This window comes from Mycobacterium asiaticum DSM 44297, assembly GCF_000613245.1.
Lineage (GTDB): Bacteria > Actinomycetota > Actinomycetes > Mycobacteriales > Mycobacteriaceae > Mycobacterium > Mycobacterium asiaticum.
Genome location: NZ_HG964937.1, coordinates 639,563 through 754,905, shown reverse-complemented (window position 1 = coordinate 754,905; position 115,343 = coordinate 639,563). Strand labels below are relative to the sequence as shown.

General features: G+C 66.0%; 88 protein-coding genes, 1 tRNA gene and 8 pseudogenes (1 of these 97 cut by a window edge). 38 read left to right on the top strand and 59 right to left on the bottom strand.

The window, feature by feature from the left end:
* Positions 1–638: the 5' portion of an energy-coupling factor transporter transmembrane component T family protein gene (locus BN972_RS13895; RefSeq protein WP_036358819.1), read on the bottom strand. The gene continues 211 nt to the left of window position 1, outside the view; the window shows 638 of its 849 coding nt (coding positions 1–638); its start codon is at positions 636–638; the stop codon falls past the left edge of the window.
* On the bottom strand, positions 635–2,686 hold the full coding sequence (locus tag BN972_RS13890; RefSeq protein ID WP_390176212.1) for an ABC transporter ATP-binding protein: 2,052 nt from the start codon (positions 2,684–2,686) through the stop codon (positions 635–637). Before BN972_RS13890 ends, BN972_RS13895 begins: the two co-directional genes overlap by 4 nt.
* Positions 2,687–2,793: 107 nt before the next feature.
* Here BN972_RS13890 and BN972_RS13885 point away from each other — a divergent pair, with 107 nt between their 5' ends.
* Together BN972_RS13885 and BN972_RS13880 are read left to right on the top strand one after the other, a co-directional pair.
* The gene (locus BN972_RS13885) at positions 2,794–3,270 is read left to right on the top strand and encodes a MarR family winged helix-turn-helix transcriptional regulator (RefSeq protein WP_036358815.1); all 477 of its coding nucleotides are present in this window, start codon (positions 2,794–2,796) and stop codon (positions 3,268–3,270) included.
* A 105-nt stretch (positions 3,271–3,375) separates the two neighbouring features.
* A pseudogene (locus BN972_RS13880) lies at positions 3,376–5,852 on the top strand (ATP-binding cassette domain-containing protein).
* Here BN972_RS13880 and BN972_RS13875 read toward each other — a convergent pair.
* Positions 5,843–6,409 (bottom strand): methyltransferase family protein, encoded by a 567-nt coding sequence (locus BN972_RS13875; protein WP_036358812.1) that lies wholly within the window; start codon positions 6,407–6,409, stop codon positions 5,843–5,845. The pseudogene BN972_RS13880 and the gene BN972_RS13875 sit on opposite strands and share 10 nt — an antisense overlap.
* A 104-nt stretch (positions 6,410–6,513) precedes the next feature.
* Here BN972_RS13875 and BN972_RS13870 point away from each other — a divergent pair, with 104 nt between their 5' ends.
* Positions 6,514–8,454: an acyl-CoA dehydrogenase family protein gene (locus tag BN972_RS13870; protein WP_036358810.1), complete on the top strand. Its 1,941-nt coding sequence runs from the start codon at positions 6,514–6,516 to the stop codon at positions 8,452–8,454.
* On the opposite strand, the gene BN972_RS13865 is transcribed toward BN972_RS13870, so the two are convergent.
* Positions 8,451–8,918, bottom strand: a complete 468-nt coding sequence (locus tag BN972_RS13865) for an LppP/LprE family lipoprotein (RefSeq protein ID WP_036360819.1) — start codon at positions 8,916–8,918, stop codon at positions 8,451–8,453. The genes BN972_RS13870 and BN972_RS13865 overlap by 4 nt on opposite strands.
* A 1,020-nt stretch (positions 8,919–9,938) precedes the next feature.
* On the opposite strand from BN972_RS13865, the gene BN972_RS13860 reads away from it, so the two are divergent.
* From BN972_RS13860 to BN972_RS13850, 3 genes are all read left to right on the top strand, one after another.
* On the top strand, positions 9,939–14,015 hold the full coding sequence (locus BN972_RS13860) for a bifunctional nitrate reductase/sulfite reductase flavoprotein subunit alpha (RefSeq protein WP_036358808.1): 4,077 nt from the start codon (positions 9,939–9,941) through the stop codon (positions 14,013–14,015).
* 115 nt (positions 14,016–14,130) lie between these two features.
* Positions 14,131–14,394, top strand: a complete 264-nt coding sequence (locus BN972_RS13855) for a hypothetical protein (RefSeq protein ID WP_036358804.1) — start codon at positions 14,131–14,133, stop codon at positions 14,392–14,394.
* 51 nt (positions 14,395–14,445) lie between these two features.
* Entirely contained in the window at positions 14,446–16,092 is a 1,647-nt protein-coding gene (locus tag BN972_RS13850) for an NAD-dependent malic enzyme (RefSeq protein ID WP_036358800.1), read from the top strand.
* Here BN972_RS13850 and BN972_RS13845 read toward each other — a convergent pair.
* The 13 genes and pseudogenes from BN972_RS13845 to BN972_RS13785 all read right to left on the bottom strand — a co-directional run bounded on the left by BN972_RS13845 (position 16,089) and on the right by BN972_RS13785 (position 29,994).
* The gene (locus BN972_RS13845) at positions 16,089–16,592 is read right to left on the bottom strand and encodes a CAP domain-containing protein (protein WP_036358796.1); all 504 of its coding nucleotides are present in this window, start codon (positions 16,590–16,592) and stop codon (positions 16,089–16,091) included. The two genes, BN972_RS13850 and BN972_RS13845, sit on opposite strands and share 4 nt — an antisense overlap.
* On the bottom strand, positions 16,562–17,146 hold the full coding sequence (locus BN972_RS13840) for a hypothetical protein (RefSeq protein ID WP_036358792.1): 585 nt from the start codon (positions 17,144–17,146) through the stop codon (positions 16,562–16,564). Before BN972_RS13840 ends, BN972_RS13845 begins: the two co-directional genes overlap by 31 nt.
* On the bottom strand, positions 17,143–17,721 hold the full coding sequence (locus BN972_RS13835) for a hypothetical protein (RefSeq protein WP_036358788.1): 579 nt from the start codon (positions 17,719–17,721) through the stop codon (positions 17,143–17,145). The genes BN972_RS13840 and BN972_RS13835 overlap by 4 nt, the downstream gene beginning before the upstream one ends.
* A gap of 16 nt (positions 17,722–17,737) precedes the next feature.
* Complete coding sequence (locus BN972_RS13830; protein ID WP_036358785.1) at positions 17,738–19,201, bottom strand: MCE family protein; 1,464 nt, start codon at positions 19,199–19,201, stop codon at positions 17,738–17,740.
* Positions 19,201–20,322 (bottom strand): MCE family protein, encoded by a 1,122-nt coding sequence (locus BN972_RS13825; RefSeq protein ID WP_036358782.1) that lies wholly within the window; start codon positions 20,320–20,322, stop codon positions 19,201–19,203. Before BN972_RS13825 ends, BN972_RS13830 begins: the two co-directional genes overlap by 1 nt.
* Entirely contained in the window at positions 20,319–21,623 is a 1,305-nt protein-coding gene (locus BN972_RS13820; RefSeq protein ID WP_036360818.1) for an MCE family protein, read from the bottom strand. Before BN972_RS13820 ends, BN972_RS13825 begins: the two co-directional genes overlap by 4 nt.
* Positions 21,620–22,792 (bottom strand): MCE family protein, encoded by a 1,173-nt coding sequence (locus tag BN972_RS13815; RefSeq protein ID WP_148305396.1) that lies wholly within the window; start codon positions 22,790–22,792, stop codon positions 21,620–21,622. Before BN972_RS13815 ends, BN972_RS13820 begins: the two co-directional genes overlap by 4 nt.
* Positions 22,789–23,829: an MCE family protein gene (locus tag BN972_RS13810; RefSeq protein WP_051545439.1), complete on the bottom strand. Its 1,041-nt coding sequence runs from the start codon at positions 23,827–23,829 to the stop codon at positions 22,789–22,791. The genes BN972_RS13815 and BN972_RS13810 overlap by 4 nt, the downstream gene beginning before the upstream one ends.
* Positions 23,826–25,094, bottom strand: a complete 1,269-nt coding sequence (locus BN972_RS13805; RefSeq protein WP_051545437.1) for an MCE family protein — start codon at positions 25,092–25,094, stop codon at positions 23,826–23,828. Before BN972_RS13805 ends, BN972_RS13810 begins: the two co-directional genes overlap by 4 nt.
* A gap of 15 nt (positions 25,095–25,109) precedes the next feature.
* Positions 25,110–25,956, bottom strand: a pseudogene (locus tag BN972_RS13800) (ABC transporter permease).
* A 249-nt stretch (positions 25,957–26,205) separates the two neighbouring features.
* Positions 26,206–26,973, bottom strand: a complete 768-nt coding sequence (locus BN972_RS13795) for an MlaE family ABC transporter permease (protein ID WP_036358779.1) — start codon at positions 26,971–26,973, stop codon at positions 26,206–26,208.
* Between the two features lie 218 nt (positions 26,974–27,191).
* Positions 27,192–29,072: a family 2A encapsulin nanocompartment cargo protein cysteine desulfurase gene (locus tag BN972_RS13790; RefSeq protein ID WP_036358777.1), complete on the bottom strand. Its 1,881-nt coding sequence runs from the start codon at positions 29,070–29,072 to the stop codon at positions 27,192–27,194.
* The gene (locus BN972_RS13785) at positions 29,059–29,994 is read right to left on the bottom strand and encodes a family 2A encapsulin nanocompartment shell protein (RefSeq protein ID WP_036358774.1); all 936 of its coding nucleotides are present in this window, start codon (positions 29,992–29,994) and stop codon (positions 29,059–29,061) included. The genes BN972_RS13790 and BN972_RS13785 overlap by 14 nt, the downstream gene beginning before the upstream one ends.
* A 359-nt stretch (positions 29,995–30,353) precedes the next feature.
* Between BN972_RS13785 and BN972_RS13780 the strand changes: the two genes are divergently transcribed.
* From BN972_RS13780 to BN972_RS13755, 6 genes are all read left to right on the top strand, one after another.
* Positions 30,354–31,637, top strand: a complete 1,284-nt coding sequence (locus BN972_RS13780) for a thioester domain-containing protein (protein WP_036358772.1) — start codon at positions 30,354–30,356, stop codon at positions 31,635–31,637.
* Positions 31,634–32,566, top strand: coding sequence for a cysteine synthase A (gene cysK, locus BN972_RS13775; protein WP_036358770.1), 933 nt, complete (start codon positions 31,634–31,636; stop codon positions 32,564–32,566). Before BN972_RS13780 ends, cysK begins: the two co-directional genes overlap by 4 nt.
* A 2-nt stretch (positions 32,567–32,568) precedes the next feature.
* Positions 32,569–33,270 carry a serine O-acetyltransferase gene (cysE, locus tag BN972_RS13770; protein WP_036358768.1) on the top strand — a complete coding sequence of 234 codons (702 nt, stop codon included), beginning with the start codon at positions 32,569–32,571 and terminating at the stop codon, positions 33,268–33,270.
* A gap of 34 nt (positions 33,271–33,304) precedes the next feature.
* Positions 33,305–33,733, top strand: a complete 429-nt coding sequence (locus BN972_RS13765) for a thioredoxin family protein (protein ID WP_036358765.1) — start codon at positions 33,305–33,307, stop codon at positions 33,731–33,733.
* Positions 33,734–33,746: 13 nt separating this feature from the next.
* On the top strand, positions 33,747–34,196 hold the full coding sequence (locus tag BN972_RS13760) for a DUF4395 domain-containing protein (RefSeq protein ID WP_036358761.1): 450 nt from the start codon (positions 33,747–33,749) through the stop codon (positions 34,194–34,196).
* Between the two features lie 210 nt (positions 34,197–34,406).
* Positions 34,407–34,679, top strand: a complete 273-nt coding sequence (locus tag BN972_RS13755) for an ANTAR domain-containing protein (RefSeq protein ID WP_080696948.1) — start codon at positions 34,407–34,409, stop codon at positions 34,677–34,679.
* 80 nt (positions 34,680–34,759) lie between these two features.
* On the opposite strand, the gene BN972_RS13750 is transcribed toward BN972_RS13755, so the two are convergent.
* A tRNA-Asn gene (locus BN972_RS13750) sits at positions 34,760–34,832 on the bottom strand.
* A 153-nt stretch (positions 34,833–34,985) separates the two neighbouring features.
* Here BN972_RS13750 and BN972_RS13745 point away from each other — a divergent pair.
* Positions 34,986–35,270: a hypothetical protein gene (locus BN972_RS13745; protein WP_036358755.1), complete on the top strand. Its 285-nt coding sequence runs from the start codon at positions 34,986–34,988 to the stop codon at positions 35,268–35,270.
* Between the two features lie 6 nt (positions 35,271–35,276).
* Here the strand turns inward: BN972_RS13745 and dnaG are convergent, their stop codons facing one another.
* Together dnaG and BN972_RS13735 are read right to left on the bottom strand one after the other, a co-directional pair.
* Complete coding sequence (dnaG, locus tag BN972_RS13740; protein WP_036358753.1) at positions 35,277–37,244, bottom strand: DNA primase; 1,968 nt, start codon at positions 37,242–37,244, stop codon at positions 35,277–35,279.
* 18 nt (positions 37,245–37,262) lie between these two features.
* Positions 37,263–38,562: pseudogene (locus BN972_RS13735) on the bottom strand (deoxyguanosinetriphosphate triphosphohydrolase).
* A 222-nt stretch (positions 38,563–38,784) separates the two neighbouring features.
* Between BN972_RS13735 and BN972_RS13730 the strand changes: the two are divergent.
* A complete protein-coding gene (locus tag BN972_RS13730) occupies positions 38,785–39,729 on the top strand; it encodes an esterase family protein (RefSeq protein WP_390176211.1) in 945 nt (314 codons plus the stop codon).
* 59 nt (positions 39,730–39,788) lie between these two features.
* A complete protein-coding gene (locus BN972_RS13725; RefSeq protein WP_036358751.1) occupies positions 39,789–41,792 on the top strand; it encodes a TPM domain-containing protein in 2,004 nt (667 codons plus the stop codon).
* A 185-nt stretch (positions 41,793–41,977) separates the two neighbouring features.
* Here BN972_RS13725 and BN972_RS13720 read toward each other — a convergent pair whose 3' ends face one another.
* The 5 genes from BN972_RS13720 to BN972_RS13705 all read right to left on the bottom strand — a co-directional run bounded on the left by BN972_RS13720 (position 41,978) and on the right by BN972_RS13705 (position 46,625).
* Positions 41,978–42,262 (bottom strand): WXG100 family type VII secretion target, encoded by a 285-nt coding sequence (locus BN972_RS13720; protein ID WP_036358749.1) that lies wholly within the window; start codon positions 42,260–42,262, stop codon positions 41,978–41,980.
* A gap of 61 nt (positions 42,263–42,323) precedes the next feature.
* Positions 42,324–42,620, bottom strand: a complete 297-nt coding sequence (locus BN972_RS13715) for a WXG100 family type VII secretion target (RefSeq protein WP_036358746.1) — start codon at positions 42,618–42,620, stop codon at positions 42,324–42,326.
* A gap of 130 nt (positions 42,621–42,750) precedes the next feature.
* The gene (locus BN972_RS30435) at positions 42,751–43,089 is read right to left on the bottom strand and encodes a hypothetical protein (RefSeq protein WP_231123201.1); all 339 of its coding nucleotides are present in this window, start codon (positions 43,087–43,089) and stop codon (positions 42,751–42,753) included.
* Between the two features lie 288 nt (positions 43,090–43,377).
* Entirely contained in the window at positions 43,378–44,919 is a 1,542-nt protein-coding gene (locus BN972_RS13710) for a phospholipase C (protein WP_036358744.1), read from the bottom strand.
* 170 nt (positions 44,920–45,089) lie between these two features.
* Positions 45,090–46,625, bottom strand: a complete 1,536-nt coding sequence (locus BN972_RS13705; protein ID WP_036358742.1) for a phospholipase C — start codon at positions 46,623–46,625, stop codon at positions 45,090–45,092.
* A gap of 486 nt (positions 46,626–47,111) precedes the next feature.
* Here BN972_RS13705 and BN972_RS13700 point away from each other — a divergent pair, with 486 nt between their 5' ends.
* Positions 47,112–47,807, top strand: coding sequence for a GAP family protein (locus tag BN972_RS13700; RefSeq protein WP_099051085.1), 696 nt, complete (start codon positions 47,112–47,114; stop codon positions 47,805–47,807).
* An 18-nt stretch (positions 47,808–47,825) separates the two neighbouring features.
* On the opposite strand, the gene BN972_RS13695 is transcribed toward BN972_RS13700, so the two are convergent.
* The 5 genes from BN972_RS13695 to BN972_RS13675 form a co-directional block, all read right to left on the bottom strand.
* On the bottom strand, positions 47,826–49,007 hold the full coding sequence (locus tag BN972_RS13695) for a PPE family protein (protein ID WP_036358740.1): 1,182 nt from the start codon (positions 49,005–49,007) through the stop codon (positions 47,826–47,828).
* Positions 49,008–49,273: 266 nt separating this feature from the next.
* The gene (locus tag BN972_RS13690; RefSeq protein WP_036358739.1) at positions 49,274–50,455 is read right to left on the bottom strand and encodes a PPE family protein; all 1,182 of its coding nucleotides are present in this window, start codon (positions 50,453–50,455) and stop codon (positions 49,274–49,276) included.
* A 233-nt stretch (positions 50,456–50,688) separates the two neighbouring features.
* Positions 50,689–52,425 (bottom strand): PPE family protein, encoded by a 1,737-nt coding sequence (locus tag BN972_RS13685; RefSeq protein ID WP_036358736.1) that lies wholly within the window; start codon positions 52,423–52,425, stop codon positions 50,689–50,691.
* Positions 52,426–52,449: 24 nt separating this feature from the next.
* Positions 52,450–54,327 (bottom strand): PPE family protein, encoded by a 1,878-nt coding sequence (locus tag BN972_RS13680; RefSeq protein WP_036358733.1) that lies wholly within the window; start codon positions 54,325–54,327, stop codon positions 52,450–52,452.
* Between the two features lie 176 nt (positions 54,328–54,503).
* Complete coding sequence (locus BN972_RS13675; protein WP_036358730.1) at positions 54,504–55,883, bottom strand: glycine--tRNA ligase; 1,380 nt, start codon at positions 55,881–55,883, stop codon at positions 54,504–54,506.
* Positions 55,884–56,103: 220 nt separating this feature from the next.
* Between BN972_RS13675 and BN972_RS13670 the strand changes: the two genes are divergently transcribed.
* Both BN972_RS13670 and BN972_RS13665 read left to right on the top strand, forming a co-directional pair.
* The gene (locus tag BN972_RS13670) at positions 56,104–56,496 is read left to right on the top strand and encodes an ArsR/SmtB family transcription factor (RefSeq protein ID WP_036358727.1); all 393 of its coding nucleotides are present in this window, start codon (positions 56,104–56,106) and stop codon (positions 56,494–56,496) included.
* Positions 56,493–56,882, top strand: a complete 390-nt coding sequence (locus BN972_RS13665) for a Fur family transcriptional regulator (RefSeq protein ID WP_036358724.1) — start codon at positions 56,493–56,495, stop codon at positions 56,880–56,882. Before BN972_RS13670 ends, BN972_RS13665 begins: the two co-directional genes overlap by 4 nt.
* Position 56,883: 1 nt before the next feature.
* On the opposite strand, the gene BN972_RS13660 is transcribed toward BN972_RS13665, so the two are convergent.
* Genes BN972_RS13660 through recO form a run of 3 tightly spaced genes read right to left on the bottom strand, consistent with a single transcriptional unit; the run spans position 56,884 to position 58,965 of the window.
* On the bottom strand, positions 56,884–57,282 hold the full coding sequence (locus BN972_RS13660; protein WP_036358722.1) for a hypothetical protein: 399 nt from the start codon (positions 57,280–57,282) through the stop codon (positions 56,884–56,886).
* Positions 57,282–58,175 carry a decaprenyl diphosphate synthase gene (locus tag BN972_RS13655; protein ID WP_036358719.1) on the bottom strand — a complete coding sequence of 298 codons (894 nt, stop codon included), beginning with the start codon at positions 58,173–58,175 and terminating at the stop codon, positions 57,282–57,284. The genes BN972_RS13660 and BN972_RS13655 overlap by 1 nt, the downstream gene beginning before the upstream one ends.
* A complete protein-coding gene (gene recO, locus BN972_RS13650; protein ID WP_036360811.1) occupies positions 58,168–58,965 on the bottom strand; it encodes a DNA repair protein RecO in 798 nt (265 codons plus the stop codon). The genes BN972_RS13655 and recO overlap by 8 nt, the downstream gene beginning before the upstream one ends.
* A 61-nt stretch (positions 58,966–59,026) precedes the next feature.
* Between recO and BN972_RS13645 the strand changes: the two genes are divergently transcribed.
* Positions 59,027–60,526 carry an amidase gene (locus BN972_RS13645; protein ID WP_036358716.1) on the top strand — a complete coding sequence of 500 codons (1,500 nt, stop codon included), beginning with the start codon at positions 59,027–59,029 and terminating at the stop codon, positions 60,524–60,526.
* Between the two features lie 74 nt (positions 60,527–60,600).
* Positions 60,601–62,235: a RecQ family ATP-dependent DNA helicase gene (locus BN972_RS13640; protein WP_036358713.1), complete on the top strand. Its 1,635-nt coding sequence runs from the start codon at positions 60,601–60,603 to the stop codon at positions 62,233–62,235.
* Between the two features lie 24 nt (positions 62,236–62,259).
* Here BN972_RS13640 and BN972_RS13635 read toward each other — a convergent pair whose 3' ends face one another.
* Together BN972_RS13635 and BN972_RS13630 are read right to left on the bottom strand one after the other, a co-directional pair.
* Positions 62,260–62,838, bottom strand: coding sequence for a hemerythrin domain-containing protein (locus BN972_RS13635; RefSeq protein WP_036358711.1), 579 nt, complete (start codon positions 62,836–62,838; stop codon positions 62,260–62,262).
* 111 nt (positions 62,839–62,949) lie between these two features.
* Positions 62,950–63,900 (bottom strand): GlxA family transcriptional regulator, encoded by a 951-nt coding sequence (locus tag BN972_RS13630; RefSeq protein ID WP_036358708.1) that lies wholly within the window; start codon positions 63,898–63,900, stop codon positions 62,950–62,952.
* Positions 63,901–63,976: 76 nt separating this feature from the next.
* Here BN972_RS13630 and BN972_RS13625 point away from each other — a divergent pair, with 76 nt between their 5' ends.
* Entirely contained in the window at positions 63,977–64,633 is a 657-nt protein-coding gene (locus BN972_RS13625) for a DJ-1/PfpI family protein (protein WP_036358705.1), read from the top strand.
* Position 64,634: 1 nt separating this feature from the next.
* Positions 64,635–64,949, top strand: a complete 315-nt coding sequence (locus BN972_RS13620; protein ID WP_036358702.1) for a hypothetical protein — start codon at positions 64,635–64,637, stop codon at positions 64,947–64,949.
* A gap of 113 nt (positions 64,950–65,062) precedes the next feature.
* Here the strand turns inward: BN972_RS13620 and era are convergent, their stop codons facing one another.
* The 7 genes and pseudogenes from era to BN972_RS13595 form a co-directional block, all read right to left on the bottom strand.
* Positions 65,063–65,962 (bottom strand): GTPase Era, encoded by a 900-nt coding sequence (gene era, locus BN972_RS13615; protein WP_036358699.1) that lies wholly within the window; start codon positions 65,960–65,962, stop codon positions 65,063–65,065.
* Positions 65,955–67,247 (bottom strand): hemolysin family protein, encoded by a 1,293-nt coding sequence (locus BN972_RS13610; RefSeq protein WP_036358696.1) that lies wholly within the window; start codon positions 67,245–67,247, stop codon positions 65,955–65,957. Before BN972_RS13610 ends, era begins: the two co-directional genes overlap by 8 nt.
* Complete coding sequence (gene ybeY, locus BN972_RS13605) at positions 67,244–67,780, bottom strand: rRNA maturation RNase YbeY (protein ID WP_036358693.1); 537 nt, start codon at positions 67,778–67,780, stop codon at positions 67,244–67,246. Before ybeY ends, BN972_RS13610 begins: the two co-directional genes overlap by 4 nt.
* A gap of 18 nt (positions 67,781–67,798) precedes the next feature.
* Positions 67,799–68,137 (bottom strand): annotated as a pseudogene (locus BN972_RS30430) (PhoH family protein); the annotation flags it as partial.
* 261 nt (positions 68,138–68,398) lie between these two features.
* A pseudogene (locus BN972_RS30425) lies at positions 68,399–68,905 on the bottom strand (LAGLIDADG family homing endonuclease); the annotation flags it as partial.
* Positions 68,906–69,214: 309 nt separating this feature from the next.
* A pseudogene (locus BN972_RS30420) lies at positions 69,215–69,934 on the bottom strand (PhoH family protein); the annotation flags it as partial.
* 59 nt (positions 69,935–69,993) lie between these two features.
* Complete coding sequence (locus BN972_RS13595) at positions 69,994–70,695, bottom strand: TetR/AcrR family transcriptional regulator (RefSeq protein WP_390176210.1); 702 nt, start codon at positions 70,693–70,695, stop codon at positions 69,994–69,996.
* Positions 70,696–70,724: 29 nt separating this feature from the next.
* Between BN972_RS13595 and BN972_RS13590 the strand changes: the two genes are divergently transcribed.
* Positions 70,725–71,630: an alpha/beta hydrolase gene (locus BN972_RS13590; RefSeq protein ID WP_235192446.1), complete on the top strand. Its 906-nt coding sequence runs from the start codon at positions 70,725–70,727 to the stop codon at positions 71,628–71,630.
* Positions 71,614–72,282, top strand: a complete 669-nt coding sequence (locus tag BN972_RS13585; RefSeq protein ID WP_036358686.1) for a maleylpyruvate isomerase family mycothiol-dependent enzyme — start codon at positions 71,614–71,616, stop codon at positions 72,280–72,282. The genes BN972_RS13590 and BN972_RS13585 overlap by 17 nt, the downstream gene beginning before the upstream one ends.
* 72 nt (positions 72,283–72,354) lie before the next feature.
* Here the strand turns inward: BN972_RS13585 and BN972_RS29545 are convergent, their stop codons facing one another.
* From BN972_RS29545 to hrcA, 6 genes and pseudogenes are all read right to left on the bottom strand, one after another.
* Entirely contained in the window at positions 72,355–72,501 is a 147-nt protein-coding gene (locus BN972_RS29545; RefSeq protein WP_155770487.1) for a hypothetical protein, read from the bottom strand.
* Positions 72,502–72,551: 50 nt separating this feature from the next.
* Positions 72,552–73,040, bottom strand: a complete 489-nt coding sequence (locus BN972_RS30415) for a hypothetical protein (RefSeq protein WP_142277143.1) — start codon at positions 73,038–73,040, stop codon at positions 72,552–72,554.
* A 120-nt stretch (positions 73,041–73,160) separates the two neighbouring features.
* Positions 73,161–74,349 (bottom strand): annotated as a pseudogene (locus BN972_RS31365) (PE family protein); the annotation flags it as partial.
* A 441-nt stretch (positions 74,350–74,790) separates the two neighbouring features.
* Positions 74,791–75,552, bottom strand: a complete 762-nt coding sequence (locus BN972_RS13570) for a 16S rRNA (uracil(1498)-N(3))-methyltransferase (RefSeq protein WP_036358680.1) — start codon at positions 75,550–75,552, stop codon at positions 74,791–74,793.
* 18 nt (positions 75,553–75,570) lie between these two features.
* Positions 75,571–76,716, bottom strand: coding sequence for a molecular chaperone DnaJ (gene dnaJ / locus BN972_RS13565; protein WP_036358676.1), 1,146 nt, complete (start codon positions 76,714–76,716; stop codon positions 75,571–75,573).
* Positions 76,717–76,801: 85 nt separating this feature from the next.
* The gene (gene hrcA, locus BN972_RS13560) at positions 76,802–77,833 is read right to left on the bottom strand and encodes a heat-inducible transcriptional repressor HrcA (RefSeq protein ID WP_036358673.1); all 1,032 of its coding nucleotides are present in this window, start codon (positions 77,831–77,833) and stop codon (positions 76,802–76,804) included.
* A gap of 162 nt (positions 77,834–77,995) precedes the next feature.
* Between hrcA and BN972_RS13555 the strand changes: the two genes are divergently transcribed.
* From BN972_RS13555 to BN972_RS13545, 3 genes are all read left to right on the top strand, one after another.
* Positions 77,996–78,301 carry a type II toxin-antitoxin system VapB family antitoxin gene (locus BN972_RS13555; RefSeq protein ID WP_036358669.1) on the top strand — a complete coding sequence of 102 codons (306 nt, stop codon included), beginning with the start codon at positions 77,996–77,998 and terminating at the stop codon, positions 78,299–78,301.
* A gap of 156 nt (positions 78,302–78,457) precedes the next feature.
* A complete protein-coding gene (locus BN972_RS13550; RefSeq protein ID WP_036358666.1) occupies positions 78,458–79,069 on the top strand; it encodes a carboxymuconolactone decarboxylase family protein in 612 nt (203 codons plus the stop codon).
* Complete coding sequence (locus BN972_RS13545; RefSeq protein ID WP_036360803.1) at positions 79,066–79,935, top strand: sigma-70 family RNA polymerase sigma factor; 870 nt, start codon at positions 79,066–79,068, stop codon at positions 79,933–79,935. Before BN972_RS13550 ends, BN972_RS13545 begins: the two co-directional genes overlap by 4 nt.
* Before the next feature lie 7 nt (positions 79,936–79,942).
* On the opposite strand, the pseudogene BN972_RS30405 reads toward BN972_RS13545, so the two are convergent.
* From BN972_RS30405 to BN972_RS13505, 8 genes and pseudogenes are all read right to left on the bottom strand, one after another.
* Positions 79,943–80,450: pseudogene (locus tag BN972_RS30405) on the bottom strand (hypothetical protein).
* A gap of 228 nt (positions 80,451–80,678) precedes the next feature.
* Positions 80,679–83,300 carry a helix-turn-helix transcriptional regulator gene (locus BN972_RS13535; protein ID WP_036358659.1) on the bottom strand — a complete coding sequence of 874 codons (2,622 nt, stop codon included), beginning with the start codon at positions 83,298–83,300 and terminating at the stop codon, positions 80,679–80,681.
* A gap of 43 nt (positions 83,301–83,343) precedes the next feature.
* On the bottom strand, positions 83,344–83,658 hold the full coding sequence (locus BN972_RS13530) for a DUF3303 domain-containing protein (RefSeq protein ID WP_036358656.1): 315 nt from the start codon (positions 83,656–83,658) through the stop codon (positions 83,344–83,346).
* Between the two features lie 141 nt (positions 83,659–83,799).
* Positions 83,800–84,003, bottom strand: a complete 204-nt coding sequence (locus BN972_RS13525; RefSeq protein ID WP_036358652.1) for a hypothetical protein — start codon at positions 84,001–84,003, stop codon at positions 83,800–83,802.
* Between the two features lie 82 nt (positions 84,004–84,085).
* Complete coding sequence (locus BN972_RS13520; protein ID WP_036358649.1) at positions 84,086–87,568, bottom strand: non-ribosomal peptide synthetase; 3,483 nt, start codon at positions 87,566–87,568, stop codon at positions 84,086–84,088.
* A gap of 12 nt (positions 87,569–87,580) precedes the next feature.
* Positions 87,581–92,125, bottom strand: a complete 4,545-nt coding sequence (locus BN972_RS13515; RefSeq protein WP_036358646.1) for a non-ribosomal peptide synthetase — start codon at positions 92,123–92,125, stop codon at positions 87,581–87,583.
* A gap of 7 nt (positions 92,126–92,132) precedes the next feature.
* On the bottom strand, positions 92,133–97,097 hold the full coding sequence (locus tag BN972_RS13510; protein ID WP_036358643.1) for a non-ribosomal peptide synthetase: 4,965 nt from the start codon (positions 97,095–97,097) through the stop codon (positions 92,133–92,135).
* 20 nt (positions 97,098–97,117) lie between these two features.
* On the bottom strand, positions 97,118–98,077 hold the full coding sequence (locus BN972_RS13505) for a methionyl-tRNA formyltransferase (protein WP_036358640.1): 960 nt from the start codon (positions 98,075–98,077) through the stop codon (positions 97,118–97,120).
* A gap of 264 nt (positions 98,078–98,341) precedes the next feature.
* Here BN972_RS13505 and BN972_RS13500 point away from each other — a divergent pair, with 264 nt between their 5' ends.
* The 4 genes from BN972_RS13500 (at position 98,342) to nbtC (ending at position 104,200) form a co-directional block, all read left to right on the top strand.
* On the top strand, positions 98,342–98,926 hold the full coding sequence (locus tag BN972_RS13500) for a GNAT family N-acetyltransferase (RefSeq protein ID WP_235192445.1): 585 nt from the start codon (positions 98,342–98,344) through the stop codon (positions 98,924–98,926).
* A 121-nt stretch (positions 98,927–99,047) separates the two neighbouring features.
* The gene (locus tag BN972_RS13495; protein WP_036358637.1) at positions 99,048–99,815 is read left to right on the top strand and encodes a thioesterase II family protein; all 768 of its coding nucleotides are present in this window, start codon (positions 99,048–99,050) and stop codon (positions 99,813–99,815) included.
* Positions 99,812–101,098, top strand: a complete 1,287-nt coding sequence (locus tag BN972_RS13490; RefSeq protein ID WP_167659576.1) for a beta-ketoacyl [acyl carrier protein] synthase domain-containing protein — start codon at positions 99,812–99,814, stop codon at positions 101,096–101,098. The genes BN972_RS13495 and BN972_RS13490 overlap by 4 nt, the downstream gene beginning before the upstream one ends.
* 18 nt (positions 101,099–101,116) lie before the next feature.
* Entirely contained in the window at positions 101,117–104,200 is a 3,084-nt protein-coding gene (gene nbtC, locus BN972_RS13485) for a nocobactin polyketide synthase NbtC (RefSeq protein ID WP_036358634.1), read from the top strand.
* Between the two features lie 14 nt (positions 104,201–104,214).
* Here the strand turns inward: nbtC and BN972_RS13480 are convergent, their stop codons facing one another.
* Entirely contained in the window at positions 104,215–104,430 is a 216-nt protein-coding gene (locus BN972_RS13480; protein ID WP_036358631.1) for an MbtH family protein, read from the bottom strand.
* The gene (gene mbtG / locus BN972_RS13475) at positions 104,411–105,697 is read right to left on the bottom strand and encodes an NADPH-dependent L-lysine N(6)-monooxygenase MbtG (RefSeq protein WP_036358628.1); all 1,287 of its coding nucleotides are present in this window, start codon (positions 105,695–105,697) and stop codon (positions 104,411–104,413) included. Before mbtG ends, BN972_RS13480 begins: the two co-directional genes overlap by 20 nt.
* Positions 105,698–105,885: 188 nt before the next feature.
* On the opposite strand from mbtG, the gene BN972_RS13470 reads away from it, so the two are divergent.
* The 4 genes from BN972_RS13470 to BN972_RS13455 all read left to right on the top strand — a co-directional run bounded on the left by BN972_RS13470 (position 105,886) and on the right by BN972_RS13455 (position 111,391).
* Positions 105,886–107,514 carry a (2,3-dihydroxybenzoyl)adenylate synthase gene (locus BN972_RS13470; RefSeq protein WP_036358625.1) on the top strand — a complete coding sequence of 543 codons (1,629 nt, stop codon included), beginning with the start codon at positions 105,886–105,888 and terminating at the stop codon, positions 107,512–107,514.
* Between the two features lie 157 nt (positions 107,515–107,671).
* Positions 107,672–108,103, top strand: coding sequence for a hypothetical protein (locus tag BN972_RS13465; RefSeq protein ID WP_036358622.1), 432 nt, complete (start codon positions 107,672–107,674; stop codon positions 108,101–108,103).
* Positions 108,104–108,107: 4 nt separating this feature from the next.
* Entirely contained in the window at positions 108,108–108,551 is a 444-nt protein-coding gene (locus BN972_RS13460; protein ID WP_099051084.1) for an MmpS family transport accessory protein, read from the top strand.
* Positions 108,548–111,391: an MMPL/RND family transporter gene (locus BN972_RS13455; RefSeq protein ID WP_036358616.1), complete on the top strand. Its 2,844-nt coding sequence runs from the start codon at positions 108,548–108,550 to the stop codon at positions 111,389–111,391. Before BN972_RS13460 ends, BN972_RS13455 begins: the two co-directional genes overlap by 4 nt.
* Before the next feature lie 300 nt (positions 111,392–111,691).
* Here BN972_RS13455 and BN972_RS13445 read toward each other — a convergent pair whose 3' ends face one another.
* Positions 111,692–112,588, bottom strand: coding sequence for a serine/threonine-protein kinase (locus BN972_RS13445; protein ID WP_158086314.1), 897 nt, complete (start codon positions 112,586–112,588; stop codon positions 111,692–111,694).
* Positions 112,589–112,921: 333 nt separating this feature from the next.
* Between BN972_RS13445 and BN972_RS13440 the strand changes: the two genes are divergently transcribed.
* The 3 genes from BN972_RS13440 to BN972_RS30400 all read left to right on the top strand — a co-directional run.
* The gene (locus BN972_RS13440; protein ID WP_036358611.1) at positions 112,922–113,779 is read left to right on the top strand and encodes an SDR family NAD(P)-dependent oxidoreductase; all 858 of its coding nucleotides are present in this window, start codon (positions 112,922–112,924) and stop codon (positions 113,777–113,779) included.
* 38 nt (positions 113,780–113,817) lie between these two features.
* A complete protein-coding gene (locus tag BN972_RS13435) occupies positions 113,818–114,738 on the top strand; it encodes a ferritin family protein (RefSeq protein ID WP_036358608.1) in 921 nt (306 codons plus the stop codon).
* The coding region (locus BN972_RS30400; protein WP_036358606.1) for a flavin-containing monooxygenase at positions 114,735–115,343 on the top strand (609 nt) is incomplete at its 3' end. The genes BN972_RS13435 and BN972_RS30400, both read left to right, overlap by 4 nt.

The following is a 115,343-nucleotide window of genomic DNA, read 5'->3' as shown; positions in this document are numbered from 1 at the left end:
CGGCGCTGCTGCCGTTTTTCCTTGCGGCTACGAGGCGTCGGCTTGGGCCGTAATCGTCGTGCGGCATAGAGCACTTGAAACTCGTCGATCAGCATCGGAAAGGCGCGCAACGCCAAGGCCAGCGCGACCGCCCACTCGTCGACAGGCAGTCGGAACAATCGCAGCGGGCGACCCAAAGCCGCGACCGCGGGCCCGATTTCGGCGACATTGGTGGTGTAGGACACCAGACCACCCAGCGCCAGCAACACCAGCGTCAGCGCGGTGATCCGCAGGAAATTCAAGAACCCGCCAAGACCCAGCTCGACGCTGCCGATGACGATCTCGGGACGTCCGCCGGCCAGGGCCGCGGTAAAACCGCCGATCGCCAACACAATCCACAGCCAGCGCGGTATCGACGGCAGGGCACCGCGCGGAATGTGCGCGATCCGGATCGCCGCCAGCACCAGGGCCGCCATGAACCCGATCGTCACCCAGCCGGGGTAGAACGCCAGCAGCACGGAGATGCCGAACACCACCAAAAGTTTGGTGCCGGCCCACAAGTCATGAATCGGCGAGCCGCCGGGGATCGGGACCAGCAGCACGACGGGCCGGCCGTGCTTGCGGTTCTCCCGCTTTGTCGGCGCCGAAGTCGTTGTCACGCCACACCTCCGGCGGAGGTCGACGCCGAAGCCGATTCCAGCGTTCCGTTATTCAGATGGAGGATGCGCGGGCACAGCGTTTCCATCCCCAGGTAGTCGTGCGCGATGACGACCACCGTCAGACCGCTGTCGCGGCGCAGGTCCTCGAGCAGGCGCAGCAGCCCGCGCTGGCTGTCGGTGTCCAGACCGGCCAGCGGTTCGTCGAGGATCAGCGCCTTCGGCTCGCAGGCCAGCAGTCCGGCGAGCACCACACGCCGCATCTGGCCCCCGCTGAGCTTGTCGATGCTGCGGCTGGCCAGGGCGGGGTCGAGCCCCACAACGCCGAGCGCGGCGGCCACCCGGGCGGTGTCCTTGTGCGAAAAACCCGCCGCGGAGGCGACTTCCAGGTCGACGCGGCTGCGCATCAGCTGCAGCCGGGCCGCCTGGAAGGACAACGCCACGGCACCGACCTGTTCGTGGGTGGGACGGCCGTCCAGCAGGCACTCCCCACTGGTCGGCGTGGTCAGCCCCGCCATGATCCAGCCCAGCGTCGACTTGCCGGAACCGTTGCCCCCGTGGATCAGCACACCGTCGCCCTGCTCGACAACGAAGTTGATGTCGTGCAGCGCGGTCTTGGCCCACGGGGTGCCGATTCCGTATTCATGGCCGACGTTGATCAGTTCGAGGGTCGGTGCATGGTTGGTGTCGCCCACTCCTGCTACGGGTGGCGGTGTGTCCGCGGCCTGGGTCATGCCGGTGTTGTCCGGGGAGTCACTGAGTTTGATTGTGCGGTCGGCGGACTCGGCTTCGTTGTTGTAGTGCGTGATGTGCACCAGCGCGGTGCGGTGCCGTTTGGTCAGGCCGGACAGCACGCCCAGCAATGCATCCCGGCCCTGCTGGTCCACCATGGTGGTGACCTCGTCGGCGATCAGCATTGCGGGCTCGCGGGCCAGCGCCGCCGCCAGCGCGAGGCGCTGCAGTTCACCGCCGGACAGGCTGCCGGTCTCGCGTTCGGCGAGGTCTTCCAGGCCGACCTCGCGCAGCAGCTTGGCGACGTCGGTCTTGGTGCCCGGCGGTAGACCCCAGACCACGTCGTCGGCGACCCGGGTGCCCAGCACCTGACTCTCCGGGTGTTGCAGCACGACCGCGGTGCCGCCGAGTTTGCCGAGTCCCACCGCGCCCGGACGCTCGACGGTGCCCGAGGTGGGTTCGCGACCTGCCAGGATCAGCATCAGAGTGGTTTTGCCGGAACCGTTGGCGCCAGTGATCGCTACGTGCTCCCCGACGCCGATCTCCATGCTGATTTCGCGCAGCGCGTCCTGGTCGGCGCCGGGATAGCGGAACCGCACGTTGTCCAGCCGCACCGGAACCGGCCCCACGTCGGCGTTTTCGAGATCGCCGGCGGGCGCGTCCAGCTTGTGCACGTCCGGGATGCCGCGCATGCGTTCCAGCAATCGCGACAACGCCCACCAGCCGACCAGCGACATCACCATCACCCCGATGGTGACCAGGCCCAGCAGCATCACCTGCCAGTAGCGCAGTGAGAAGGCGTAACCCACCTTCAGCCAGGCGCCGACCGCTTCGAGATGAACACGACCGAAGAAGGAGGCGAGCCCGTCGACATTGGCGGTGATGGCGTCGCGCATCAGGTGCCGCAACCGGGTGAGCACCATCAGCATCGCGACGTTGCCGGCGCCGAACACCACTCCCGCGACGAAGGAAGTGACTACCACCGTGGGCGTGCCGCGGCCCTTGCGCTTGATGAATCCGGTGAGGCCGCCGATGTAGGCGCTCTGGAACACCCCCATGAACCCGCCGCCACCGGCGATCAGGAACGCGATGAGGCCGGCGGCGATCGTCGCGGTCATCAGCACCCGCAGGCGGTGCCGGTAGGCCAGCAGTCCGGCGGGCACGGTACCCAGCAGGGCGATTCCGGCGGCAAACGGGACGACGACCGAGATGATGGCGGTCACCGCGCACAGCGCGGCCATCACCGATGCTTGCGCCAGTTCACTCGGTTGCAGCGGTCCACCCCGAGCGGGCGACGGGGGTGGCCCGATCTCGCTCACTCGACTGATTCTGCCAGGTCTGTTTGTCGCAGGCTGCGCCGCGCGCGTTTCGTGCGAAGGCCTCCCAAGAGTGGTTCCGCATAGCAAAGCTATGCAACGATGGGCGCATGAGTTCGACCGCAGCAGCAAATGACACCGAGGTTGCCCACGGCCTGGGAGCGGATCTGCTTGCCGTGGTCGCACGGCTTAATCGGTTGGCCACCCAGCGAATCCAGATGCCCCTGCCGGCGGCGCAGGCGCGGCTGTTGGCGACGATCGAGGCGCAGGGCGAAGCGCGCATCGGCGATCTGGCCACCGTCGACCACTGTTCCCAACCGACGATGACGACCCAGGTGCGCCGGCTAGAGGACGCCGGATTGGTGTCGCGGACCGCCGACCCAGGCGACGCGCGTGCGGTGCGTATCCGGATCACTCCGGAGGGGCTGCGTACGCTCAATGCGGTGCGCAGGGACCGTGCGGCCGCGATCGAGCCGCAACTGGCCCGGTTGGACGCCGCTGACCGTCAGGTCCTCACCGAGGCGGTCGAGGTGTTGCGGCGCCTGCTGGAGAATGCGGCGAATGCCCCGGGTCGCCATACCCTCTGACGGTTGGTGGCTGAACCGCCGCAACGGGTAGACACTGATGTCAATATCCGTCTGCAATTTCCGTCGAGAAAGGTGACGGCCATACCTGACGTCTCCCCGTTGACCGTGTGGGTCGGATCGACACGATACGACTTCGTGCCGGGCCGTGATGTGACGGTGGGCATCGGCGATCACTACGACATCTCGCTGGAGCCCGAGGGGCCCATCGGCCCGGACGCGGCACCGCACCCGGTCCTGGTGTTGCGCTTTGCTGGTACGCACTGGCTGGCGGTGGATCAGAGCCACCGGGGGCTGTTTCTGGACGGCATCCGAATGTCGACGGCCGACATCCGCGACGGTCAAATGGTCGCGATCGGCGATCCGGAGCGGGGTCCGCGGCTGATGTTCCAGGTCGCCGCCCCTTCCGACGCGCCGCCGCCGAACACCGATCCGTTGGGCGTCAAGGTCCCGGCGCCAGCGCCCTCGCCTGCGCCTGTGCCTCCGCCGGCGCCCGTGCCTCCGCCGGCGCCTGTGCCTCCGCCGGCGCCTGTGCCGGAGGAGCCGCCCACCGGGCGCATCGCGATGGAGCCGGAGACCCGCCGGCTCACGGCCGTCACTCCCGAGCAGGTCGCCGAGCCGGTCGCCGAACCGGTTGTCGAGCCGGTTGCCGAGCCGTCGCCCGAGCCCGCCTCAGAGCCGGCCCCGGAGCCGGTGCCCGAACCGGCCGAGCCGGGAACCACCCGCATCCCGACAGGACCGGTCGAACGCTCCCCGCTCGAACGCCCCACCAACCCGTTCCGGGCCGTGCTCGCCCCCGACGAGGGGCAACCCAAGGCCCGCGGACTCGTCGAACGGATGACCGAGGCCACCCGCAAGCTGTTGCCCGCGCGCGCCGATACCGGCGCCGACGACGTGCCGCCGCAAACCGGTCGGCTGCCGTTGCAGCCGGGCGCCGCACGATCGGGGTGGCCGCCTATGACCTCGGACTGGTCGTCAACGGCCGCGAGGTGCTGTCCAATATCTCGTTCACCACCCGCCCCGGGTCCTTGATCGCAGTGGTCGGGCCGTCGGCGGCGCGCAATTTCGCCTTGACCGGGCTGCTCTCCGGCACACGACCGCTCAGTTCCGGGATCCTCACCGTGGACGGCCACGACGTGCACGACGAGCCGGAGACGATGCGGTCCCGCATCGGTGTGGTGCCACGTGACAACCGGGTGCATCCCAGCTTCACCGTGCAGCGGGCCCTGGAGTACGCCGCCGAGCTGCGGCTGCCGTCGAACACGTCGCCGGAGAACCGTGACCGGGTCATCCTCCAGGTTCTCGACGAGCTCGAGCTGACCCCGCACCGCGACACCCGGATCGCCAAACTGCCGCCCGAGCTGCGCCGGTGTGCATCCATGGCGGTGGAACTGCTTACCCGCCCGTCGCTGCTTGTGGTCGATGAGCCCGGCGCCGGACTCGATCCGCAGCAACAAAGCCACGTTTTAGGACTACTGCGCCGGCAGGCCGACCTCGGCTGCGTGGTCGTGGTGGCCAGTGCGTCGCTGGTGCACGTCAACCTCAGCGACCAGGTGCTGCTGCTGACACCAGCCGGCCAGCTGGCTTTCGCTGGTCCGCCATCGCACATTGAGTCGGCGCTGGGCACCGCGGATTGGTACGAGATCTTCGGGCGCATCAGCGCCGACCCGTTCGGCGCCCACAATGCATTCCGGATGCGGCAACAGGCGTCGGTGTCCCCGACCCCGCCGTCGGTGACCCGGCCCGAGCGGCTCCCGCCCGTCCCCGGTTTCGGACGACAGTTCCGATTGCTGGCCGGTCGCCAAGTCTTTTTGTTGCTGACCCGACCTTTCTTTGTGCTGCTGCTTGTGCTGTTGCCGTTCGCATTGGGCGCCTTGACGCTGCTTATCCCGGGCAGCGCGGGTCTGAACCGGGCCGGCCCCGGGTCGACTAACACGCACGAGGCGCTCGAGATCCTGGCCGCGCTCAACTTCGCCACTGTGTTGATGGGCACCGTGGCCACCATCGGCGATCTCGTGGGCGAACGTCGGATCTTCCGCCGCGAGCAAGCGATCGGACTCTCGGCGTCGGCCTATCTGCTGGCCAAGTTGGTCGTCTTCAGCCTCATCGCTGCCGTGCAGGCCGCGATCCTGACCACCATCGTGGTCAACAGCAAGGGTGGGCCGCGGCACGGGGCGGTGTTGTTGGGCAATGCGAATGTGGAGCTGTATGTGAGTGTGGCGGCGACGGCTATCGTCTCGGCGATCGTGGGGCTGGGGCTGTCCTCGCTGGGCAAGTCGAAACGGGAAACGCTGCCGTTGGCGATTCCGGCGGTGCTGGCATCGTTGCTGTTTGCCGGTGGGCTGGTGTCTCTAGTTGGCACGTGGGGCTATGACCAGATCTCGTGGTTCGTGCCGGCGCAGTGGGGTTTTGCAGCGGCCGCCGCCACAGTGAACCTGCGCCGGGTCGACAAGCTGGCCCCAGACAATCTGGTATGGACCCACTACTCGGGGTGGTGGGTGTTCGACATGCTGATGCTGCTGGCCCTCGGGGCGCTGTGGGCCGGGTTCCTCCGGTACCGGCTACGGCCTGTCTCTCACAGGTAGCGCCGGACGCGACGGCAGTACTCGGCGTATTCCTGTCCGTAGTGCTCGCGCATGAAGTCTTCTTCGCGAAGCACTTGCCGATGGATGAGCCAGGACCCGGCCAGCAGGTATATCAGCGGAACCCAATTGGGAAACACCAGCAGCTGGCCGGTCAAAAACAGCAGGAAGCCGACATAAATCGGGTTACGGCTGACCGCGAAGATGCCCGTCGTCACCAAGCCGCCCGGCTTGTCGACGTCGATGCCGACCCGAAAGCTTCTGCCGAACGACACCAGGCTCAGCACCAGAATCACAACGGCGACTGCGCAGCAGGCCACGCCGATCCACGCGATCACGGTGTTGCGGAAGAAGCGCTGTGTGCTGATCAGCGGCCAGCCGAATGCGACGGCGAAGATGGTGTAGAAGTACACCGACGCGACCGGAGGGATCACAAAGTCGGTCTTGTCGAGCTTGCCGAAGTGCATCGCCTTCGTGCCCGATCTTTTGAGCAGCAGGACCCTGGTGAGCACGGTTCCCATCAAGAGGATCGCCATCAGCGCTGCCAAATAGTGCGGCATCTTAATTCTCTCCGTCTGCGTGCTGACCTAACGATTACATGACACCGCAACGTCTTGAAGTGTGACTTGTTTCGGCAGGGCGGGTGACGGGTTAACGTCGTGACATGGCCCCGAACGAGAAGACCACTGCCGATCATTTGCGCGACGCGCTCGACGGGCGTTGGCGAGATGTGAAGAACCAGACGCGGGTGCAACTCTCCAAAGAGGCATTCCGCCCGCACCACACCCCCAACACCGTCATTGCTCGCGCCAAGGTGGCCGAGCAGATGCAGCTCATGGCGAACGCGGGGATCTCCGACGAAGGGTTCCGCAAGGAGCACGGCGGGACCGGCGACGTCGGCGCGGCGATCACGATGATCGAGATGCTGGCCATGTCGGACCTGTCGTTGATGGTGAAGGCCGGGGTCCAGTGGGGCCTGTTCGGCGGCGCGGTGGAAAACCTAGGCACGGAACGCCACGGCGACTACATCAAGGACATCATCACGCTGGACCTGCTTGGTTGCTTCGCGATGACCGAGACCGGCCACGGTAGTGACGTTCAGTCGTTGGAGACGACGGCGACCTACGACCCGGAGACCGAAGAGTTCGTCATCCACTCCGAGACGCCAACTGCGCGGAAGGATTACATCGGCGGTGCCGCCGAAACCGCGCGGATGGCAGCGGTTTTCGCTCAATTGATCACCCACGAAGACGGTAAGCCGGTTAACCACGGGGTGCACTGCTTGCTGGTGCCGATCCGCGACGAGGACGGCAACGACCTGCCCGGTGTGACTACGTCGGACTGCCAGTACAAGGGCGGCCTGCCCGGAGTCGACAACGGGCGCATCATGTTTGACCATGTCCGGGTACCGCGGGTCAACCTGCTGAACAAGTACGGCGACGTCGCACCCGACGGCACCTACACCTCGCCGATCGACAACCCGAACCGGCGTTTCTTCACCATGATCGGCACGCTGATCCGGGGCCGCGTCACCGTCGGCGGCAGCGCGGGTGCGGCGGCTCGCGTCGCATTGGACATTGCGACGCGTTATGCGTTGCAGCGCAGGCAGTTCAGTGCGCCGGACGATGATGACCGCGAAGTGCTGATTATGGATTACCTGGTGCACCAGCGGCGGCTGTTCCCGCTGATTGCGAAGTCCTATGCGTTGCAGTTCGCGCAGAACGAACTGGTGTCCAAGACCCACGACCTGCAGACGTCCGATGTCGTGGACGCCGAAGAACAGCGGGAGCTCGAGGCCCGGGCCGCCGGGCTGAAGGCGGCCAACACCTGGCATGCGTCGCGGGCCATTCAGGAGGCCCGGGAGGCCTGTGGTGGTGCGGGCTACATGGCCGAGAACCGGCTTATCGCGTTGCGCGCAGACACCGACGTGTTCACCACATTCGAGGGTGACAACCATGTGCTGACGCAGTTGGTGGCGAAGGAACTGCTCACCGCCTACGCCGACGACATCAAGAGTATGAGCCCAGTGGAATGGGTCCGGTTCGCCGCCAACACAGTTGGTGACCGGGTGATGAAACGGACTGCGGCCGAAGCGATCATGCAGCGGATCATCGACGCACGGCAGGATAGCGAAGAGGAAGGCAGCCTGTTCAACCGCGGCACGCAGGTCTCAATGTTCGAGGACCGGGAAGACTATCTGCTGTCATCGGTCGCGCGCCGGCTGCAGGGCAAGTCCAAGGAGATGTCAGCGTTCGACGCCTTCAACGCCGTGCAGGATCATGTGCTGCATGCGGCGCAGGCACACATCGACCGGATTGTGCTGGAAGCGTTCGTCGCCGGGATCGATGCGTGTCCCGATCCGGAGGCGCGGGAGTTGCTGGATGTGATCTGCGACCTCTACGCGCTGTCGGTGATCGAAGAGGACAAGGCGTGGTTCATCGAGCACCGGTACCTGTCGACCGAGCGGGCCAAGGCCGTGACTCGGGGCATCAACGATCGATGCCGCGTGCTGCGGCCGCATGCCCGGACACTGGTTGACGGGTTCGGTATACCGGAGCCGCTGCGCTACGCCGAGATGCTGCACCCGGAGAATCTGGCCGACTAAGACTGGTGCGGGATCGGGCCTAGCGCTTTGAGCTTGCCGTCGGGTCCGATCTGGAATTTCACGGTTGCCCGTTGGCTCGGACAGCATTCCTCGTCGTTGCCAGACCGCCACTGGTACTGCACGGTCACTGTGTCGTCGTTACCGGGCGGCAGCACGGTGATATAGGGCTTCGGGTTGGGGGTTGGTGAGCCCAGCGGGGCGTTGCGGTCGAAGAACAGCAGCTGCTGCGGTGTCGACTCCGAGGCGATGGTGGGGATGATCTGCACCCAGTTCAATCGGCATTTGCGGCTGCGGCCGCGGCCGATCTCCACCCAGGTCGAGCCCGGCACCTCGATGGGCACCTTGGCTATTGCCTGACGGACCGTCTCGGGGGTGGGGCTGTCGGACGGTTTGCAGGTTTCCGGTTTGGCGGCCGGCGGCTTGGACGGTTTGTCACCGCAGCCCGCGACCGCGATGGCTATCAATGCCGCGATCAGGATTTGCCGGCAACGCACGAGTGGGTAGCCTAGCGGCCTCCGGTCCGACCGGGACGGGCGCTTCCGGGAGCAATGCAGGCGTTGCCCGGCTTGTAGCGACATTGTCGGTGCTGGTGCGGCGTTGGTTCGTGCGGGCGGGGGCGTCGGCGCGTGTCGGCGGGGGAGGTGGTCCCGGGAGCACTGTGATCTGTGCCCGGCTTGCAGCGACATTGTCGGCGCGGGGCGGCGGCGGTGGCGAGTGCGGGCGAGGCCGGTTCCGAAAACGAGGCCGGTTCCGAAAACGACGCCGGTTCCAAAAGCACTGTGATCTGTGCCCGGCTTGTAGCGACATTGTCGGAGTGGCGGACGGGGTAGGCAGCTCGCGACGGCCGGGGCGCGGGCACCGTGGGGGCGGGGCAACCGGCTCGAGCCCACCTCGACGCGGCCAAGCACTGCCCGGCGGCCAAGCACTGCCCGCCGGCCAAGCACTGCCCGGCGGCCAAGCACTGCCCGGCGGCCAAGCACTGCCCGGCGGCCAAGCACTGCCCGGCGGCCATGCACTGCCCGGTGACCCAGCCCTCGCTCACGCGATGCCCCCCGCTGCCCCCAGCGACAATGTCGCTACAAGCCGGGCACAAAGAGTGGTGCTCCCTGGCAGTGACTGGTGTGACCAATGTGACGCCGAACACAAACCCCCACAAACTCCCTCGTGCGCAACACTTTCCGAACACTCCAACCCTGAACGCGCCTTGACAAAGACTGTGAATGTCCCCCCGATCTGATTAAAACCGCAGGTATACGGCTTAAGAAGCCTCCGGCCGTGGGTAGCCTGGCCGCAGATCGCCGGTCGACGACGACCGGGATGCACGCACCGGTTTCCAGCGCTTTTCCCAGGACGCACACTCCCTACCAAACCACTGCGAGAACTCTGTAAAACCGCGGAAACCTGGAACGTGCCGTGCCGAAACATCGTTGCCGCAGGATTTTGCGCATACCCCCGCGCGCCATTCGGAAAGGACGTCAACAACCATGCAGTCCGACAGGGACGCCGTGCGCACCGTGTGTGCCTACTGCGGTGTCGGCTGCGGGATGGTGTTGCAGATCACAACAGATCCCGAAAGCGGTCGTCGTCACATCACGAAATCGATTGGGCAGAGCGACCATCCGGCCAACTTCGGCCGCTTGTGCACCAAAGGTGCTACCACGGCTGACTTTCTAAACGCGGCGGGCCGCGCCGCTACGGCGTATTTCAGGAACGAGCGCGGCCAGCCCTTCGAACCCGTCGACGTCGACACCGCGATCACCAACTCCGGCAATCGGTTGCGCACCATCATCGACGAACACGGCCCGGACGCGGTCGCGGTCTACGTCTCCGGACAGATGTCCCTGGAAGCCCAGTATCTCGCCAACAAGCTGACCAAGGGCTTCCTCGGTACCAACCAGATCGAATCCAACTCGCGACTGTGCATGGCCGGCGCCAGCTCTGGATACAAGCTCTCCCTGGGCGCTGACGGACCTCCCGGCTCCTACCAGGACTTCGAACAAGCCGACGTCTTCTTCGTCATAGGCGCCAACATGGCCGACTGCCACCCAATCCTGTTCCTGCGCATGATGGAACGGGTCAAGGCGGGCGCCAAGCTGATCGTCGTCGACCCGCGCCGCACCGCCACCGCCGCCAAAGCCGACCTGTTCATGCAGATCGCCCCGGGCACGGATCTGGCGCTGCTCAACGGATTACTGCACCTGATCGTCAAAAACGGGCACACCGATCCCGAGTTCATCGCTGAGTTCACCACCGGCTGGGAGGAAATGCCCAGCTTCCTCGAGCAGTTCACCCCGGAACGGGTTAGTGAAATCACCGGCATCCCAGCCGAAGACATCCGCACCGCGGCCCGCTGGATCGGCACCGCCGAAAACTGGATCACCGCCTGGACGATGGGCCTCAACCAGAGCACGCACGGCACCTGGAACACCAACGCGATCTGCAATCTCCACCTCGCCACCGGCGCCATCTGCAAACCGGGCAGCGGTCCCTTCTCCCTGACCGGGCAGCCCAACGCCATGGGCGGCCGCGAAATGGGTTACATGGGACCGGGTTTACCGGGTCAGCGCACCGTCACCAGCTCCGAAGACCGCGAGTTCGTCGAGGACCAGTGGGGCATCCCGCGCGGCTCGTTGCGCACCGACGTCAGTGACGGCGTGATCGATATGTTCTCCCGCATGGCCGACGGCGAAATCAAGGCCTGCTGGATCATCTGCACCAATCCCGTTGCCACCGTTGCCAATCGCAGGACGGTGCTGGCCGGGCTGGAAAAGGCCGAGCTGGTGATCACCCAGGACGCCTACCTGGAGACCGAGACCAACGAGTACGCCGACGTCTTGCTGCCCGCCACGCTGTGGACGGAATCCGACGGCGTGATGGTCAACTCGGAACGCAACCTAACCCTTTCGCAGTCGGCGGTCGCAGCCCCCGGCCAAGCCTTACCGGACTGGCAGATCATCGCCCGGATGGCTTGCGCCATGGGCTATTCGGACGCGTTCAGCTACACCTCCGCCGAAGAGGTGTTCGAAGAGATCAAGCGGTTCTGGAACCCCAAGACCGGCTACGACCTCCGCGGCATCAGCTACGAGCGACTCCGTCAAACACCGGTGCAATGGCCGTGCCCGCCCGGGGCTTCCGACCGCAACCCGATCCGCTACCTCAACGACGGCCGAGTCGTTCGCGACGACGGTCAGATCCCGCGGCTTGCCTTCCCGACGCCGGACGGTCGTGCTGTCTTCTACGCGCGGCCGCACCTGCTGCCAGAAGAAATGCCGGACACCGATTATCCGTTCCTGCTCAACACCGGCCGGCTGCCACACCAATGGCACACGATGACCAAAACCGGCAAGATCGCCAAACTCAATAAGCTCAACCCCGGACCGTTCGTCGAGATTCACCCCGAAGACGCGGCCCGCCTGCAGGTCCGCGAGGGCGACCGGGTGGAGATCGCCTCACGGCGCGGGCGCGCCGTGCTGCCCGCTGTGGTCACCGATCGGGTACGGCCCGGCGACTGCTTCGCCCCGTTCCACTGGAATGACGTGTTCGGTGAATACCTCTCAATCAACGCCGTCACCAGCGACGCCGTCGACCCGATATCCCGTCAACCCGAATACAAGGCCTGCGCGGTCACCCTCACCAAGGTCGCTACCACCGAACGAACCACACCGAGTGACACGATTCACCAGGCACCCGAGGTCAGCCTGGCCCAGATCGACGCCATCGCCGAGTTCCTCGGCGTCGCCGCCGAACCGATCCCCGAAATCGACGCCGACGGCCGCGCCTATCTGGCCGGGCTGCTGGCCGGCCTGCGCTTCGAGGCCGGACGGCCGATGACCGGCCAGCCCACCGTGCCGCTCAACGCTCCGTTCGACACCCGCACCCGGCTGTGGCTGGACGGCGTGCTGGCGGGAATGCTGTCCCGGACGCCGGCTCCCACCGAGGACGCGCCGGAAAAACCATCGATCGTGGTGCTGTGGGCCTCCCAGACCGGTAACGCCGAGGAGCTCGCGGCCGACATCGCCGCACGCCTCGGCGAAGCCGGCCTGACCGTCGCGCTGCACGGCATGGACGATTTCCCGGTCACCGCGCTCGACGAGACCCGAGACTTGCTGCTGATCACCAGCACCACCGGCGACGGCGACCCGCCGGACAACGGCGCCGCCCTCTGGCGGGCGCTCACCGCCCCCGACGCACCGAAATTGCCCGACACCCGCTACACGGTCCTCGCACTGGGCGACTCTAATTACAACGATTTCTGCGGGCACGGACGCAAGCTCGATGCCCGGCTACGGGAGCTTGGTGCGACCCGCATCACCGACCGTGTCGACTGTGAACCTGATTACGACGAGCCCGCCGGCCGGTGGCTGGACAACGTGCTGCGAGTCCTGACCCAGCAAACTTCCAAACTCCCCCAGCCGGTCTGTGCGCCGAAGAAGTATTCCAAGAAACGTCCCCTGGTCACCGATGTCATCCGCAACACCACGCTCAGTCGGCCGCGCTCCGCGAAAGACGTCCGGCAGCTGGTGTTCGACGTCCCCGCGGATACGGTCAGCTACCAGGCCGGCGACGCGCTCGGGGTGTGGCCGCACAACAACGAGGAGTTCGTCGAGGAATGGTTGGCCGTCACCGGCCTGGACGGCCACACGGAAGTGGAGATCGCCGACCACGGCTCAATGTCGTTGCGCGCAGCGCTGACTGACCGTTTCGAGATCGCCCACCTGTCCCCTGACCTACTGCGGTTCGTCCGCGAACGCACCGTTGACGCTGACGCGGCCGGAAAACTCGCCGAATTGATGCGGCCGGAAAACAAAGCGAGGCTTGCGGATTGGGCATGGGGTCGGCAATCGGTCGATCTGCTCGTGCAGGCGCCGGTGTCGGCGACGGTAGACGAGTGGCTCACCGTACTCAAGCCGCTGCAGCCGCGGCTCTACTCGATCTCGTCCAGCCCCAAGGAGCACCCGGGCGAGATCCACCTGACCGTCTCTCCGGTGCGCTACAACTTCCGAGGCGTGGCCCGCCGCGGGGTGTGCTCGACCTACCTCGCGGACCGCTCCCCCAGCGATCAAATCGCAGTCTATGTAAGGACTTCGAAGAACTTCCGGCCACCCACCGATCCACGGACGCCTATGATCATGGTCGGTCCGGGCACCGGCATCGCCCCGTTCCGCGGCTTCCTGCAGGAACGACGGGCCCTCGGCCACACGGGCCCCAACTGGCTGTTCTTCGGCGAGCAGCACGCCGCCACCGACTTCTACTACCGCGACGAAATCCAAGCAATGCACAAGGACGGCCTGCTCACCGAACTGGACCTGGCGTTTTCCCGGGACCAGCGCGAGAAGGTGTATGTGCAGCACCTCATGCGCAAGCGCGGGGCCGAACTGTGGCGGTGGTTGCAGGACGGCGCCCAACTGTATGTGTGCGGCACCGCGGACCCGATGGCCAAAGATGTCGACCAAGCGATCTGCGATATCGCGGCCGAACACGGCAAACTCGACGCCGACGCGGCGCGGGCCTTTGTGCAGTCGCTGAGCGCGGACAAGCGGTACCACCGCGACGTGTATTAACGATAGCTTCTGGGTAAATCCGTAATTTGACGGAAACGTCAGGCACCAGTCGCTGAAACATTGGAGTCGCACCATTCACCCAAGAGATTTGCGGGCTCTAGGGAGGGTCGTACACGTGGCTCGGGACTTAGAGGGTTCCAACGGAACCGCGATCAACACCGCCTGTCCCCTGCACTGCCGCTCGAAGAACGGCACTGACCAGGTCGATTGGGCGGGTTTTCCGGTCAACCTTGACCTGGCGTTTTCGCAGAATCAGCGCGAGAAGGTCATGGCGCAATACCGCAGGCTCCGGCGCGGGACCCTGCTGCGGCGCCAAACCCGTGACGTCGCGCAGGTGTGCGCCTGCGAAGAAGCGGATCGTTCCGTCTCCACCACCTAGGTATCGGGCGCTACCGTGACCTGACATCCCCGGTCACGGACGGAGTTGGCGATGAGCGATGCCTGCGTGCCACGGTTTCCGGCGGCGCTGTCTACGCCCAGCCTCAATCGCGGGGTGGGGTTCACCCACGAACAACGGCGCCAGCTCGGTCTGACGGGCCGGCTACCCGCCGCGGTGTTGACCCTCGAGCAGCAGGCCGACCGTGTGTGGCATCAGCTGCAGAGCATGGCCACCGATCTGGGCCGCAATCTGCTGCTCGAGCAGCTGCACTACCGCCACGAACTGCTCTACTTCAAAGTGCTGACTGAACATTTGCCGGAGCTCATGCCGGTGGTGTACACGCCTACCGTCGGTGAGGCCATCCAGCGGTTCTCCGACGAGTACCGCGGGCAACGCGGGCTGTTTCTGAGCATTGATGCGCCCCACGAGATCGCCGAGGCGTTCGAGACGCTGGGGCAGGGTCCAGACGACATCGACCTGATCGTGTGCACCGACGCCGAAGCGATCCTGGGGATCGGCGACTGGGGTGTCGGCGGCATTCAGATCACGGTCGGCAAGCTGGCGCTGTATACCGCCGGTGGCGGGATCGACCCGCGGCGCTGCATCTCGGTCTCGCTGGACGTCGGCACCGACAACGAACAACTGCTGCAGGACCCCTTCTATCTGGGCAACCGGCACCCACGGCGCCGGGGCCCGGAGTACGACGACTTCGTCCGGGCTTACATCGAGACGGCACACCGGCTGTTTCCGCACGCGATCCTGCATTTCGAGGACTTCGGTCCGACCAACGCGCGCAAGATCCTGCAGACCTACGGCGACGACTACCTGGTGTTCAACGACGACATGCAGGGTACCGGCGCGGTGGTGCTGGGTGCGGTCTACGGCGGAGCCAAGGCCAGCGGCGTCCCCCTACGCGAGCAGCGCATCGTCGTGTTCGGCGCGGGCACGGCTGGGCTGGGGGTCGCGGATCAGATCCGCGACGCGATGGTCGCCGACGGCGCCACGGTCGAGCAGGCCACCGCCCAGATCTGGCCGATCGACCGGCCGGGACTGTTATTCGACGACATGGGCGACCTGCGTGACTTCCAGGTCCCGTACGCCAAGAACCGCGAACGCCTCGGGGTGGCCGCCGGCCAGCATGTAGGACTGCTCGAAGCCATCGAGCTTGCGTCGCCAACGGTGCTGCTGGGCTGCTCGGCGGTACCGGGAGCCTTCACCCGTGAGGTGGTCGAGGCGATGACGGCACGGTGTGCGCGGCCGATGATCTTTCCGCTCTCCAACCCGACGTCGCGGATGGAGGCGATACCGAGCGACCTGATTCAGTGGTCGAACGGCGCAGCGCTGGTGGCCACGGGCAGCCCGGTCGTACCCGTCGAACACGACGGCACCACCTACACCATCGGTCAGGCCAACAATGTGCTGGTGTTCCCCGGGATCGGCCTGGGCATTATTGTTGCCGGCGCCCGGCGGCTCACCCAGTCGATGCTGCTTGCTTCGGCGAAAGCGGTTGCGCAACAGGCGGACCCGGTAGCGCGAGGTGATTCGCTACTACCCGATGTGCAGAACCTCCGCGACATTTCGGCGACCGTCGCCGAGGCGGTCTATCACGCCGCGGTGGCCGACTGCGTCGCGACAAAAACCCATGACGACGTCAGGCGGGCAATCCTTGAGGCCATGTGGGCTCCGAGGTACGACTAACGGGCCGGCTGCCCATACAGGGCGACTACGACGGTGCGGTCCAAACTGTTCACCGACCACACCCCCATCGTCGTATTGGCGCAGTCCCGCATGATCGCAAGGTAGTCCGGGCTGTCGTACCACTGGTTGAACAACTCGACGCTGCTGATCGCGATCGCGGGGTTGATCGCCACGGTCTCGGCGACCTTGCCGCGGAAGCCGGCGGCGTTCGCCCGATCCTGCGGCGTCGACCCGTCAGAGCCGATGTCGTCGTTGATGTTCCGGTTGCCGAGCATGTCGTCGGCATGCCATTGCGCGGCCAGTGTGAGCGCATTGTTGCTGATGACGTCGTTGGTGCAGCCGGCCCGGTGCTGGGTGGTGTAGACGCCGGAGATGACGGCGTCGTTGAGGCGCTTATTGTCGGCGTGCGCGGCGGGGATGGTCAATGCCGCTGCCGCCGTGAGGATCACGGCGGCTGGCAGCAGACGCGTCACACCGGGTCGAAGTGCGAAACCAGCCATCGGTTATCGACCTTCTCCAGAACCACCCGCACCACCGGCTGGGTGTCGGTGGGAGTGCCCCCGTCCCCGATCGTGACGGTCTGGTTGACGAACAGCAGGACCACGGCATGGCGGGCGGACGCTGAAACCGACGCGGCAGCATTGACTTTCGCGACCGCAGAGATGCGCTTCTCCTTGGCGCCGGGGATGACAACTTTGCGGGTCAGCTCAGTGTAGGAGTCCTTGAAGTCGCCGGTCAGCCGATCACGCGCGGCCCCAAGATCTTTCTCCGCCGAGTCGGGGCTGTAGGACAACAGCGCGACCGCGTCTTCGCTGGCGACCCGCATCGATTCGGTACGGGCCAACGCCGCCTCGGCTCCGGAGACCGCTACCCATTTGAAGTAGCCCGCCGCCAGCGCCAGCAGCAACGCCAGCGCGGGCAGCACACCGACGGCGAACACCCGCGACCAGTTGATCTGTTTCCTGGGCCGGTCCGGCTCAACTTGACCGTCTTCGTAATCCTCGACCGTGTCCTCGATTTCGAGGTCTTCGTCGATTTCGCTGAGTGTGGTCATGGCACGAACACCACGTTAGACATCCTCGCGTCGTCGCCGACCGACGTCACCTCGATCCGCATGCGCCACTCCCGCGGCGCCTCTTCGCCACCCGCCGTCCGCGACTTCACCGCCACGGCAACAAGCACCTGTGCCGAGTTGCCGTGCTCGGATTCCAGTCCGGCATCCACGACGGTCCCTTCTGATTTCGACTGGGCGGCCTTGACGAGTTCCATGAACGGCTTTGACCGGCGTTCGAAGTCGTCTCGGAATGCGCCGGTGGCGAGGTCGAGGATTCGCTGCACGTCGGACTCGATCTCGGTGTGGTCGATGGTGGTGAGGTTCACCGCGCCTTGACGGGCGACCTGCACGAACAAGTTGCGTTTGACCTGTGCCTGGTGCTGTTGGTAAGCGCCCCATCCCAGCCAGCCGGTCAGGCCGGCCAGTGCCGCCACCACGAGTCCGGCGGCTATCAAAGCCTTTCGGGCGCCAGGAAGCCGTCGCCGGGGCACTTCGTCCGCGGTGTCCAAGGCTTCCTCGATGGCCTCGGTGTCCTCGACAGCTTCATCCACCGGGGCTTCCGGCTCTTCGGACATGTTGTTCCTCCGATACTTACGGGGTCGGCACCAGCAGTGACTGCCAGTTCTTGGCACGCGGGTGCGCCAGGTCGTACTCGGTGTAGCGGTGCCCGTCGGGTCCGACGTAGTCACCGGTGGCCGGGTCATAGGTCGCCACCGCCACCGGCGGGGGCGGCGGCGCAGTACCGCGCGGCGGTGGCAGTCGTGGGTCCTGCCCCGGCGGATATTGCGGCACCCCTTGGCCGGTGGTTGTGGCGTTCGGGTCGCCCTTCCAGTTGTAGCCCTCGTTGAGCGGCACGTACTCTTCGTCGCTCTCGCACAACTCCACAGTGGGAGCGCGCTTCCAAGGCTTGGTCTCGCACGGAATGTTCCGTGCACCACGCACATTGAGCTCGGAGTCCTGCGGCAGCCGGCAATACAGTTCGGCCGCAGGCCGGTCCGGTGCGTCCACGCTGGCCGGTGAGCGTCGCTGAGTCGGCGGTAGGAAGCCGGTGGTGCAGGGCGGCGGCAGGTTCATGTTGAGATTGAAATCCAGGTAGAAGCCGGTGTAGTCCTGCTTGGTGTTGGCGTTGGGCACCAGCGACCCCGCCATGACGGCGATGCCGTGCGGCAGCAACACCAGAATCTGCTCGATGTCATGGCGGTAGACGAGCGCGATGTCGCCCAGGCTCACCAGGTTCGCCATCAGCGTGGGCACCGCGGGGGCGACCCGGTCGAACAGGGCGCGGCCCTCTTCGAGCCCGGAACTCCCCTGGGTCAACAGGTCTCGCAGCGCGGCGTCCTGCGCCTGGAATTGGGCCATGATGGCGGCGGTTCGGTGCGCCCACGTCGCAATCGCGTCCGAGGTCTGCACCTGAGAATTCAGCACCGGTGGGGACTGGTCGATCAGGGTGGTGAGCGGGTCGATGGTGCGGCCCCCTGCGATGGCCAGCGCCGCCGATCCGTCGACGATCCGGGACAGTTCGGGCCCGAGCCCGCCGACCGCCCGGTTCGCCTCGTCCATCACCGTGCGCAAGTTCTCTCGCGGGATCGCCTGCAGCGCACGGTTTGTCATGTCCAGCAGCCGGCCGATGTCGACCGGCACATCGACCCGGCCCGCAGGTATGACGTCACCGTCGCGCAGCGGTCGGCCATGTGCCTCATCGGTTTTCGGCGTCAGCTCGATGAATTGCTCACCGATCGCCGAGCGGCTGTGCACGGATGCCTGAACGTCGGACGGTACCTTTACTCCGGAGCGCATGGCCAGCACCGCCCGCACCCCGGTCGCGGTGACGTTGACCGACTTCACCTGGCCCACATCGGTGCCGCGATAGGTGACGACCGAGTTCTCGTACAACCCGCCGGACTGCGCCAGGTCGACGGTGACGTTGTACTGGCCGATGCCGAACAGGGTCTCCGGGAGTCGCATGTAATTGAATGCCATCGCGCCACAGGACACCACGGTGACAACCGACAGGATCGCCAACTGGATCCAGGTCTTGCGGTTCAGGCGCAGCATCAGTACCCCTCAAAGTGGTAGGGGTAGGTCAGCGGATTACCCGCGGTGGCGGGGCTGGGCTGCATGCCGATGGTGCGGCCCCATTGCAGTTCGAGTTGGGTGAGATTGCCCTCCCAACGCGAGCCGGTGAAAATCCCGGTGTCGATGCGGCTCAACGTCAGATCGACGATCATCGTCAGGTTGGCGTAGTCACCCCGGAACCAGTTGGTGACCGTCGATGTCGGCCAGGGATAGGTGGCCAACCCGTCCAGGCCCTTGGTCAGTGACGGGCCGGCGTCAGCAAGCTTGCGCAGCACCGGTGCGATCTGGCGCAGGTTGTTGACCAGAGATTCCTTGCTCTGGCGGACCGTATCGGCCGCGATCGCACTGAATTTGCCGAGCTGATCGATCGCATCGGCGATCTGGGTGCGTTCCTTGGCCAGCACGGCCAGCGCCTTGGGCACGGTCAGCAACGCCCGGTCGACAACCTGGTCCTTGGCGGCGAACTGGCCGGCCAGCGAGTTCAGATTCTCTGCGGCAGCGATGATGTCGTCGGTCTGGTCGTTCGTGCCGGCGATGAATTCGTCAAGCTGGTGCAGCAGACTGCGCATGTCGTTCTCGCGGCCAGCGAAAGCCTTGGCGACCGCCTGCGTGATCTCCTGCAGCTGAGCCAGACCGCCGCCGTTGAGCAGGACCGACACCGAGGCCAGGGTCTGTTCGGTGGTCGGGTACATGCTCGCGTGCGCCAGCGGGATGACCGACCCGTTCTTAAGCTGGCCCACGGGCAGCTCATTCTTAGGCGGGGCGAGCTCGATGTGCATGGAGCCCAGCAGGCTGGTCTGGCCGATCTTGGCGGTCGCGTTGGCCGGCAGGCGCACGTCACCGTTGATCCGCATGGTGACCAGCGCATGCCAATCCTGGACCTCGATCTTGGTGACGTTGCCGATGTTCACATCGTCCACCCGGACCCGGGTGTTCTCCTGGATGTTCACCACGTCGGGCAGCTGCGCCTGGATCGTGTACGAGCCGGGTCCCCCGCCGGAGGTACCGGGCAGGGTCAGCGAGTTCAGGCCGTGCCAGTCACATCCCGGCAGCACGGCGATGCAGCAGACGCTGAGCGTTGCGATGATGGCGCGTTTCATGATCCGGCACCTTGCGGAACCATAAGGCCCTGCAGTCCCAAACTCGGATCCGAGACGGTCGGCGCCGGTGCCGGCTGCTGCTCGGCGGGCAGCGCCTCCGGTGGTGGGGGCGCCTCGGGCGGAGCGTAGCCGGGCCGGAGCCGGTCCTCGCTGTAGGTGATTTCACCGGGGCGGGCCTGCGGCCCGACGAACGGGTTGATGCCCGCCGGTATGTAGTTGTAGATGCGGTTCTTGATGATTGGCTCGACGTACTGCAGGCACAGCTTCGAGACCCGGTCCAGTCCGCGTCGCGAAGCCGCCTCGATGGAACTGCAGATCCACTGGGGTATGTCGGCGAAGTTGTTGAGCGCGATGATGCCGGTCATCGCGCCCTGCGCCGGCTGATAGATGTTCACAAAGTTCTGGAAGACCGTCGGCACCACGTGCAGGATCTGTTTGATATCGGCGCGGCTGTCGTTGAGCGCGGTGGTGATCGAAGTGAACCGGTCGAACGTCAAGCCGATGGATTCCCGGTTCTCGGCGAGGAAGCCGCGTAGATCGTCTAGCGCCCCGTCCAGGCTCTGCACCGCATTCGCGACCTCGTTGGGCGTGTTGGACAGCACCGTCGTCACGCTGGCCAGGTTTTGGTTGAACGACGCCAGCAGATCGCTGCTGGAGGACAGCGCCGAGACCAGCAGCTGTAGGTTGCGCACCGTGCTGAAGATGTCGTCGGCGTGGTCACCGAGTGCCGAGATCGCTTGGGAGAGTTTGATGATGGTGTCCCGGGCGGTGTCACCCTCACCTCGTAGGTTATCCGCCGTGGAGTTGACGAATTGGCCCAGGGAGTTCACCCCGGCCGGACCGGTGGGCTGCAGCGACTCGGTCAGTTTCTCCAGTTGCCGGCGGAAGTCGTCCCATTCGATCGGAACCGCGGTGCGGTTGATCGGGATCGACGCGCCGGCAGCCAATTTCGGGCCACTGGAATAGGCAGGGACGAGTTGGATCGCGCGCGAGGTCACCAGCGACGGCGACAGGATCACCGCCCGGGCGTCGGCCGGAATCGGGTATTGCTTGTCGACGGAGAAGGTCACCTTGGTGCTGGTCGGTTGTGGCTCGATCTTGTCGATCGTCCCGACCCCGACCCCGAGGATGCGGACCTCGTCGCCCGCGAACAGGCCGTTCGCATGCGGGAAGTACGCGGAATAGGTGTTCTTGTCGACCTCTTTCCACAGCTTCTTTCCGACGATGAACGAAGCACCGAGCAGCGTGACGATCAGACTGACCGCGGTCACTGTCCGCAGGATGTTGCGGTTGATGTTCACGGCGCCCCCGTTCCGCCGGCCGGAGCCGGCTCGGGCGGCGGCCCGGGCGCGGGTCCGGGTGACGGTGGTTGGGACCACAGCGGCACCGGCGCGTTTTCGGGCGGGACGGGTGGGGTGCCGGTCGGCGGGTCCACCGACTCCGACGGCAGATGCTGGTTGGGGTCCAAATAACGGTCATACATCCGCGAGTCGAGGATCGGACCACTGAGCTGGCCGGGCACCAGGTTCGCGACGTAAGCCTTGAAGAAGGGACCCGATCCCAACACTTCACCGAAAGACATTGCGTAGCGTTTGAATTTGGGCAGTGTCCGCTGGATCTCTTCCTTGCGGTTGTCCAGTACCTCGAGCACACCGTTGAGCTTGTCGAGCGCGGGCTTGAGTTGGGTACGGTTGTCCTCGACCAGACCCGAAATCTGGTGGGACACCGCGGTGATGTTGTTCATCAGGGCGTCGATCGAAGCGCGTTCCTGCAGCAGCGCCGCCAGCAGGGCATTGGAATTGGACACCAGGCCCGCAATTTGTTGGCTGCGTCGCCCTAACACTCCGGACACGTTGTTGGCATTGGCCAACAGGCTGCGCAACTGCGCGTCCCGGTTGTTGAGGGTGTCCGAGAACCGGGCAACTCCCTCCAGCGCGGGCCTGAGGTTCCCGGGCGTCTCCCGCAGGGTGTCGGCTAAAGTGGTTAGCGCCGAGGACAATTGGGTGGTGTCCAGACCGCTGATCTGGGTGGTGAGGTCGCCCAGCGCGTCGGGCAGATCGTAGGGAGACGTGGTGCGTTCCAGCGGGATGGCGGCCCGCAACCGACCCGAACCGCGTGGCGTCAACTCAAGCATTTTCGAACCGAGGATGGTTTCCGTCTTGATCGCCGCCTCGGTGCGATCGCCGAGTTCGACACTCTTGCGAACGGTGAAGCCGACCCGAACTTTGGTGCCGTCCAACCGGATGTCAGAAACCCTGCCAACGCCCACGCCGGAAACCCGGACCTGGTTGCCCGGCTTGATGCCGCCGGCCTCGGAAAAGTAAGCGGCATAGTCGTTGTAGCCGTTGACGAACGGCAATTTGTTGTATTGGAAGGCCACGATCACCACGCAGGTCACGATCACCGTGCCCATCACGCCCAGCATCACTGGGCTGCGGCCTTTACCGGGTTTCCCTCCGAAACGGCTCATTGTGGCGTGCACCGCCCCGAGGGTTGCCCGACCAGCTTGACGTAGATCGGGTTGCCGCCCTTGCCGTTGAGTTTCAGCAATACCTCGCAGAAGTAGAAGCCGAAATAGTCACCGTTGAGGCCCTGCCTGGACAACACCTGGTACACGTCGGGCAGGGTCCTGAGCAGGTTGTCCACATAGTCACGATCGGCCAGCACCTGCGCGGACATGCGGTCGGTCTCGTGCACCACGTCCTTGATCGGTTGGCGCGCTTGGACAAGCAGGTCGGCGATCGACCCGGCGGCCGCGTTGACGTAGGCCAGCCCGGTAGAAATGTCGCTCTTTCGTTGCGCGAGGCCGTCGACGAACTCCACCAATTTGTCCAGGCCTTCGGAGAATTCGTGATCGCGGGTCGCGAAGGTGTGCAGCACGGTGTTGAGGTTGTTGATCAGCTCGCCGATCAACTCGCTGCGCCCGGCCAGCGTCGAGGTCAGCGTCGCGGTCTGCGCCAGCACCGAGGACACCGTGCCGCCCTGGCCCTGGAAAATTCGCAGCAACTCACCCGACAGCGCGTTCACCTGCTCGGGGTCCAGCGCCCGGAACAACGGCCGAAACCCACCGATCAACACGTCGATATCCAGGGCCGGCGCCGTGCGCCCCAGCGGAATCGTCCCGCCTGGCGCCAACCGTCGGGGCGACCCCGCGCCTTGCTCCAGGGACAGATAGCGGTCACCGATCAGGTTCTCGTAACGCACCACCGCCCGGCTGCCTTCGGTGAGCCGCAGGCCTTTGTCGATCGAAAAGTCGATGCGCACCGTGCCGTCGCGGCGCAGGTTGATCTCTCCGACCTTGCCGACCTCCGCCCCGGCAATGCGGACAAAGTTGCCGGACTTCAACCCGGAGATGTTGGTGAACTCCGCGTAGTACTTGCTTCGATCGTCGAAACGCAGCTGCCCGAACACCGCGATTAGGGCGAAGGTGAATACCAGGCAGACCACCGTGAACAACGCGACACGGGACCAGATTTTGAATAGGCTCGGGCGTCCTTCTTTACTCATGGCGGCGGCTGCCCCCCACGGTAGAAGTAGCGCGGCGGCTCGGGAGGGTTCTTGGTGGTCGGGAAGTAGTTGGACCACCACGGATTACCGACGGCGAGGTTGGTCCGAATCTCGTTAGGCTCGGTGCCCCAACCGGTGTCGGTGACCAATGCCCGCACCGGGTAATTGGCGCTCGGATCGGGCAACGATCCGCAGCTCGGCTTGCCGCCGGGGCCACCGGTGGCGTTGACCTTGGGCAGGTGTTTGGGGTACCGGTACGGGTCGTCGCCGAAGAGCAGGCCGGCGTCCATGATGAACGAATAACCGTTGCCGCCCATGGTGTGTCGGCCACCATGCTCGACGTACCATTGCGAGCCCTGGAACAGGCAGGTGTAGGTCGGGGAGTACATCTCCAGCAACCGCGTCGTCGGGTCCAGAACGTTGATCGCCCGCACGATGTTGGATTCGTTGCGGCCGATGACGTTGATCCCGGTCTGGCTGAAGCCGATTGCCGACAACAGCAGCGCGTCCAGTGATCGCTGGTTCTCGCTGATCGTCGTGCTGGTGGTCGCAGCCGAATCAAGGATCGACGCAATGTCCTGCGCCGCATTGGAATAAGCCGCGGCGGTCTTGCCGAACAGTTTCCAGTCCTTATGGATGGTTCCCAGCCGGGGATTGACGGCTAACAGCAGGTTGTTGGTGTCGGTGATGGCCTCGCCCAGCCGATCTCCCTTGCCGCGCACCGATTGAGCGAAAGCTGACAACACTGCGTTGAGCTTCGCCGGGTCGATGGCCTGGACCAGCGACTGCAGGTTCTCGAAGACAGTGTTGACTTCGACGGTCACATTGCGGGAGTGCAACACCGCGCCGGGCTTGAGCGGTACGGGGCTGGGATGCTCGGGGACGATCAGGTCGACGTACTTGGCCCCGAACGCGGTGGTCGACCTGATCTCGGCCTCGACATTGCTCGGCAGGAATTTGAAAGCTCCTGGGTCCATCTTCAATTGCAGCTGAGCGGCTTTCACGTCGGTGCCGATCGACCCGACCTGGCCGACCTGCACCCCGCGCAGCTTGACCTTGGCGCCCTGTTCCATCACCAGTCCGGCCCGGTCCGAAACCAGGGTCAGCGGAATGCTCTCTTGGAACTTGCCCGAAAAGGATGCCGCGGTCATCGCGATCAGACCCGCAATGACAAGAAACAGGGTGGGCGCGTACCAGACTGGGTCAATCCTGCTGACGCGGACCCTGTTCGGCCGCAGGGCTCCATCGGCGACGTGGTTGCTCACTTCGTCCTACCCGGTCTAACCCGACAGGTTGAAGTTGCCGTGCTGCCCGTAGACCGACAGCGAAATCATCAGGCAGACAAAGGCGGTGACGATCATCGATGACCGTACCGAGCGACCGACCGCCTCCCCACCCCGGCCGGACGCCGGACGCGGTGAACCCGTAGTAGGTGTGCACCACCATCACGCCGGTGGCCATCGTCAGCGCGGACAGAAAGGACCACAGCAGGTCGTTGGGGTGCAGGAAGGTGGCGAAGTAGTGCTCGTAGACACCGCGCGACTGTCCGTAGACGGAGATCGTCAGGAACTTGGCCGCGATGAACGACGCCAGCACGGCCACGGCATACAGCGGAATGACAACCAGGACACCGGCAATGATCCGGGTGGAGGCCAGATAGGTGATGGCGCGGATCCCCATCACTTCCAGCGCGTCGATCTCTTCGTTGATCCGCATCGCGCCCAGCTGCGCGGTGGCACCCGCGCCGATGGTGGCGGCCAGCGCCAGGCCGGCGGTGCAGGGCGCGATCATCCGCACGTTCAAGAACGCGGACAAAAACCCAGTCAGCGCTTCGACACCGATATTGGACAGCGTGTCGTAGCCCTGCACCGCGACCAGGGCGCCGGTCGTAAGCGTCAGGAAGCCGATGATGCCGACGGTGCCGCCGATCACGGCCAGCGCGCCGGTGCCCATGCCCATCTCGGCGATCAGCCGCAGCAGTTCGCCCGGGTAGCGGCGCACCGCCTCACCGATGTTGACCAGCGACCGCCCGTAGAACGCGGTCTGTTCGCCCAACTGGCGCGTGTAAGCGACCAGCCTGGGGCCGAGGGAAGCCAACCACGAGGGTTCCTGTGCGAGGCCGGTGATTCTGCGCCGCTGCTCAGCATCGCTGCGCTCTGCATCGCTGCCGGCGGTGATTTTGCCCCGCACCTCAGCATCGCTGCGCTGTGCAACGCCGCCCGTCATTTGCGCCGCTCCTCAGCATCGCTGCGCTCTGCATCGTCGCTGGCGGTCACTTTGCGCCGCTCCTCAGCATCGCTGCGCTCTGCATCGTCGCTGGCGGTCACTTTGCGCCGCTCCTCAGCATCGCTGCGCTCTGCATCGTCGCCGGCGGGGTCATTTGGCGGTCACCTTCACGCCGAGCGCCGTGGTCAAGATGTTGATGAAGAACAACGCCATGAACGAGAACACCACGGTTTCGTTCACCGCGCTTCCGACACCGGCCGGCCCACCGCCCACCGACAAACCCTTGTAGCAGGCGATCAGGCCGGCGGAGATGCCGAACAAGGTCGCTTTGATCAGCGAGATCACCACCTGCGGCAACCCGGTGAGCAGCGTCATCCCTGCCACGAAGGCGCCCGGCGTCACGTGCTGGACGTAGACCACGAAGATGTAGCTGCCGACCAGTCCAGTGACGGCCACCACCGAGTACAGCAGCACCGCCACAAAGGTGGCCGCGATGACCCGAGGAACCACCAGCGCTTGGATCGGGTTGACGCCGATGACCTGCATCGCGTCTATTTCCTCGCGGATGGTGCGCGCGCCGAGATCGGCGCACATTGCGGTCGAACCGGCCCCCGAGACAACCATGGCCGTCACGACCGGGCCTACCTGAGTCACCGACGCCAGACCCGCGCCCGCACCGGAGAGGTCGCCGGCACCAATCTCGACGAGCAGGATGTTCAGCACGAAAACGATCAGCACCGTGTACGGAATCGACAACATGATCGTCGGAAAGATCGACACCCGGGCGACGAACCAGATCTGCTCGAGGATCTCGCGCCAGGCCCACGGCCGTCGCACCATGACCACGAAGGTTTCGGCGCAAAGCCTGAAAAACTCGCCCAGCGCGTTCATCGGCTTTGCGATCGCTGCTGTGTTCATTGGCCTGCTCACCCCCCCGCCCCGTTTACACCGAAGTCACGAAAAAAATCGTGACGGTCCGTAATGCCTTGTCCCGCAATGGCTTAACGGGATCCACCAGGTGCGCCAAGTGGCGTCGCCGGAATGTGGATAGAGGCACGTGGCGAGCTTACGAGCAAGCTGAACCGTTTCCCAGGTTTGCAATCACCCGGAAAACAAACGTGGAACCGGCAAAGGGCTCAGCCTACGGTGGCGCCCCCTTCGGCGATCCGGCGCACCGCGCGCAGAAAGATATCGATCTCCTCGAACGTGTTGTAGAACGCGAACGAGGGACGAACCGTGGCCTCCAGACCATAGCGTCGCAGGATCGGCTGCGCACAGTGGTGTCCGGCGCGGACGGCAATGCCCTCGGCGTTCAACGCCTTACCAACCTCGAGCGGCTCGTGTCCGGCCAGCACAAATGACAGCACGCTGGCCTTCTCATCGGCGGTACCCACCAGCCGGACACCCGGGATGTCGGCCAGGCGCGGCGTCGCATATTCCAGCAGCGCGTGCTCGTAGGCCGCCAAGCGCTCGATGCCGACCCGCTCGACGTAGCGCAGCGCTTCGCCGAGCCCGACGGCGTCGGCGATGTTGCCGGTCCCGGCCTCGAACTTGTTAGGCAGCCCCTGATACAGGGACCGTTCCAGGGTGACATCGGCGATCATGTTCCCGCCACCCTGCCACGGCGGGGTCTCGGCCAGCGCCTCCTCGCTTCCGTACAGCACGCCAATTCCGGTCGGGCCGTAGATCTTGTGGCCGGAGAACACAAAGAAGTCGACCCCGAGTTCAGCGACGTCGATCGGCAGGTGCGGGATCGACTGCGCGCCGTCAATCAACACGCGCGCCCCGTAGCGATGGCCGAGCTCGACGATCTTCTCGACCGGCGTCACCGTGCCCAGCGCGTTGGAGACATGCGTTGCGGCAACCAGTTTGGTCTTCGGGCCCAGCAGATCTTCGAACTCCGACAGCAGCAGGTTGCCCGCTTCGTCCACCGGCGCGACCTTCAGCACCGCACCGGTCTGTTGCGAAAGCAGTTGCCACGGAACGATATTCGCGTGGTGCTCCAGGTGGGTGATGACGATCTCATCGCCGGGCCGCAGATGCTTCCCACCCCAGGCGTAGGCGACCAGGTTGATGGCCTCGGTGGTACCGCGCACGAAGATGTTCTGCTCGGCGGTCGGGGCTCCGATGAACCGCCGTACCGTGTCGCGGGCTTCCTCGTAGGCGTCCGTGGCACGCGCCGCCAGCTCGTGGGCCGCCCGGTGGATGTTCGAGTTCTCGTGGGCATAGAAGTATGCCAGCCGGTCGATCACCACCTGCGGCTTCTGCGTGGTCGCCGCGTTGTCGAACCAAATCAGCGGCTTTCCGTTCACGGTTTCCCGCAGTATCGGGAAGTCGGCACGCACGGCGTTCACGTCGAACACCTCGTGGGTGTCGCGCAGTTGGGGCACCGGTTCGCGCCTGGTCAAGAAGTGATAGTCGGCCTCGTCGCCGGGCCGTTCCACCGCGGGCGCATCGGACCAACCCAGGTCTGCCACCGACGGTGCCTGAGCTAGCCAGCCCGGCGTCGAGCCCCGCGGGGCCACCGGGACGGTCGGCGGTGCACCGGCCAGCACACCGGGCAGCGTCGGCACGATGCCGGACGGCACGGAGAATGCGCTTAGATCGGCGACACCGGGCGGCAGGAATGGATCGGCGACAGCGGCACCGGCCTCCCCCGTCGACGGCGCCGCGGTGGTGTCCGGCGCGTTGCCGCGCGGAGCCACCGGCACCGTCTGGGGCGGTGCGCCCTCGGGCCCCGGCGAGGTCGGCGCCGGCACGTATGTATCCGAGTAGTTGAGCAGCGGGACGGGATTAGGGAACGGATCGGAGGTTCCAGCAGCGGTCCGCCCGCCAGACGTCGCGGCCGTCGTGTCCGGCAGGTTCCCACGGGGGGCCAACTGAGTGGCCTGCGGCGGGCTGTCGGGGCCCGGGCGGATGCTGGCCGCGTACAACTGGCTGGCTAACGCCGCGAGTTCAGCGGCACTGACGGGCAGGTCGCTTTCGGCGTCTACCGACCGGTACTCACTTGTACTCATGGAACTGGTCCACGGCGACGTCGTCCAGCACCCCGAGCGCGTCGTCGGTGAGCACCGCCAGCGACGTGTACAGCGTGACCAGATAGGTCGCGATGGCCGACTGGTTGATACCGGTGAACCGCACCGACAGCCCCGGAGCCTGCTCGCCGACCAGGCCGGGCTGGAACAGTCCGACGACGCCTTGGCGCTCCTCGCCGGTGCGGACCAGGATGAACTTGGTCTTGCCGTCCTCGACCGGCACCTTGTCCGACGGGATCAGCGGAATCCCGCGCCAGGTAATGAACTGCGCGCCGAACAGGTTCACGACTGGCGGCGGCACACCCCGGTAGGTGGCCTCCCGGCCGAACGCCGCGATACCGAGCGGGTGGGTCAGAAAGAAGCTGGGCGTCTTCCACACCTTGGTGATCAGGGCATCCAGATCGTCGGGGGCAGGGGCACCTGCCAGTGTCTGAATGGTCTGCTCCGGAGTGGCCTGGGCAAGTAACCCGTACTCCGGGTTGTTGACCAGTTCGAAGTCCTGCCGCTCCTTGATGGTCTCGATAGTCAGCCGAAGCTGCTGGGCGATCTGGTCATGCGGACTCGAGTAGAGGTCGGACACCCTGGTGTGGACATCCAGCAACGTCGAGATGGAGCGCAACGTGTACTCGCGCGGGCTGGTTTCGTAGTCAACATAGGTCTCTGGCAGCGGTTCGTCGATGCTGGCACCGGCCTCCGCCTTGATCGCCACCTGCTCGGGGTTCACCACTCGGTTGACGCGATAAATACCGGCCTCCACCGGCACCCAGCTGAGCAGGTGCAACAGGAAACGCGGCGTGATCGTCGAAAGCTGCGGAACGGTCTTTGTGGCGTTGGCGAGCTGACGGGCAGCAAGGTCGCCGAGAGCCTGTGACTCGGTTTGTGCCCCCTGAGATGAAGTGGCCATCGTCGTCCTTCCCGTACCTGATTCAGACTTGCGGTATCGAGCAGAGCCATCATGCCCCACCGCCTGAGCGACCGCGCGCCGAGCGTAAGCGGCCGGTCTCGCACGATCCAAGGGTTAAACCGCGGCTGAGCCGAACGGCTCAATCGTCCCACGTCAGGGCGGAACCCTGATGGCTTATAGTGGTGGCATGCAACAGGCCGTACAGCTGCGCTTCGTCGTTACGCGCTGTCTCGCCGTGGAATGTTGTTGTTGTTGTTCCTGTTGATTTCTGACGCCGTCTAGCCGTTCAGCAATCGTTGCGCTCCGCCCGTTTGTGGCGTCGTGATGCGCGTTACCCCTCTCAGGAAGAGCAACCTTTCATGACAGTCCTGTCCATCCCCACCCGCTCAGCGGCAACGGTGACAACCCGTAGACATACCCGGGTGCGGCCGGCCGTCGAGTTGGCCCGGATGACGCGCTATCGCGGCGGTACCTACTCGCACACCGTCGACAAGATCGTGTTCACCGATGGCACCACCGCCCGCACCGACCTCATCAGGCTCAATCCCAACCTGCAGGCCTACTCCTTGGATTTCACCGGCATTGCGCCCCACCACCCGTCGCCCTATCGACTGGAGGACTGGTCTGCTCTGCCGCACCTGCACGACCGTGCCTGCGAGGGTGAAGTGGACTGGATTCTCCGGCATTCCTACCCCATGCGCTCCCTCACCGACGTGAGCCAGCAATTGCGCCGGTCCGGCTACCCCCTGGGAGCGGGGAACATCAGCGAGCACGAGGCAATCGCCGCGACGCAGGCGGCGGTCTGGCACTTCACCAACGGTCTGACCCTGGATACCCGACCGCTCAACGCGCCGATCGCCGTCAACCGGGGCCCCGGACCGGCACTCACCTTCGAATTCGAGGGACAGCCTCAACTCGGCGGTTACTCGGTGTGGACCTCGACGGCAACCAGCGTGCGGTTGCAGAAGTCCATCGACGGTGTCGTTTGGCACGACATCTCCGGCTCAGTGCTGAAGACCGGTGCCGGCAAAGGTTGCTACCGACGCACCCTTGGTGTCGGCAGTACCACGTCGACCAGCAATCACGGCCGCGGTGCGTGCGGCTACCGTTTCTACCGTCTGATCAACGAGGCCGACACGTCGGTCGCCCCGATAATCGACCACGTCGACTTCCGGCTGACCGGGTCCAGGCAGTACCGGAACGCCGAGCGCATCGTGCACCTCTACAACTATCTGCTTGCCGGCGCGTATACCGCTTTACCCCAGGCCGGACCGGCACTCGTTGACACGGCCGCCTTCGCGGACTCGGATCTCGTCGGGCCTTTCCAGGTGGGTGTCCCGATGACCCTGACCGTGGCCGGTGGCCAGGACCTGGTCGACGCCGACGGCTCGACCCTCGTCGGCGTTGTCAGTCCCGGCACCGATTTCTACATCCGGCGCTCATCCGATGTGTCCGCGGCGACATTGACAGCAACCCCTGTGCAGCAGGTGAGCGGCCCGGTGCTGACCGGCGTTGCGCTCGCCGGACCGGCCCAGCGCCTTACGCCGGTTGCCCTAACCACCCCCAGGCACGTGACAATGGAGATTGACATCACCTGGAAGGCCGACCAGGCCCGCGCCGACATCGTTGGAGAGTGTGCATGACCATCGCCGAGAACATCACACAATTGATCGGAAACACGCCGCTGGTCCGACTGCGCCGGGTAACCGATGGTGCGGTGGCAGACGTGGTCGCCAAGCTGGAATCGTTTAATCCGGCCGGCAGCGTGAAGGACCGCATCGGGGTGGCGATGATCGACGCGGCCGAGAAGGCGGGCCTCATCAAGCCGGACACCATCATCGTCGAGCCGACCAGCGGCAACACTGGCATCGCATTGGCCCTGGTGGCAGCTGCCCGCGGGTACAAGTTGGTGCTGACCATGCCGGAGACGATGAGCATCGAGCGGCGGATCCTGCTGCGCGCCTACGGCGCCGAGCTGATCCTGACACCCGGCCCCGAAGGGATGGCGGGTGCCATTGCCAAGGCCGAGGAACTGGCCAAGAGCGACGAACGCTATTTCATGCCGCAGCAGTTCGAGAACCCGGCCAACCCGGCCGTACACGCCGTCACCACCGCTGAGGAGGTCTGGAAGGGCACCGACGGCAAGATCGACATTTTCGTCTCCGGAGTCGGCACCGGCGGCACGATCACCGGCGTCGCGCAGACCATCAAGGAGCGCAAGCCGTCGGTGCAGTTCATCGCCGTAGAGCCGGCCGCCTCCCCGGTGCTTTCCGGCGGCCAGAAAGGCCCGCACCCCATTCAGGGCATCGGCGCGGGATTCATTCCGCCGGTGCTTGACATGGGACTGGTCGATGAAGTCGTCACCGTCGAAAACGAGGACGCGCTGACCCTGGCCAGACGCTTGGCCAAGGAGGAAGGACTGTTGGTCGGGATCTCTTCAGGCGCGGCTGTCGCGGCCGCCCTTGAGGTGGCGCGCCGACCCGAGAATGCCGGAAAGCTGATCGTCGTGGTCCTCCCCTCGTCCGGCGAGCGCTACCTGAGCACCGTCCTGTTCTCCGATCTGAACGACTAACCATGCTCGAGGCGATACGACGCGACATACGTGCGGCCCGGGAACGGGACCCGGCCGAGCCGACCGTGCTCGAGGTCGTCTTCGCCTACCCCGGCGTGCACGCGATCTGGGGCCACCGGATCAACCATTGGCTCTGGCAACGCGGCGCACGACTGCTGGCGCGGACGTTGGCCGAGCTGAACCGGATCCTGACCGGAGTGGAAATTCATCCCGGTGCCCAACTGGGGCCCGGCCTGTTCATTGACCATGCGACCGGCGTGGTGATCGGGGAAACGGCCGAGATCGGTGAGGACGTCACCATCTTTCACGGCGTGACCTTGGGCGGCACCGGGAGGGATCGCGGGAAGCGCCACCCCACGGTTGGTGACCGCGTGATCATCGGCGCCGGAGCAAAAGTGCTCGGCGCGATCAAGATCGGTGACGACAGCCGCATCGGTGCCAACTCCGTCGTCGTCAAGGAGGTCCCGTCCAGCGCAGTGGTGGTTGGCGTACCGGGGCAGATCGTCAGCCGTCCCGGTCCGGGCAGCGAGGACGAATCCAAGCTTCCGGACCTGGTCGGCGTCAGCCTCAAATCGCTGCTCACGCGGGTGGCCAGGCTAGAAAGCCGAAATGCGGGCCAGCCGAACGGCCTACACCCCGGCGCGGACCGAGTCATCCGCCCGCCGGAAGCCGGCGTCTGGAACGGTGAGGACTTTTCCATCTAGGGAATACCGCGATGGGGAAAGTGTTGGTGAGCACGTGAGTTCTGTGCTGATCGTCGCCGGTGCTATCGGCGCGGCGTTGGGGATCGCCAGCGTCGTCGGCGTAGCGATCAATCGGCGCTCGGGTGTGCTGCGCAGCGCAGACGACGCGCTTTCGGCCGACCAGGACAACTCGGACCTAGGACTCTCCGATACCGGTCCCACTGTGGTGCACTTCAGCGCCGACTGGTGTGGGCCTTGCGCCGCGGTGCGTCGAGTCGTCGACCAGGTGTGCGCCGAGCTTCCCGACGTGGCCCACGTCGAACTCGACATAGACGAAAACCCGGTTGCCGCCAAGCGACTGTCTGTGCTGTCGCTGCCCACCACGTTCATTTTCGACGCCGACGGCCGGCAGCGTTACCGCACCGCGGGCGTGCCCAAGGCCGCCGACTTGCAGACGGCTTTGCAACCCTTGAGAAGCCCGTGAGAGGAGCACATTGATGTCGTCCGATGTCAGTCAGGTAGACGTCCGGGGACCCCGGTTCGCCGCGTGGATCACCACCACGGTGCTGGTGGTGACGCTGGTGGTCTCGGTATTCAGCCTGCCCGTCGCGGCGGTGATTCTGGGTGTCCAGGCGGTCGTTTTCGCGGTCAGCGCCGCGCGCGGGCCCCGCAACAGCCCGTACGGGTTGTTGTTCGCCAAGCTCGTGGCGCCCCGGCTGAGCCCGGTCCGCGAACGCGAGCCCGTGCCGCCCCTCAAATTTGCGCAGCTGGTCGGCTTGGTGTTCGCCGCGCTGGGTGTGATCGGGTTCGCCGCCGGGATCCCGCTGCTGGGTGCGATCGCCACCGGGTTCGCCCTGTTCGCCTCGTTCCTCAACGCGGCGTTCGGCATCTGTCTAGGCTGCCAGATGTACCCGTTGGTGGCGCGGTTCCGTCGGGCCACCGCCTGACCATCGCCCCGCCGCGAATCATCAACGGACAGAACAGCTTCAGCGCCGATAACGGCGAAATCGCACTGAGCCAAACACATTCGGGAGCGCCCGTAGCGACGTATCGTGTCGTGTGTATCTAACGTGTTGTAGCGCAGAGCATCCGCTGGCTCATTCCAGACAGGAGGCCCAAAGGTGGACGACAATAACGACTCCTTCAATCCTGATCACATGGCGACCACCCGGCTGATCGATACGGCGGTGGGCATCCTGGTCGGCTGGCGCCAGTGCAGCACCCAGGCCGCTTTCCGGGAGTTGCTCGCCGCCAGCGAACGACAGCAGGTGCCCCTCTTTGCGATGGCCGGTGCGCTGGTCAATCTGGCCAGCAGGGGCACCGATCCACACGACGCCGATCGGGCCGCCGAACGGGAGTGGGGTGACCAGCTGTCGCCGGCGACTGCTGACGACCGTCCGCGGCGAAGCACGGTGGACCGGTGGCTGTGAGCCCCCCGGTGAGCAGAACTTAAAGCCCCCGACACGCCGTGCGTGCGGGGGCTTTCGCGTCTGTTCGCGCCAGGAAAACGCTCCCCCGGAAGGACTCGAACCTTCAACCCTTCGGTTAACAGCCGAATGCTCTGCCAGTTGAGCTACAGGGGACTATCAGTCCAGCGAAGGCTGGTGCTGATCGCGGGACGACTCTAGCGTACTGGCCCGGCTGGACCCAATCAGCCCCGGCCGGAGCTGGCGCGGCCAATCGCCCGCGAATGAGGCAGGATAGAGCCAGTCGCAATTCTTCTCGGAGGGACCGCTTTGATCGGGTATGTCGCCGTCTTGGGCGTGGGTTATGTGCTGGGCACGAAGGCCGGGCGCCGCCGGTACGAGCAGATCGCCGGGACCTATCGCGCGATTACCGGAAGTCCCGTGGCCAGATCGATGATCGAGGGGGGCCGCCGCAAGATCGCGAACCGGATCTCCCCTGATACCGGTTTCGTTACCCTGACCGAGATCGACAGCCAGACCAGCGTGGTGGATCGCGAGGTCGAGCAAATGAACCTCGAACCCGAGGTCGAGCCGCGGGTGAACGCCGCGCGCTGACCGTCTTCAGGCGGTCAGATCGTCGCCACTGGCCTGCTGCAGCAGGCTGCGCCGGTAAGCCTCCATCGCCACCAGGTCGCCGAACAACGCGTGGTACTCGTCGCCTTGTTCGATCGGCGACATGCGCTGCAGCTTGGACTTCACTTCAGCGATCTGCCGGCCCATCCACACCTCCTGCAGGCGGGCCAGCACCCCGGAGATGTAGCGGGGCACCTGCTCGTCCTCGGCCCGGATCGCCTCTACCCCCAGCTCGGTGATCAAACCGGCGGTGAGCGCCGAATTGGTCTGCTGGCGCACCAGGTCCAGCCACTGCGCGCCGCTGACGCCGATCGAGGTTCCGCCGGCCGCCTCGATGGCCGCCCGCACGGCGGCATAGCCGGGGTGGGTGAAGCTCTCGACGGTCAGCGTGTCGAACACGGGGCCGGCGAGGGCGGGAAACTGCAGCGCCGATTTGAGTGCCTCACGTTGTGGCCACAGCGTCGGGTCGCGGGGGTCGGGACGTGCGTCCGCCGGCACCCCGCCCGCCGTGTCAGCGGGCTCTTGGGCGGCATGCTGCCCACCACGTCGCGGCGCTTTCGCGTTGCCGCCGGGGCTCTTCGGCTTCTTGGCGTTGCCGCGCACCCGGTCGACCACCTGCGCGACATCGTCCCAACCCACCCAGCCGGCCAGTTGCCGGGCGTATTCGTCGCGCAGTGTGGGGTCCTTGATCTGGCTCACCATCGGTACACAGCGCCGTAGGGCGGCCACGCGGCCCTCGGCGCTGTCCAGGTCGACTTCGGCGAGAGCGGCGCGAATTGCGAACTCGAACAATGGGGTTCGGCGGGCCACCAGGTCACGAAGGGCGCCGTCGCCAGACTTCAGTCGTAGGTCGCAAGGGTCCATGCCGTCGGGCGCGACCGCGACGAAGGACTGCCCCGCCAGATTCTGTTCACCCTCGAAGGCCTTGAGCGCAGCGGCCTGCCCGGCCTGGTCGCCGTCGAAAACGTAGATCAATTCGCCGCGGAAGAAGCTGTCGTCCATCATCAGCCTGCGCAGCATGGCGAGGTGGTCGTCGCCGAACGCGGTGCCGCAGGAGGCTACCGCCGTGGTCACCCCGGCCAGATGCATGGCCATCACGTCGGTGTAGCCCTCGACGACCACCGCTTGGTGGCCCTTGGCGATGTCGCGCTTGGCCAGGTCGATCCCGAACAACACCGACGACTTCTTGTAGAGCACCGTCTCGGGGGTATTGACGTACTTGGCTTCCATCGGGTCGTCGTCGAACAATCGCCGGGCGCCGAACCCGATCACCTCTCCGGCCGAGGTCCGGATAGGCCAGAGCAACCGCCGGTGAAAGCGGTCGATCGGACCACGGCGACCCTGCCGGGACAGTCCGGCGGCCTCCAGCTCTTTGAATTCGAAACCCTTGCGCTGCAGGTGCTTTGTCAGCGTATCCCAGCCGGACGGTGCGAATCCGCAGCCGAAGTGCCGGGCGGCCTCGGCATCGAAGCTGCGCTCGGTCAGGTATCTGCGGGCCGGTGCGGCCTCGTCGGACTGCAGTGCCTCGGCGTAGAAGGCCGCCGCCGCGGCGTTGGCGGCGACCAGCCTGCTGCGGCTGCCGCGGTCGCGCTGCACGCTGGTGGCCGCACCGGTGTAGGTGATCGTGTGGCCGATCCGGTCGGCCAGCAACTCCACGGCCTCCACGAAGCTGACATGTTCGATCTTCTGAATGAAGGCATAGACATCACCGCCCTCACCGCAGCCGAAGCAGTGAAAGTGCCCGTGATTCGGCCGCACGTGGAACGACGGTGACTTTTCGTTGTGGAAGGGGCACAAGCCCTTGAGTGAGTCGGCACCCGCACGCTTGAGCTGAACGTAGTCGCCGACGACGTCCTCGATCCGAGCCCCTTCGCGAATTGCGGCGATGTCGCGGTCGGAGATCCGGGACCGGCCGCCGGAACGTCCCGTATCCCTGGAACCAGCCGGACTCGACACGGGGGTCAGTCTAGGCGTTCAGCGACCCGCGCTGTTCCCGAGTTGAGAGACATCGATTCGTTCCAGCCGCCCTTCGGTGTAGGAGGCGATCTGGTCGACGATGACGCGCAGTCGCGCGCCGTCATCCGGGGCGCTGTTGAACGCCGCGGCAAACATGGGGTCCAATGTCTGGGGGGCGCCGGCCAGCAGCCATTGCGCTACCCGGTGAATCCGTTCCCGCTGTCGCGCCTGGGCTTCCAGGTGCCGCGGGTCGGACATGATGAACTGCAGCGCAGGAGTTATTCAGCAGCGCGACCTCCGCGCGCACCAGATCCGGCACCTGCAGCTCAGCCTGGTAACGCACCACCGGTCCGAGGCCCGAAGCGGCGCGGGTAGTGGCGATGGCGGCCGTGGCGAAGCGGCCGACCAACTCGCTGGTGAGTCGCTTCAGGGCGACCGCCGCGGCCAGGGTGGCGTCGTACTTGCCGACGGCGGCGACCACCGGCAGCCCGGAGAGCCGCCGCGCGGCCTCCATCAACTCGTCGGCGTGAACCCGCGGGAATTCGCTCTCCCCCAGCTTGGCCAGCGCCGTCGCCTCGTCCTCGTCGCCGAGCACCCGCAGGTCAATGCGTTCGGAGACCACCCCGTCTTCGACATCGTGCACCGAGTACGCGACGTCGTCGGCCCAGTCCATCACCTGTGCTTCCAGGCACGGACGGCCAGGCGGGGCGCCGGCGCGCAGCCAGTCCGCGGCGGCGCGGTCGTCGTCGTAGAAACCGAATTTCCGGCTGTTGTCGGGGCCGCCGCCGCGATGCCACGGATACTTCGTGACGGCGTCCAGGGAAGCGCGCGTGAGGTTCAATCCGGCGCTGCGGCCGTCCGCGTCGAGAACCTTTGGTTCGAGGCTGGTCAGGATCCGGAAGTTCTGCGCATTGCCCTCGAAACCGCCGTGGTCGGCGGCGACCTCGTTGAGCGCCCGCTCGCCGTTGTGTCCGTAGGGCGGGTGGCCGATGTCGTGGGCAAGACCGGCCAGCTCGACGAGGTCGAGGTCGCAGCCCAACCCAATGGCCATCCCCCGCCCGATCTGCGCCACCTCCAGCGAGTGCGTCAACCGGGTGCGCGGGGTATCGCCTTCCCGCGGGCCGACGACCTGGGTCTTGTCGGCGAGCCGCCGCAGCGCGGCGCTGTGCAGCACCCGCGCCCGGTCGCGGGCGAAGTCGGTCCGATGCTGACCTTCGGTGCCCGGCAGACCCGCGGTCTTCGGCGCTTCGAGGACCCGCCGTTGACGGTCCACCTCGTCATAGGGGTCGTCATAGGGGTCGTGCTGATCGGTGCTCACCGACCCACAGTCTGCCAGGGACCTCGGAGTAAGTCCGGCAACGCCGGTGGCCAGCGTCACGCGTCCGGCCGGCGACGGTTGAGACGACCGTGGCTGGGTACAAGCTGGCTCTCTGGGTCGGAACCAGGGTTGGCCCGAGCTGGCGGTACGCAAACCGCTGGCCTGACGCCGGCCACCTATGGCGTGCCCGGTAGATGCAGCTTCAGAACTTCAGGAGGAAAAGTGTACGTGCTCAAGAGACGCTGGTTGCGTCGACTTGCGACCGCGACAGTCACGGCTGCTGCACTGCCGGGTCTGCTCGGCGTGGCCGGCATCGAGCCGATCGCTCGTGCCGCGTCGCCGGAATTCCTGCAGGTCCCCTCGGCCGCGATGGGCCGCAATATCACCGTGGAGTTCCAGCAGGAGGGTGCGCCGGCGGTGTACCTACTGGACGGCCTGCGGGCCCGGGAGGACCGCAACGGCTGGGACATCGAGACCAACGCGTTCGACGAGTACCGCGGTTCGGGCATCTCGGTCGTCATGCCGGTGGGCGGACGGTCCAGCTTCTATGCCGACTGGTACGGGTCGGCCAACGGCGCCACCTACAAGTGGGAAACCTTTTTGACCAGTGAACTGCCTGCCTACCTGGCCGGCAAGGGCGTCCGGACCACCCGGAACGCGGTTGTGGGCGTGTCCATGTCCGGGTCGTCGGCGCTGATCCTGGCCGCCTATCACCCGGGTCAGTTCGCGTACGCCAGCGCGCTATCGGCGTATCTGACACCCTCGAGCGGTAATGGTCCGACGTTGATCAGGTTGGCGATGAACGACGAGGGCGGCTTCAACCCCGAAGACATGTGGGGACCGTCCGGTGGGGCGGGGTGGCAGCGTCATGACCCGACGGTTCAGGCCGGACGGTTGGCGGGCAACAACACTCGGCTGTGGATTTACAGCGGCAACGGCAAACCATCGGAATTGGGTCAGGGCAGCATCCCGGGCACCGTGATCGAGCAGGTAGTGCTGCAGAGCAACGTCGACTTCAAAAACGCCTACACCGGTGCCGGCGGTCACAACGCCACCTTCAACATCGACGGCAGCGGCGTACACAGCTGGGGTTACTGGAATGCCCAATTGGTCGCAATGAAGGCGGACATGCAGAGCACGCTGGGTGCCGGCGGCGGCGGGGCTTGACCTCCGGCCAGCTGGCCGGATAAATCCACGCGTCGGCGGCCAAAGGTTTAATTGGCGATATGCGCATCGCACGGCTGCTCGGCTTGTTCCTGACGCTCGCAGGTCTGGCCGGAGGACTATTGCTCGCGCCGACCGCCGGCGCACAGCCGCCGTTCCGGTTGCCGGGGCAGATCACCGACAACGCCAGAGTGCTGTCCGACGCCGACCGCGCCGCCGTCTCCGCGGCCGTCGACAAGCTCTACGCCGACCGGCACATCCGACTCTGGGTCGTCTACGTCGAGAACTTCTCCGGGCAGAGCGCGATGAACTGGGCGCAGCGCACGTTGCAGGCCAGCGAACTCAACAGTTACGACGCGCTACTGGCGGTCTCCACATCGGGGCGCGCCTACGCGTTCCTGGTCCCCAACGGGGTGCAGAACGTCAATGCGACTCAGGTAGACGATCTGCGGCACGACAAGATCGAACCGGCGCTGCGCAACGGCGATTGGCGCGGGGCGGCCATCGCTGCCGCCGAAGGACTGAATGCGTCGCCCAGTTCCGCCGGAACGTACGTGCTGCTGGGTGTGCTCGGAGCTATCGTCCTGGCCGTCGTGGTGTCGCTCGTGGTGATGCGTCGCCGCGCCCGGCGGCGGCGCGCCGGGGCGGTGGCTGCCGCCCGGCAAATCGACCCCACCGACGCGCGGGCGCTGGCCGCGGTGCCGCTGGACATCCTCGACGACCTGTCCCGAACGAAGGTGGTGGAGGTCGACAATGCGGTTCGGACCAGCTCCAACGAGCTGGCGCTGGCGGTAGAGGAGTTCGGCGAAGAACGGACCAAACCCTTCACCGATGCGTTGAACAACGCCAAAGCCGCTCTGTCGCAAGCCTTCAACATCCGTCATCAACTCGACGACTCCTACCCCGAGACGCCGGCGCAGCGCCGCGAGCTGCTCACCCGGGTCATCGTTTCGGCGGCCAACGCCGACCGCGAATTGGAGTCGCAGACCGAGGCATTTGAGCGGCTGCGGGATCTGGTGATCAACGCGCCGTCCCGGCTTGATGCGCTCACCCAGCAGTACGTTGAACTCACCACGCGAATAGAGCCCGCCGAGCGGCATCTGGTCGGGTTGCACGACGAGTTCGGCACCACGGCGCTGGCCTCCGTCTCGAGCAACGTCGCCACCGCAAAGGAGCGGCTGGAGTTCGCCGACCGCAATGTCAGCACCGCCCGCGAGCTTGCCGGCCAGGCGGTGAGCGGACAACAAAGCCGGTTGGTGGATGCAGTCCGTGCCGCCGAATCCGCGCTGGGTCAGGCGCGTTCGCTGCTGGACGCGGTGGACAGCGCGGCCGACGACATCCGGCATGCCGTGGATAACTTGCCGTCGCTCATCGCCGACGCCCAGGCGGCCATCAAGCGCGCGAACGACCAACTGCAACAGGCACCGGGCCGCAAGTCCCTGCACACCGGCGAGTTGATCGCCGCGCGGGATGCGGCCGCTCGGGCGCTGGACAGTGTGAGCGGCGCCGGCGGAGTGGGCGGCATCGCCGACCCGCTGGGCTGCTACGCAGAGTTGACCAGGGCCGACGCGGAACTTGACCGGTTGCTGGCCACGCTCGCACAGGAGCGCGCCAATGCCGAACGGCTCAACCGGTCCTTCGAGCAGGCGCTGTTCACCGCCGAGTCGCGGGTGCGCGCGGTGTCGGAGTACATCGACACCCGACGCGGCACCATCGGGCCGGAGGCCCGGACTCGGCTCGCTGAGGCCAGGCGCCAACTCGAGGCGGCGCACGCGAAAAAGACGACGAACCTGACCGAGGCGATCGCCTATGCGAACGGGGCCTCGACGCTTGCCGCGCAGGCGCAGTCCCTGGCCAACGCCGACGTGGAGTCGGCGCAGCGGGCCTACACCAGCCGCACCGACAGCAACGTGGGGGCGATCCTGGGCGGGATCATCATCGGTGACCTGCTGAGCGGAGGGATGCGAGGCGGCTTCGGCGGCTGGAGCCCGACCTCGTTCGGCGGGTCCGGTTCCTCCGGAGGCTCCTCCGGTGGCGGATGGATGGGGGGCGGCGGCCGCTTCTAGGCGCGGCCGACCCAATTTCTGCCAACTTTGTGCCAGAACCTCATGCCAGAGATTCAGCCCAGAAATGGGACTGCGCACGCCTGCGCACGGGAGCGTGAACTCCCACGCGCAGGACGTGCGCAGTCAATCGGTGCGGACTTGCGCACCACCGCTAGCCGAGCGGTGCGCTGCCGCGATCCGTCTTATCAGGCCCAGCTGGACCCGACGGCGCTGTCCGTCTGCGCCATGTTGTTGCCGGCGCTCTGAACCTTCTGGCCGTGCTGGTTGGCCTGCTCGTAGATCACCTGGAAGTTGCGGCCCAACTGGGCGATGAACTCCTGGCAAGCCACCGAACCGGCGCCGCCCCAGAAGTCACCGGCAGCCAGCACATCGCGAACGATGGCCTGGTGCTCGGCCTCCAAGTTGGCGGCCTGGGCGCGGATGAGCGCGCCGTGCGCGTCGACGTCACCGAACTGGTAATTAATGGTCATTGAACCTGTGCTCCTTGTTTGTGAATGTTTATGGGATGCAGCGGCTTTCGCCGCAGACGAGTTAGCTGGACAGGATCTGCTGCGAGGCCTGCTCTTGCTGCTCGTAGTTGTTCGCGTCACGGATCAGTCCGTCACGAACCCCATGCAACATGTTCACAATGTTGCGGAACGCCTGGTTCATCTGGCTCATCGTGTCCAGCGAGGTCGCCTGGGCCATACCGCTCCAGCCGGCACCGGCGATGTTCTGCGAGGACGCCCACATGCGACGAGCCTCATCCTCAACTGTCTGGGCGTGCACTTCGAAGCGGCCCGCCATGTCCCGCATTGCGTGCGGGTCTGTCATAAAACGTGTTGCCATTTTGGCTGTCTCCTTGTTTCGACCTAGTTGCCTGTGTTGTTCAGGCAGTTTGACTGTTGTGACTGCCGGTTGGAGGGATTACCGAACCGACGATCACCCGTTAGCAACGACAGTCGTCCCCCTCTCTTGATCAACCGGCCGCCGGAGAATGTGGAACCACGCTACTGGGACGGGGCATCTGGAACTGAGGTTCGGCGTTCTCGGCCTCCCACTCACTCCATTCCGCCCATTCGCCCCACTCATCCGTGCCTGTGGCAACCGTTTCGACTGGCTCCGGGTCTAACGCACCCGGCACGGCGACGACTTCCTCGGCTCCTGATTCGGAGTCCTTTGCCCAGTGGTCGTACTCGTCCGGTGGGACGGCCGTACCCCAGCTGAGCGGAACAGACAACCCGCCAAGCATGCCCGACTCACCCCGCTTCGCCGCGACTGAGTCGGGCGGTAAGGGCGGACCAAGAGGCAATAGCACGTTGTCTCCTTTCAGGGCCGATCTCAATACATCATCACTCAATGGCGAGTACCACACCACCGAGCCTCTGAATCCTAAGTCAAACGACGGCTCAAAGTCGCCTATTTTGCGAATTTCCCTTCCGGGATCACCGTCTTTTGAGGCGATTGCCTCAGGTTGCGCCCGTCAACCGGTTCGCATCTGCCTGAGCCCAACGCGGCGAGCCTACCCCTGCCCCGCTCCCAGGAGGCCCGAAAGGGGTTGACCGGCAGCGGCTTCCGCCGCCCACGCGCGGATACCGGCCGCCGGTCAGCAGAGGCCGCTGGGAATTCCACGCGTCGGTTGCGTTTCCTGGGTCGGCATGGACTGCGGAAATGGCACCCGGTAGGGAATTGACGTTTTGGTGGTGGTTCCCAGTACGGCGTTCGGGACGCACTGCGGCAGTTTCGGCAGCGCCGCCAAGCGCGGGTGGTCCAGGTGCGGTTTCGACGGGTTCGGCGGGACGGCGAAATTGAAAGTCGACGTCATGTCGCCGACGACGCTGTTGCGCCACGCACTGAGGTTGGGCACCGGAACGTTGAAGCGTTTGCTGATCAACTTCAGCGTCGAGGTGTGGTCGAAGGTGTCGTGGACCATCAGTGGCCCGCGACTGTACGGGGAGACGACAAAACACGGCACCCGGAACCCCAGGCCTATCGGGCCGCGGATGCCACCGGACCCCTCCACGGCGTTGATGTCCGCGACGGTGACGTACTCGCCGGGCGTATTCGGCGGTGCCGTGGGCGGAACGACGTGGTCGAAGAATCCGCCGTTCTCGTCGTAGTTGACGATCAGTGCCGTCTTCTCCCACACCGCCGGATTGGACAGCAGGATGCGTATCGCGTCGACGATGCCCACCGCGCCGATCGAGACCGGGAAGGCCGGATGCTCCGAGAGCAGGAATCCGGGCAGCAGCCACGAGACCTGGGGCAGCCGGTTGTTCCTGACGTCGGAGGCAAAGTCGAAGGGGTAGCTTGGGGCGATCCCGAACCGCGCCAGATTTGAACGCGGGTTTGCCGCCTGCTTGAAGTCGTTGATCAACCCGTTGTAGCCGACGACGGTATTGTTCAGCGGCCCCAGCAGCTTGTTCTGGTAGATCTTCCAGCTGATGGCCGCAGCCTCGAGCTGGTCCGGCATGGTGGCCCAGCTGTAGTGCTGCAGCGGCTGAATGGACGGCTCTACCAGGACCGGGCCGCCGTGGGTGCCGTCTGGGTCGATCCAGGCGCTCATCCAGTAGAGCCTGTTGGGCGTCGTGCCACCGAGCAGTGAACTGTGGTACCCATCGCAGATCGTGAAGGTGTCGGCCAGCAGGTGGTGAATGGGAATGTCGGCACGCGTGTAGTAGCCCATCGTGACCGGTGTGTTGCCCTGTAGCGGGCTGTGCGCCGCTTGAGCCGGCAACCAGCCGTCGTTGGCGCCGTTGTTCCAAGCCTGATGCATGCCGGTCCAGCTGTGGTCCGGGTCGTTGACGCATTCGCCGGCCACCAGCGGGCCGCGTGTCGTGTCGAAGCGAAACGGCAACGTGGTTCCGGCGGCGTCGTTGGCCTGCGTTGCCGGATTCCACCCTTTCTGCGCGAAGACACCGGGCAGCGCGTTCGGGTCCTGGAAACCGCGGGTCCCGGACAATGTCCCGAAATAGTGGTCGAAAGACCGGTTTTCCTGCATCAACAACACAATGTGTTCGATGTCGTTCAAATGGCCGCTGCAGGGGCCGGCGCCATAGGCCTTTTCGATAATGGGTCCGGCCAAATCCAGGAACGCGCCGGCGGTGGAAGCGGCGGCCGCTTTCGCCAAGAATTGCCGACGCGTCATTCCGTCGACCGGGTGTTCGCTTCCCACGCGCCCTCCTTGGGCCTTTTGCGCCGTTTCGCGCTCACGCTATAGCCGCGGTTCCATTGGGTACCGATACGCAAACCGGCGTGTCGTGACGGGCCTTTAGGGCCGGTCCCGATCAATTCGTGGTGGCGACGTTTTTTGTTTGCTCAGCAGAGACCGCTGGGAATTCCGCGGACCGGCTGAGTTTCCTGGGTAGGCATGCTCTGCGGAAACGGCACCCGGTAGGGAATCGCCGGCAGCACGCCGTCGGTGGTGCCCAGCACGACGTTCGGAATGCACTGCGGCAACTTTGGCACAGCCGCCAACAACGGGTGGCTCAGGTGCGGCTTCGACGGATTGGGCGGCGTCCCGAAATTGAATGTCGAGGTCATGTCCCCCACGACGCTGTCGCGCCCAGCGGTCAGATTGGGTACGGGCACACCGAACCGGGCGCGAATCAATTTCAGTTGGGAGGTGTGGTCGAAGGTCTCGTGCGCCATCAGGCCGCCGCGACTCCACGGCGAGATGACCAGGCATGGGACGCGAAAGCCCAAACCCAGCGGACCGCGAATACCACCGGATCCTGCGACCTGGTTGATATCGGGCACCGTGACCCATTCGCCAGGGGTGCCGGGCGGCGCGGTCGGCGGTACGACGTGGTCGAAGAAGCCGCCGTTTTCGTCATAGCTGATGATCAGCGCCGTCTTCTCCCACACCGCAGGGTTGGACAGCAGGATCCGCAACGCCGTCACCATGGCCACCGCCCCGAGCGCTACCGGCAGGGCTGGGTGTTCCGACTGGATGAAGTTGGGAACGAGCCAGGAGACCTTGGGCAGCCGGTTGGCTCTGACGTCGGCGGCGAAGTCCATCGGGTAGCTGGGTGCAATGCCATAGCGGGCCAGATTCGACCGCGGGTCGCCGGACTGCTTGAACGCCTGAACCAGCCCGTTGTTGCTGATGGGTGTATTGATGAATCGCCCGGCGTCCTTGTTCTGATAGACCTTCCAGCTGACCCCGGCCTGTTCGAGGTTCTCCGGCATGATGGTCCAGCTGTACTGATGCAGCGGTAGGAAGCCGGGCTCGACGAGTTGCGGGCCGCCGGCGACGCCGGCCGGGTCGTTCCAGGCGCTCAACCAGTACAACCGGTTGGGCAGTGTGCCGGTAAGCAGCGAGCAGTGGTAGCCGTCGCACATTGTGAACGTGTCGGCCAGCAGGTAGTGGATCGGAATGTCTTTGCGGGTGTAGTAACCCATCGTCATCGGGACGTAAGGCCCCGTGCGGGTCTCGGCCTGCGCCGGCAGCCAGTTGTCGTTGGCGCCGCCATTCCAGGAATGGTGCATGGCGGCCCACTGGTGTTCGGGGTCGTTGACGCACTCCCCGTCCAGCAGGGGTCCACGCGTCGTGTCGAGGCGGAACGGCATGGTAATCCCGGCCGGGTCCAACGATTGACTCGCGGGATTCCACCCCTTCTGGCTGAAGGCGGGTGACGGGTCGTTGAATCCCCGAGTTCCAGATAACGTGCCGAAGTAATGGTCGAATGACCGGTTCTCCTGCATCAACAACACAATGTGTTCAATGTCAGTCAAATGCCCGGAACATGGGCCCGCGCCGTAAGCCTTCTCGATGACTGGGGCAGCGAAGTCGGTCAGCAACGCGGCCGCACCGGCACCGGAAAGCTTTGCCATAAACTCCCGGCGCGACATTCCCCGTAAGGGGTTTTCGATCACTGCCCCTGCCTTCCTGCGCAATTTCAGATCACGGTATAGTTACGAACCTGGACAACCGCGATACGCGAACCGGCGTGTCGCACGCCGATTACGACTCCTAGCAAAGTTGGCGGCATCTCCCGCAGGCACCGCCGCATCGGTGGTCAGGACTTGCAGCGGCCCGCAGACCGCCAGGGCGCAAAAGCGTCCGGATATCGATTGCTGCGGAAAATTTATTGAATCCCACATTCTTAATGGATTCCTCATACCGCCTTTTCGCGTGCCGCGCTCCTGCTAATTCCGTGCCGGATTGCGCGAGGTCAGCCGCGGTTGGACCGCCAACGAAAGTCCTGCGTGAGACGCCGTGATTCTTAGGGGGACGTTAGGAAAAGGACAAGGCGCGGGTTAGGGGGCTGTGATCGGAAATTGAGTGCGGCCGAATGGGTTCCGCTCTACCCGCCCGCGGTTGTAGCGTCCCGACCCATGTGGTGCATGGTGCTGGTGTTAGCTCTTGTGGCGACCGCAGACCCGGTACGGATCGGCGTCAGCGTGGCATTGTCGACGCGGGCGCGGTCGCTGCGACCACTCATGGCGTTCTGGCTGGGCGGCGTGGCGATAAGCGCGATAGTTGCCGCCAGTGTGCTGTTCGGTCTGCGCGACGCCACGCTCGCGGCGGCGCATCGGGTGCAGGCCGCCGCGGCAACTACGGCCGCCGGACATGTGCAGATCACAATGGGCGCGCTGGCACTGCTCGCCGCCGCGATCGCCGTGGGGTTCTCGCCGCGGCAGCGCATGCGGGTGGGCATGCCCGGCGGGGGTGAGTCACCGTCTCGGCTGCTGACTCGGGTTCAGGGTGCGCTGCAGGCCAGGCCGGTCGTGGCAAGCTTCGCGCTCGGAGTGGGGATGCTAGTCGATTTCCGGTTGCTGGCGGCCCTGACCGCCATCGTGGCCTCAGGCGTCGCGACCGCGGCGCAGATCGTCGCGTCGGGCATGTACATCCTGATAGCGCTGAGCTTCATCGAACTTCCGCTGCTCAGCCGACTGGCTGCCCCGGCGAAGACGGACCACATCATGGCTGCGGTCGACGGCTGGGCCAGGGCCCGCCGGAAGCAGGTCTTCGCCGTCGTGATCGGCTTGGTGGGCGTGCTTTTGATGACGCGCGGCATCGGCCACGCCTGAACCGACCCGGGCTCGGATTTATCCGACGCCGGAGCGCGGAATCACGCTCGGCCGGTTCTGCACCACGTGCGGACTTGCACCGCCGCGGCCCATCATGCCGCCGGGCATGCCGCCACCGGCACCGCCCATTCCCATCGGCATGGGCATCATCGGCATACCGCCGGTCCCGGCCGCCCCGGCGGCTTGCGCCATCTCCGCGGCGTTGGCACCCAGACCCGACATGGCCGCGCTGGTCATCCCCTTCGGGATCGAGCCCTGCCAGGTCGGAGGCACCGACATGGCGCCGACCAGATGCGCCTTGCCGAGATCGCCCGCCATACCCGCACCGAGGCCACCGACACCACCGAGGCCCTTGGCCGCCGGAGCGACGTCACCGACGAACTTCGGCAGGTCGGCCGCCGTGGCACCGGCCAGTCCCGCCGCGCTGGCGCCCGCATTGGCCGTCGAACCGAGTTGCATCAACGGGCCCATCAACATGCTGGCCGGCATCGCACCCATCTGTACCGCCGACATGACCGCCTGCACCGGCGCGCCAGTGGCTGCCGACTGCAAGCCGGCGACCAAGGCCGGCGCTGCTACGGTCGCACCCTGAACAAGCGGGCTGACGGCGGCCGACGCCGACGTCGCCAATCCGGCGGCCTGGGCACCGACGCCCGCCGCCAGGCCGGCCAGGTCAAGCGGCGGCACGGCAAACGGCGTAATGGACGCGGCCACCGCGGTCGCGCCGCCGTGGTAGCCGATCATCGCGGCGACGTCCTGGGCCCACATCTCGACGTAGTCGAACTCATTGGCGAAGATCGCCGGCGTGTTCAGCCCGAGGAAGTTCGTAGCGATCAGCGTCGCCAGCGACACCCGGTTCGCCGTCACCGCAGCCGGGTGCACGGTCGCCGTCAGCGCCGTCTCGAACGCGCTCGCCGCCGCACGGGCCTGACCCGCCGCCAGCTGCGCCTGGGTCGCCGCGCCGCTCAGCCACCCGACATAGGGAGTCGCCGCGGCAGCCATCGACGCCGAGGCCGGCCCGGCCCACGGGCCGCTGGCCAACCCGACGATCACCGAGTCAAACGACGACGCTGCGGCTGTCAGCTCGGCCGCCAAGCTGTCCCAGGCTGCCGCCGCCGCGTGCAAAGTGCCCGCTCCGTCACCGGCAAAGATCCGGGCCGAGTTGATCTCCGGCGGCAACCAGGCAAAGTCCAAAATCATCGCATCCCCAACCAGCCAGCCGCGTCAACGGCACCAACACGCTCTTACCACTCGGTCCGAAACAAACGGCCCGAGGCCGGATCGTAAAACAACCCACACCAAAAGTCTGACTTTTAACCAAAATCCCGATACTAGGTATTCGCGCCGAGGACCGAGTTGGTTACTCGATCAGTATATTCGCTACCCGGCGAGGTCCGTGCAGCAATCGAGCTGATCCCTCGGCAGCAATGGCCGGATCTACGCTGCGCGGACCGAAACCGACCTGGTTATCCCACGCCGGTACGCGGGATCACGCTCGGGCGGTTCTGCACCACGTGCGCGGCGGCACCGCCGCGGCCCATCATGCCGCCGGGCATGCCCCCGCCGGCCCCACCCATGCCCATCGGCATCGGCATCATGCCCATACCGGTGCCGGCCGGAGCACCTTGCGCCAAGGCGGCCGCGCTCGGCATACCGCCCAGGCCGCTCATCGCCCCGCTGGCCATCGCCTTGGGCACCGAGCCCTGCCAGGTGGGAGGCACCGACATCGCGCCGACCAAATGCGCCTTGCCCATATCGCCCGCCATGCCGGCACCCAGGCCGGCCGCGCCCCCCAAGCCCCTGGCCGCCGGCGCGATGTCGCCGACAAACTTCGGCACGTCGGCCGCCGTCGCGCCGGCCAGTCCCGCCGCGCTGGCGCCCGCATTTGCCGTCGAACCCAGTTGCATCAGCGGACCCAACAGCATGCTGGCCGGCATCGCGCCCATCTGGGCCGCCGACATGATTGCCTGCACCGGCGCCCCGGAAGCCAGCGACTGCACACCCGCCACCAAGCCGGGCGCCGCCGACAGCGCGCCCTGCAGCATCGGGCTCACCGCGGCCGAGGCGGAGGTGGCCAAAGCGGCGACCTGTGCGCCGGCGCCGGTCGCAAGTCCCGCGAGGTTCACCGGCGGGAGACTGAACGGCGACAGGCTCGCGGCAACCGCGGTGGCGCCGCCCTGGTAGCCGATCATCGCCGCGACGTCCTGGGCCCACATCTCGAGATAGTCGAATTCATTGGCGAAAATCGCCGGCGTATTGAGCCCGAGGAAGTTCGTTGCGATCAGCGTCGCCAGCGACACCCGGTTCGCCGTCACCGCGGCCGGGTGCACGGTCGCCGTCAGCGCCGTCTCGAACGCGCTCGCCGCCGCACGGGCCTGACCCGCCGCCAGCTGCGCCTGCGCCGCCGCATCGCCCAACCACCCGACGTACGGCGTCGCCGCGGCAGCCATCGACGCCGAGGCCGGGCCCGCCCACGGCCCGCTGGCCAACCCGACGATCACCGAGTCAAACGAAGATGCGGACGCGGCCAAGTCCGCGGCCAGGCTTTCCCAAGCCGCCGCCGCCGCGTGCAACGGTCCGGACCCCGCCCCTGCGAAGATCCGCGCCGAGTTGATCTCCGGCGGCAACCACGCAAAATCCAGAATCATCAGAACTCCCAACCCTGCCAGCCGTCGCAAACCCAACCTGGGCTGCGCCTGCGCACACAGCAACCCATGGCTGGATCGTAAGCCAAATCACAGGCGAAAGCTGTAGTTTCACCGGATTTTTCGTACGGATTCGGCGCCGCTGGGACCCGAAACCCATGCACGATGGAGCATCTGTTCCAGTATTTGTTAATTCCTTTGACAGAATGTCCCGATGAAAAGCACCGTTTTCGGTGTCAGAAGAAGCCTTTGAACATTCCGGAAAGCGCGTTTCCTGAAACAAACAGACCGGAACTCCCGATCCCGGAGGTGAGAATGCCCGAGGACATGATTCCGGCAATGAAGATGCCCGCATTCTGGACAGCCGCGTTGTAGATGCCCGCGTTTCCGTAACCGGTGTTGAGGATGCCCGAGTTGCCACCCAGAAGCAACGTGGTGCTGGTGTTCACGTAGCCGGAATTGCCGAATCCCACGTTCTGTATACCGGAGTTGCCACTGCTTGAAGGATCGTTGTGCCCGAAGCCGGAGTTGCCGGTGCCCACGTTGCCGAATCCGGAGTTGGGGCCCGGCTGGGTTTCTGAACTGAAAAATCCGGTGTTGAGATTGCCTGTGTTGAAGGCTCCGGTGTTCGCATTGCCGGCGTTTGCGAATCCGGTATTGACGTTTCCCGCGTTGCCGAAGCCGGAGTTGACGTCCCCGGCGTTCAGGAAACCGCTGTTGACGTTGCCGGCGTTGCCGAAACTGGTATTTGAGTCGCCGGAATTGAAGCTGCCTGCGTTGAAGTTGCCGGAGTCGAAGAAGCCGAAGTTGCCGGATCCGGCGTTCGCCGCCCCGGTGTTGGTGTTGCCGGCGTTCCAGAATCCGGTGTTGATGTTGCCCGCGTTGCCGAAACCGAAGTTGCCCACACCGGAGTTGCCGATACCGACGTTACCGCTACCTGAGTTGAAGAAGCCGACATTTCCGGTGCCGGAGTTGCCGAAGCCGATGTTACCGGTGCCCGAATTCAAAGGGCCGAAACCGAATTGGTTGTCGCCGGTGAGACCGAAGCCGATGTTGTTGTTGCCGGTGTTGCCGAAGCCGAAGTTGCCCGAGCCGGTGTTGCCGAAGCCGATGTTGCCGCTCCCGGAATTCCCGCTGCCGACGTTGGAGCTGCCGTTGTTTCCGCCGCCGATGTTGCTGTTACCGATATTCCCGCTGCCGACGTTGGAGTTGCCGGTATTTCCGCTGCCGACGTTGGTGCTGCCGATATTGCCGCTGCCGAGGTTCTGGTTGCCGGAGTTGCCACTGCCCAGGTTCGCGTTTCCGGTGTTGCCGCTGCCCAGGTTCGTCTCACCGATGTTGCCGCTGCCGGCATTGAGCGAGCCGATATTCCCAAACCCGAGGTTGATTCCCTGCAGTTGGGCCGGCACGGCGGCGATGGCTTGGGCGGCCGCCGCGGGCAGCCCGGGTAGGCCGGCGAGCGCCCCCTGCCATGACGACAACGCCGCAGCCGCCGCCGACACCCCACCGTGATATCCCACCATCGCCGCTACATCAGCAGCCCACATCTGCTCATACACACCCTCAGCAGCAGCAATAGCCGGCGCATTCTGACCAAACACATTCGACAACACCAACTGCACAAACACATTCCGATTCGCCACCACCGCACCCGGATGCACCGTCGCCGCCCGCGCCGCCTCAAAAGCCTCCACCACCGCCCGAGCCTGCCCCGCCGCCTGCGCAGCACCCACCGCGGCCGCACCCAACCACCCCGCATACGGCACCGCAGCAGCCGCCATCGCCGACGCCGCCGCACCCTGCCACACCTGATCCACCAACGACCCCGTCACCGACGCAAACGACTCCGCCGCCAACCCCAACTCATCAGCCAACCCCGACCACGCCCCCGCAGCCGCCAACATCGGCGCCGAACCCGCACCCGAAAACATCCGCAACGAATTGATCTCCGGCGGCAACACCGAAAAATTCATATCAAAAGGCCCTTCGGATTTCGGTCAGCGGAAGAAGCCAGATTGCCCCGTACCGGAATTAAAGCCACCCGAATTGTCGTCACCGGAGTTCAAGACGCCGGAGCTATTGCCGCCGGAATTCGAGTAACCCGCGAGGTAATTTCCTGAATTCGAGATTCCTGCATTGTTGGTGCCCACATTCGAGAAGCCGGAGTTATAACCGGGAACCATCAAGGTGCCGCCCAGATTCGCATAGCCGGAGTTCCCGACACCAGAGTTGTAGAAGCCGGAGTTCAGGCCGCCGTTGGGGTCACTATGTCCCCACCCCGAGTTGCCGGTACCCGCGTTGCCGAAGCCGGAGTTGAGCACGGGCTGATCCACCGCACTGAAGAAACCGGTGTTGAGGTTGCCCGAGTTGAATCCGCCGGTGTTGCTGTTGCCTGAATTGAAAACTCCGGTATTGACATGGCCTGAGTTGAAGAGCCCGGTGTTGGAGTCGCCGGAGTTGAACAAGCCGGTGTTGCCCGCCCCCGAATTCCCCGAACCGGTGTTGCCCCAGCCGACGTTGAAGCTGCCGGAGTTCTGATTCCCGGCATTACCGATACCCACGTTCGCGTTCCCCGCGCTGCCGATGCCGGTATTCGAGTCGCCCGAGTGCCAGAACCCGGTGTTGAAGCTGCCCGCGTTCCCGAAACCGGTGTTGCCGTTCCCGGAGTTGAAGAAGCCGACGTTGCCGTCGCCCGAGTTGAAGAAGCCGATGTTGTTGTTACCCGAGTTGAACAGACCGAAGTTTCCGCTGCCGACGTTCAACGAGCCGAAGCCGAACCCTCCATCGCCGGTAAGCCCGAAGCCGATGTTGTTGTTGCCTTTGTTACCGAACCCGATATTTCCGGTCCCCAGGTTTCCGAAGCCGAAGTTGCCGCCTCCGAGATTGCCGCTACCGAAATTGAAATCGCCGACATTCCCGCTGCCGAAGGACACGTCGCCGATGTTGCCGCCACCGAAGTTGATGGTGCCGAAATTGCCGCTGCCCAGGTTGAGGCTGCCGATGTTGCCGCTGCCGATGTTGCCGCTGCCGAAGTTGCCGCTACCGAAGTTGTAGTCACCGGCGTTGCCCAGGCCGGTGTTGCCGGTCCCGATGTTGCCGCTGCCCCAGTTCTCCCCGCCGAAGTTGCCGCCGCCCAGGTTCCAGCCGCCGATGTTGCCGCTGCCGAGCAGGTTCAGGTCGCCGATATTGCCGCTGCCGATGTTGAAGGTGCCGATGTTCCCCAGACCCAGATTCAGGCTCAGGCTGGTCAGACCGTCCAAGACGGCCGCGGGTCCCGCCGCCACTGCCGCGGCCGGACCGCCACTGTGGGTCACCCCATTGAGCAAGCCCGCCAACCCGGACAGCCCGGGTAGGCCGGCGAGCGCCCCCTGCCATGACGACAACGCCGCAGCCGCCGCCGACACCCCACCGTGATATCCCACCATCGCCGCTACATCAGCAGCCCACATCTGCTCATACACACCCTCAGCAGCAGCAATAGCCGGCGCATTCTGACCAAACACATTCGACAACACCAACTGCACAAACACATTCCGATTCGCCGCCACCGCACCCGGATGCACCGTCGCCGCCCGCGCCGCCTCAAAAGCCTCCACCACCGCCCGAGCCTGCCCCGCCGCCTGCGCAGCACCCACCGCGGCCGCACCCAACCACCCCGCATACGGCACCGCAGCAGCCGCCATCGCCGACGCCGCCGCACCCTGCCACGCCTGATCCACCAACGACCCCGTCACCGACGCAAACGACTCCGCCGCCAACCCCAACTCATCAGCCAACCCCGACCACGCCCCCGCAGCCGCCAACATCGGCGCCGAACCCGCACCCGAAAACATCCGCAACGAATTGATCTCCGGCGGCAACACCGAGAAATTCATCTTCCAGCGCCCCTCCTTTGACGAGTTATCTCATCCGCGCGTTCGGGCGTTACGGGCGGGAAACCGCACACCACCACTACGGACCATAGGGCGGACGATCCCCAAATCCCCGGATTTACGAAGTGGGGCACCGTGTCGCGAAAAAGAGGGAGCGCGCGCAGTCGAGGACGCGCGGACTACCCACCTTTGAGGCGCACGGCCAAGTAGTCGGCGACCTTGTCGATCGTGACGCGTTCCTGCGTCATGGCGTCGCGTTCCCGCACCGTCACGGCATTGTCTTCCAGCGAGTCGAAATCCAGCGTCACGCAGTACGGAGTGCCGATCTCGTCCTGCCGTCGGTAGCGCCGGCCGATCGCTCCGGCATCGTCGAAATCGATGTTCCAGGATTTACGCAACTCGGCGGCCAGGTCGCGCGCCTTGGGACTGAGGTCGGCGTGCCGGGACAGCGGCAGAACCGCGGCCTTGACCGGCGCGAGGCGAGGGTCCAATCGCAGCACCGTGCGCTTGTCCATGCCGCCCTTGGCGTTCGGAGCCTCGTCCTCGGTGTAGGCGTCGATCAGAAACGCCATGAACGAGCGGGTGAGTCCGGCTGCGGGCTCGATCACGTACGGCGTGTAGCGGGTATCGGTGGCCTGGTCGTAGAACGACAACTCGGTCCCGGAATGCTTTGAGTGCGTGGACAAGTCGAAGTCGGTCCGGTTCGCCACACCTTCCAGCTCACCCCACGGGTTGCCGACGAAGCCGAACTTGTACTCGATGTCGACGGTGCGGTCGGAGTAGTGCGACAGCTTGTCCTTCGGGTGCTCGTACAGCCGCAGGTTCTCCGGATTGATGCCGAGGTCGATGTACCACTGCTGCCGGGTGTCGATCCAGTACTGGTGCCACTCCTTGGCCGTCGACGGCTCGACGAAGAACTCCATCTCCATCTGCTCGAACTCGCGGGTGCGGAAGATGAAGTTGCCGGGGGTGATCTCGTTGCGGAAGCTCTTGCCGATCTGGCCGATTCCGAACGGCGGTTTTTTGCGGGAGGTGGTCACCACGTTGGCGAAGTTGACGAAGATGCCCTGGGCGGTTTCCGGCCGCAGGTAGTGCAGCCCCTCCTCAGTCTCGATCGGCCCGAGGTAGGTCTTGAGCATCATGTTGAACTCACGCGGCTCCGTCCACTGGCCGGGTTCGCCGGTCTCCGGGTCGCGGATGTCGGCCAGCCCGTTGGGTGGCGGGTGCCCGTGCTTGGCTTCGTAAGCCTCAATGAGGTGATCGGCCCGATAGCGCTTGTGCGTGATCAACGACTCGACCAGGGGGTCGTGGAACACCTCGACGTGACCGGATGCCACCCATACCTCGCGCGGCAGGATGATCGACGAGTCGAGTCCGACGACGTCGTCGCGGCCGGTGACGACCGCACGCCACCATTGCCGCTTGATGTTCTCTTTGAGCTCAACCCCGAGCGGACCATAGTCCCACGCCGACTTGGTACCCCCGTAGATCTCGCCGGAGGGAAAGACGAAGCCGCGGCGCTTGGCCAGGTTGACGACGGTGTCGATGACGGACGCCACGGGGTGGTGCGCTCCCTTCGAAGAAGATGGCCTTCCAGATGACCCGAGTGGACAGCGGTGACCGCTGCCGCAAATCATCAGTCATGGTAGCGATCGTCGCTACGCTCTTTGACATGCATCATCATGCATGTGACAGTGGAGGTCAGCCGCGGACATCGGATCGGCAGTCCGAAGCGGTGCGACTCTCCTCCGAACTCCTTGAGGTGGTGACTGAAAAACGGTGACGTCGCCGTCGACCCCTACCGCCGCCGAGGACGATTTGGTCGGACATCACGACCACGGCGCCGGTGATTTCGCCGACCGGCCCGCATACCCCGCGCCGCCGCCGCGGGAGATCCTCGACGGTGCCGGCGAATTGCTGCGGGCGCTGGCCGCGCCGGTGCGGATCGCTATCGTGTTGCAGCTGCGCGAGTCCCAGCGCTGCGTCCACGAGTTGGTCGACGCGTTGGGGGTTCCGCAGCCGCTGGTGAGCCAGCACCTGAAGATCCTCAAGGCCGCCGGTGTGGTGTCCGGGGAGCGGTCCGGCCGGGAAGTGTTGTATCGGCTCGCCGACCATCACCTGGCTCACATCGTGGTCGATGCGGTGGCGCACGCCGGCGAGGACGCACCGTGACCGGTGCGAGCGTCCGTTCCACCCGGCAGCGTGCGGCGGTCTTCACCCTGCTGGAGACCCTGGACGATTTCCGGTCGGCACAGGAACTGCACGACGAGTTGCGTCGGCGCGGTGAAAACATTGGCCTGACCACGGTGTACCGCACGCTGCAGTCAATGGCCGCGGCGGGGATGGTCGACACCCTGCGCACCGACACCGGGGAATCGGTCTACCGCCTGTGCTCGGAGCACCACCATCACCACCTGGTATGCCGCAGCTGTGGCTCCACCATCGAGATCGGCGACCACGAGGTCGAGACGTGGGCTGCTGAGGTCGCCGCCAAGTACGGCTTCTCCGACGTCAGCCACACAATCGAGATCTTCGGAACCTGCTCCGACTGTCGCTGACTCAGCTGGTCAGCTCTTCGCGAATGCGGGCACCAGTGTCGAGCACCAACAGGATCAGGGTGCGCAGCGCGTCGTCGGTCAGCCCCGCGCCGGGAAAGTTGTACCGCAGCATCACGTCGCCGGTCTTCTTGGCTTTGGTCCCCTTTTCCAGCAGGGTCACCGAGCCGAAGTTCGCGTCCCGCGCCTCCTTGGCCACTCGATCGCTGACCTTCCTGTTCAGCGGCAGATCCCATGCCAGTACCTGGGTGAGCGACACCAGGTCGAGGTCCTCGACGATGGTCACCACCCGCAGCGAGGCGAAAGTACCGTTGTGCCGAACCGTCAGCGCGCCGTCGGGTTCCTCATCGACGGAAAGGACCTCGCCGAGGATCGACGTCAGACGTTCCTGCAGGGAGGCCACTAGGCGCTCCCAAACCGGCGATTGCGCGACGCGTACTCTTCGCAGGCCGCCCACAAGTCCCGGCGGTCGTAGTCGGGCCACAGTTTGTCTTGGAAGATGAACTCAGCGTAGGCCGCCTGCCACAGCATGAAGTTGCTGGCCCGCTGCTCCCCCGAGGTTCGCAGGAACAGGTCCACATCGGGTATGTCGGGTCGCTGCATGTGCCGGGAGATCGTCGATTCGTTGATCCGGTCGGGATTGAGCTTGCCGGCCGCGACCTCGTGTGCGATTCGCCGGGTGGCTTCCGCGATCTCGGTGCGGCCCCCGTAGTTGACGCAGTAGTTGATGGTGATGACGTCGTTGTTCTTCGTCACTTCCTCCGCGACCGCCAGTTCGTTGATGACGCTGCGCCACAGTCGCGGCGCCGAGCCCACCCACCGGATCCGTACGCCCATCTCGTTGAGGATCGCCCGCCGGCGTCGCACCACGTCACGGTTGAAGCCCATCAGGAACCGGACCTCCTCGGCGGAACGTTTCCAGTTCTCCGTCGAGAAGGCATAGAGGCTGAGCCACTTGATGCCGAGTTCAACTGCACCGCAAGCGATGTCGATTACGACGGCCTCGCCCATCTTGTGTCCCTCGGTGCGTCGCAGCCCGCGCTGGGTGGCCCACCGGCCGTTGCCGTCCATCACGATGGCGACATGGTTGGGCAACTGGTCGGCCGGGATCCGGGGGGCGACGGCCTTGGAGGTGTGCTGCGGCGGACGGCGTGGTCCCCCGTCGGGTGCGGGTGGCAGCTGCGGGAAGACGACGGGCCACGTCGACTTGTCAGGGAAGGTCGGGTAGTCGTCGGGCGGTGGGGGGAGCTGCGGGAATTCGCTGGACTTCAGCTGTCGCTCGGCCTTTCTAGCCACACTCCATATCCTGCCCGATCGACTCAGCCCGATGATCGGCAACCGAACGATCGGCGTGGTAGACCCGCTCCACCAGCGGCAGCGTCTTGAGCTGGCGCTCCAGATGCCACTGCAGGTGTGCGGCCACCAATCCGCTGACGTACCCGCGGTGTGACTGGGGTGCCCGCTCGGCGGTCTCCCAGTCGCCGTCGTGCAGCGCAGACATCAGGTCCAGCACGCCCAGCGGCGGTGTGGTGGCTCCGGCCGGACGGCAATGGGTACAGACGCTGCCCCCGGCGGCGATGTGAAACGCGCGATGCGGACCGGGCGCCGCGCAGCGGGCACACTCGGTCAGCGCCGGTGCCCACCCGGCGGTAGCCATGGCGCGCAGCAAATAGGCGTCCAGCAACAGATCGCGAGGCCGGCGGCCGTCCGCGACCGCCCGCAACGCACTCACCGTGAGCCGGTGCAGCGCGGGTGCGGGTGCCCGCTCCTCGCCGGCCAGCCGTTCGGCGGTCTCGAGCATCGCGCAACCACACGTGTAACGGCCGTAGTCGCTGACGATGTCGGTGGCGAACGCGTCGATCGAGACGACCTGGGTGACGATGTCGAGGTTGCGGCCGGGGTGCAGTTGTGCGTCGATGTGCGCGAACGGCTCCAGGCGCGCGCCGAATTTGCTGCGGGTGCGCCGCACCCCCTTGGCGACCGCACGGACCAGCCCGTGATCACGGGTCAGCAGGGTGACGATTCGGTCGGCTTCGCCAAGCTTGTGCTGACGCAGCACAACAGCCCGGTCTCGATACAGCCGCATCAGCATATTTTTGCACCCCGCCGCGACATCGCGCGTATCCGCGCCGATAGTCTCGTACCCCGTGGTTGGCGCTTCTAGGTCCACTTCTGGGGTCGATTCCGGCTCCGGTAACCGGCGCTTGCCCACGTTAACCGACCTGCTCTACCAGTTGGCGACCAAACGGGTGACGGCCGCCGAATTGGCCCGCCGTTCGCTGCACGCGATCGATATGAGCCAGTCCACACTCAACGCGTTCCGGGTGGTGCTCACCGAGTCGGCGCTGGCCGACGCCGCGGCCGCCGACCGGCGACGGGCGGCCGGCGACACCGCGCCGCTGCTGGGCATCCCGATCGCGGTCAAGGACGATGTCGACGTTGCTGGAGTGCCCACCGCGTTCGGCACCGACGGGTACGTCCGGCCCGCCACCCAGGACAGCGAGGTGGTCCGGCGGCTGAAGGAGGCCGGCGCGGTGATCGTCGGCAAGACGAACACCTGCGAACTGGGTCAATGGCCATTCACCAGCGGCCCCGGCTTCGGACACACCCGCAATCCGTGGTCGCGTCGGCACACCCCGGGTGGCTCCTCAGGTGGCAGCGCCGCCGCGGTGGCCGCCGGCCTGGTGACGGCCGCCATCGGCTCCGACGGCGCGGGCAGTGTGCGGATCCCGGCGGCATGGACCCACCTGGTGGGCATTAAGCCGCAGCGCGGCCGCATTTCCACCTGGCCGCTGCCCGAGGCGTTCAACGGCATCACGGTCAACGGCGTGCTGGCCCGCACGGTCGCCGACGCGGCGCTGGTGCTGGACGCGGCGTCCGGCAACGTGGAGGGCGACCTGCACAAGCCTCCACCGCTCACCGCATCCGACTACGTCGGCATCGCACCGGGCCCGCTGAAGATCGCTCTGTCGACCGGGTTTCCCTACACCTTCTTCCGGGCCAAGCTGCATCCCGAGATCCTGGCCGCCACCCAGAAAATGGGTGAGCTGCTGGAGTTGCTCGGCCACACCGTGGTGAAGGGCAACCCCGACTACGGACTGCGACTGTCGTGGGACTTCTTGGCGCGGTCCACGTCCGGGTTGTGGGCGTGGGAGGAACGGTTGGGCGACGGCATCAACTGGGACCCGCGCACCCTGTCCAATATGCGCACCGGTCACATGCTTTCTCAGGCCACCCTGCGCAGCGCGCGGCGCCATGAGGCCGCCGACCAGCAGCGGGTGGGCTCGATCTTCAACATCGTCGACGTGGTGCTGGCACCGACCACCGCTCAACCGCCCCCGCAGGTGCGTGCCTTCGACCGGCTGAGCAGCATCGGCACCGACCGCGCCATCATCGCCGCGTGCCCGTACACCTGGCCGTGGAACGTACTGGGTTGGCCGTCTATCAACGTGCCGGCCGGCTTCACCTCCGACGGTCTGCCTATCGGCGTGCAGCTGATGGGACCGGCCAACAGCGAGGGCATGCTGATCTCGCTGGCCGCCGAGCTGGAAGCCGTCAGTGGCTGGGCCGCCAAGCAGCCCGAGGTGTGGTGGAACACCGGTAACAGCACCCCGCCTATTCACAGCGTGCCCACACCCCGCCGCTAGCCCAATCGGTTAGCGACTCAAGGTTTTTCGCTTCATGCTCGTTTGCGGCTCACCACATCGGGTAGAGGACGACGGTGCAGACTCCGTCCGTCGACCTCGACGAATTCGCCCGCGACAAGTTCGGTTGGGAAAGCCTGACCGACCAGCAGCGGGAGGCGATGCGCGCTGTTCTACAGCGCCGAGATCTGCTGGCCGTGCTGCCGACCGGCTCCGGGAAATCGGGCATCTACCAGCTTCCGTCGCTGCTGACCGAGGGCGCGACATTGGTTGTGTCGCCGCTCATCGCGTTGCAGCAGGACCAGATCGCCGCCCTCGAAGACCGCGCCGCCGCGGTCGCCGTCGCCATCAACTCGGGGCTGAGTTCGGCTGAACGGCAACGAAGCTGGGAATTGATCGACCAGCACCGCGCGGATTTTATCTTCGTATCCCCCGAACAGTTGGCCAACGATGACGTCGTCAAGAGACTTAACCGTGCCGAGCTGTCGTTGCTCGTCGTCGATGAGGCGCATTGTGTTTCGGCCTGGGGGCACGACTTTCGACCCGACTACCGTCGTCTTGCGGACGTGTTTGCGCGTTTTGGACCGTCGATTCCGATCCTTGCGCTGACCGCTACGGCTTCGGTGGTGGTCCGACGCGATATCGTGGACCGTCTCGGTTTGCGTGACCCCGCAATCATCGTCGGCAGTTTCGACCGGCCCAACCTGCGCCTGAGCGTCGAACGGCACACCGACACCGACCGTAAGCGCGCGGCCGTCCTGGATGCCATACCCGAGATCGAGGGTCCGGGGCTGCTGTACGTGGCAACCCGTAAAGAGGCGGAAGAATACGCTGAGGCACTGCGCGACAAGCGCGTTCGGGCTGCCGCATACCACGCCGGCCTTTCGGCCGAGGAGCGCGAGACGGTGCATGCCGGCTTTCATGACGACGAATTCGACGTGGTCGCCGCGACATCCGCGTTCGGCATGGGAATCGACAAGCCCAACGTGCGATTCGTGGCACACGCTTCGATTCCTGACTCGCTGGACAGCTACTACCAGCAGATCGGCCGCGCAGGCCGCGACGGCGCCGACGCTGCGGCGCTGCTGTTCTATCGGGCCGAAGATCTTGGACTGGCAAGGTTTTTCACCACCGGGCGACCCGACGAGGGGTTGCTTCGTTCAGTCTTTGGCGCATTGGACAAAGCACGACCGACGAAACTCAAGACACTACGTCACGACCTCGACACCCGGGGCCGCAGGCTAACCAACGCACTCAACCTCCTCGAGGAATGTGATGCCGTCCGCTCAACCCGCAAAGGGTTTGTAGCGGCCCGCCTGTCCACCAAAAAGGCGGTCGCGCTGGCGTTGCAAGAGGCTGAACTGCGCGAGCGGGTGGATCTGAGCAGGGTGGACATGATGCGCGGCTACGCCGAAACGCAGTACTGCCGAAGGGTGTTCCTGTTGTCCTACTTCGGCGAATCTTATTCCGAAGTGTGCGGCAATTGCGATGCCTGCGCAGACGGAATCAACGCGGGTGATGCCGGGCGCCCGGCCATTGCGGTGGGCACCGACGTGGAGCATCGCCAATGGGGCCACGGCGTCGTGATCGGCGGTGAGCGCGAACGCGTGACGGTGCTGTTCGACGAATTCGGTTACCGGACACTGTCGATGGCAGCGGTCTGCGAACACGGGCTGCTCGAGCTGACGAGCCCGGTCGCCGAGCCGGCATGATGGCCGGCCCGGCGCCGCTGGGGCCTACTTGATCTGGGGATCCGGTGGATTGTCCTGCGAGCGGCCGGTGACCGCGTCTCGGACGTGGTCCATGACGGCCGCACCCATTCCCATGGTCTTGAGCACGGTCGAATTGGGCGGGGTGTTCGGATGGGGCCGGGTGGGCGCCATCTTCTTGGCCGCCTCCAGCTTGGAGCCGATCTTCTCGAGCTCCTCACGGCTCAGGGTGACCTCGACCTGGGGCCACACCACATCCTGCTCGTAGGCAATGTGCTCCCGGCCGAGGGCGATGAATTCCTGTAGCGCCTCGTGGTAATCCGGGTCACCCGGCTTACCGTCTTCGAGCCGTTGCAGCAACTTTTTGCCGGCCTGCTCCTGCTCGACCGCTTTGTCGGCGATCGAATCACCGATCGCGTCGCGCACCGCCGGCCAGAAGAATTGCTCCTCAATGGCTTCATGCTGCGACTCGGCGATGATGAGGTTGTTCACCACCGTCTCCAGTCCACTAGCCTCGGCCCCCGGGCCCGACGGCGCTCCATCGAGCGTCTCGAACAGGCCGAGCACGCTTTTATGGTCCTGACGAAGAAACGTTAATGCGTCCATAACTACCTTCCGATTCGGGCTGTATCGGTGGACCTGAGGTACCCGAGCACCCGGCATTCAAACGGCTCACCACAGATGCGAAAACGACTTACACAAAACGAAATTCGACGGTTAGGGGGCAGCGGTGCTTTTGCGAAAGGTGCTGCGGTAACTCTGCGGCGACACCCCTGCCGTCCGGCGGAACTGGTCGCGGAAATTCGTTGTCGAGACGAAACCGACGCGACGCGAAATGCTTTCGATCCCCTCGTCGGTTGCCTCGAGGAGTTCCTGGGCGTGCCTGATCCGAACGCCGTTGACCCACTGCATGGGTGTCTGACCCGTCTCACGTTTGAAGCTGCGATTCAATGTCCGCACGCTGGTGGCGGCCCGCCGCGCGAGCTCGTCGAGGGTCAGTGGCAGGTGGGCGTTGGTCTCGATCCAGGCCAGAACGCCGTCCAGTTCTGTCTTGGCCCGCTGGCGATTCCGGACGATGAACTGCGCCTGGCCGCCGGTGCGGTGCAGCGGGGCGACCGCCAGCCGCGCAGTATTGGCAGCGACGGCCGAGCCGTAGTCGCGGGAGATCATGTGCAGGCACAGGTCCAGACCGGCCGACGCGCCGGCCGAGGTGAGAATCTGACCTTCGTCGACATATAACGCGTTGGGGTCGAGCCGGACGCTTGGATAGGCCGCCGCGAAGGCTTGGGCCGCCATCCAGTGCGTGGTCGCCCGCTTGCCGTCCAGGATTCCTGCGGCAGCCAGGGTGAATGCCCCGCTGCAGATGGATGCGATTCGGGTTCCGTTGCCGTAGGCGGCCTTCAGCGCAACGACGACGTCGTCGCGCACTGCCCGGCTGACGTCATGACGGCCCGGCACGACGATGGTGTCGGCGTCGGCCAGCTCCGCCAGGCCGTATTCCGTGCTGATTCCGATCGCTCCGGCGGCGACGATGGGCTCGCAACCACACACCCGGATCCGGTAGCCCGGTTCCCCGGTGGCCAGCCGGGCATGGCCGAACGTCTCCAGCGCGATGGCCAGATCGAACGCGATCACGTCCGGCTCGGCCAGGACGGCTATCGCGTGCACAGTATGGCAATATACCGCCGCATCATGGCTATCCGGCCACTGTTGGGGGTGCGCTAGATCGGTTTCCATTGAGCGTATGCAGGTGCAGATAGTGCTTTACGACGGCTTCGACCCGTTCGATGTGGTCGGGCCCTTCGAGGTCTTCGCCGCGGGCAGCGACTACCTCGGCGGCGACCTGGACGTGCGGCTCGTGTCGGCGGAGGGGCCGCGCCGCGTCGTCAGCGGCACCCGCGGTCTGGAACTGGCCGCCACCGCCGCGCTCGATCCGGCCCTGGGTGGGTGCCTCCTGGTGCCCGGTGCCAGCGGACCGGTGGCGGGCGACCCCGACGAGGGAGTCGAGACCATACCGGTGCTGCTGGCGCGGGCCGCGCAATCGGAGCTTGGGGCGTTGCTGCAGAAGGCCTTTGACAATCCCGAGTTGACGGTGGCTGGGGTGTGCGGCGGTTCGGTGGTCATGGCGATGGCGGGTCTGATCGAGGGACGGCACGCGGTGACCCATCACCTGGGCCTGGACCTGCTGGACGCGGCCGGGGTGCGTGCGGTGTCGGCCCGGGTCGTCGACGATGGCGACTTGGTCACCGCCGGCGGGGTGACATCGGGGTTGGACCTGGGCCTGTATTTGCTGGACCGTTGGTATGGGCCGCGGATCGCCCACGCCGTCGAGGAACTTTTCGAGTACGAGCGGCGGGGCACGGTGTGGCGCAATGTCGGCCGGGAACCGGTGGAGGCATAGCGTGGACATCGAGGGCGACTGGGACGTGGCGATCAAGACGCCGATCGGCACCCTGGCGGTGCAGTACGTCTTCACCCGCGGGCCCGATGGTCTGGCCGGCACCGCCACCTACAAGGATGAAACGGTTGCGCTGCAAAATCTTTCACGTGTCGACGCGGCCGGTAGCACTCGGCTGACCTGGCGACAATCGGTCAGCAAGCCGATGCGGCTCAATCTGGCTTTCGATGTGGTGTTCGACGGCGATGTGATGGCCGGGCACTCGCGCGCCGGGAGGCTGCCCCGTTCGGCGGTGACCGGCCGGCGGCGCGGTGCGTGAGCTGTTACTTGCTCGTCGAGCGTGCGGCTTATGGCGGCCCGAAGGCCAATTCCCGTACCTAAGGCCCACGTTGGGCGTAGTGGTAGGGCCCACCCTCGGCGCCGGTATGCTCGCTAAAAGCCCAAGCGGCCAAGCTGTTTGGGGTCGCGCTGCCAGTTCTTGGCGACCTTCACCCGCAGATCCAGGTAGATCTTGGTGCCGAGCAGCTTCTCGATCTGGTTGCGCGCCGCGGTGCCGACCTCGCGCAGCCGGGACCCGCCCTTGCCGATGACGATCCCTTTTTGGCTGTCCCGCTCGACATAGAGCACGGCGTGCACGTCGATCAGGTCGTCGCGTCCCTCGCGCGGGTTGACCTCGTCGATCACCACCGCCAGCGAGTGCGGCAGCTCGTCACGTACCCCTTCGAGGGCGGCCTCGCGGATCAGCTCGGCCATCAACACCTCTTCGGGCTCGTCGGTCAGCTCCCCGTCGGGGTAATACGCCGGGCCGGGGGGCAGTGCCGCCGCCAACACATCGGTCAACACGTCGACCTGCGCACCAGAGACCGCCGACACCGGCACGATTTCGGCGGCATTGGCGACCAGTTCGCTCACCGCAACCAGCTGGGCGGCCACCCGGTCTTTGGGCACCTTGTCGATCTTGGTGACGATCGCCACCAGGGTGGTCTTCGGGGCGACGGAACGGATCTGGTCGGCGATCCAGCGGTCACCGGGACCGATCGCTTCGTCGGCCGGGATGCACAACCCGATGACGTCGACCTCGCTATAGGTGTCGCGAACCAAGTCGTTGAGGCGCTTGCCGAGCAGCGTGCGGGGCCGGTGCAAGCCCGGGGTGTCCACCAGGATGATCTGGAAGTGCTCGCGGTGCACGATTCCGCGGATCGTGTGCCGGGTGGTCTGCGGCCGCATCGAGGTGATCGCCACTTTGGCGCCGACCAGCGCGTTGGTCAGGGTCGACTTGCCCGTGTTCGGCCTGCCGACCAAACAGACGAAGCCGGAACGGAACTCACTCATCGCCCTCGCTCTCCGGCGGCTCGACCCGGCTCAGCAGCACGGTGCCCACCCGGACCCGTCCGCGATGATCACGACCGCCTTCGGCGTGCAGCCGTAGGCCATGCGACACCACCTCGGCACCGGGCAGCGGCACGCGGCCGAGTTCGAGCGCCAGCAACCCGCCCACGGTGTCCACGTCGAGATCGTCGTCGAACTCCACGCCGTAGAGCTCGCCCACGTCCTCGATCGGCAGTCGCGCCGACACCCGGAAACGGTCGTCGCCCAGGTCTTCCACCGGCGCGGTCTCGGCCTGGTCGTACTCGTCGGCGATCTCACCGACGATCTCTTCCAGCACGTCCTCGATGCTCACCAGGCCGGCAATGGCGCCGTATTCGTCGACCAGCAGCGCCATGTGGTTGCGGTCGCGCTGCATTTCGCGCAGCAACGCGTCCAACGGCTTGGAGTCCGGCACGAACACGGCCGGCCGCATGACCTGCGCCACGGTGGTTTCCCGGGCGCCGTTGCGGGAGAAAACGGACTGCTGCACAAGATCTTTCAAGTAGACGACGCCGAGGATGTCGTCGACGTTCTCACCGATCACCGGGATGCGGGAGTGGCCGCTACGCACTGCCAGCGCCATTGCCTGGTGCGGCGATTTGTCACCCTCGATCCACACCATCTCGGTGCGCGGGACCATCACCTCGCGCGCCGGGGTGTCCCCGAGCTCGAACACCGACTCGATCATCCGGCGCTCGTCGGCGGCGACCACGCCCCGCTGCTGCGCCAGGTCGACGACTTCGCGCAGCTCGATCTCGGAGGCGAACGGTCCGTTGCGGAAACCGCGGCCGGGGGTGAGTGCGTTACCGAGCAGCACCAGCACCCGGCTGATCGGCATCAGCAGCCACGAGATCACCTGCAGCGGAAGGGCAGTCGCCAGCGAGATGGAATAGGCATGCTGGCGGCCCAACGTGCGGGGACCCACACCGATGACGACGAAGCTGGTCACCACCATGATGGCGGCGGCGTAGAACAGACCCCAGTCCATGCTGACCTTGTGCCGGAAATACACCACCAGCAGCGCGGTCGCGGTGATCTCGCAGACGATGCGCAGCAACACCACCAGGTTGATGTATCGCGGGCGGTCCGCCATCACCTTGAGCAACGACCTCGCACCGGGCCGCTCGTCGCGCACCAACTCCTGCACCCGGGCCAGCGACACGGTGCTGATGGCGGCGTCGAGCGCGGCGAAGATACCGCCCAGACCGATCAACACGACCGCAGTGAGCAGTTGATAGACACTGGTCACGGCTGGTCGAAATACCTTGACTTGTCAAGCAACCGGCGGTCCCGCTCGTGCTGGCGGTCGTACTGGTAGGCCTCGACCTGCTCGGCCACCCACTCCTCCAGCAGCCGGTCCTGCAAGGCGAACATTTCGCGTTCCTCGTCCGGCTCGCCGTGGTCGTAACCGAGCAGGTGCAGCACGCCGTGGATGGTCAACAGCGCGAGCTCATGCCCGAGGCTGTGACCCGCCGCGGCGGCCTGCTTGGCGGCGAACTCCGGGCACAGCACGATGTCGCCCAACATCGCCGGACCCGGCTCGGGCGCATCGGGCCGACCGCCGGGCTCGAGTTCGTCCATCGGGAAGCTCATCACGTCCGTCGGGCCGGGCAAGTCCATCCACCGCATGTGCAGGTCGGCCATGGCCGCGGTGTCCAGCAGCACCATTGAGAGCTCGGCGGCGGGGTGCACGTCCATCTGGTCGATGACGAACCGGGCCACGCTGACCAGCTCGGCTTCGGAGACGTCGATGCCCGACTCGTTGGACACTTCGATGCTCATAAGGCGCTCACGCACTCATCATCGACGATTGCGGCTGCCGGATGCCCGCCGAGCCGCCCGATTCATCCCCTGACCGGGCTCCTCGTACCGCGCGTAGGCGTCGACGATCTCCCCGACCAGGCGATGACGAACCACGTCCGCGCTGGTCAGCTCGGCGATGTGGATGTCGTCGATGTCTTCGAGGATGTCGACCGCCGCCCGCAGACCCGACCGCGCGCCGCCCGGCAGGTCGACCTGGGTGACGTCGCCGGTGACGACGACCTTGGAGCCGAAGCCGAGCCGGGTCAGGAACATCTTCATCTGTTCGGCGGTGGTGTTCTGCGCCTCGTCCAGGACGATGAAGGCGTCGTTGAGCGTGTTGTGCGTGAGCAGGAAGTCCTCGGTGACGTACAGCGAATCCGCGGCGGCCACCTGGATGCACACGGCTTCTTCGGTGCCTGCGGACTCGATGCTCTCGACAAAACGCATGGGCCGACCACACCCGTCGGCGTCGTACTTCGCGAGTTTGCGCGACAGCCGGAACGGGATGACGCCGGCCGGCAAACGGATGTCCAGAATGTGCGCGTCGGATCGATGCGGCACCGCCCGGCCCCGCGCCAGACCTGGCTTGCGGCCTTCGGCCGGCCGAGTCCGCGTGTATACGACCCCGCCGAGCGATCGCACCAGGAACATCACATCGTCACGCAACCGATCGGACACGGTTGTGAACTGGATGCGGCAGGAGCGTCCCTGCTGGGTGACCGGGCCGCCATCAGTGTCGAGCAGACCTTGCAGCACCCCCAGGCGCACATCGACGGAATTGAACAGGTACTCGGGTGGCACGAACTTGGTGTCGGATCGAGTCCCGGCCAGCCCCAGTTGCCGCACCGCACTCGTGACCGGATTCGCCGTCGTGATCACTTCCCCGGGCGAGGTGGTCCGGTTGAGCACGTAATCCACGTCGTTCTTACGACGGACGGTTACGCCTGGAATCAGGCATTCCAGAGCCTGCGCCAACTCGGGATCATTCGTCGCGAAGGTGGGTGTAGTCGCGCAGGTGATACAACCGTCGCCGAGCAACAACCCAAGCGCATAGGCATCGAGTGGAACCGCCCGGGATTCGAAGTGCACCGGCGCACTCAGCATCGGCAGTTCGTAGCGGTGGTAATGCGCCGCGCGGAGATTGCCGATCATCTCCTTGGTCTGCAGGACTCGAGCGGGCCGGCCGCGCCGCTTGTCGGAACGGGTGTAGACAGACCAGAGATGGTCACCCGACGCCAATGTCGACGAACCGTCCTGCGCAGAGACTCGATAGATCTCCTTGAAGCCTTGCGGATAAACCCCAAGCACCTCCGTCGGGCGCCCGTCCGAGCCGATCACGAAGTCACCGACCCGCAGGCTTCCGATCGGCCGGAAACCACTGGGTGTCAACACTTTGGTGAAGACCGGTTGCGCCCGGCCGCGCATGTATGCCAGCGGCGCCACCTCGATGACCCCGGCGGACATCAGCTTGGGGATCAGCTCGGGGTCCATCATGTCGTAAAGCGCGTCGTACAACGGCCGCAGATACGGGTCGATCTTCTCGCTCAGCGTCCCGGGCAGAAACCCAAGGCGCTCACCGGCTTCCACCGCCGGCCGGGTCAGGATGATCCGGGACACCTGCTTGGTCTGCAACGCGTGCACGGCCTTGGCCATGGCCAGATACGTCTTGCCGGTACCGGCCGGGCCGATGCCGAACACGATGGTGTTGGCGTCGATCGCGTCGACATAGTGCTTCTGGTTGAGAGTCTTGGGTCGAATTGTCTTGCCTCGCCGGGCCAGGATGTCGAGCGTAAGGACATCGGCCGGGGATTCGTTGCCGGTGCCGACCAGCATGGCGACGCTGTGCCGCACCACTTCCGGCGTCAACGCCTGTCCGCGGTCCACGATCGCAACCAGCTCGGAGACGGCCCGTTCGGCCAGGGCGACATCGGCCGGTTCGCCGGAGAAACTGACGGTGTTGCCCCGCACATGCAGGGTGGCGTTCAGGTTGCGTTCGAGGGCACGTAGATTCTCGTCGGCCGAGCCGAGCAGGCCCATGACGAGGTCGGGCGGAACATCGAAGCTGCTGCGAACTTGAGCATCGGCCTGACGGGTCACGCCAGCGTCAGCAGCGCGGGTCTCGCGGGGCGTCACGTGGTTTCTGCTGCCTGCTTTCTGGCGTGGGGACGTGCGTGCGGACGGAAAAGCCGAATTCAGTCTACCGCCGGTGGGTGACCTGTTCCCAAAGATTTGATGCCCGCCAGCAGGATGGTCAGCCCCCGGTCGAAGTCGGCGGCCGCCGTCGAACGCTGGCTGACGTGCGCGAGCGCGGCGATATGGGGATGCTCGTCACCGGCCAGGTCACCGATCCGCGCCGCCACAGCCACCTGTTCGTGCTCCCGTCCGGCTCCCGCCAGCGGTCCGGCCAGCTCCGCCTGCGCGCTACCGGTGACCAGGGCCAGCACCGCGCGGAAGCTGGCCAGCACGTCCTGATCGGCCAGCGCGGCGCGACTGAGCGCCGCGATCAACCGGTCGGCGGCGGCATAGCTCGACGCCGACACCGTTCGTCGGGTCAGCACCAGCGGCACGGCGTTGGGATGCCGGCGCACCGCCTCCCACATGGCCGTCGCGATCGCACGCACATCTGCGCACCAATCATCGGTTGCCGCAGGAACTTTCATTTCGGCGATGACGGCCTCGGCGACCAGCTGTTCCAGCTCGCGGCGGTCCTTGACGTAGTTGTACAGCGTCATCGGCCCGGTCCCGAGCGCCGTCGCCAACGAGCGCATGCTCAGCCCGCCCAGCCCGTCGCGGTCGACGATCTCCAGTGCCGCCGCGGCGATATCGGCCACCGAGAAGCGGGCCCGCATCTGGATCTCCTTTCCGTTGACACGTACATCGTACGTAATGTACAACACGTACATCGTACGTATTAGGAGAATTCATGGCCGCCATCCCCAGCACCATCACCACCGACTTCTTCTCGGACGGAACCCGTTGCGCCGCCTGGCTCACCCGACCACTCGGTGCGGGACCGCATCCGGCGGTCGTCCTGGCCCACGGTCTGGGCGCCAACCACACGATGGCCCTGGCCCGTTACGAGGAGCACTTCTCCGCGGCCGGGATCGCGACCCTGGCCTTCGACTACCGCAACCTGGGCGCCTCCGACGGGAACCCGCGGCAGCGGCTCAGCCTGCGTCGTCATCGCCGCGACATTTCGGCGGCGCTGGACTGCGTCCGCTCGACGCCCGGCATCGACCCGGCCCGAGTTGCCCTGTGGGGCACCAGCCTGGGCGCGATGCACGTGCTGCGGGTGGCCGCCGAACGGCCTGATGTCGCTGCTGTGGTGGTGCAGTGCCCGATCGTCGACGGGCCGGCGACGCTGCGCCGACTGGGCTGGGCCCCGTTACTGCGAGTCGGGCCGGCGGTCGTCGCAGACGCCGTGCGCGCCGCCGCGGGACGACCCCGCCGCTACATAGCCATCGTGGGACCACCGGGCAGTCGAGCCGCCGTAACCGTCCCCGGCGCCGAGGACGGGTGGAACTCGACTGTGGATCCCGGCGGGTCGTTCGACAACCGGATCGCTGCTCTCAATGTCGTCGAGATCGCCGTCACCAGCGCCAAACGCAAGGCCCGGCGGATTGCGGCGCCGCTGCTGGTGTGCGTATCGCAACGCGAGACGCTGATGAACCCCCGTCATGCCGAGGACGTCGCGAAACGAGCGCGGCACGGCGTCGCCCGCCACTACGACGGCGACCACTTCCAGATCTATCACCCCCCGCTGCTGGCCGGCCTGCTCGCCGACCAGACTGCTTTCCTGAAGGAGCATTTGCGTGTCGAATCCGCGTAAGCTCTTGCACGACAACGACTCTCGATTTGTCAATTGGGCCGGCCAGCTCTCGGACGCCGAGTGGCAACAACCGAGCTTATGCACGGAGTGGCGAAACCACGACGTGCTGGCGCATTTGGTGGTGGGCTACCGGGCTTCGGGGACCAAGCTTGGCCGCTACCTGTTCAGGCACCGCGGATCGTTCGACCGGGCGAACAAGGCACTGTCCATCGATGTGGCGCACCGCCGCAGTACCGCCGCTCTGCTTGAAGAGTTCTCGACGTTGATCCGTCGCCCCCGCGGCGTCGGCCGCGTCTTTCCCCGGCGACTTCTCCTGGGCGATCACGTCATTCACGAACTCGATATCGCCTTAGCCCTGAACCGGCCACCTGAGGTAACTCCCGAGGCATTGGTGGCCGTGCTCAATACGCAAGTGCGCGTGCCGAATCCGTTCGTGCCCGCGGCCGCGCGGGCACGTGGACTGCGGCTGCACGCCACCGACGTCGACTGGACACACGGCGACGGCACCTGGATGGTGACCGGCGGTGCGGCGCAACTGGCATCGGTGCTGGCCGGTAGACCGTGGGCACTCCCACACCTGCGCGGCACCGGCGTCGACGAATTGCGGGCTCGCCTGGCTAGTGACTGGTCGACGAAACCCACTGCGCGATAAGCACTCGCAACCGCGGCGTGAGCCGAGGGGCGTAGCGCAACAGCATCCGCGGCGCGGCCACGCATGCCTGCCTCAGCATTGCGTCCGCTCGATCAGCTGCCTTGGCGCACAACCGTGTGCTGCGGCCGCCAATTCGCAGCGCAGCGCGAGACAGGCGCTCGCCGCGATCAAGGCCAGCTCCTGCAGCAGCGCGGCCCAGTCGGGCAACACAACTGCCATCGGTAACGCACAATCCATCTCAGCCCTCCTCCAACCGCTCAGAGTCGCACCTAGAACGGCAGCGCTAGCGCCGCCGGGCCGACACCGATCGCGCGGTTGCCCGTGACGTCGAAGCCACGGTTGTTGTTGCCGAGGTTGCTGACCCCGACGTTGCGGTCGCCGACGTTGTCCAGGCCGAAGTTGTTATTGCCGATGTTGTTGAAGCCGATGTTGAAATTGCCGGTGTTGGCGCCACCCAGGTTGAAGCTGCCATTGTTGGCATCTCCGAAGTTCAGCAGCCCGTGATTGCCGTCGCCGAAGTTGAGGAATCCTTCGTTGTTGTCGCCGAAGTTCAGCAGTCCCAAGTTGCCAGTGCCGCCATCGAGGAACGACAGGCCGGTAGCGTCGAGGATCGATTCTTGAGCGGTAACGGCCCACTGGTGCACCGCCTGGGCAACACTGGCGGTGATGCCGTTGATTCCGGCGTTCAACCCGTTAGCGATCGAGGCGCCAAGGGAATTGACGTAACTGTTCTGGGCGAAGCCGTATGTTGTGTGCAAACCTCCTGAGACGACGCTTACGGGATTGGTGGGCGAGTCCTGGCCCACTGAAGCAGTAGCGCCCGGGGCGCCTGTCGCGCCGGGCTGGCCCAGCGCTCCGCCCTGGCCGCCCTGGCCGCCGAGGCCAGGTGAGCCGGGCGGCCCGCCGAGACCGCCGATTCCGCCGATGCCGGGCTTGCCCCCTGCTCCGCCCTTGCCCGCTGCACCCCCCGGTGCCGCCGTCGCCGCCGTCACCGAACAGGCTGCCGTGGCCCCCAGCACCGCCAACGCCTCCCGTTCCGCCGAAGCCGCCGTGACCACCTGCACCAGTGAGCAGGTCACCGTTGCCACCGCCGCCGCCGACGACCCCCGCACCGCCGGTACCGCCGGTCCCGCCGTTGCCGAACAGCAGCCCGGCGTCCCCGCCGATTCCTCCCACACCGCCGGCGCCGGCATGCCCGCCGGGGAAGCCCCCGCCGGTCGGAATGGGCAGCCGTCCGCCGGTGCCTCCGGTGCCACCGGCTCCGCCGGTTCCACCCGCGCCACCGCTGCCGCCCAGCACACCGCCGTGTCCGCCGGCCCCACCGGCACCGCCTTGCCCGCCGGCGCCACCGCTATTCACCGACGGGCTTGCCCCACCCAGACCGGTGCCGCCGGTGCCTCCGGCGCCGCCGTCACCGAACAGGCCGGCCGCCCCGCCGGCCCCACCGCCGCCGCCCGTTGCGGTAGTCGAGGTGGCGATTCCGCCCTCACCTCCGGCGCCGCCGGTGCCGTAGAGCCAGCCACCAGCCCCGCCGCTGCCGCCCGATTTTCCCGGGGCGCCGGTGCCTCCCGCGCCCCCGTTGCCGATCAGTCCCCCCGCCCCGCCGGCTCCACCGGCGCCGTTGTAGCCGTTACCGCCATTGCCCCACAGCACCCCACCGGCTCCACCGTTAGGGTTGGCCGCGCTTCCGGCTGTCCCGTCACCGATCAACGGGCGCCCCAGCAGCGTGGTCGTCGGCGCGTTGAGCGCCCCGAGCAGTTGCCGTTCAACGGACTGCATCGACACATTGCCGGCCTCGGCGGTGGCATAAGAGTGCGTGCCGGCGCTCAACAACGCGACGAACTGCTCATGAAACAGCAAGGCCTCAGCGCTGATCGTCTGATAGGCCGCGCCGTGTGCATTGAACAGCGCGGTGATTGCGACGGACACCTCATCGACGCCGGCAGCCGCCACGTTTGTCGTCGAGGTCACGATCGCGGCATTCGTTTGGCGCAAGGCCGATTCGATACCGCCCAAATCAGTTGCCGCGGCTTGCGCGAACTCAGGAGCCACAAACAAAAATGACATGACAAAACCACCCTCCCGACATGAAGTCGAAAAGCTCAGGAAAATAAGAGAATTCGAGGAACCGCGAATACTGCTGCGTTATGCGGCGAGCCCGCAGCTCACCGCCGCGAACGACTCAGCGCTTGCTGAAGCTGTTCTCCCACAACGTTCCAGCCCGCTGCATTCTGCAACAGGAGCGCGGAACCTGGCCTGTGCAGAGAGGCGCACATTCGATTTCCGGCGGCAACACCGCAAAGTTCGCCACAGCACAACCGTCCCTTCCTTGCCCTTGAGTGCGAGTCACCAGTTCGCGTGCCAGCGATCTGCTTTTGTCATGCACTCCGTCGTCGACGCGGCGGCAACATCCCATAATCAGATACGTTTCCGTTTAGGATACATTAACGGATCAAATAGTCCATTCGCGAGCGGCTAGCACGACCCAGCACTCGTCTGTCTGACCGACTAGAGACTGGACGGCAGATCCCACCGCGCGGTAAGCACTCCCAGCGCGCCCAACGCCACTGCGGCCGCGGTCGAGGTGCGCAGCACGGTGGGCCCCAGCCGAATCGCCGCGGCGCCGGCGTCGGTCAGGGCGGCGAGCTCGTCCGGCGTGACGCCGCCCTCGGGACCGACCACAAGCGTCACCGAATTCGCTTGCGCCAGAGCATAATCAGCGATCCGTTCGGTAGCCGACTCATGCAGCACCACTACGGCACCACCGTCGGCAACCTCGGCGCCCACCCGCGTCACCAACGCCGCGGTGGACACCACCCCGTCGACCGCTGGGATATGCGCCCGGCGGGATTGGCGCGCCGCCGCACGCGCCACGGCACGCCACCGACGCAAGCCCTTATCGACCCGGGCGCCGTCCCAACGGGCGACGCAACGCGAAGCCTGCCAGGCCACGAACGCGTCAGCACCGGCCTCAGTGGCCGACTCGATGGCGAGTTCGGAGCGCTCGGCTTTAGGCAGCGCCTGAACGATTGTCACGGGTGGTTGGGCGGCCGGGACATGCCAGCGCTGCAGCACACGAGCCCGCAGCCCGTCGCGTCCGGAGTGCTCGACCTCACAACGGGCGAGTTCCCCCGCCCCGTCGCCCAGCACCAATTCCTCGCCGACCCGGATCCGCCGCACGGTGGCGGCATGAAAACCTTCGTCGCCGGCTACATCGGCGAGACCGCCGACGTCGGGCAGCCCGTCGACGTAGAACAGGGTCGCCACCATGAGGCGCTCGCGAGGAGACTAGCGCCCGGTGAAGGTTTCACGCAGCCGGCTGAAAAGCCCGCCACCCCCGCCATGCGACGAACGGACTTCAGCGACATCGCGGCTGCGGCGGTTCTTCAGCTCGCGCAACAACTCGGTGTCGCGGTGGTCCAGCCGGGTGGGCACCACCACCTCGACGTGGACATGCAGGTCGCCGCGCGTGCTGGACCGCAGCTGTGGCATCCCCCGGCCGCGCAGCGTGATCGTCGCGCCGGGTTGGGTGCCGGGTGGAATGACGACCTCGCTCATGCCGTCCAGGATCGCGTCCAGGGTGACGGTGGTACCCAGGGCCGCGTCGATCATCGGCACCGAGACCGTGCAGTGCAGGTCGTCACCCTCCCGGGCGAAAATGTCGTGGGCCTGCTCGTGAACCTCGACGTAGAGGTCACCCGCCGGTCCCCCGCCGGGTCCCACCTCGCCCTGCGCGGCGAGTCGGACCCGCATGCCCTCGGCGACGCCGGCCGGGATCTTGACCGTGATGTCCCGCCGGGCGCGCACCCGGCCGTCACCCATGCACTGATAGCAGGGGTCGGGGATCACCACTCCCACGCCGCGGCAGGTCGGACACGGCCGCGAGGTGAGCATCTGGCCTAGCAGCGATCGCTGCACGGTCTGGACCTCGCCGCGGCCCGCGCAGGTGTCGCACGGGACCGGCGCCGAATCGCCGTTGGTTCCCTTGCCCTGGCATCGGTCGCACAGCACCGCGGTGTCGACGGTGACCTGCTTGGTGACGCCGGTGGCGCACTCCTCGAGGTCCAGCCGCATCCGCAGCAGCGAGTCCGAACCCGGCCGCACCCGGCCGATGGGGCCGCGCGAACCGCCCCCGCCGAACCCGCCGCCGAAGAAGGCCTCGAACACGTCGCCCAGGCCACCGAAATTACCGAAGCCGCCCGCCGACGCGCCCGCGCTTTCCAGGGGGTCGCCGCCCAGGTCGACGATGCGGCGCTTCTCCGGATCGCTCAACACCTCGTACGCGGCGCTGATCTCCTTGAACTTGGCCTGCGCCGCCTCGTCAGGGTTAACGTCCGGGTGCAGTTCGCGCGCCAACTTGCGATAAGCGCGTTTGATCTCGGTGTCACTAGCGCCCTTGCTGACGCCGAGCAACCCGTAGTAATCGCGTGCCACGATTAACCCTTCCCAAGCTCTCCTCGAGAGCCCTGTAAGCCCGCCCCCTACGGGGCCGTACCCAAACTCTGTTGCGGGCGCGCGGTCATCGAGCGCCCAGCACTTCGCCGATATACATGGCAACCGCGGCAACACTGGCCATAGTTCCCGGATAGTCCATCCGAGTGGGTCCCAGCACACCCATACCGCCATACACGGTGTCGTTGGTGCCGTAGGCGGTCGTCACCATGGAGGTACCGGCCATCTGCTCCGCCTCGGTCTCGTGGCCGATGCGCACGGTCACCTTGCCGGCTTCCTGTTGCGCGGCCAGCAAGCGCAGCACCACAACCTGCTCCTCCAGCGCTTCCAGAATGGAGCGCAACGAGCCGCCGAAATCAGCCGCATTGCGGGTCAGATTGGCGGTGCCGCCCATCAGCAGACGTTCCTCGGTGTGCTCCACCAACGATTCCAGCAACACCGTGGCCGAGCGGCCGACGGCGTCGCCCAGCCGGTCGCTGTTGTGCAGCCCGCCGGCCAGATCGGCCACCGCGACCGATGCCGCCGCCAGGCGCTTACCCACCAGCGCCTGGCCAAGCATGTCTCGCAGTTGCGTGAGCTGATGCTCGTCGATGACATCACCCAGTTCGACGATGCGTTGATCAACCCGGCCGGTATCGGTGATGACCACCATCAGCAGACGCGCCGGCGTGAGCGCGATGACTTCGAGGTGGCGAACGGTGGAGGTGGACAACGTCGGGTACTGCACCACGGCGACCTGCCGCGTCAGTTGGGCCAACAGCCGCACCGCTCGGCGCAGCACGTCGTCGAGGTCCACGGCGGACTCGAGAAAGTTCTGGATCGCGCGCCGTTCCGCCGACGACAGCGGCTTGACGTCGTCGAGTCGGTCGACGAACTCGCGGTAACCCTTCTCCGTGGGCACCCGGCCCGAGCTGGTGTGCGGCTGGGTGATGTAGCCCTCTGCCTCCAAGACCGCCATGTCGTTGCGGATGGTGGCGCTCGAGACACCTAGATTGTGACGCTCCACCAATGATTTGGAACCGATCGGCTCATGGGTAGAAACAAAGTCGGCAACGATTGCGCGGAGCACCTCGAAACGACGCTCGTCTGCGCTTCCCATCGACTGTCACCTCCCATACACCCACTGGCCGCGTTCATTTTACGGTCTCAGCAGGAGCTGACCTGCCAACCGGGATCTGCGGCCGATACGGCATCTGCGCGCGTGTCGCTATAGCCTTACCCAAATGTTCCCGTGGAGCACGCCAGGCGAAAGCGACAGCGAATGATCTTCAAGGGCGTACGCGAGGGCAAGCCGTATCCGGAACATGGGTTGTCCTATAGAGACTGGTCCCAGATTCCGCCGCAACAGATCCGGCTCGACGAGTTGGTCACGACGACCACGGTGCTCGCCCTGGATCGCCTGCTCTCGGAGGACTCGACGTTTTACGGTGATCTGTTTCCGCATGCGGTGAAGTGGCGGGGCATCGTCTACCTGGAGGACGGGCTGCACCGGGCGGTGCGCGCGGCCCTGCGGAACCGGACCGTGTTGCATGCGCGGGTGTACGACATGGACATGGCAGCCGGGTAGGTACGGCGAGTCGCCCGGGCCGAGCAGACGCGAAAGCGCCCTTTTCGGGCCCCGAAAAGGTGCTTTCGCGTCTGTTCGCGGGGAACCGGTCACATACGTGCGCGGCCGGGTGTCGTTCTAGTTAGAGAACGAGCGACACATCCCAGGAGGCGCCCCATGACACCGAATTCCGGGCCACGACTCACCGGAGTCTCTGACCGCGACGCCGGCTTGAGCGCAAAGATCGCCTTTTTCTTCACCAGGCGCCAGTTCAAACGGATGACCGGCCGCGAAACCGCGACGATGCTGGAACCGATGCGGATGTATGCCCATATCCCCCGGCTGTTGCGGGCTTATGGGCGGCTCGAACAGGCCGAGGCGAAACTCGACATCCTCAGTCCGCGGCACCGCGCGCTCGCCGAACTCAAGTCGGCGATGACGGCGCGCTGCGAATTCTGCATCGACCTCGGCTCGCAGATCGCCCGCGGATGGGGCATCACCGATGAGGAGCTGCTTGCCCTGTCCCACTATCGCAACGCCGGCTGCTTCTCCGAAGTCGACAAGCTGATCCTGGACTACGCCACGGCGATGACCCGCACACCCGTCGAGGTGACCGACGAGCTGTTCGAGCGGCTACGCGCGCATTTCGATACCGCGCAACTGGTCGGCCTCACCCACGTCGTCACGCTGGGCAACCTGCGGGCCCGCTTCAACCTTGCGCTGAACATCGGATCGGCGGGTCTTTCGGAAGGCATGGTGTGCGCGCTGCCCGACGCCGACCGCGGATGACCGCCGACCCGACGCTCATCGCTGGATTCGAGGCGGCCCGCCCGCGGCTGGGCGCCATCGCCTACCGGATGTTGGGCTCGGTCGACGACGCCGAGGACGTGGTACAGGAGGCGTGGCTGCGGTTGAGCACCAGCGCGACCGAGGGCATCGAGAACCTCGACGCGTGGCTGACCACCGTGGTGGCGCGGATCTGCCTGAACACCCTGCGGTCGCGTCGGGTCAGGGCCGGCGAGGAGTTGGTCGCGCAGGTGCCGGATCCCATCGTGGAAACCGACGGCGAATTCGACCCGGAACATCGCGCCATGCTTGCCGACGCGGTGGGCCTGGCGTTGTTCGTGGTGCTGAACACCCTGCCGCCTGCCGAGCGGCTCGCGTTGGTGTTGCACGACGCCTTCGCCGTCCCGTTCGACCAGATCGCACCGATCGTGGAGAAGTCACCGGAGGCGACCCGGAAATTGGCGAGCCGCGCACGGCGGCGGATCCAGCAGGCGGATCCCGTTCCGGATAGCGACCTGACGGCTCAGCACGACGCGGTTGCCGCCTTCTTCGCCGCCGGGCGCAGCGGAGATTTCGACCGGCTGGTCGCGGTGCTGCACCCGCAGGTGGTGTTGCACGGCGATTTCGGGGGCGGTACACCCGGGGTCCGCGTCAAGGGAGCGACCTCGGTGGCGGAGTTGGCCCGCGGCTATGCGGGACCGGAGCGCGAGGTGCGGACCGCAGTCGTCAACGGAGCCGCCGGAGCGGTGGTGTTCATCGCCGGCCGAGCCGTCGCGGTGATGGGATTCCTGGTCCGAGCCGGCCGGATCGCGGCGATCGACGTGCTGGCCGACCCGGACCGGCTGGCCCGGCTCAACCTGCGCACGTGACGGAGCGTTAGCCCGAGGCCGCCTGCAGCAGCTGCATCGCCGAACTCCGCGACAGCACCCAACCGCCCTGATTGACGAAGGTGATGTTCTGCGTGACCGGCGTCGAAAGCTTGGGGCCGGAGACGGCGACGTCGGCCGTGGCCGAGCCCGGCTCGGCGGCCGGCTGGATGTTGGCGATGTTGAACTGCAGGGGCAGCTGACCGTTCTTGGCCGCCTTCGTTCAGCTGGTGATCGGCGAGGCGCGCCTCGGTCCCGCCGATGCCGCCTTCCACCAGGTTGCCCTTGTTGACGAACGAAACGTTGGGATCAGCGAGGTTGGTCAGGATGCCGGTCAGCTGCGGGGCGGTCGGCAGGTTGGCTGGCGCCGGCACCGGCGCCGGGTCCAATGGCAGTGGCGCGCCGAAGACGACCGGCTGCACCTGGTATTCCGCCGGAGGACCGGCGATGGCCGTTGCGCCAGCCGCAGCCGCGCCGATCGCGGCCACCGCTGCCACGCCCCAGGCCAGTGATTTCATGGTTCGCACGATTGCTCTCCCCCTGTCAGATCCGCGCGGGAACGTGTGGGAACGTCGGTGTTCCGGGAACGCTGCGCGTGGTGTCTTTGTGTCGATTGTGACTGGTGTGTCGTTCTGCGGACGAACCGCGTTACATCGACACTGCCACATGAGCGATTGCCGGAGCTATGGCGCAGCTGTGTAGCAGCTATGCGTCCCCGGAACGTACCCAGTTCGAAGCAGCGGAACTCAGCCAAGCGGGCGGAGCAGAGCCGCAAGTTCTTCTCTACTCGAGACGCCGGTTTTCGCCATCGCCCGGTAGATGTGGGCCTCAACGGTGCGTACGGAAAGTGTCAGGCGCTCGGCAACCGAGCGAGTGGACAACCCGCTGCCTAGCAACATGACGATTTCCCGTTCGCGGGAAGTAAACGGAACTTCAACGTTGGCTTCCCGTAGCGCGGGCGTCAAGGCCCCGCCGCACCGCTCGGCAAGCGCCTGCGCGCGCGTCGAGCAGCCCAGCGCCGATCCCCGCAGGCCCTTGCTGCGATACACCGATGCCGCGTGCCCCGCCGCGTCCACCGCGGCGACGAGATCGCCCATGCCTTCGAATTGTTCAGACGCCGTGGCCAATCCGGCTGCGTCACCGTCGACCAAGGCGGTGGCGAATCGAGCGGCGATACCGGCCCGGGGTCCCTCCACCGTATTGGCAAGTTCGCGCAGCCGGGGTGCCGTGGAGCTGTCGCCGAATTGCGTCGCGGCCTGCAGACACACCACCTCGGCGGCGAATTGGCCATTGGCTCCGGCCATTTCGGCTGCGGCCACGGCAACCTGGGCAGCTTCGCTGACCGCGCCCTGGCAGGCAGCCACCCAGGCACGCGCCAGATCACGCTCGTAATCGACGAATCCCCAACTCCGATGGTGTTCGGCCTCGGTGGCCTGCAGCGCGGCAGCCGCCTCGTCGACCAGACCGCACATCGCCAGCGTGGTGGTGAGCGCAATCAGGTATCGGTACCGAAAACCGTTGGAGTCACCGGTGAACAGCTCGGCAACCGTCTCCAGCAGCGATCTCGCCTCGGTCAACCGGCCCGACCCAAGCGCCACCCGGCCCACGATCGCGGTGCTGAGCAGACGAGCGACGCCGGGCACATCGACGGTTTCCACACGTGCCTGTTCCGCCGACAAACTCGCGTCGACCATCCGCCCGGCCTGCAGGAGCGCACCGACATGCCTGTCGACGATGAGCAGTCGCATGTGGGCCGCGGTTCCCATGCGCTGTGCGTATGCGGAGCCGGTCGCTGCTGCGCGGTCCGCAGCAGCGCCGTGGCCCGCATCGCCGTTGGCGACGACGAGCGCCCAAGTCGCGGCCGCGCTGATGATGGTGGGCAGTTGTTCGAGATCGACGCCGGCACCGAGTTCGATCGCCTTGCCCGGGCGAGCCATCGATGCCCAGTAAACGGTCAGGTACGCATTGATCCAGCTGCGGGTTTCCTTCGTCGTCGCTATCCCCGCGGCTTCATCGAAATGCGACTTCGCGCCATCGGGATCGGCCAGCCCCCACAGCTTGCAGAATCCCCGATGGCCGAGCAGGTACACCCGGTCGGACTCGGACAGGCCTTTGGTGGGTGTGCCGGCCACCACCGCATCGGCCTCCTCGCCACGGCCCTGCCATGCCAGTGCGAACGCGCGAATGTTGTACGCCCGCACTCCGGCTCCGGCCCTGATCGCCGCGGCGGACAGCCGGTCGGCCAAGGGTGCGTCCGCCAGGAACATGGCCCCGTCGGCGGCCCTGACCAGTAAATTCGGGTCGGGGACCAGATCGGAATCGACGATCAATACCGCGCGCCGCACCGTCATGCGCACATCGTCGCTTTCCGCGGTGGCGGCCAGCTCCGCGGCGACCCGGCCCCGCAGCCTACGCAATCTCGTTGGTGCGGCGCGCTTGCGGCGTAGTTCGCCATACAGCGGATGGGCAAGCCGGGCTTCCACCCGGCCGCCGACCTCGCCGACCGTGACCAAGCCACGCACGTCGGCCTCCTCGATCGCCGCCGCGTCGGTGATGCGCGCCAAGGACGCCAGTTCGATCGGCTCCCCTACCGCCAGCGCGTCCACCACGTCGCCTACCTCGGCCGAGAGCGTTCCCATTCGCGAGTCGATCAGGTCGGCCAGGCTGGGCGGCACGATCGGATCGCCGTGCCAGCGCCAGTGGCCGTGACGTTGCGCGAGCCGCTCGTCAGCCAGCTCTTGCTCGACGATGTTGCGCAAGTACAGCACGTTGCCCCTGGTCAGCCGCCAGAGACGCTGGGCCGCATCGGGATCCACCGGACCACCCAGTGCGGCGGCCAGCAGCGTCGCGGTTTCGTCGGCGGAAAGCGGCTGCAGGTCCAGGCGCTCGAAGCCGGTCCCGCGCCAAACATCTTGTACCGCAGTGGAAACCGGTTCACCGTTGCGGACGGTCAACAGCACCCGTGCTGACCGCCGCTGGACGATCTGGTGCAACACGAAAGCGGACAGGTCGTCGAGCAGATGGGCATCGTCGACGGCGACCACCACCGAGGCGCCCGGCGGCGCGGCGGTCAGCGCACCGATGACATCGCGAAGCAGGTGAACCAGTTGGCCCTCACCGGGTTCGGGCGTATCGACCCACGCGGCAAACGCTCCCAGCGGGATCGACCGCGCCGACGAACTGGCTACCGCCCAACGAATCTCGTAGCCACGCGCCCTCGCCGCCGCGAGCGCTTCGCGCGCAATGCGGCTTTTTCCGACACCGGCGCCGCCGCAGACGACGATGCCGGAGGACCCTGCCTCGGCGATGGCGGATTCGACGACCGCCATCTCCTGCGACCGGCCGACCAGCGGCCACGTCAATCGCACTCGGTCAGCGTAGGAGGGTCCGGACCAGCGCGCAGTCAATCACTCAAGTTTGTATCGATTCCAGGAAGTCGACGCCCTGCTGCAGCGCCTGCGCGGACTGGTCGATGTCGACGACCGGGTGGATCTGGTAGTCGGCGATGAAGGTGAACTTTGCCGAGACATCGACGAGGTCCGCCGGGTCGTCGGTTTCGATCAGGGCGAACCCACCGCCGCTGTCCACCCGGCCCAGGAACGCGTGGTAGGTCGAACTCGCCGGCGGCGCCCACTTGGAGAACACGGCCAAGCCACGCCGTAGCGAAATCTCGTTCTCGGCCGCGGTCCCGTTGAGGCGGTATGTCCAGGAAACCAGATACTTCATGTCGTTCTCCTAGCGTGTGAATATTTCTTCGGCTGCGACGGGCTTGTCACAGTTGCGAAGCCACGGACGGCTCCGTCGGCCCACGCCGCGCGCCGCCACCACCCGTGCCGCGGGCAGACCGCCCAAGCTCTGCTCCCAGCATCAGCCCACTCCGATCTCCTCCTGCAGCGCAATAAGTTTCGCTTCCGCAAGGCGATAGACACCGTCGAGGGCTTCGTCCTCGACGCCGACGTACTCGCAGATCACCTCACGGGCGGCACCGGCATCGCGCAACCGCAACGCCAGCGAGTACGGCAACGGCAACTTGCGCAACGCTTGCTCGCGCTTGCTGAGACCCTCGGCCACCGGCTCAGCATGGGTCGTTGCCCGCCGGCCGAATAGAGTACTGCGGTACTTAACTTTGCTGTTCGCCGCTCGAGACGACCGGTCACCCTTCGGCGAGGACCTCTTCGTCGGTGAGCGCCGCGACGTCGAGATAGTGCCGGGCGATCACCGCCAACCGCTCCGGGGTGCCTCGAGCCGCCTCACGACTGCTCAGCCGTTGGGCGAAGCCCGCCACAGTGCGGGTCGCAAACAGGTCCGTGACCACCGCGTGGTCGACCGCCAGCCAGTCCCGCACGCGTGCGACGACGGCGGTCGCCAACACCGAATCGCCGCCGAGGGCGAAGAAGTCGTCGTACACGCCGACCGGTTGCGCACCGAGCACCTCGGCGACGATCTCGGCAAGCGCGGCCTCCAGATCACTCGTTGGGGCGGCGTGCGCGCCCGCCGGCACGTCCGGCTCCCCGAGCAGTGCCACGACAGCACGGCGGTCGAGTTTACCGTTGGGAGTCAAAGGAATTCGTTCCAGCATTGTGATGCGCGACGGGATCATGTAGCTGGGCAGCAGCTCGGCCAGGGCGACCGTGATGTCACCGTCGATCGGGTCACCCGCGATCGCCGCCACCAGTTGGGGCGCTTTGGTGCCGACGACGGCGGCGACGGCCTGCCGCACCCCCGGCACGGTGCGCAACGCGCTCTCCACTTCCCCGAGTTCGACGCGGTATCCCCGGATCTGGACCTGGTGATCGGCGCGGCCGAGGAATTCGATGGTGCCGTCGGGCCAATATCTGGCCAGGTCGCCCGTCTTGTACCAGCGCATCCCCTGGTGCTCGACGAAACGTTGCGCGGTGCGTTCCGGGTCGTTGCGGTAGCCCGCGGCGACGTTGGTCCCGCCCACCCAGAGTTCACCCGGCACCCAGTCGAGGCAGTCCCGGCCCGACGGTGAGACGACCCGGCACCGCACGTTGCGCAGGGGCACACCGAACGGCACCGTCGCCCAGTGCTGTGGCGGTTCGCCCACCACTTCGCAGATGGTGCTGTGGATCGCGGTTTCGGTGGCTCCGCCGAGTCCGGCGAACCGGCATCCGGGGACCAGCGCAGCCAGTCGGCGGGCCAACTCGGCCGCCACCCAGTCACCGCCAAGGATGGCCGCGCGCAGTGAATCGCCGAGGCGGTTTCCGGCGGATTGCAGGATCATGTCGAGAATGCCAGGCACGCAATTGAGGATTGAAACCCGGTGCTGCCGAATCAGTTCCACCCAGGCATCCGCCGAAGCCCGCTGGCAGTCTTCGACCACGACCACCGCCCCGCCCGTCGCGAACATGCCGAAGATGTCATAGACCGAGAGGTCGAATTCGAGTGCGGAGAATCCCAGCGAACGATCCCCGCTGCTCACCCCGAACCATTCGTTGACCGCGTCGATGGTGTTCATCGCCGCGCTATGCGGCACCTCAACGCCCTTGGGCTGGCCGGTCGAACCCGAAGTGAAAAGCACGTAGGCGATCGCGCTGGTATCCGCAATGACCGCGGCTGGCAGCGGTTCCGGGTGGTCGCGTGCCGCCTCGATGGAAAGGCCGGCGACACCCGAAGCCACCGGCGACCCGTCGGCCGTCAGCACCGCGGCAACATCGGCGGCCGCCAAGATTTTCGCCTGCCGCGCCGCGGGTTGGTCGACACCGATCGGCAGATACGCCGCGCCCGCGGCCAACGCCCCCAGTACGGCAAGGATCTGGTACCTGCCCTTGGGTAACTGGACGGCGACCGTGTCGCCCGCAGCCACACCCTGTGCGCGCAGCGCGCCCGCGACCGCCAGCGCCGCCTTGGCGAGTTGCCCGTAGCTCCAGCGGCCGACCGAGTCGTCGTAGCCCCACACGACGGCCGCGTCGTCGGGATGAGTCGCGGCGTGGTCGAAGAAGCCTTGGTGCAGGCAGCGGCCGCTGACCGGGCCGTCGGTTGCGTTGACCGCCGCGCGGACCTGCGCCTGGTCGGCCGGCAGCTGCACCGCCGCTTCGGCGTCCCAGGCGGTGTCGCCGTCGCCAAGACGCTGGACGGTCTTGGTGAACGTTTCGAACATCGCGTCGACCAGACCCGCCGGAAAGGCCGACTCGCGGACATCCCAGTTGATCAGCAATCCACCGCGCAGTTCGGTGATCTGGGCGTCGAGCAACACCTGCGGTCCTTGGGAAATGATCCATACCGGGTCACCGAACGTCTCGATGACGTTGTGGGAAAACAGCTCCCCGAGATCGAGCGCGCTGGTGAAGACCACCGGCGCGAGCACCGGCTCACCGCGGTGCCTGCCCAGGTCGCGCAGCACCTCGAGACCGGAATACGCTGCGTGCGAGCTACTGTCGTACATGCTGCGCTGAACCGCGTGGGCGCGCTGCGCGATCGACATGTCTTCGCTGACGTCGACCTCGAGCATGATCGACGAGGTGAAATCCCCAATTACCCGGTCGATCTCGGGATGGATGGGTTCCCGCTGAAACAACGGCACATTCAACAGGAATTTGTCCTCAGCCGACCAGCCACCAATGGTGTCGGCGAATACCGCCGCCAGCGCGACGGCCGGAGTGACACCGCGCGCGTGTGCCCCGGAGATAAGCCTCTCCTTGGCTTCCGGCGCCAGCCAGTGATCATACCGGACGGTGCGGTGCGGCCCGCTGCGCTCTGCCGCCCTGGGAAGTTGAGGCGCACCTGGCATTTCGGGAAGTCGTTGCTGCCACCACTGCCGGTCTCGCTCATGTGCGACGTTGTCATCGCGGCTGGCCCGGCGTTGGTCGAGGTAGCGTTGGTAGCTGTAGCCGGGCATCGGCAGTGTGGCTCCGCAATAGGCATTGGCGAGCTCTGTGACCAGCACCCGATAACTCATCGCGTCGCCGGCCAACATATCCACGTCAAGGTGCAACCGCGCCCGGTCCCGGTACAGCGTCAGGGTGACGTCGATGACCTGCCCGTCTTCGATTGCCAATCGCTGGTGTGTCTTTCGGTCACGTATGGCCGCCAGCTCTGCTTGCACCGCGTCCGCGTCACGGTCGCGCAGGTCGACGACGCCGAACACCGGTCGCCCCGGCCGCGTCATGGTCTGCTGGGTGCCGTCCGGCAAAAACCTGGTGCGTAGCATCGGGTGCGCCGCGACGACCGCGTCCGTCGCACGGTGCAGCCGGTGCGGGTCAATTGCGGCACCGTCGAACTCAACGTAGAGGTGGGCCGCGACGCCGCCGAGTTCCTGTTCGTCGGATCGCCCGATCCAGTAGGCGTGCTGCATTGGTGCCAGCGGGAATGGCGCGTCGTCGGTGGGTGGCTGGACGGGTTGCGGCCGTTCCGGTGTTGTAGGTGCCAGCGCCTGGTCACCGCTGAGCAGCTCGTGCCACGATTCGACGGTGGGACTGGCGGCGAGCTCGGCGAAGGTGATGTCCGCGCCGCGCTTACGCCAGCCGCCCGCCAGGGACATCATGCGAATAGAGTTGAGCCCCAACTGGATTAGGTCATCGTGGTCCGCGACGTCGGTGGCCGGGCAACCGAGTTGAGCCGCGATCGTGGCCTTGATCTCGTCTTTGCTGATCCATTCCTCGCCGGGCGGCGGCATGTGCAGTCCTTTCTAATCCGCTTCGGGATTCAGGTCGAGCGCGGCGGCCAGCACCGCGATCGCGCGCTGCCAATGCTCAGTGAGGCGATCGATGTCGGCCCCGCTGAACAGGGCGTCACTGAACAGCACATTATTGATCAACACCCAACCGGCCGGTGTGGCGCCGATCAGCACGCTCATGTTCAACGCGAAGCGCAGCGGCAGATCCGGCTCGGGATCTACCGGCAGCGTTTCGATTTCGGCTCCGCTGAGAAGTGACCATGGCTCGTTCGCGTTGCCGCTGAGGTCGAGTCGGCCCATGTAGTTGAACAGTAATTGCGGCTCGGCTGTCTGCGGCAGTTCGGGGATTCGGGCGATGTAGCGAAGCAGCCCGTAATCCAGGCCTTCGTACGGGATCTCATCCAGGTGCGTGGTGACCGAGTCGAGCAGTGCGCGCGCCGCCGCAGGATCCTTCTCGAGCCGATCGACATCCAATGTGTCCGAGCCGCTCCCCACTCCCAGCCGCACCGGGAAGGCGTTGGTGAACCAGCCGACGGTGTTCGCGGTGTCGGTATGCAGAACCGAGTCGGCCCGACCGTGGCTGTCCAATGCGATCAACGCGCCGGACGACGGATCGTGGCCGGCGGCTAGGCGATAGTTCCCGATCGTGATGGTTGCCGCGCACAACAGGATTGCACGCATGCGGTCCTCGCGGGTGACCGCGGCCAGCAGGCGTTCGGTGATCTCTACCGGGGTGTACACGGTGGTCACCCGGAGTTGTGACCAGGTGTCACGGGTCGGGTCGGGATGCCGCGCACCCAGCGCGGGATCGAAGTCGCGGACCTGCGCCAGCCAGTAGTCGCGCTGGGCCGCCACCTCGGGTTGCGCCGCGCGCTCCCACATTAGCTGGCACCAGCGGCGGTAGGAGGTGAACTCCGGCAACGCTTTCGGTGTCTCGCCGGCCTGCAGGGAACGCCACGCCTCCTGGATGTCGCTGACCAGGATGTGCCACGACACCACGTCCACTACCAAGTGGTGAATGGTAAGCAGCAGCAGGTCGGCACCGGCACCGGTGAACCAAATCGCCCGCACCATCGCGCCCGCGTACGGGTCGATCTCGTCCATCACCGTCCGCGCGGCATCAGGGATCAGAGCCGCGAGGTCGGTTCCGGCTGGCACCTTCGCCTCGGACAGCAACTCTGCGGCGCTCACCACGCCGGGCGGACGGGTCACCAGGCGGGCTCCGTCGGGTGTTTCGGTGAGCGTCGACCGCAGCACTTCGTGTCCGTCGAGCAGCAGTTGCAGCAGCAGCTCGATCACCGGCCGCTCGATCCCGGGGGGCACTCGCATCAGGATGGTGTTGGTGAAGCGCCGGTAGTTACCGAACTCGTTCACCCAGGACACGATCGGCAACGGCAGCACCTCGCCGTAGTCCGCGACCGCGGCAAAGCCGTCCGCGTCGCTCCACGCGTCGACGGCCGCCGCCAGTTGGCGGATGGTCGGGCAGCTCAACACCATTCGCGGTGTCAACGGGATATCGCGGCGCTGGGCCTTATGGACCACCGAGATGGCCGAGATGCTGTCCAGCCCGAGCGAGAAGAAGTCGTCGTCGATATGTGGCATCACGCCACTGAACTGTTCGGCGAATATCTCGCACAACGCCCGTTCGGTGTCGGTGGACGCCGCCGCGCCGCCCACCGTCACAGAAGTCAGGGCGTCGTGCGCCAGCCGATCCAGCGCAGCTCCATCGAGCTTGCCGTTGGCATTCACCGGCAGCCGTGGCAAGGCCACGATCCTGGCCGGGATCATGTAGGTTGGCAGGTGCTCGGTGAGCGCGGCGCGCAGGCGGGCCGGATCAGATTCCGAGTTCTGTTGCCAGACAACGAAGCCCACCAGGATCGGGCCGGATTCGCGGCGCAGGACGGACACTGCCGCGTCGTGCACCTCGGGCTGATTGCGCAGTGCGGACTCGATCTCCCCGACCTCCACGCGGTAGCCCCGGATCTTGACCTGGTCGTCTTCCCGCCCCAGGTAGGCGTAGCCGCCGTGCGGCAGCCGACGCACCAGGTCCCCGGTGCGGTACATGCGCCGGCCGGGGCGGAACGGATCCGCTACGAAGCGCGCCGCCGTCAGTGCGGGCTGGCCGACGTAACCGCGGGCCAGCTGCGCCCCCGACAGGTACAGCTCCCCCACCACACCGTGAGGCACCACGCGTAACTCCGAATCCAATACATAGCCGAAGGTTCCGGAATTGACCGTGCCGATCGTCGGCGCCGCGTACTCGTTGACTGCGGCCACCACCGCCTCGACCGTCGTCTCGGTAGGCCCGTAACAGTTGTGAACCGCGGTCGGTGCCAATTCGCGTAGTTGTCGCCACAATGTGGCGTCGATCGCCTCGCCGCCGAGCGCCAGCACGGACAGGTTGCGTTCGGCCAGGCCGGCGGCCCGCAGTTGAACGAACATCGACGGGGTGGTGTCGATCATGTCGACGCCGAAGTCGGCCAGACCCCGCACCAACCGGTCCGCGTCGCGCATCTCCTCCGCGTCGAACAGGTGTACACCGTGGCCGTCGAGCAGGCCGACCATGGGCTGCCATGACGCGTCGAAGCTGAACGACCACGCATGAGCGATTCGCAACGGACGCCGCAACCGCGTTGCGGCGGGCCGGTAGACGCGGTCGCGGTGGTCGGCGTAATAGCTCAGCAGCGCGCCGTTGGTGCCGACGACGCCCTTGGGCTCACCGGTGGAGCCGGAGGTGAAGATGACGTAGGCGCTGTGTTCTGGATGACGACGGACCGGGGGCGCGACGGGGTCGTACTGCCGGAGACGTTGCGCCACGGCGGGATCGTCGAGCATCAGGGTGGGTAGCCGCCCGCAGATCCGCTGCGCATGACCGGTTTGCGTGATCGCCAGCACCGGGTTGGCCTGCCGCAGCTGGGAATCGATGCGGACTTCTGGCAGTCCGACGTCGATGGGCAGGTAGGCACCCCCGGCGGCGAGCACCGCCAGAATTGCGACCACCGAGTGAACCGAGCGTGGCAACACCAGCGCGACAACGGTTTCCGGATCCACACCCTGCCGGGCCAACTCGCAGGCCAGCCGAGCCGCCTCGGCATGCAGTTCGGCGTAGGTGTAGCGCACCCCGTCACCGCTCGTCAACGCGACCGCGTCCGGCGTGGCACGGGCCTGCCGCTCGAAGCTCTGCCACACCGATTGCTCCGTCGCCGGTACCGGGATGGCGGCAAGCTCGTCCAACTCGGCTCGTTCCGCGGCGGTGAGAACGTTCAACGTGTCGGGACTCTGCTCCCCGATGTCGGGCAGCTGCCGTAACACCGAGACCAGTCGCTCGCACAGTTGCGCAGGCGAAATATGCGGCAACGCTTCACGAATCGCCTCGACGACCACAATCAACGTGTCCTCGATCAGGTGCGAGACCACTGTGAGCGGGTAGTGGGTCAGGCTTTCCCCTTCCACGGGGGTGAAGCGCGTTCCGTCCGCGGTGGTGACCGGCCGGACGGCATCCTCGAGTGGCGCATTCTCGAACACGAACAGCGTGTCGAAGAGGCTGCCGTGACCGTGCGCCCGCTGTAGCTCGGACAGGCTGAGGTAACCGATGTCACGCAACGAAGAGGATTCCCGCTGCAGCCCTCTGCATTGTTCGACCACGGGGCTGGTGCAGCTGAGTTGATGCACCACCGGGACGGTGTTGATGAACATCCCGACCATGGTCTCGACGCCGGTAAGGTGCTCGGGTCGGCCGGAGACGACGGTCCCGAAGACCACGTCGCGCCGGTCGGTGAGCCGGCTGAGCACCACGATCCAGGCGAACAGCACTGCGGTGTTGAGCGTGAGCCCGTTACGCCCCGCCCACTGGCGCAGCCGCGCCGTGGCGCCGGAAGGCAGCAGCAGGTTCGCCTTTTCGGGCACACCGTGAGCTGGCGTGGGTATGCCATCGGCCACCATGAGCGGCGCGGAGACACGCTGCAGATAATCCGTCCACTTGGCGGTCGCGACCGTGCGGTCCTGCCGGGACAGCCAGGCGATGTAGTCCCGGTAAGGCCGCGGGACGGGTAAGCCGTCGGTCGAGCCGCCCGCCTGATACACCGCGAGCATCTCGGTGAAGAAGATGCCGAGTCCCCAACCGTCCACGAGGATGTGGTGGGCGGTGAAGATCATGCGGCGCCTGGTTTCGCCGGGCACCGACAGCAGCACGACGCGCAGGGCCGGACCGCGGCTCAGGTCGAACGGCCGACGCCGTTCCGAGCGGGCGATCGAGTCGAGTTCGCTTGCCGTGGTGACCCGTTCGGACCAGGGCAACTCGGCGTGCGCGGGGACGATCTGCACCGGCCGCGGGACGTCGCGATCCCAGAACGCCGCGCGCAGGTTCGGGTGGCGGTCCAGCATGGCCTGGGCGCTACGGCGCAGCAACGCGACGTCCAGCGGTCCGTCGATGTCGGCCACCAACTGCATGGTGTAGATGTCGAGACCGTCTTCGGCCAGGCGGTATAACGCAAACAAGCCCTCCTGCAGCGGGCTCAGCGCAAGCACATCCTCGATCTGCGGCGGCGCGGCGGTCATGGTCGGGTCAGGCCTGGTTCTGCCAGGATGCGGTGAGCGCCGCCAACGCGTCAGCATCCAGGCCGGATGCGCTCATCGGCGCACTGGTCGCGGTCGACTCGGGGTGCGAATCCGCAAGGCCGGCAGGCGCATCGGCTACCCTGTCGACAGCCGCGGCCACCTCGGCGATCGTCATGTGCTCGAACACCATCGCAGGAGCCAGCGCCAGTCCCTGCGCGTTGGCCCGGGCGGACATCTGGACGGCGATGATGCTGTCACCGCCGAGCGCGAAGAAGTTGTCTTCCGGTTCGACACCGTCGATTTCGAGGAGTTCCTCCAGTAGGGCGATGAGTGCCCGCAGGGTTTCCGGCGACCCGCCCGCCACGAGTTGTTGCGGCCGGGCGCCGGCCGGTGTCGGTGGGGCCAACAGCTTGTCCATGACTTCCGCCGGCGCCAGTTGCAGTGCCGACAACGGCGAATCGGGCTGGTTCGCAAAGGCTTCCAGCGCGGCGTCGAGTGCCTCGGCGATGTGGTGCACGGTCTGGGGTTCGTACAGGTCGGCGTTGGCGACAATGCGTACCTCGAGCCCGCCGTCCGCGAGCACGTTCATGCTGACGTTCAGATCCAGCAACGAGACATCGAATTCCATCGGAATAGCGACGACCGTCGTTTCGGGGGTGAGATCGCGCGGGGCCAGCGCCCAGTCCTCTGCCCGGAAGTGGATCGAGCTCTGGAACAGCGGGTGGTTGCGCGATCTCGAGCGCGGCGGGTTCAGGGCTTCGACCAGCCGGTCGATCGGTATCTCCTGATGCGCCAACGCATCGAGCACCACTTCGCGGGAGCGCACCAGTGCGGTGCGCGGGCTCGGGTCACCGGATAGGTCATTACGCAGGGCGACCACGTTGGCGAATGGCCCGTTCACCTGTGCGGTGGCCAGTTCACCGCGGGCCGCCACCGGACTACCGATCGCGATGTCGGTGCCGGCACCCAGCTTGTGTAGTAATACCGCGAGCGCGGCCTGATAGACCATGAACTCGCTGGCACCCTGCACGTCTGCCAGCCGGTTGAGGACCGCGCGGCGCGCGGCCGGGAGCGTGAAGGCCGCCACCGCAGCGCGCCTGCCGATCACCGGGGGCCGCGGATGATCGGCGGCCAGGGAGAGCTCGGTGGGCATTCCGGCTAGTGCGTCGCACCAGTAATTCAGCTCACCCTTGGCCCACTCGTTCGGCACATCGAAGGTGTTCCGTTGCCACAGTGCGTAATCGATGAATTGGAACGGCAGCGCGTCCCACTGTGGCGCCGTTCCGGCCAGCCGCGCGCGGTAGGCGCTGACGAGGTCCTCGTAGATAACCCCCAGCGAGTTGTGATCGGTGACGATGTGGTGGATCAGCACCACGAGCACATGCTGGTCCGGGCCGAGCGCCAACAACGTGGGTCTGATCAGCGGCCCCGACTCCAGGTCAAACAGGTGCCGGCGCAGTTCGCCGGCCTTCTCGTCGAGCTGGTCGGCAGCAATCTCGGCGACGGCGAGCTCAACGTTCAGGGCCGGCCGCACGCATTGATAGGGCATGCCGTCGTGTTCGGCGAACGAAGTGCGCAGCGCCTCGTGCCTGGCCACCACGTCGTTGAGCGCGTCGGCGAGCACCGCGGTATTCAACGGACCGGTGAAGCGAAGTGAGAGAGCCAAGTTGAAGACATCGTTCGCACCGCGCATCCGGTGCTGGAACCACATGGCAAGTTGCGAGTAGGACAGCGGCGGCCGCTCGGGCCGGACCTGGTGGGACAGCCCGGGGCGGGCGGCCGCGGACCGCCCGGCCAGCAGCTCGGCCAATCCCGCCGGCGTGGGGGCATCAAAGACGGCGCGGACGTTGCAGTCGACGTCGAACTCGGCGCGGATCAAGGCGACCAGCCGCGCCGCCAGCAGCGAGTGACCACCCAGGTCGAAGAACGACTCGTCGACGCTCACCCGCTCACAACCGAACAGCCGCCCGAAGATGGCGCACAAGCGTTGCTCGGCCTCGGTGGTCGGCTCCCGGTAGCTGCGAAGCGCGACCGGGGTGGGCGGCGGCAACGCCCGCTTGTCCAGCTTCCCGTGCACCGTCATCGGGATCTCTGGGATTACGCCGAACGCGGTGGGCACCATATATTCGGGTAGGACCGCCGCGGCGTGGGCGTGAATCTCACCCAGCTCGAATTCGTTTCCGCCACCGGGAACGACGTAGGCGACCAGCCTTGGCCCGACCTCGGTGTCTTCGGCGATAACCATGCAGTGTCGCACAGCGGGGTGCGTGGCGATCACCGACTCGACCTCGCCGAGTTCGATGCGGAAACCCCGGACCTTGACCTGTTCGTCGGCTCGGCCGACGAACTCCAATTTCCCGGAAACGTTGCGGCGGACCAGATCCCCGGTCCGGTACAGCCGCTGTCCGGGGTTGAACGGGTCGGCGACGAATCGCTGCGCGGTCAACGCGGGTCGCCCCAAGTAGCCGCGCGCCAGTTGTGCGCCACCCAGATACAGTTCGCCGACCACCTCGGCCGGCACGGGTTGCAGCTCCTCATCCAGTACGTAGGTATAGACATTTCGGTTGGGAATGCCGATCGGCACCACCCCGGTTCCCTGTGGCCCCTCCACGGGCAGGTGAGTCGCACAGATGACGGCCTCCGTCGGGCCGTAGTGATTGCGCAACTTGGCGTCGAAGTAGCCGGCGAATTTGTCGGCCACCTCCCCGGACAGCGCCTCTCCGCCTACCGGGACATGGCGCAACTGCCGCCATTCACTGACCTGTGGCAGCAGCAACAGCGTGCTCAGCATTGAGGGCACCATGTGCAGGGTCGTGACGCCGTGGCGGCTGATCAACTCGGCGACATACGGAATGTCGTTGAAAGCGTTAGGCTTCGGCACGATCAGCCGCGCTCCGAGTGACAACGGGGCGAAAATCTCCATCAGTGAGGCGTCGAAACTGACCGACGACGACTGGAACACCCGGTCGTCGGCGGTCAGGCTCCACTCGGCAAGAAACCCGTCCATGTGCTCGGCGATCGCGTGGTGCGGCACCGCCACGCCTTTGGGCTGGCCGGTGGAACCGGAGGTGTAGATCACGTACGCCAGGTGATCGGGCCGCAACGGCTGCAGCCGATCGGTGTCGGTGAGCGCGACGTCGGACAGGCTCGCCGCGGCATTCTCCGCCGCGGCGAATTCGACCTGCCCGATCACCATTACGGGGTTCGCATCCCGCATCAGATACTCGATGCGGTCCTCGGGAAACGCTGGGTCGATCGGCAGATAGGCCGCGCCCGCTTTCAGTACGGCGAACATGGCGACGACGAATTCGATCGACGTCGCCATGCGCAGGCCGACGATGTCTTCGGCACCAATTCCGTTGCCGATCAGCCAGCGCGCCAGGCGATTAGCGCGACCATGCAGCTGCGAATACGTCAGCTGTGCGTCGTCGGAGACGAGGGCGAGGCCATCCGGCGCGGCGTCGGCCGCCGCTTCCAGCGCGGCCACCATGGTGGCGGCGGGAGTGGCGAGGAGCTCACCGTGTGATTGCGCGAGAACGGCTTCCCGCTCGCCGGGCCCCAGCAGGTCGAGTGCGGCGAGGCGATGGGCCGGCTCGCGCAACGCGTGGTCCAGCAACTGCACGTAATGCGACAGCATCTGATCCACCAGTGCGCTCGAGAGCACCTCGGTCTGATACTCGAATTCGGTCATCATGCCGCCCGGGTCGAGCACCACCGCGAGCGCCAGCGGCACCGGTGCGGTAACGGCGCCGAGTTCGAGTTGTCGAGTGCTGACACCGTCGAGGCGCAACCCGGAGACGGTTTTGCGCATACTGAAGCCGAGCCGGACCAGGCGATCCATCCCGTCCCGCCCTGCGGTCCGCTCCGGATTCAGCTCGCGCACCACGCGATCGAGGCCGACGGACTGCCGGGCGAAGGCCTGCAAACACGTTTCGGCCACTCGGTCGACCAACGAGCTGAACGTGTCCTCCGGTCGCACGGCGATGCGCAGCAACAAGGTGTTGCCGAAATATCCGATCGCGCGCTCGGCGGCGGCTCGTCGTTCGGTGACCGGCACCGAGATCAGGAAGTCCGCGGCACCGGTGTAACGACGAATCAGTGCGCCAAAGGCGGCGAGCAGCACCATGAACGGTGTGGCGGAGCGATGACGGGCGAACTCCTCGAGCCGACCAAACAACTCGGCCGGCACCGCCCCGGTACGCCGCTGCGCGTGCTTGGACGGGTTTGGGGACGACGCGCCGGGCAGCTGCAGCGGATCGGGTAGCGGCAGCAGGTTATTGCGCCAGTAGTCAAGGTCGGCGGCCGGTGGGTCCACCCCCTCGGTGGCCGCGCGACCCAGCACCTCGACCGCAACATATTGCGGCGGTTGGCCATTGACCGTCCCAGCGTTGTAGGCCGCACTCAGTTCGTCGAAGAACAACGCCCACGAATCGTCATCCCAGCAGATGTGATGCACCACGAGCAGCAACACGGATTCATTGGTGCCGGTTCGCAGCAGGGTGACCCGCAGCGGCAAATCGCTGGTGAGATCGAAGGGCCGGCCGAATTCCCGGTGAGCCAGTGCCTCGACGGTCTGCCCGCTTCCGGCAAGTCCCGTCATATCGTGTGTCTGCCAAGGGATTTCAACGTCATCGCAGAAGACCTGATACGGCTCGCCCTCGGTGTCCACCGCGTAGGTGGACCGCAGGACCGTATGGCGCGCGATGACCTCGCCGAAGGCGGCCCGCAGCCGCTCCTCATCCAGGGCGCCCGTCAACCGGTATGCCACACAGATGTTCAGTGTCGTATCGGCGGTGTCCATGGCTTGCACGAACCACATCCGGCGCTGACCGCTGGACAGAACGTAACGTCGCCCTGCTTCGAGGGCGGCCACGCCTGTCGCGGGCACGCTTCCGGCCGCGCCGCTCTCGGCGATGCGGCGGCGCAGCAGCTCACGGCGACGCTCCTGCACGGTCTTGGCATCGGGTGCCATCGTCGGTCTCACTGCCTCTCTCATACCGCCTGCGGCCAGGAATCGCTTTCCGAAGTCACATAGCCGCCGCGCGCGAAAAACTTGTCGCCGCTGTGCTCGACGCCGTCGGCTGTTCGCACCAGCGTGACCACCAGCGCGTGGTTTCGGCCGCGGAACGGTTCCGGCCCAGACACCACGGCACCGCCGCCTTCCTGCACGATCACCCGGCCCGGGGTGCCACCGTATCGGGCCTCGGAGACCCGGGCTTCGAGCACCTCGATCCGCTCGCCGCGGTAGAACGCGAAGGGACGGGGGTAGGGGTCCGACAGCGCGCGCACGAACCGTTCGAGGTCGGCGGCCGGCCAGTTCCAGTCGATGCGGCTGTCACGCTCAGATCGCTTGTGGTAGTAGGTCCGTTCGGCTTTGTTTTGCGGACGCCAGACGGCGGCGCCGGACTCGAGCGCACTCAGCGCTTCGGCGAGCGCGCCAGGAATCAAATCCATGCCCCGCATCACCAGCTCGGTGCCGGTATCGGTCGGCCCGATCGGCAGCGCGCGCTGGACCAGAATGTCGCCGGTGTCCAGGCCGTCGTCCATCCGGTGCACGGTCAGGCCGAACTCGGTCTCGCCGGAAATCAGCGCCCAGAGCACCGGCGAGAATCCGGTGAACTTGGGTAGCAACGAATCGTGCAGGTTCAAGGTGCCGTGGGGCGGAAGGTCGTACAGCTCGGCCGGCATCCACGTGTACCAGCTGTTGACCACGATGACATCGGGTTCGGCGCGGCGGACCAGGTCTATGGTTTCGGCGTCGACGCGGTCGGTCAGATGCAGCGGGATACCGTGCTCGCGCGCCAGCTCCTCGACAGACGCCGAGAAGATCGCCTTGTAGGAGTGTTCGCTGGCCGGGTGCGTCACCGCGAGCGTGACTTCGTGCCCGAGATCGATGAGGGCCTGCAGGGTCTTGTGCCCCCAGGTCTGAAATCCGAACGACACGACACGCATCAGGCACTTCCCTCCATGGACCCCTCCATGGACCCCTCCCCGGACCCCTCCATGAACCCCTCCATCTCATTCGTCACCGCTGCGGTCCCCTCCGGCACCCAATCCGCATCAGCAGATTATGTTAGCCTTCGCTAAGTTGATGGACGCGTGCGGCCGTGTCAATTGACTCCACGCCGGGTTACCGGGCGTGGCCTGCACATTTGAGTTTTGCGAGGTTCCCCACGAAACCGTCCGTGCCGGGCAGCCGTGCGGGAAGATACCCAGGTGCAAGACGCCGTGCAGGTGAACAGGCCCGACCTCGCGGGCCGGCGCACTGCACTCGAACACCAGGGGTTCGGCGGCACCTTCTCGTTGCGTTCCCTCGACGTGGACCGCGACCTGGATCTGCTGCATTTCTGGATGAACGACCCGGTCGTGGCCGAGTATTGGAACAAGCCCTGGTCCCGGACAAAAATCAAGTCTTACCTGCGTCAGCAGCAGCGCAGCGATCACTCCAGTCCTTATCTGGGTGAGCTTGACGGCGTGCCGATGAGCTATTGGGAGCTGTACCGCGCCGACCTCGACCCGCTGTCGCAGTATTACCAAGCCCGGCCTCACGACGCCGGGATCCACATGCTGCTCGGCCCTTCGCAATACCGTGGGCGGCGGCTGGCGGTCGACCTATTGCGGGTGATTTCGGCCTGGCAGCTTGATGCGGACCCGTTGGCGACGCGGGTGATCGGCGAGCCCGATGCGTCTAATGTGCGCCTACTCCGAGTGGCCGAACTGGCCGGCTTCCGGCGCGTGGCCGACCTTGACCTGCCGAACAAGCGCGCGGCCCTGGTGGTGCGCGAGCGCGACTGGCTGTAGGTCCGAGCACCCCACCTCGCCCAGGCCGCGTTATGTTAGCCTTCGCTAAGTTCACGCCCGTGCGGCCTTCGCGGGCGATCCGTGCGGGCCAACCCGACGGGCTCACGGGAGGTGGGAGCGCATGCCGCGCACGCTTGGCTGGATCAGGCAGTTCCACCAACCGGCTTCTCCCGAGAGCCCTACCCTGCTGGTCTTCCCACACGCCGGCGCCGGCGCCTCCGCCTACCGCGCCTTCTCCAAGATTCTGAGCCGAGACTTCAACGTCCTGATCTTCCAGTACCCCGGTCGCCAGGACCGGGCGGCCGAGCCGCCGCTGGCCACGCTTCCCGAGATCGCCGCCGGAGCGTTTCAAGAATTCTCGACATCCGAGCACAATTGCGGCCCCGTCGTCACGTTCGGCCACAGCATGGGTGGGTGGGTCGCCTTCGAGTTCGTGCGGCTCGCCGAAGCCAGCGGGGTGGAGGTACGCCAACTCACCGTCTCCGGGGCGGTGGCCCCCGCCAACGCGATCACCAAACCGTCCCACCCGACCGAGGACGAGGACATTCTGAACCATCTGACGGCATTGGAAGGCACCAATTCCGCCGTCTTCGGCAACCGCGATCTCATGAGATTGGCGCTGCCCGTCATCAAGGCCGACTACCGCGCCTGCGACGCGTACTCCGCCACTGACTCCTGCACCGACGACGTCAAAGTCTCGGCTCCCATCCATGCCCTCGGGGGCGATCAGGACCCGATCGTCACGCTCGGAGATCTCTACGGATGGGGCAAGCACACCGGCAGCGTGGAAGTCACCATGTTCGTAGGCGGGCACTTCTTCCTCAACGATCATCTCGACGATGTGGCGGAGTTGTTGACCGCCTGCGCGCAACGCGAGCGGGCTCGGTGACTGACCCCGTCGTCATCTCGGGACTGGCCGTCGAAGCCCCCGGCGGCCTGGACACCCCGGCTGCGCTGTGGGAGGCGCTGTGCGACTCCCGCGAGCTGATCTCGCCGTTCCCGCGCGACCGCGGCTGGCCGGTCGAGGACCTGCTGGCGGTGTCCGAGACCGACGGTTGGGGGAAGGTTTGCGACGCTGGCGGTTTCATGGAAAGCGCGATGTTGTTCGACCCGCCGTTCTTCGGCATCACCCATCGCGAAGCTGTTGTCATGCACCCGCAACAACGCGTCGCGATGCGGGTGGCGTGGAAAGCGCTGGAGAACGCCGGGATCAATCCGGCGACGCTGGAGGGCGAATTCGGCGGCTGTTTCGTCGGAATGTCGATGACCGAGTACGGAACCCGTACCGCGGTCGCCGACGAATACACCGGCCACCGGACTGTCGGGATGGGGCAGCTGGGTGGTGCCGGCCGGATCTCGCACTGCCTGGGCCTCACCGGCCCCTCGATGTGCATCGACTCTGCCTGCGGTTCCTCGTTGACCGCCCTGCAACTGGCGGCCAACTCGGTGGCCATGGACGAGTGCGAGTGGGCGCTGGCCGGTGCCGTCTGTGTACTGGGATCACCGGCCGCGTTCTTCGAGTTCGCCAAACTGCACGCGTTGTCCGATGACGGCCACTGCCGGGCCTACGCCGACGACGTCAGCGGCACGGTGTGGGGGGAGGGCGCGGGAATGGTTGTGCTGGAACGGGAATCGCGGGCGCGTCAACTCGGACACCGAATCTACGGCCGGATCCTGGCTGTCCGTACCAACCACAACGGCAAAGGCAAACCGATCCTGGTGCCCCGAGTGCGCGCGCAGGAGCAGGTCGTGCAGAAGACGCTGGATGCGGCCGGTATCGACCCCGCCGACGTCGGCATGATCGAAGGTCACGGCACTGCGACGCTTGCCGGCGACCCGGTCGAATTGCTCGCGCTGTTCAAGACCTACGGTGCGGCGGGATCCGAGGCGCTGCTCGGCTCGATCAAGTCGAACGCCGGACACGCCCAGGCTGCGGCCGGGATCCTCGGACTGATCAAGGTGCTCCTCGCCGGCCAGCACGGCTACATTCCGCCAACCCTGTTCTCCGACAACCCCACCAAGAAGCTGGACTGGGACCTGGTCGGCATCCGGCTGGCGACCAAGCTGCACGAGTGGCAGCCCAAGGACGGCGTCCGATACGGCGCCGCATCCTCGTTCGGCGCCGGCGGCGCCAATGCGCATGCCATCGTCGCCATGCCCGCCAGCGCTTGAATTTCCGAGAGTGAGAACGTGACGCCTCTTAGCTACCGGCTCCCGAACGGCTCGACTCCCGTCCTGCTGAGCGCCGATACCGCCGAACTGCTGCCACGTGAAGCCGCCGCCCTACTTTCCTACGCGACAACGCATTCCGATGTATCGCCGCAGGCCATCGCGGACATGCTGTTCCGCACCCGGATCGCCCGCAAACACCGCGCGCTGGCGATGGTGTCCGAGCGGGACGCATTGCTGAGCGCGCTGCGGGCGATCGCCGAGGGTCGCGACCATTCCCTGGTGCTCCGCTCGGAGGCAGCGGCCACAACCCGTAGCGTCGGGTTCGTCTTTCCGGGCCAGGGCAGTCAGCGGCCGGGCATGGGCCGGCTGTTCTATGAATCGGTGCCGGCGTTCCGCGCCGAAGTCGACCGGTGCGCGGCGGCCTTCGAGACGTACATTGGGCAGACACCGCTGAAATATCTTCTCGATGAAGGAGTTACCGCCGACGACGATGCCGGCACCGTCCAACCGGCCCTGTTCACCCAGATGGCTGGCCTGGCCGCGATGTGGCGGTCGTTCGGCGTTGCGCCGCGGTCCACCATCGGACACAGTCAGGGCGAAATCGCCGCGGCATATCTATCCGGACTGATCACCCTGGATGACGCGGTCCGGATCGTCTCGATCCGCTCGGGCGCCGCCGACGAGTTCATCTCCGGCGCCTACGCGATGGCCGTCATCGCCGCCGACCGGGAGACGTGTGAGGACCTGCTGGCCCGCGCTTGCGGCTGGGCGGAGCTCTCAGTAGTCAATTCGCCGAACCTGACCGGCATTTCGGGCGATCAGGACGCGGTGCAGGGCATCGTCGACAACTGCACCGAGCGCGGCATCTTCGCGCGAGTCATCCGGGTGCGTTACCCCGCGCACACCAGCGTGATCAACGAACTCAACAACAAGCTGCGCGCCGCCACCCAGCGCGAATTGGAGAATCCGAAGTTTCTCGACGCCGACATCCAATGCGTCGGCGCCACTCTCGGCACCACCATCACCTCAGACCTGCCGGTGGATCGGTACTGGTTCTGGAACCTGCGCAACACCGTCCGCTTCGACAAGGCGATCGCGACCGCGACGGCGGCTGGGGTGGACACCTTCGTCGAGCTGGCCGAACATCCCACCCTGCAATTGGCCATTCAAGAGAACCTGGCAGCCGACAGCAGCATCGAGGAGGAAAGGCAGCCCCTGGTCGTCGGCACCTCGCTGCGCACTGCCGGCGATCTCGACGAGTTCACCCGCAATCTCATGCGACTGGCGTTGCATGACCTGGGCTTCGCGTGGCAAGGCCTCGGCACCGAATTCGACGGCCCTCCCCCGCTGCCGCTGGTCGACTTCCCCAACACCGTCTTCAACGACGCCAAGCTGTGGATGCCCTACGAACAGGGCATCTCACGTATTCCCGGAAGAACATCCAACGTCGCCGTGGCGGCCAAGCCAGCCGTTTCCGAAAGCGACAGCACCCCCACGGCGCCGCGCCTGCTGAACGAACAATGGGTGCGGTTATCCCGGCGCTCACTGTTGCCGCCGCGGACGATCGGTGTCATCGACTACACCGGCGAGTGCGCCGAGCTGGCCGGCGCGCTCTGTGTTGTGGCCGCTGATGCCGGTGCCACCGCACAGCTGGTCAACGCCGAGACCGCCGCAGTGGCAGGCGGTTTGGACACACTCGCGGTCCTCATGCCGCAATCGCCGCGCCTCGATACCGCGGGAGCGGCGGCCCGGGTGGTGACCTTTTTCTCCGAGCGCACCTGGTGGCCAGGCGTGCCTGCGGGGGTCACCGACTTCTGGTTGGTGACCGTGGCCGGTGAGACCGTCATTGCCGCTGATGCCACGCCGGACCTGGTGCATGCCGGGGCGAGCGCCGGCTTCCGCAGTGTCGGAGCGAAATACCCGGGCACCCGGTTCCGGCACCTCGACCTGCCGGCGACGCCCGGCGCATCATCGAGCGCGACGGCACCGGCCGTCGTGGCGGCGCTGCATACCGCTGAGGAGTCTGAGCTCGCGATACGCGAAGGCGGTCTGTACGCCAAGCGAGTGATCGAAACAGATCTCCCCGCAATCGAATCCGATACCTCCGCTGCCGGGCACATCCTGATCCTCGGCGGGACCGGCAAACTGGGACTGGAGTTCTGCGAGCACTACGCCCACCGCGGTGCGAAGCGGATCACCCTGGTCAACCGGTCGGGCGAGACAGCCGCAATCGCAGATCGGTTGCAGCGCATCCGTTCGGCCACCTCGGCTGACATCCGGGTCGTCGCCCGCGATTTGAGTGAGACCTCCGCAATAGAAGAACTGGCGCAGCAAGGTCTGCCCGCAGACCTGATAATCCATGCCGCTGTCGAGTATTACGGTGTCGAGCTGGAAGACATCACCCCCGACCTGGCCGATGCCGCGTTGCGGGCCAAGGTCATTGGCATCGCCGGAGTGCTGGACAGTTATCCGCGAGCATCCAACAGCCGGGTTTTGCTGTGCTCGTCGGTGTCTGCGACCGTCGGAGGTCGTGGGCTGGCGCTCTACGCGGCCGGCAACCGAATGCTCGACGCGTTGGCACACCAGCACAGATCCGCCGGTGCCGATTGCATTTCCGTGCAGTGGGGACATTGGGACGTGCATCTGGACCGGTCCGGTGCGGCGATGCTGGCCGGCCTCGGGGTCGTGCCGATGCGTCCCACGGACGCGCTCGCAGCCGGCATGGCGCGGTTCGGCGAGAATGTGATCGTCGCGGCCTTCGACCTGGAGCGGGCCCGATCGGTGCTGCAGACCTGCGGTCGTCATTCCCTGTTGGCCCAGCTGGACTCGGCGCCGCCACCCGCCACAGACCCCGAAGTCCAGCGTCCCGCCGCCGAGACCGGCCGGTCGCAGCGGTTCGTCAATCTACTTGCCCAAGCCATCGGACTCGACAGCGCCGAGACGATCGACACCAGCGTGCCCATGGTCGCGATCGGGCTGGACTCGCTGCAAGCATTGGAGTTCCGCCGCCGGGTCAAGCAGGAGTTCAATCACGATCTCGAGGTCGCCGACCTGTTAGGCGGGGCATCGATCGCGGACGTGCTGGCCAAACTGAACGCGTAGTTTTTCAGCGTTCCTCAGCCGGCGTTCGTCGCCTCTCGCAAACTTCTGGGTCGCAGGTCGGCCCAATGCCGCTCGATGTAACTCAGGCAATTCGCTCGGGTGTCCGCGCCGAACACCGTCCGCCAGCCCACCGGCACCACGACGGACGCCGGCCACAGGCTGTGTTGATCTTCCTCGTTGACCAAAACGAAAAACGTCCGGCTGTCGTCGTCAAACGGATTGATACTCACCGCTTCTCCCGCGCGGCCCGGCGTGAATGGCAGCCTCGCCGCCCAGAACCCGATCGGACAGCAAGCCCAGGCAACTCAGATTTGGGAAGCCCGGCCCCTCGTTGAGCCCGGACAGGTTGGGCAGCATCAATTTCGGGGTGACCCCTTCGACGGCCAAGTCCTGGCCGATTGACTCCTCGAGCCGTTCGCCCGTCAGCGGCCCGCCCAAGCCCAGCTCCAGCAGGTCCACCGCATCCTGGCTCAGCAGCGGCAGGAACCACAACGGGTCAGCCCCCGAGCCATCGATTACCAGGTCGAAATCGTGCACACTTTCCAGTCGTTCGCCGCACTGGTCGGTTTGCAAGGTGATCCAGATTCGCTCATGACGATCGGCGACGTGCGCGACGCGGCCGCGCAGGTGTTTGATCCGCTCGTCGGCGAGAAGCAATTCCTGCACCCGTGCGGAGAAGACCCCTCGGTCGGTGCGGGCGATGCAGTCACGCCGTTCGGCCAGCGTCAACGTCCGCCAGTGGGTGGGATCGGAGAACAGCGAATTCTCGAAGAACCCCTCGCCGCGGGTGAACAAGGTAGCTTGCGGCGAGATCGCCGTGATCGTCGAAACCCGGTGGTGGAACAGCTCGTTGAGCATCGAGGCGGCCGTCTCGCCGCCGCCGATCACCGCCACCTTCTCGGCGACGATTCGATCATGGGACGACGTGCGCTCCCAGAACTGGGCTATCGACAGCATGCGCGGGTCACCGGACAGGATTGAGCGCTGCGGCTGGCCTGGCCCAGTGATCATCACCGTGTCCGCGGACAGCCGGGTATCGCGGGTATGCAGGTTCCAGCGCGAGCCGCTCACCGACATCTGAATCAGTTCGCCGCGAACCACTTTCAGCCCCACCATGTCGGCGACCCAGCGCAGATACCGAGCCCAGGTGTCATGTGTGGGCGCCGGCCTGCCCCGGTCGACCCAGCCGACGAACTGGTCCGTGGCGACCAGGTACGCCTGCCAGCTCCAGCGCATCATCCGTTCGTCAATCTCGGCGTTGCGACCCGGCACCAGCGCCGACCGGTACGGGAAGCCGATGTCTTTCTCGGGGCTGGTGCCGAGCCGCTGCCGGCCGTCCGTCCAGCCGCCGCCGGCGATCCAGTTCGCCGCCACCGACGACCGTTCAATAGCCAGCACCTCGGGCGTATCGACACCCATCTCCTGCAGGACCGCGGCCTTCGCGGCCACTGCTACCGCCTTTGCGCCGGCACCGATAATGGCGAGGGTTTCACTCATAGGGCCGCACCCGCCCACCAGGGGCCATTCGGTACGCGGCACGGACGCGCCCGGTTCGCCAGCAAGCCGGCGAATGATGCGTCGCCCACGTCCCCCACCTCCGTCTGCTTAGCTCAGGCTGCCCTAACTTTTCTGTACGCTACCCTATATTCGCGGGGCACACACGCTCGCCCCGAGGGAGCTATCGAGTGCCTGTTACCTCTGGCCCGTCGGGGGCGTCGCCGACTGGGTTCGTGCCATTTCCCGCAGATCGGGCCGCGGCATACCGCGCGGCGGGCTACTGGACCGGGCGCCCTTTGGACTCGATCCTGCGGGATGCGGCCGCGCACTGGCCCGCCCGGCCCGCCGTGCGCGATGCCCACGCCGTCCTTAGCTATGCCGACCTCGACCAGCTCGCCGACCAAGCCGCGGCGGGGTTCGCCGCCCTGCCGATCGCGCCGGGCGATCGCGTGCTGCTGCAATTGCCGAACTCCTGCCGCTTCGCCGTCGCGCTGTTCGGTTTGCTACGAGCCGGTGCGGTCCCCGTCATGTGCCTGCCGGGGCACCGGCTGGCGGAGCTGACCCACTTCGCCAAGGTCAGTGAGGCGGTGGCGCTGGTCGTCGCCGACACCGCGGCCGGTTTCGACTACCGTCCGATGGCCGAGCAACTCGCGACCGCGCATCCGCCGCTGCGGCACGTCGTCGTCGACGGCGACCCCGGCCCCTTCCTGGCCTGGCCGGATCTGCCCGGCGGTACCGCACCCGAAGTGGTGGTCGACCCGTCTGCCCCCGCGCTGCTGTTGGTCTCCGGCGGCACCACCGGCCTGCCCAAGCTGATACCGCGCACGCACGACGACTACGTCTACAACGCCACCGCCAGCGCGCAACTGTGCGAGTTGACCAGCTCCGACGTGTACCTGGTGGTGTTGCCGGCGGCACACAACTTTCCGCTGGCGTGCCCGGGCCTGTTCGGGGCCCTCAGTGTTGGCGCCACCGTCGTGTTCACCGACGACCCAAGCCCGGAGTCGGCATTCGCCACGATCGAGCGCACCGGCGTTACGGTCACCGCGTTGGTGCCGGCATTGGCGAAATTGTGGGCGCAGGCCTGCGATTGGGAGCCTGTGACACCGAAGTCGTTGCGGCTGTTGCAGGTTGGCGGGTCAAAGCTGGAACCCGAAGATGCCCGTGCGGTGCGGGAAGCCTTGACCCCGGGACTGCAACAGGTGTTCGGCATGGCGGAGGGGCTGCTCAATTTCACCCGACTCGACGATCCGCCGGACCTGCTCGACCACACCCAGGGCCGACCGATGAGCCCGGGCGACGAAGTGCGGGTGGTCGATGCGGACGGCGCGCTCGTGGCGCCCGGCGGTGAGGGCGAACTGCTGGTGCGGGGACCCTACACCCTCAACGGCTACTTCCGCGCCGCGCGCGACAACCAGCGCAGTTTTGATGCCGAGGGCTTCTACCGCAGTGGCGACCTGGTGCGGCTGCGCGAGGACGGGTACCTGGTGGTCACCGGGCGCGTCAAGGATGTGATCTGCCGATGCGGTGAAACGATCGGCGCCCAGGACATCGAGGAGCAGCTGCTGACCCATCCGGCGATCTGGTCGGTGGCGGCGGTGCCACTGCCCGATCCTGATCTGGGTGAAAAAATCTGTGCCGCAGTAGTTTTCGGTGGTCAGCCGGTCACCCTGGCGGAGCTGAACGCCCATCTCGACGGGCGTGGCGTCGCCACCCATGCCCGGCTCGACCAGCTGGTCGCACTGCCGACGTTACCGATGACGCCGATCGGGAAGGTCGACAAGAAGGCGATCGTCGCGCAGCTCACCGCGCGGTAGACCGCCACCGCCGCAGCAACCTGCGCCCCCTTCGCGCCTGCCGCACTGCCCTATCCGAGCGACCGCCGGTAACACGTTGCCCGGTACCACTTGAGATGTCGTAATAGCAGACGGTAGTGTTCTCTAAATTCAACGGCGCAGGGGAAGAACTGGGGCAATGACAGGTTCGGGGTTATACGGTTTCCTGACCGTCGTTTCGCTGGTGCTGATGCTGATAGCGGCGTCCTTTGCCGCCGTCTATGTCAGGCGGCTCAGTAAGCAACCGACTACTGCGGTCAGCGAAGAACCGGGCAGCGCGCGAGTGGTGGTGCAGAAATTTCGCCACCGCGAACCCATGTCGCAAGACGAGTGGGAGTACGCAACGCGGGTCATCACCAACCGCGGATCGTTGCTCGCGCTTTCCATCCCCGGCATGGTGTTCCTGCTGGGCTGCTTCTTTGTGTTCGGCAGCCTGGAGCACCTGCACGGCGCGACGCCCTCGGAGCGGACATTTCTGGGCGTGATCCCGATGCTGACCTCGACCAACCTGGCCCTTCGGATGCTGGGCAGCGCCAGGCTGAAACGGCGCCTCAAAAAGGCCGGGAGGTGATCCGATGAGTCGTCGCTCCGTAGGACGAACCGCCCTGTCCCGAGGGTGGATGCCGTTGGTCGCCGTTATAGCGATCGGAGTCGGCGGGTTGTGCGTCTACAAGGTGCATGAGTTCTCCGAGCCCGCCCCGGTCATCACCGTCAACGGACCGCAGGCGCCCGAACAGACCACACCCAAGCGGCTCACCTACGAGTTGTTCGGATCTTCCGGCGACGGCGGAAAACTGGTGTACGTCGATATCGACGGACACCCACACCAATTCGACTTCGCGACCCTGCCGTGGACACACACCGAAACCACCACGCTCACCGTGGTGTCCGGCAGCGTCTCGGCACACAGCCGGGGCGGCCAGATCGGTTGCCGGATATTGGTCAACGGTGTGGTCCGCGATGAGCAGTCCACCACGCATGAGAACGCCGATGTCATCTGCCGGGTGAAGTCCGCATGAGCGAGCATCGGGCGAAACGACCCTTCATCGCCAGGGGCGTACGCGCCCTGGCGATACCGATCATCGTCTTCTGGGCCCTGATCGCCGTGACGACGAACACCTTCATGCCCCAAGTGGAAAGGGTCGCAGAGGAACTCGCGGGCCCCATGATCCCGCACTACGCACCCTCGCAGCGGTCCATGCTGCACATTGGGGAGAAGTTTCGCGAGTCGAACTCGACCAGCCTGACCATGGTGGTGTTCGAAGCCGACCGGCCGCTGGGCGATCAGGACCACCGGTACTACGACGACCTGATGCGCCGGTTGAAGCGAGACCCCAAGCACGTCCAGTACGTGATGGACCTGTGGGGCAAGCCAATCACCTCGGCAGGGGCGCAAAGTGTCGATGGCAAAGCCACTTACGTGCTGCTGCGCCTTGCCGGCGATATCGGTCAGATCCAGGCGAATGAGTCGGTGCAAGCCGTTCGGGACATCGTCAAGAAGGACACGCCCCCGCCCGGGCTGAAGGTCTATGTCAGCGGCGCGGCGCCGCTCGCATCCGACACCCTGTCGATCGCCAACGCGAGCTTGAACAACGTCACCATCGTGACGATCTTCTTGATCATCGCGATGCTGCTGCTGGTCTATCGATCTTTCAGCACGCTGCTGGTGCCGTTGGCCGGAGTCCTGATCGAGATGCTCGTCGCCAAGGGAATCGTCGCCACCCTCGGCCACCTGGGCTATATCGAGCTGTCCTCTTTCGCGGTGAACATCGTGATCGCGCTGACCCTGGGCGCCGGAACGGACTACGGCATCTTCCTGATGGGTCGATACCACGAGGCGCGCCTGGCCGGCGAGAGCCGGGAGGACGCCTTCTATACGGCGTATCGCGGTGTGGCGCCGATCATCATCGGCTCGGGCCTGACCATCGCGGGAGCGTGTTACTGCCTGACGTTGGCGCGGCTCAACTACTTCCACACCATGGGGCCGGCGGTCGCCATCACCATGCTGTTCACCATCGCCGCGGCGCTGACGCTCGGTCCGGCGCTGCTCACCGTAGGCAGCCTGTTCGGGCTTTTCGATCCGAAACAACAGGCCAAGGCGCATCTTTACCGGCGCATCGGTGCGAGTGTGGTGCGGTGGCCGGTGCCGATCCTGGCAGCAAGTGCTGCGGTCGTCCTGTTCGGCGCGGTGTTCGTGCCGACGTATCGGGTGAACTACGACGACCGCCAATATCAGCCGGCCGACGCTCCGGCCAACGTGGGCTTCGCCGCGGCGGACCGCCACTTCCCCAAGAGCAAACTGTTCTCCGAGATGTTGATGGTCGAGACGGACCATGACATGCGCAACTCCGCCGATTTCATCTCGCTGGACCGGGTGGCCAAGGCGCTCATCCGGCTACACGGTGTGGCGATGGTGCAGAGCATCACCCGGCCGCTGGGTCGAGCGCTGGAACACGCCACGCTGCCCTATCTGTTCACCACTCAGGGAAGCGGCAACGGGCAGCAGCTTCCGTTCAACCGGGAGCAGAATGCTAACACCGATCAGCAGGCGAAGATTCAGGCGAACACCGTCGAGGTGCTGGACCGATTGATCGGGCTGTTCCAGCACATGTCCGACGAGATGCACCAGACAGTGCTCACCATGGAGGACATGCAGCGGGTCACCATGGAGCTGGACGAGGAGCTGTCCAATCTCGACGACTTCTTCCGCCCGATCCGCAGTTACTTCTATTGGGAGAAACACTGTTTCGACATCCCGGTGTGCTGGGCGTTCAGGTCGCTGTTCGACGCGCTCGACGGCATCGACAAGATGGCCGAGGACATCAAGGACGCAGTCGGTTCGCTCGAGGTGATCGACCGCCTGCTGCCGCAGATGATTACGCAGATGAAGATCATGCGGGACGACACCATGGCGCTGCAGGCGCTGCTGGTCAACACCTACGGATCCGCCGATCTGCAGTCCATCCAGACCGACCAGACCTTCGACGACATGATCAACGTCGGCCTCGATTTCGACCGGTCCCGCAGCGACGACTTCTTCTACATCCCCAGAGAGGGTTTTGAGAACGAAGACGTCAAAGTCGGTATCACACTGATGATGTCGCCGGACGGTAAGGCGGCACGCTTTATCGTCACGCACGAAGGCGACGCCATGGGACCCGAGGGCGTGGAACATGTCGAGGCATTCCCCGACGCGATCACCACGGTGCTCAAGGAAACGTCGTTGGTCGGCGCGAGGGTCTATATCGGCGGCTCGGGATCGAACGACCGAGATATCAAGGAGTACGCAATGTCCGATCTGCTGATCGCGGCGATCGCGGCCTTCGTGCTTATCTTCCTGATCATGATGTTCCTAACGCGAAGTCTGGTGGCCGCGTTGGTGATTCCGGGCACGGTCGCATTCTCCTACGCGGGGGCGTTCGGCCTGTCGGTGCTGGTATGGCAGCACCTCATTGGCTTGCACCTGCACTGGTTGGTGCTGCCGCTGACGTTTATCATCCTGGTCGCGGTGGGTTCGGACTACAACCTGCTGTTGATCGCCCGGGTGAAGGAGGAGATCCACGCCGGGATCAACACCGGTCTGATCCGTGCGCTCGGCAGCACCGGTGGCGTGGTGACTTCCGCCGGTCTGGTGTTCGCTTTCACCATGCTGGCCATGCTGACCAGCGATCTGCGCACGATCGGCCAGGTCGGTTCCACGGTGTGTATCGGCCTGCTGCTCGACACGCTGATCGTGCGCTCGTTCGTCGTGCCGTGCATCCTGCGGATCCTGGGGCCGTGGTTCTGGTGGCCGACATTCGTGCGCCCCCGTCCGCTCCGGCAGCGGCCGTCGGCTCCGCCGGCCGTCGTATCCAGTTGACGGCTCGGGCTTTCGGCGATAATTATGTCGCCGGAATCACGGCCAATTCATCTGGGTGATGGACACGCGCTTCAGGGACGACGATGGCTACCTCCGACGCGGCGAGTGGCGCCTGCCGACCGCATACTCGCGCGCCCGGTTCACAACCGACAGACGATGGCCGGACGCCGGCGGCCCGCCAATGCCCGATCAGGTGGAGACCTTGCTGGATTTGCTGTACAGCACTTGGAAACTCGCCCGCCACATCGCTCGCAGCGAGCCTGAGCTGTTCGACGCCCAAAACCGTTGAAATATCGCTTTTTACGCTCGACCGGCCATCACCAAAGCCTCCCGCGCGGCGAGCGCGAGGGCACCGGCGGTGGCGAAGCGCCGCTTGGGCTCTTTGGCCATCCCCCGCGCGACGACCCCGTCAAAGCTGCTGAGAGCCGGGATATCTGCGCCCGGCCGCGGGACCGGCTGCTGCAGGTGGCCGCCGTGGACCACTGCCAGGCTGTCACACGGATATGGCGGATGCCCCGTCAGGCACTCGTAAAAGACACAAGTCAGCGCGTAGATGTCGGACCGAAACGTCGTCGCGTCACCGGTGAGCGTCTCGGGGGCCGCGTACGCGTGTTGCAGCGGATGCGCGTCGACCAGGGGCTCGTTCGCGAGATAACGGAACCCGGCCAATAGAACTATGCGGTCCCGACCGACCAAGATATTGCCTGGGTGGACATTGCGATGCATCCAGTCCTGTAGGTGCAACGCGTCGAGCGCCGTGGCAACCTGGCTTACCAACCCGACCGCCCGCGCCGGCGACAATCGCGGGTGGCGGACAAGCACCCGCTCGAGATCGATGCCGTCGATCACCGGCATGACGATGCAGGAGCGTCCGTCGATCTCGCCCCATTCATAGATCGGCACCAGGTGCGGTTCTGCCAGGTGGACCCGCGCGGCGGGCGGGAGGTTGCGCGACAGCCGTTGCCGAAACGACCGATCCGCGCAATGCCAAGGCAGGACGACCTTCACGGCAACTATCCCGCCCGGGGTCGGGCGCTCGGCTTCATACACCCGGGCGAGTTGTCCGCGCCCCAGCAGTCGCAGCAAGCGAAACGGGCCGAATCGTGATCCCACCCGGCAGGACGCGTCACCACCCAAACGAAACTCGTCTCTCAACCGGGCGATCGCGTCGGCCCGCGTGAGTTCGCGCAGCTGCAACGCACTTTCATAATCGGCGAGGCAGAACGACAGATCGCCGCTCTTTGCAGACGCTGGGTCTTGATCGGCGAACCGGACCGGCTGCAGGCGACGGCCACGGTTGCCCTGACAACCGCACACTGCGCAGCACGGCTGCGCAGTCACTACGCCGCTTTCACCGCATGAACGCTACCGGTGGGGAAATCGCGGCGCCACCATGACCGGATCAACCTTGCCATTGACTAATGTCACCATTTGATATTGACTGCATTGATGAACGACGGCGTTCGGGTGGCAAGTTCGGTGCGACGGCAGCCGACCACCGGGCCCGCCACCGGAACGGCGGGGTGAGAAGTGTTCGGGCCCTTGGGCAGAGTGTTCAGCCGGTCGGCGACGAGCCACGATGCCCTGGCAGTCGTCACCGGCGCCGCCAGCGGAATCGGTGCCGCCTTCGCCGTCGAACTGGCCCGCCGCGGCGGCGCGGTCGTGTGCAGTGACATCGACGATGCGAAGGCCGGGGAGACCGCCGAGGCGATCATCAAGAACGGTGCCGACGCCAGGGTAATCCACTGCGACGTCTCCCGCTTCGACGATGTCGTTGCCCTGGCCGAACAGGCCCAGGCCTGGTTCGGCGCACCGCCCACACTGGTGGTCAACAACGCCGGCGTGGCGGTGGCCGGTGCCGCAATCGGCGAGACGCCAATCGACGATTGGGCGTGGATCCTCAACGTGAACCTGTGGGGAGCCATTCACGGCTGCCATGTGTTCGCCCCCATCCTGCGCGATGCCCCGCGCCTGCCCGCGCCGAGAGGCATCATCAATGTCGCATCGGCAGCGGCCTACGGCGCGGCCCCCGGGATGGGCGCCTACAACGTCAGCAAGGCCGGCGTCTTGTCGCTCTCCGAGACACTCGCCGCCGAATTGTCCGGCAGCAGAGTCGAGGTCACCGCTTTGTGCCCAACCTTTGTCAGGACCAACATCGTCGAGGCCGGTCACATCAGTACCGAATACGGTGAGATGGGCGAGCGGTTCATGCGCTGGATCGGACGTTCGGCGGACAAGGTCGCACGCACCTGCCTGGACGCCCATGATCGGGGCGAGTTGTATTGCATGCCGCAGCTTGAAGCCAAGATCGGTTGGAACATCAAGCGTTTGGCGCCGGGCACCTTCACCCGCGCAGTCGGCCTCGCATCCCGGGTGGGAAATACCTAATCTCCGGGCCGTTTCAAAAGATTGGAAAGGAGCGCTTGGTGGCCATCGAGATGGAAGCCATGCTTACCAAGATCAAAGACCGCCAGTGGGCGCTGGCCGATATCGACTGGGAAGCCCCGGGCGCCGACACCATCCGGGCGGAATTCCGGCCGAAGCTCAAAGCCTTCATGGCCGACCTCTGCTGGATCGAGAACATCGGCGCCCGCGGTTTCGCGGCCCTGGCCAAAAAGGCACCCAATCCGACGATCGCGGAGATCTACCGGTACTTCCACGCCGAAGAGCAACGCCACGCCAACGCCGAGCTGGCCCTGATGAAGCGGTGGGGCATGCTCGACGACGGGGAATTGCCGGAGCCCAACGTCAACATCCGGTTGGCCATCGACTGGCTCGACACCTACGCAGACGACATGCCACTGTCGGTGTTGGGCACGGTCATCCCGATGCTGGAGGTGGCCCTGGACGGGGCCCTGCTGAAGTTCCTGCTGGACTCCGTGACGGACCCCGTTTGTCATGAGGTCTTCGAGAAGATCAACAACGACGAATCCAGGCACATAGCAGTCGATTTCGCGGTCCTCGACATGATCGGAAACGCCACCGCGCGCCGGCTGGCCATCGAATTCGTGGGCACCGTCGCGACGCCGGGCCTGATCATCGGCGCATTGATGTATGTGCCGCTGCTGAACCGCATCCGCAACGAGATGGCCGGCATGGGCATGGACGCCGAGCGGCTCTACAACGCGGTCAAGCGATTCAAGCAACTCGGAGAGCGCGGCGAGCGGACCGCGCGGGTGCCCGCCTACCGCGTCCTCAAGCGGCACGCCGCAATGGTGGTCAATCCGCGCCACCCCTACCACCTGCTGGCCAATTCCATGGTCTGGCTGTCCGAGCGTTATCCCCGCCCACTGCTCAAGCCGGTGCCAACCTGGTTCCGGGAACTCACCCACGAACCGGCGGCATGACCATGAGCGAGGAGCACACCTACGCCACGCTCATCGTTGGAGCCGGCTTCACCGGACTCGGTGCGGCCATCCGACTGGCCGAGGCCGGCGTCACCGACGTCCTCGTCCTGGAGCGCGGCGACCGGGTGGGTGGCACGTGGCGAGACACCCGGTACCCGGGCGCCAGCTGTGACATCCCGTCTCTGCTCTACTCGTTCTCGTTCGTCAAGAACCCACGTTGGTCACGGACCTACTCCCCCGCGCCGGAGATCTGCCAGCACATCGAAGAGATGGCAACGAGATTCGATATCCGTCGCCAGATCCGGTTCGGCCGCCAAGTCACCGGCCTGACCTTCGACGAGGACACGGGCGTCTGGACCGTGCAGACCAGCGATCACAACCGCTTTCGTGCCCGCACCGTTATTTTGGCCGCCGGACCCCTTTCCGACGCCAGCCTGCCCGACATCCGCGGGCTGGACAGCTACCGTGGCCACAAGATTCACAGCGCGCGTTGGGATTCCGATTACGACTTCACCGGCAAGCGGGTCGCGGTCATCGGCACCGGCGCCAGCGCAATCCAAATCATCCCGGAACTGGTGAAGCAGGCCGGATTCGTCAAGGTGTTC

What these genes read in the sequence shown, in the direction of transcription:
- BN972_RS13885 (WP_036358815.1), top strand. Translation starts at nt 2,794, where the DNA reads ATGAGTTCGACCGCAGCAGCAAATGACACCGAGGTTGCCCACGGCCTG.
- BN972_RS13875 (WP_036358812.1), bottom strand. Translation starts at nt 6,409, where the DNA reads ATGCCGCACTATTTGGCAGCGCTGATGGCGATCCTCTTGATGGGAACC.
- BN972_RS13870 (WP_036358810.1), top strand. Translation starts at nt 6,514, where the DNA reads ATGGCCCCGAACGAGAAGACCACTGCCGATCATTTGCGCGACGCGCTC.
- BN972_RS13860 (WP_036358808.1), top strand. Translation starts at nt 9,939, where the DNA reads ATGCAGTCCGACAGGGACGCCGTGCGCACCGTGTGTGCCTACTGCGGT.
- BN972_RS13850 (WP_036358800.1), top strand. Translation starts at nt 14,446, where the DNA reads ATGAGCGATGCCTGCGTGCCACGGTTTCCGGCGGCGCTGTCTACGCCC.
- BN972_RS13845 (WP_036358796.1), bottom strand. Translation starts at nt 16,592, where the DNA reads ATGGCTGGTTTCGCACTTCGACCCGGTGTGACGCGTCTGCTGCCAGCC.
- BN972_RS13840 (WP_036358792.1), bottom strand. Translation starts at nt 17,146, where the DNA reads ATGACCACACTCAGCGAAATCGACGAAGACCTCGAAATCGAGGACACG.
- BN972_RS13835 (WP_036358788.1), bottom strand. Translation starts at nt 17,721, where the DNA reads ATGTCCGAAGAGCCGGAAGCCCCGGTGGATGAAGCTGTCGAGGACACC.
- BN972_RS13830 (WP_036358785.1), bottom strand. Translation starts at nt 19,201, where the DNA reads ATGCTGCGCCTGAACCGCAAGACCTGGATCCAGTTGGCGATCCTGTCG.
- BN972_RS13825 (WP_036358782.1), bottom strand. Translation starts at nt 20,322, where the DNA reads ATGAAACGCGCCATCATCGCAACGCTCAGCGTCTGCTGCATCGCCGTG.
- BN972_RS13815 (WP_148305396.1), bottom strand. Translation starts at nt 22,792, where the DNA reads ATGAGCCGTTTCGGAGGGAAACCCGGTAAAGGCCGCAGCCCAGTGATG.
- BN972_RS13810 (WP_051545439.1), bottom strand. Translation starts at nt 23,829, where the DNA reads ATGAGTAAAGAAGGACGCCCGAGCCTATTCAAAATCTGGTCCCGTGTC.
- BN972_RS13795 (WP_036358779.1), bottom strand. Translation starts at nt 26,973, where the DNA reads ATGAACACAGCAGCGATCGCAAAGCCGATGAACGCGCTGGGCGAGTTT.
- BN972_RS13790 (WP_036358777.1), bottom strand. Translation starts at nt 29,072, where the DNA reads ATGAGTACAAGTGAGTACCGGTCGGTAGACGCCGAAAGCGACCTGCCC.
- BN972_RS13785 (WP_036358774.1), bottom strand. Translation starts at nt 29,994, where the DNA reads ATGGCCACTTCATCTCAGGGGGCACAAACCGAGTCACAGGCTCTCGGC.
- BN972_RS13780 (WP_036358772.1), top strand. Translation starts at nt 30,354, where the DNA reads ATGACAGTCCTGTCCATCCCCACCCGCTCAGCGGCAACGGTGACAACC.
- cysK (WP_036358770.1), top strand. Translation starts at nt 31,634, where the DNA reads ATGACCATCGCCGAGAACATCACACAATTGATCGGAAACACGCCGCTG.
- cysE (WP_036358768.1), top strand. Translation starts at nt 32,569, where the DNA reads ATGCTCGAGGCGATACGACGCGACATACGTGCGGCCCGGGAACGGGAC.
- BN972_RS13760 (WP_036358761.1), top strand. Translation starts at nt 33,747, where the DNA reads ATGTCGTCCGATGTCAGTCAGGTAGACGTCCGGGGACCCCGGTTCGCC.
- BN972_RS13755 (WP_080696948.1), top strand. Translation starts at nt 34,407, where the DNA reads ATGGCGACCACCCGGCTGATCGATACGGCGGTGGGCATCCTGGTCGGC.
- BN972_RS13725 (WP_036358751.1), top strand. Translation starts at nt 39,789, where the DNA reads ATGCGCATCGCACGGCTGCTCGGCTTGTTCCTGACGCTCGCAGGTCTG.
- BN972_RS13720 (WP_036358749.1), bottom strand. Translation starts at nt 42,262, where the DNA reads ATGACCATTAATTACCAGTTCGGTGACGTCGACGCGCACGGCGCGCTC.
- BN972_RS13715 (WP_036358746.1), bottom strand. Translation starts at nt 42,620, where the DNA reads ATGGCAACACGTTTTATGACAGACCCGCACGCAATGCGGGACATGGCG.
- BN972_RS13710 (WP_036358744.1), bottom strand. Translation starts at nt 44,919, where the DNA reads ATGACGCGTCGGCAATTCTTGGCGAAAGCGGCCGCCGCTTCCACCGCC.
- BN972_RS13705 (WP_036358742.1), bottom strand. Translation starts at nt 46,625, where the DNA reads ATGTCGCGCCGGGAGTTTATGGCAAAGCTTTCCGGTGCCGGTGCGGCC.
- BN972_RS13700 (WP_099051085.1), top strand. Translation starts at nt 47,112, where the DNA reads ATGTGGTGCATGGTGCTGGTGTTAGCTCTTGTGGCGACCGCAGACCCG.
- BN972_RS13695 (WP_036358740.1), bottom strand. Translation starts at nt 49,007, where the DNA reads ATGATTTTGGACTTTGCCTGGTTGCCGCCGGAGATCAACTCGGCCCGG.
- BN972_RS13690 (WP_036358739.1), bottom strand. Translation starts at nt 50,455, where the DNA reads ATGATTCTGGATTTTGCGTGGTTGCCGCCGGAGATCAACTCGGCGCGG.
- BN972_RS13685 (WP_036358736.1), bottom strand. Translation starts at nt 52,425, where the DNA reads ATGAATTTTTCGGTGTTGCCGCCGGAGATCAATTCGTTGCGGATGTTT.
- BN972_RS13680 (WP_036358733.1), bottom strand. Translation starts at nt 54,327, where the DNA reads ATGAATTTCTCGGTGTTGCCGCCGGAGATCAATTCGTTGCGGATGTTT.
- recO (WP_036360811.1), bottom strand. Translation starts at nt 58,965, where the DNA reads ATGCGGCTGTATCGAGACCGGGCTGTTGTGCTGCGTCAGCACAAGCTT.
- BN972_RS13635 (WP_036358711.1), bottom strand. Translation starts at nt 62,838, where the DNA reads ATGGACGCATTAACGTTTCTTCGTCAGGACCATAAAAGCGTGCTCGGC.
- BN972_RS13625 (WP_036358705.1), top strand. Translation starts at nt 63,977, where the DNA reads ATGCAGGTGCAGATAGTGCTTTACGACGGCTTCGACCCGTTCGATGTG.
- era (WP_036358699.1), bottom strand. Translation starts at nt 65,962, where the DNA reads ATGAGTGAGTTCCGTTCCGGCTTCGTCTGTTTGGTCGGCAGGCCGAAC.
- ybeY (WP_036358693.1), bottom strand. Translation starts at nt 67,780, where the DNA reads ATGAGCATCGAAGTGTCCAACGAGTCGGGCATCGACGTCTCCGAAGCC.
- BN972_RS13590 (WP_235192446.1), top strand. Translation starts at nt 70,725, where the DNA reads ATGGCCGCCATCCCCAGCACCATCACCACCGACTTCTTCTCGGACGGA.
- BN972_RS29545 (WP_155770487.1), bottom strand. Translation starts at nt 72,501, where the DNA reads ATGGCAGTTGTGTTGCCCGACTGGGCCGCGCTGCTGCAGGAGCTGGCC.
- BN972_RS13570 (WP_036358680.1), bottom strand. Translation starts at nt 75,552, where the DNA reads ATGGTGGCGACCCTGTTCTACGTCGACGGGCTGCCCGACGTCGGCGGT.
- hrcA (WP_036358673.1), bottom strand. Translation starts at nt 77,833, where the DNA reads ATGGGAAGCGCAGACGAGCGTCGTTTCGAGGTGCTCCGCGCAATCGTT.
- BN972_RS13555 (WP_036358669.1), top strand. Translation starts at nt 77,996, where the DNA reads ATGATCTTCAAGGGCGTACGCGAGGGCAAGCCGTATCCGGAACATGGG.
- BN972_RS13550 (WP_036358666.1), top strand. Translation starts at nt 78,458, where the DNA reads ATGACACCGAATTCCGGGCCACGACTCACCGGAGTCTCTGACCGCGAC.
- BN972_RS13545 (WP_036360803.1), top strand. Translation starts at nt 79,066, where the DNA reads ATGACCGCCGACCCGACGCTCATCGCTGGATTCGAGGCGGCCCGCCCG.
- BN972_RS13530 (WP_036358656.1), bottom strand. Translation starts at nt 83,658, where the DNA reads ATGAAGTATCTGGTTTCCTGGACATACCGCCTCAACGGGACCGCGGCC.
- BN972_RS13520 (WP_036358649.1), bottom strand. Translation starts at nt 87,568, where the DNA reads ATGCCGCCGCCCGGCGAGGAATGGATCAGCAAAGACGAGATCAAGGCC.
- BN972_RS13515 (WP_036358646.1), bottom strand. Translation starts at nt 92,125, where the DNA reads ATGACCGCCGCGCCGCCGCAGATCGAGGATGTGCTTGCGCTGAGCCCG.
- BN972_RS13510 (WP_036358643.1), bottom strand. Translation starts at nt 97,097, where the DNA reads ATGGCACCCGATGCCAAGACCGTGCAGGAGCGTCGCCGTGAGCTGCTG.
- BN972_RS13505 (WP_036358640.1), bottom strand. Translation starts at nt 98,077, where the DNA reads ATGCGTGTCGTGTCGTTCGGATTTCAGACCTGGGGGCACAAGACCCTG.
- BN972_RS13495 (WP_036358637.1), top strand. Translation starts at nt 99,048, where the DNA reads ATGCCGCGCACGCTTGGCTGGATCAGGCAGTTCCACCAACCGGCTTCT.
- mbtG (WP_036358628.1), bottom strand. Translation starts at nt 105,697, where the DNA reads ATGAGTGAAACCCTCGCCATTATCGGTGCCGGCGCAAAGGCGGTAGCA.
- BN972_RS13465 (WP_036358622.1), top strand. Translation starts at nt 107,672, where the DNA reads ATGACAGGTTCGGGGTTATACGGTTTCCTGACCGTCGTTTCGCTGGTG.
- BN972_RS13460 (WP_099051084.1), top strand. Translation starts at nt 108,108, where the DNA reads ATGAGTCGTCGCTCCGTAGGACGAACCGCCCTGTCCCGAGGGTGGATG.
- BN972_RS13455 (WP_036358616.1), top strand. Translation starts at nt 108,548, where the DNA reads ATGAGCGAGCATCGGGCGAAACGACCCTTCATCGCCAGGGGCGTACGC.